This window comes from Trueperella bernardiae, assembly GCF_030246965.1.
Taxonomy (GTDB): Bacteria; Actinomycetota; Actinomycetes; order Actinomycetales; family Actinomycetaceae; genus Trueperella; species Trueperella bernardiae.
Map to the genome: position 1 here is coordinate 1,889,429 of NZ_CP127099.1, position 115,343 is coordinate 2,004,771.

The window sequence follows — 115,343 nt, forward strand, 5'->3', positions numbered from 1 at the left end:
GCGGAACCACACGCCGTCGTCATCGACATTGGCGAGGCGCTCCTTGCCGGGCGCCACGGCGTCGTCGGCGACGGTCTTGCCCGAGAACTCGTCCGAGAGCACCTTCTTGAACCCCGACCCTAGGCTCATCACCTGGAAGCCGCCCGAGTCGGTGTAAGTGGGGCCGGGCCAGTTCATGAACGCGCCGAGTCCGCCCGCCTCGTCTACCACGTCCGAACCGGGCTGCAAGTAGAGGTGATAGGCGTTGGAGAGCACGGCCTGCGCGCCGAGGTCCTTGACGGACTCTGGCAGGGTGGACTTGACCGTCGCCTTCGTGCCCACGGGGATGAAGGCGGGGGTGTGGATGTCGCCGTGCGGGGTGTGGATGGTGCCCGTGCGCGCGAGCGTGCCGTCCAGGCGGGATTCAAGGGTAAACATGCTTACTTTCCGTAGTTCGGTTCGTGCTTCTTGACCAGGTTAATGACAGCGTAAGTGATCGGCAGGAACACCACTTCGACCGACACCTTGTACAGGAAGCCGACGACGGCGAGGTTCGCGATTGTCGCCCAGCCCACGACGCCGACCCACGCGATCACGCAGAAAATGACCGTGTCCGCCGCCTCGCCCACCAGGGTGGAGCCGATGAGGCGCGCCCACATGTGCTTTTCTCCCCAACGGTCTTTGATCGCGGTGAGGACCTTCGCGTTCAGTAGCTGACCGGCCAGATAACCGGCGAGGGAAGCGAAGACGAAGCGCCACACCACGCCCAGGACCTCCTCGAAGGCGGCCTGGCTCGTGTAATCCGGGTGGGCGGGCAGCTGGATGACCGCCCAGAACGTGAGCGAGGCCAGGAACGAGACCACAAATCCCATGAAGATCACGCGCCGGGCGGCCTTAAAACCGTAGACCTCGGACAGGACGTCGCCGATGATGTAGGTCAGCGGGAAGAGGATCGCGCCGCCGTCAAACGTGAGGGGGCCGATCTCCACCAGCTTCGTCGCGCCGATGTTCGACAGCAACAGGAAGGCAACGAAGAAAACCGCGAAGTAGTCATACAAGCCGCGCCGGATCGCGGCGTAGGCGGTGGTGGTGGCGGCGGGCTGGGCCGCGGCGTCGTTGGCGGGGGTTGCGCCGTCGGAGAGAGCGGGCGCGGGCGTGGTTGGCTCGGGGGCAGTCATGGTGTCCTTTCGTGGGCGCGAATGCGCGTCGACGCCGGGCACTGCCACTACCCAAGCGCACCTCGGCCGCGGGTTGCGGGCGGGTGGGACGCCGATCGCTCGCACGTCCGGGAATATGGTAGCACCCGCCGCGGCCGGATCCGGCTAGAAGTCGAGCCGAATGACCGTGGCCCCATCGGCCTGCGACACTTCCTGCGAGATCACGATCTGCTCCCCGTCCGTGTACCCGAGGGTCTGGCTGGGGAGGAGGAAGGTGTCGCCCGTGACCACATAATTGGCCACGTTCATCAGCAGGTTGTACACGTCCTCCTCCGAGCGGGTCGACTCCCGCACCTGCACGTCCAAGTGCCCGAAGTTGGTCAGGCCGAGCGTGCGCCCAAAGGTGAGATCGTGGGAGTGCACCCGCACGTTCACCCACAGAGGCAGGGGCGCCTGCCCCTTCGTCAGCATCTCGGCCAGGCTCGTCACCATCGACGGCGGCATCAGCACCCCCAGCTCGTCGCGGTACACGCCGATCGCCGCCGGCTCACGCATGAGCCCGTCCATCACTTCGGTAAAGACGATGTGCGCCTTGACCATCTTGTGCCGGCGCCGCAACTCCCTGGCCAGGGCCGCCTCCGGGTCCGGCTCGCCGGGGGCTGGGTCGGGGGCGCCGTCGTCGGGAACGAAAAACGATGCCGCCACGTGGAACCGATGAAGCGGCAGCTGCCCGCGCTCCAACACCAAACCGTGGGGCACGGGGGTGAGGAGCACGTGGACGCCGTCGAGCTCGAAGTGGAGGACGCGGCCGGAGTCGCCGGCGTGCTCGTCCACCACGTCCCACTCTGGCATGACCGGCTCGCCCCACAGGGCGGCAAAACGCTCGACGGCGGCTTCGAGGTCGATCGGCGCGCGCATGATCGCCGCCGCCGAAAACATCGCGGGGGCGGAGGGGTGAATCGAGGAAATTCCAAGCTCGTGCATGGGACGAGTCTACCGGGTGGACCGCGGTACGCCGCGGGTGAGGCAACATGGGCCGGGCTGCGTGGCACAGGGCGGGCGCCGTCAAGCGTGAAGTGCGCGAACGGCGTCGTGAGCGCTAACTATCCGCGACCAGCGAGCCCGCCTCCAACGGGACCAGCCCCCGCGCGCCCTGCCAGGTCTCGGCGGAATCGAGCAGGTCGGATAGCGGGGTGCCGAAGCGCTCCTCGATGGCGGAACGCTCCACGTAGTAACTGCCGTCGAGGGTGACGTACGTGAGGGAAGTGGCGTTGTCGATCGCGGCCATGAACGCCACCGCGGAATACAGCACGTTTTCGCGTTCGTTGCCGGTGTCGCCTTCGCCGAGCATGACCAGCACGTCTGTGCCATGGATCTCCACCCTGTCAATGCGCGCGCCGAGCGGCAGCGCATACAGGGCCTGCACGGTGTTCGAGTTGTCGCCCACGTAGGGTGAGCGGCGGGTTTCGAGCGCATTGATGTCGTGCGTCACAAACGACGACTGCTGCTCCAACGACTGCACCTGCGCCAAGTTCGCTTTCGATTCCGTCAAGCGAATGTACGTGAAGCCAATGATGACAATCAATGCCAACCCGATGGAGATCAGCACCTGCACCACCAGGCTCTTGCGCGACGAAGAACTTGTCATGCCCCCATTATTCTCGACTCCCACCCCGCCCGCATAAGCCCGCAGGGTGAAGCGGCGCTCCGGGTGCGCCGGCTACGGGATGACGACGACGTCGGCGCCGGGCGTCGCCATCACCCCCCGTTGCTACCCGCGCAGGTCAAGGAAGAAGGGGCCGCGCTGGGCGAGCTCGTTCATGTAGAGCGCATCCCAGTGCTGCCACGGTTCCTTCGCGAGGGAATCGTTGGTGAAACGCGGGTCCGTGGTCACTTCCGTGACGCAGAAGTCCGGGATCGCCAGGTCCACCACCGGGCTCAGGCGCTCAATCTCCGCTACCACCAGGCCGGCGTTCTGGCCAGAGAAAACGTCGAACTCCCAGCCGTCCTCGCCCACCCACAGCGAATGGCGGGTCTTGGCCACAATCCGGCCCGAGCGCTGGATGATCTGCACGGCCACCTCCGGGTCGAGCTCGGTCTCCATCTCGTAGCGCTCGCCCGCCACCGACGGGGACTTCACTGCGATGGTCGCTACCGGCGGGGGCGTGGGATGGGGGCTTGGGGTTGTTGGGCTTATTGGGGCCACGGGGATGCCGGGTGCCGGGCCGCCGGCGTCGGCGGAAGTGCCGGCCGAGGGGGTGGAAGTGCTGGTGGCGGGCGCGGATGACCTGGCCACGAGCTCGGCGAGGAGTCGGCGTTCGTAGGCGCCGAGTTCGTCGACGGCCGGGTCGAAGGCGGGGGTGCCCAGATCGGCGTCGAGGTCCACCCCACGGAATGCGAGGCGGACGCGGATCGCGTAGCCGGCCTCGGCGAACACGTAGGCCTGAATGATCACCTTCGGCGCACCGTGCTCGACCACACCCTCGGGTAGCCGGCGCACCAGGAACTTGCGTTCGAATTCGAAGGGAAAGTCTTCCATGACGAAAGCATACCCCGCCCCGGCTGGCCCCCGGGCCCTGTGCAGAGGCTACGCCTGGGAGCCAACCGGGCCCACGCCCCCAGTTCCCGGAGCCCGGCAGTCCAGCCGCCGGGGCTAATCAGCGGCCGAGCGGGCGCAAATAATGCAGGGCGGAGCCGTCCCACTCGAAGAACATGTCGGCGCTGTGGCCTTCGCCCACGAGCGCATCCTCCACCAGTGCCTCACCCGTGACCAGGTTGACGATCGCATTCCCGGCCTGGGCAAACGGGGCGCCGCGCGCGAAGGGCTCGGCGCCCGCGGGGATGTCGGTGAGCCAGCGCCCGTCCGCGAGCACGGCCACCGTGGCACGATCCCGCGCATTGGCAGCGGGCTTGTCGGCCTCGGGCACATCGGAATCGGCGGAGTCGGACTCGCCGGTGCCAGCACCACCGGACGCACCCGAACCAGAACCCCCGGCGCCTTCGCCGGCCGAATCCACGCCCGCCGCATCAGCCCGCTCCGCGAGCGCCTCGGCCAGCTCGCGCGCAGTGACGTCGGGATCCATGCCCGCGACCTCGTAGACCTCCCCGGCGCTCCCGGCCCGCAGCGGCGTTTCGCGCCGGAGGTTTGCGCGCGCGTCGTACTCCACCACCTGGCCCGCGCCCACGCACACGATTCCGTCGGTGACGGACCAGCACTTGTCCCCGCTGACCTTGCTCAGCCCGGGGTAGGTCACGAACGTGGTGCCGGCGGTGCCCGGAATCCCGGTATCCACGATGTCGATCCCGAGCCTCACCTGCGCATCCGCCGTGAACAGCCGCTCGTCTTCGATCACGCGCCCACCGGAGTCGATCACCGCGGCGAGCACCGAGTCGCGCCCGAGCCGCACGATCCCCGCGCCCGCGTCATACGCGCCGACCAGCCACGGCACCTCCGTGTCCAGCACATGCGCCCGCGTCCACCTCAGCTCCTCCGCGCCTGACCTCGCCCCCAGCACAATAAAATCGCTCGGCACGGCGTCCGTCATTTTTCCCGACGACGCCGTCACCCGGCCCGCGTCCGCACCCCCGGCATTCGCCTCCGCGGCCCCGGCACCCCCAGAACCAGCGTCCCCAGAACCAGCCCCCGCATCCCCCACCGACACGAACACCGACCCGCTCGAGGCGTCCATCGCGAGGATGTCGGTGGCGTCAGGGATGTCGTAGGTCCAGATGGGGAGCGTGCGCCCGGAACTCGACACACTGAAGGCGTGCAGCTGCGTGCCCCGCGCCTCCGCGAGCGCGGCGATCAACGTGCCCGACTGCCTGTCGTACACCACGGCCGTCGGCTGGCCCGGCAGCTCCACCGACCAGTCCCGTTCGGCGCCGCCCTCATAGGGGTTACGTACGGGTTCGGGCGTGGGCTCGGCGCTCGGCTCGTCCGCCCCCGGCACGCTCGCCGAGTCGGGGGCGGACGGCGTCGCCGTCGGGGAAGCTGGCTTGGTGACGTCGGTGCACGCGGTAAGCACAGCACACCCGGCGAGCACCAGCGCAACTGCCCGCTTCCGCATCCCGCCACCTCCATCGCAACCCCGGCTTTATCCCTCCACAATACCGGCCCCGCAATTTCCCCGCCGAATAGTGGCAACAATTTGGTTTCGAGTTGCTCACGCGGAAAGATGGGGATATGACGAATGTGACCGGTACGGACGTGGTGGTCGCGGCGCAGACCCTGGGCTCGACAGTGCGGACCACCCCGCTTGAGGAATCCGTGCGCCTGTCTGCCAAGGTGGGCCGCCAGGTGCTGCTCAAGCGCGAGGATATCCAAGTGGGGCGCTCGTATAAGGTGCGCGGTGCCTACAACTTCCTTGCCGGCCTGGGCCCGGCCGAGGCGCCGAATGGGGTGGTGTGTGCGTCGGCGGGTAATCACGCGCAGGGCGTGGCGTTCGCGTGCAACAAGAAGCACATTCACGGCACGATCTTCATCCCGTCCACCACGCCGCGCCAAAAGCGCAACCGCATCGCGGCGATTGGTGGGGAGTGGGTCACGTTGCGCACGGTGGGTACGTCTTTCGATGAGTGTTCCGAGGCCGCGATCGCGTTTGCCAAGGAGAACGACGCCGTCTACGTCCACCCTTTCGACGACCCGCGGACGATCGCCGGCCAGGGCACGGTGGTGAAGGAGATCTTCGAGCAGGCCCCTACTCCGCCGGCAACTGTGGTAGTGCCGGTGGGCGGCGGAGGCCTCCTGTCCGGCACGCTGGCGTGGGTGAAGCAGTTCCACCCGGAGGTGAAGGTGGTGGGCGTGGAGCCGGCGGGGGCGGCGTCGATGGCGGCGGCCCTCAAGGCGGGCGCCCCGCAGACCCTGGAGACCGTGGATAATTTCGCCGACGGCACGGCCGTTGCCCGTGCCGGCAACCTCACCTACCAGATCGTGGCTGACCTGTGCGATGAGATCGTGATCGTGCCCGAGGGCGCGATTTGCACGGAGATGCTGGAGCTGTACCAGGTGGAGGGCATCATCGCTGAGCCGTCGGGTGCGCTCGCTCCGGCCGCGCTCGGCGACTACCTCACCGACCTGCCCGACGGCCCCGTCGCCTGCATCATCTCCGGCGGCAACAATGATGTGATGCGCTACGACGACATCGTAGAGCGCTCCATGATCCACGAGGGCCTGCGCCACTACTTCCTCGTCACCTTCCCGCAGCGCCCGGGCGCGCTACGCACGTTCCTCGACGACGTGCTCTCCGAGGGCGAGGACATCATCTTGTTCGAGTACACGAAGAAGAACAACCGCGAGACGGGCCCGGCGCTGGTGGGCATCGAGATCGAGGACCGCACCAAGATCGACGACCTGCGCGCCCGCATGGATGCCTCCGACCTCGAGATTGAGAAGCTCGAGCCCAACTCGCCGCTCTTCGGCTACGTCCTCTAACCTCAAACCGATAATTCCGACCGCCGCAGGAGGAATGCATGAACAAGACCGTCCGTAACCTCATCATGACCGTGGTGTTGCTTGCCACGGTGATGGTGGCGCTCGTCGTCATGCTGGTGCTCAATCGTTCCTCGGAGGCCGAGCCTGAGCCGACGACACCGTCCGCGTCCGCCACGTCCGAGGCCACGACGTCCGACGGCGCCAGCCCCAGCGCCGAGGCGACCGAGCCAGCCGCGCCGAGTGCGGAGCTTAAGGAGCTGGTGGAGGGCCTGTGGCGCCTCGACCCGGACGATCCGATGGCGGTGGGGGACCTGGATGCGGACATCGTCATGCAGGTCTACTTCGACTTCCGTTGCGGTTACTGCGCGAAGGCGGCCACGGAGACCGAACCGAAGATGCAGCACTACATTGATGACGGTACGGTGCGCGTGGAGTACCACAACTTGGCGATTTTGGGCGACAAGTCGACCCTGCTGGCACAGGGCGCGGTGGCCGCCGCGAACCAGGGCAAGTTCCTCGAGTACCACTCCTACGTCTACGACCACCACGTGGCCGGCGACGCGGTGGAGGCCAGCGAGGACGGGATCGCCGCCGTCGCCAAAGCGATCGGGGTGGCAGACCTGGAGAAGTTCCGCGCCGACATGACCGCGCCCGAGACCGTCGCCGCCATCGAGGATGTCCGCACCACGGCCACCTCGCTCGGCATCTCCGGCACGCCGGCATTCATCGTCGGCTACAGCTACGTCCCCGGGTTCATCCCCATCGAGACGATGGACCAGGTGATCGCCACCGAGCTCGCCCGCCCCAAGGCCTAGGGCCGACGACGTCGCCCGCCGCGCGTCGTCCCACAACGCTCGCCGCGGCCCCGCCCACCCCGCCGCCCACATCGCAAGGAGAACTATGAGTTTCAAACGACTTTTTTCTAAGACATACCAGCGCCTGTCGAAATGGACGTTCGCGGAGGAGGCGCCACTGCCGAAGAAGTCGATCGTGATCGGCGCCTACCACACGTCGAACTGGGATTTCTGGTTCATGCTCATGGCCCTGTGGGATAAGGGCGTGCCGTTTAAGTTTTTGGTGAAGGACTCGGTGATGCGCGGGCCGCTCGCGCCGATCGTGCGCGCCTTGGGCGGGATTGGCGTGGATCGCAGCCACCCGAACGGGATGGTGGCAGGCATCATCGAGCAGCTTGAGGGCGAGGATCGCTTTTCGCTCATCATCGCCCCCGAGGGCACGCGCAAGAAGCGCGACTACTGGAAGTCCGGCTTCTACCACATCGCCCGCGGGGCCGGCCTGCCGGTCACGCTCGGCTTCATTGACTCCACCCGGCACGTGTACGGCTGGGGCAAGACGATCGAGCTGACGGGCGACGTCGCGGCCGACATGGACGTCATCCGCGAGTTTTACGCCGACGCCGCCGGGTTTAAGCCCGCCCAGGGCACCGCGCCACGCCTGCGTTCGGAGGACGAGCAGTGACGCAGGCCGAGGTTACGGGCGCGCCCGCATGTACGACGTCGGCGCAACACCGGCAGGTGAGCTACGAGGTCCCGTGGGAGCACCCCACCACGCTCATTGAGCACCGCCTTGAGGTGCCGTTGGCCCACCCGGGCCTGGGCTACCGTCCGCCGCGCCCGGATGCCACGATCCAGGTCTTCGCCCGCGAGTTCGTGCGCGCGGGCTGCGAGGACAAGCCGCGCCTAGTTTTCTTCCAAGGCGGCCCGGGGTCGGCCGGCACCCGCCAGACCACCGAATCTGGCTGGGTAGCCCGCGTGCTTGAGGACTACCGCCTGGTCATGCTCGACGAGCGCGGCACCGGCCAGTCCGCCGCGATCGACGCCGCCGTGTTGGCCGGCGTCGGCACCCCCGACCAGCAGGCCGACTACCTGGCGTGCTTCCGGCAGGATTCGATCGTCGCCGACGCCGAGGCCCTGCGCCACGCCCTGCAGGGCGATGAGCCGTGGGCGGCGATGGGCCAGTCGTTTGGCGGGTTCTGCATCACCACCTACCTATCCCAGGCCCCGCGCGGGCTGAGCCGGGCGTTCATCACCGCCGGCCTGCCCTCCACGTGGCGCCACCCCGACGACGTCTACCGCCTCACCTTCGCCCGCACCGCGGCCCGCAACGCCGAGTTCTTCGCGCGCTACCCCGAAGATGAGGAGACATGCTGGCGGATCGTCACGCATCTTGCCGACGCCGCCACGGCCGGTACCCCCGAACTCCTGCCCACCGGCGAGCCGCTGACCGCCCGACGGTTCCGGATGCTCGGCCTCGAGCTCGGGCACAGCTACGGGCTCGAAGCCCTGCACTACATGCTGGAGGACCCGTTCGTCGAGGTGCCGGGCGCGGGTGGGGACGACGGCGTCGTTGGAAAGCGGCTGAGCTCGCGATTCCTGACAGCCGTGGGAGCGGCGCTGAGCTACGGGGCAACGCCGTTGTACTGGGCGCTGCATGAGTCGATCTACCAGCAGCGCGGGGTGGCGCCGAGGTGGGCGGCGGATCGGGTGCGCGGGGAGTTTGCGCAGTTCCGCCAGCCGGAGGCAACCGCGAGCGCCGAAGCCGCCCTTCGCGCCGAGGGGCACGGCTTCCGCTTCACGGGTGAGCACGTGTTCCCCTGGCAGGGGGAGGAGGATCCGGCGCTGGCTCCGATGGCCGAGACGGTGAGCATCCTCGCCGGCCGCGAGGACTTGCCCAACCTGCACGACCGCGCCGCGCTCGCCCGCAACACCGTGCCGGTGGCGGCGTGGGTGTACCGGCCGGACATGTTCGTACCCGTGGAGATCTGCCTGGAGACCGCTGCCGAGATCGCCGGGATCAAAGTGCTCATCTCCGAGGACTGGCACCACGACGCGCTTCGCACGCATGGCGCGACGGTGGTCGGGCCGCTGCTCGAGGCGCTCGGCTAGCGGGCACCTTTTGCCATCGGCAGGAGAGCAACTCTCTGACCTGCGGTTTTAGTTTTGGCTCGGGTCGGCGCCGTGGCGGGGTTGTGGGGAGATCAGGATTTAGAGCCGTTTCGTCGCGAAAACTGCCCAATCCGGGCATATTTTCACAAGTTAGCCACGCCGGAGGCCCGCGCTGGCCCGCCCGTGCCGGGCGCATCCGTGCGCCCTCCGGCCCGCCCAGGCACACCTTCGCACCGCGGGCTAGGATGAAAACATGAATATTCCACAGCTTGGCTTTGGCACCTACAAGATCGACAACGACGCAGCGCCGGCGGCCGTGGCCTCCGCGCTCGAGGTGGGCTACCGCCACATTGACACCGCGCAGATGTATCGCAACGAGCTCGGGGTGGGCCGGGCGCTCGCGGCAACGGGCATCCCCCGTGAGGATATCTTCGTCACCACGAAGCTCAACACCCCCAACCACCGGCCCGACGACGTGCGGCGGACCTTCGCCCAGTCGCTGGCGGACTTGCAGACCGACTACGTGGACCTCTTCCTTATTCATTGGCCGATGCCGATGTTCTACGGCGGGGACTTCATCACCACGTACCGCGTGATGGAGGAGTTTGTGGAGTCGGGCCAGGCGCGCGCGATTGGCGTGTCGAACTTTGAGATCCACCACCTGGAGAAGCTGGCGTCGGGCACGTCGATCCTGCCGGCGGTCAACCAGATCGAGCTGCACCCCTACTTTACGAACGCCGAGCTGGCGGCCTACTGTGCCGAGCGCGGGATCGCGGTGGAGGCGTGGTCGCCGCTCGGGCGCGGCGGCGTGCTGGACGATCCGGTGATCGGGGAGGTCGCGGCCGAGGTGGGGGCCACCCCGGCGCAGGCGGTGCTCGCCTGGCACCTGGCCAAGGGCCACATCGCGATCCCGAAGTCCACGCACGCAGATCGCCAGAAGGAAAACTTCGCCTCGCAAGACGTCACGCTCACCGAGGATCAGATCGCGCGGATCGACGTGCTCGACAGGGGCGAGCCCGGGCGCACCGGCAAGCACCCGGACGTGTTCGACCGCATGTAAACATTCGTCTTTGCGGCCGGCGGGGACTAAAATCGTCTCCGCCGGCCGCGCCAATTTCGGCCAACGTTGAAAGGTTATTCATGGTCACGTACGCGTACACGATTGCAGGTTCTGAAGCCACGGGCGGAGCGGGATTCCAGGTGGATCTCAAGACGTTCCATGAGCTCGGCTGTTACGGCCTGGGTACACTCACCTGTATCGTTTCCTTCGACCCGGCGGATGGCTGGAACCATAAGTTCGTGCCCATCGAGTCCGGCGTGATCAGCGACCAGATGCGCGCGGCGATGTCGCACGCCAACCTGGATACGGTCAAGATCGGTATGCTGGGCACGGTGCCCACGATCGACGCCGTCGCCGAAGGCCTGAAGAGCCAGGAGTGGAAGAATATCGTGGTGGACCCGGTGCTCATCTGCAAGGGTCAGGAGCCGGGCATGGCGCTCGACACCGATAACGCGCTGCGGGAGGAGATCCTGCCGCTGGCCACCGTGGCCACCCCGAACTACTTCGAGGCCTGCACTCTGGCCGGCATGGACAAGCTCGAGACCCTGGAAGACCTGGCCGAGGCCGCGATGCGGATCTCGGAGCTGGGCCCGAAGTACGTGGTGGTCAAGGGCGGGATGGACTTCCCGGGCGACGAGGCCGTGGATGTGCTGTGGGACGGCGAGCAGGCGCTCGCGTACTCGGTGCCGAAGATCGGCAACTCACGCGTGTCGGGCGCGGGCTGCACGTTCGCCGCCGCGATCACCGCGGAGCTGGCCAAGGGCTCGGATATCCACAAGGCCGTGCGCGTGGCGAAGGACCTGGTCACGCAGGGCATCGACGCGCAGGTGCGGGCCAACACCCCGTTCTCCACAGTGTGGCAGGGCGCGTTCGAACCCAAGCAGGACGCCGACTACACCTACGCCGCCCAGATGGACTACTCGGACGCCACGCCCGACGAGGGCGAAGGATGTAGCGGCGACGGCGACTGCGCCAACTGCGGCGAGGGTGGCTGCGGTAACGGCGCCGGCAGCTGCGGCAAGTAATATGTATCCGGATTTCGCGGCCGCCCGGGTGTTCCTCTACGAGCACCTAGCGGCCGCGCCCGCATCCGAGGGCTCGCGCCGCTACCGCTACGAGCACTGCCTTCGCGTGGCCCGCATCGGCCGCCGGGTCGGGCTCGAGGCCGGCCTGGACGCCGACGCGCTCGAGCTCGGGTGCCTGCTGCACGACGTCGGCAAGTACGACGCCGCCGTTCCGGTCGATCACGGCCGGGCGGGCGCGCTCGTCGTGAAAGAGTACTTCGATGGCCTCGGCTTTGGCGGGGCGGCGGCCGAGGAGATCGCGCAGGGCATCGCGATGCACGTGGACGGCCGGTTCAACCCGCGCGAGGACGGGGAGGGCACCGACGCCAACGCGCGGGGCCGGGCCTATCTCGTTTTTGACCGCGAGCCGGGGCTGGTGGCGCGCTCGATCGGGGACTGCGACAACGTGGACCGTTTCAGCGCGTACCGGATCGCCGACACGCTGCGGTACGTGGACTTCATGGCCAAGTCGACGCCCGAGCAGCTCGCCTTCATCGACTCCTACCTCGAGTCCCTGCGCGCCCAGTACGACTACGAGTGCGCCACGACGCCGGCCCATGAGCTGTGGATAGCGAACCTGGACTACCAGTGGGAGTTCTTCCAGCGCCTGGGCGCGGAACTCAGCTGAGCCGCCGCCGGCGGGCGGGCCGGCGGGCGCACCCCTGCTCCGACCCCAGCCCTCGCTCTGCGCAAACGGGATACTAAACCGCAAGATGCGGCACAAAATAACGGGAAATTAGTGCCGCATCTTGCCGAGTAGTGCAGCATCTGTGGGGGGGGCGTGGCCGGAGGGCTGGTTGTGGCCCTCTCCCGGGCGCACCCTGGCCCCGGGCCGGGCCGGCCGCGCCGCCACCCTACATCCCCACCATCTTCTCGTTGGCCTGCACGGTCCACTCGGCGTGGATGCGCGGCAGGTAGTTAGTGAAGTGCAGGCGCAGCCGCATGCCCTTCGTGCTGAAGTAGGCCAGGATCCCGAGCACGGTCAGGAGGTTGACCCCGCCGCCCAGCAGCAGCGTGGACCGCGGCCCAAACACATCCCCGAGCCAGCCGATGATCGGCGCGCCCAGCGGGGTGCCGCCCAGGAAGATCGCCATGTAGATCGCCATGACACGCCCGCGGTACAGCGGGTCGGAACTGAGCTGGACCGCGGCGTTCGCGCTGGTCATAACGGTTAGGGCGAAGAACCCTGCGGGCACGAGCAGCACCGAGTAGGCCAGGTAGTTCGGCGTGAAGGCCAGCCCGATCGTGGCCAGTGAGAACGCCATGAGCGACAGGAGGATGGTGCGCAGGCGCGGCCGCTTGCGCCGCGCCGCCATGAGCGCGCCCGCCAGCGTGCCGATCGCCATGATCGTGCCGAGCAGGCCGTACTCGCCCGATCCCTTGCCGAACGCCTCGGTGGCCATCGTGGCGTTAAAGATCTGGAAGTTCATGCCGAACGTGCCCAGCATGAAGACGATGACCAGCAGCACCACGATGTCCGGCTTCGACTTCACGTACCTGAAACCGCCGCGCGTGGCCCCCTTCTTCTCGGCACGCGGCGAGGGGTGTAGCTCGGAGGTCTTCATCGCGAGCAGCGCACCGAACATGCCCACAAACGACAGGGCGTTGATGAGGAGTGCCGGGGCGACGTCGTCGTTAAAGGCCGCGATCATGAAGCCGGCCATGCCCGGGCCGATGAGGCGCGCCGCGTTGAACGACGTCGAATTCAGGCCCACGGCGTTCGCCAGCCGGTCCTGCGAGACGATTTCGGGGACGAAGGCTTGGCGGGCGGGGTTGTCGAACGCGACCACCAGGCCCTGCGTGAACGCCAGCGCGTAGATGTGCCACAGTTGCACCGCGCCGGTGTACACCACCAGCCACATCGCCACGGCGTTAAGCCACAGCAGCCCCTGGGTGACCATGAGGACCTTACGCTTGTCCATCCGGTCCACGATCCCGCCCGCGTAGGGGGCAAGGAACGGGATCGCGAGGAACTGCAGCGCGGTGACGATGCCGAGCGCGGCGGAGGAACCTTCGGTGAGGTCGGTCAGCACCAGCCAATCTTGGGCGACCCGGAAGATCCACGTGCCGATATTCGACACCAACGCCCCGGCGAAAAAGTACCTGTAGTTCCTGACCTCAAACGACTCAAACGTGCGCGACATGCACCATCTCCTTAAAGAATCAGGCTAGTCAACCCCCAGGATGTTGTCTATCGGCCAGGTCACGTGCTACTTTACTCTCCGCCGAAGTTGGCAAAGCGCGTGTAGTTGCCCTGGAAAGCCAGCTCGATCTTCGCGGTGGGGCCGGAGCGGTTCTTGCCCACGATCACCTCGGCGGGCGGCGGGTTCATGGAGCCGTCCTCGGCTTGGGGGCGGTTGATGAGAAGGACGACGTCGGCGTCCTGCTCGAGCGAGCCAGATTCGCGCAGGTCGGACACCTGCGGGGTCTTGTCGTTGCGCTGTTCGGGGTTTCGGTTGAGCTGGGCGATTGCGATGATCGGCACGTCGAGCTCCTTGGCGAGCAGCTTGATCGACCGGGAGAATTCCGAGACCTCTTGCTGGCGCGATTCGGGGGTGCGCCCGCCTGAGGTGAGGAGCTGGAGGTAGTCGATGACCACCATTTCGATCCCGTGCTGCTGGCGCATCCGCCGGGCCTTCGCGCGGATTTCCATCATCGTGAGGTTGGGCGAGTCGTCCACGTAGAGCGGGCCCTCGGCGATCCGGGCCAGCGTGGTGGAGATGCGCTCCCACTGGTTTTGACGGATGTCACCGGAGATTAGGGCCGACAGCGGGATCTCCCCCTCCGCCGCAAGCACGCGCATGGCCAGCTCCGTGCGCCCCATTTCCAGGGAGAAGAAGGCCACCGGCTTGTTCTCACGGAAGGCGATGTGCCGGCAAAAGTCCATAGCGATGGTGGTTTTCCCCATGCCGGGACGCGCAGCCACGATCACCATCTGCCCGGGCCGCAGGCCGTTGAGCACGCCGTCGAGCTCGTGGAATCCGGTGGCGAGCCCCGAGACCTTCCCGTCCCGGCTCGCGTTGATCTCCAGCTCCTCGATCAGCCCGGGCACGATCTCGCGGAAGGGCGTGTAGTCGGACTTCGTGCGCGACTCGGTCATCTGGAAGACCTCAGACTGAGCCATGTTCACCAGTTCGACGACGTCGGCGCCGTCCGTCGTGTACCCCAGCTGGGTGATGCGGGTGCCCACCTCGATGAGGGAGCGCAGCTGGGCCTGCTCGTGGACGATCCGCGCGTAATAGGAGGTGTTCGCGGCGGTGGGCACGCCGTTGACGAGGTCGAAGATGTAGGTGCGCCCGCCCACGCGCTCCAGCTCGCCACGCCGGGCAATCTCCGCGGCCACGGTGATGGCGTCGGCCGGCTCACCCTTGGAGAACAGGTCGAGGACGGCGTCGTAAATAATGGTGTGTGCGGGACGGTAGAAGTCGGCGCCTTGCAAGATCTCAATGACGTCGGCGATCGCGTCCTTGTTGATCATCATGCCGCCCAGCACCGAGCGCTCCGCCTCCATGTCCTGCGGCGGCACGCGCTCAAACACATTCTCGCTCACGGCCCCTCCTTCACTCTCGGTTAGACCTTACCTGCCGCGGCCGGCTCGCGTGTAACCCCCGGGAAACTCGGGTGCGGCTTCCTGCGCGGGCCATGTTGTCAAATCGTCGACGACGACCGAGCCGTCAGTTTTCCACAGGCTGCGGCTTTGTCTGTGGCTTGTTGAAGAAATACGGTGGACACTCGCGGGGCCTCTGTGGATGTTAGAGGGATAACGACCGCAGGTTGTCCACAGCGTTACACACATGCGCCGAGATTTGTGGAAAGGTGGTACGGTTTTGGCGATATTTCTTCAACAGCACTATCCACACCAGTGGATAAGCAACCGGGATGTTGACAAGTTTTCACCTTAGGCCGCGACACGCTACTTGAAGAACACGCCGGCGTGTCATCGGGCCCGCGAGCAAGCGTTGGCGGGCCGCGCCGGCGGGCCCTGCGGTATTCTTATGGTGTAGGCAGGGAGGAATCATGGTGAGTTTCTATTCCGACAACACGACCGGTTCGGCGTGGGTTTCCTCAACGAAGGGCTTCTCGCTCCCGCACCGCGCGGAGAGCCTCGAATCGCCCTTCCTAGCGGGCGACTACGCCAAGGCCAATAAGCGCCGCCAGAAGCGCGACAGGCGCCGGGCCCGCGAGATGGCCAAGCGGGCACCCCGCTCCTTCACGGAGGCCCCGCGCCAGGACGCCCCGCCGCGCCAGCCCACCCGCACCATGAACGCCCAGCCGGTCCAGCAGCGTCAGGCCCCCGTCCGCATGCCACCCCAGCAGGGCCCGGGGATTTCGCAGGCAAGCACGATGACGGTGGGCCGCCTCCGGGGCGTCACGGTCTCACGGGATACCTCTTTCTTTGGCCGCATGTCGCGCACGATGCAGAACTTCTCCAATAGCCGCCTCACCTCGGTGACGAACAATTCGTTCCCGGCCAGCTCGGGCTTCGCGCTCGACGGCGTGGAGCTGACCAAGGGCGAATACAACGCCTGGATCGGCGGTGATCCGCAGGCAAACGCGCAGGTCGTCGTCGTGACGGAGGCCCCCCAGCAGAATCCTGGCCGCTAGGGGCTGCCCGGCGTGAGTATTGACCGCGAGATCCGCCAGCTCGCCCTGCCCTCGCTCGCCACGCTGCTGGCCGAGCCGCTACTGGTGGCCGTGGATACGACGATGATCGGCCGGCTGGGCGCGAACCCGCTGGCCGGCCTGTCGCTGGCTTCGACGTTGCTCACAACGCTGGTGGGCGTGTGCATTTTTCTTTCCTACGCGACGACGGCGGCGACCGCCCGTTTCGTCGGCGCGGGCAGGCCCGACCGGGGCTTACGTCAGGGGCTGGACGGGATGTGGCTCGGCGCCCTCCTTGGCGTGGCGCTCGGCGCGGTCCTGGCGGGCTTCGCCCCCGCGATCCTCAGCTGGTTCGGGCCGGAGCCCGCGGTCCTCAATCAGGCGGTGGCCTACGCCCGTGCCTCCGCGATCGGCCTGCCGGGTATGCTGCTGGTGCTCGCGGCCAACGGCACGCTGCGCGGCTTCGCCGATACCCGCACGCCCCTCATCGCCGCCACCGCCGGCGCCCTGGCGAACATCCCACTGAACGCCGCGCTCATCTACGGCGTGGACCTCGGGGTGGCTGGCGCCGGGCTCGGCACCGCGATCGCCCAATCCCTCATGGGGATCTACCTGGCGTGGATGGTCCTCAGGCTGGCCGTGGCGCACGGCGTCTCCCTCGCCCCCAGCGGCGTGGGCGTGCTGCGCGCTGTTCGCGACGCCGTCCCCCTCATCATCCGCACCCTCTCCCTGCGCGGGGCCATCCTTCTCCAGATCGCCGCCGCCACAGGGCTCGGTACGGTGGCCCTCGCCGCGAACCAGATCGTCATGACGATGTGGAACTTCGCCGCCTACGGCCTGGACGCCCTCGCCACCGCCGCGCAGATCCTGGTCGGCCAGGGCCTGGGCTCGGGCAATCGCGAGCGTGTGCGCACAATCCTCTCCCGCTGCCTGGCCTACGGTTTGAAGGTGGGGGCGGGTCTCGGCGTGGTCCTCGCGGGCCTGTCGTTCGTCATCCCGCGGGTGATGAGCGTGGACGCGGGCGTCGCGTGGCTGGCCACCCAGTCCATGTGGGTCACGTCGCTCGCCCTGCCGATCGCGGCGGTGGCCTACATGCTCGACGGCGTGCTCATCGGCGCCGGCGACACCCGCATGCTCGCCACCTACATGCTCACCGCGTTGGCTGCCTTCGCCCCGCTCGCCCTCCTCCTCGCCGGCCCGGGCCGCCACCTGGGCACGGCCGGCATGCTGATGCTGTGGTGCGCGTACGCGATCGTTTTCATGGCCGTGCGCGGGGGCACGATGCTGTGGCGCGTACGTACCGACACCTGGATGCGCCTCGACTGAAGCTCATCGCCCTACCTGTGAAAACACCCCCTGCGGTATGATGCTCTTAGCGACATCGCATACCCTCGGGGGACGGGCCGCCAATTTAGGCTATCCGAAACCTAAGGAAAATGGTTGTACAACTCACCACCCGAAAGGCGAACCTATGAAACGAGCGAAGCGGTTGGTTCTCGGCAGTGTTGCCACCTCCAGCCTCATCCTTTCACCCACCGTTGCACTTGCTACCACCGACGACGCCAGCCGCGCGGCCGCCGTCGAGACTGAGACCTCCGTCGAAGCTGAGGCTCCCGCGACAGAGCCCGCCGAGGACGCGGCAAAAGCCGAACCCGCGCCCGAAGGAGCCGGTTCGGACATCGTCGTGCTCGACCTATACAACCTCACCGACATCCACGGCCACATCGAGCAAACGACCAAGAAGGTTGGCGGGAAGGTGACCGTCAACGAAGCCGGCCTGTCCGCCATGTCCTGCTACGTCAAGGAAGCGAAGAAGAAGAACCCGAACTCCCAGCTCGTGCTCTTGGGCGACAACATCGGCGCCTCGCCGTTCACCTCGGGCTCACAGCACGACAACCCCACCATCGCCGCCCTCAACAAGATGGACGTGTTTGCCTCCACGATCGGCAACCACGAATTCGACAAGGGCCAAGAGGTCCTGCGCGCCCGCTTCACCGGCGGCACAGTGGATGGCGTGACGTACGAGAAGGTCAACTTCCCCTACCTCGGCGCCAACATTACGGGCCTCGAGGGCCTGGGCACGTACGAGGTCTGGACGTCGCCGTCGGGCGTCAAGGTCGCCTTCATCGGCGCGATCGAGGACGACGCCGACACGAAGGTCTTCCCCGGCACGTTCGACGGGATGGAGTTCTCCAAGCCCGTCCCCGTGATCAACGACCTCGCCAAGGAGATCAAGACCAAGGGCGAGGCCGACGTCGTCATCGCGATGTACGATAACGACGTCGCCCAGTCCTACCCCAAGATGGGCGAGTACGTGGACGGCATCATGGGCGGCGACACCCACAAGCCGTACTACTTCACCAAGGTAGCCACCGAGTCCGGGCACGTGCTGTCGGCCACCGCGTCCGGCAGCTTCACTGACAACCTGTCCAACCTGCGCATCACATACGACACGAAGGCGAAGAAGGTTGTGGACTCCGAGGCCGTCCAGATCACGGCCGCCGAAGTCGCCACCTGCGGCGACGACCCGGAGGTCAAGGCCGTAGTCGACCAGGCGAAGACCGCGGCCCACGAGGCCGGCTCGAAGGTAATCGCCGACGGCGCGGGCAACTTCTCACGCGGCTACCAGCAGACCGTCAAGGACGGCCAGGCGACGCGCGGCGAGAACCGCGGCACCGAGTCCACGATCGGCGGCCTCATCGCCGACGCAATGCGCGAGACCATCACCACGCTCGACGGCGACCCGATCGACATCGGCATCATCAACGCCGGCGGCATCCGCGCCGACCTCCTGCCGGCCGACGGCAAGGTGACCGTGGCCGACGTGTTCAAGGTCCAGCCGTTCTCCAACGAGGTCGGCTACGTGAAGATGACCGGCGCCCAGTTCAAGACCCTGCTCGAGCAGCAGTGGAAGGTGCTCGGCAAGGATTCGACCCGCCCGATGCTCAAGCTCGGCCTGTCGAAGAACGTGAGGTACACCTTTGACCCGTCCAAGCCGATGGGCGAGCGCGTGACCTCCATCCTTATCGACGGCGCGCCGATCGACCCGGCGAAGACGTACACCGTGTCGTCCGTGACCTTCCTTCTCTCCGGCGGCGACTCCTTCGACGTACTGAAGGATCCCTCGATCGCGGGCACGCTCAAGACGATCCCGGACCGCCTGGATCGCGACTTCTTCGGCGCGTACCTGACGAAGAACCCCACGGTCCAGCCGCGGGAGACCAAGCAGTCGGTGGGCGTGAGCCTCACGGCCGACGTCGCGGGCAACACGGCGTCGGCGAAGGTGAGCCTGCGCGGCCTGTCCTTCTCCGGTGAGGGTGAGGCCCGCACCAAGGACGTCACAGTCAAGCTCGGCGACGTCACCGCCACCGCGAAGGTCAACAACACGCTCGAGGACGCGAACGCGGCGAACGAGAACGCGATCGTCACCGCCGACGGCGTCGGTTACGTTGACGCCCCCATCTCCCTGACCGCCACTGCGCAGTGCAAGACGGCGGGCACGGTCCACCTCCCGCTCACGGTGCTGAACGAAGCAGGCGTGGAGCTCGTGGGTGAAGCCGCGGGCCTCGGCGTCGACGTGGCGTGCACTCCCGCAGGCGGCGACTCCGACGAAGGCGAGCAGGGCCAGTGCATGGTCATGGACCGCCCGGCCAAGCCCGCGCGCGCCACCGGCAAGCTCGGCGAGGCCACCGGCGATGCGTACGCTGACCTGTGGTCGGTCGATAGCTCAGGTGCCGTGCACTTCTACGCCGGCACCGGCAAGGGCCTCGTCCACCGCGGCGTGGTCATGTGCGGGGCCAAGGACATCGTGGAGATTGACGCCATTCCTGACGTGAACGGCGACGGGCGCGCCGACGTCTTGGCCCGCTACGAGAGCGGCGACCTGTACTACATGTACTCGGCCGGCGACGGCTTCCTCACCAAAGGCCTGAAGGCCGGCCATGGCTGGAACGCGTTGGACAACGTCACCTACGTGGGTACACTCGGCTCCTCGAAGGACACCTACGTGGTGGCCGTCCAGGTGGCGACCGGCGACCTGTACCGCTACAACGTGAGCGCCGTAGGCTTGCATAGCGGCATGAAGATCGGCCACGGCTGGAACTCAATGCGCTTCGTCTTGGCCCCCGGCCAGTTCAGCGGCTCGGCACACAACGACCTGGTGGCCATCCACGAAGACGGCCGGATGTTCGCCTACGAGGGCGCTGCGAACGGCTACCTGTACGGCGTGGGCCAGATCGGCCACGGCTGGGGTGGCTTCACCTACGCCTCCATCCCCGGTGACCTCAACGGCGATGGCAAGTACGACCTGATCGGTATCCGCAACGAGGGCACGATGTTCTCTTACCTGAACAAGGCCAGCGGTTCGTGGACTCCAGCTACTCAGATCGGGCACGGCTGGCAGAAGATGCTGACCATCAGCTAAATCTCCGGCCGCCTCCCCTGGGCCCCTGCCGTTCGCGGCGGGGGCCCACTCTTATGCCCCGCGCCCAACTGCGTTTCGCGTCACCAAAAGTGTTTTGTGCGCACTCAAATCGGGGATTTGAGCGACGTGAAAACACTTCGCGTGACGCGAAACGGAAGGGGGCGACCGGCCGGGCGCCCGAGAACGGCGGGCAGGCCAGGTGGGCGGGCCGGCCAGGCCCGGTCGGGCCGTCGGCACACACCGCCGGGCAGCAGAAGGGGGCGGGGCGCTCCCGCGCCCCGCCCCCTGTGCGGCTTCAGCCGCGTGCTGATCGGATTACTCGGCGACCACGTTGATCTTCACGTTGGCCACGATCTCCTCGCCCAGCTTCACCGAACCGGTGTACTCGCCCACCGACTTGATGGCCGACACCAGGTGCACCTGGCGGCGGTCCACCGGCTTGCCGGTGACGGCAGCGGCAGCAGCGGCCACGTCGGCGGTGGTGACGGCGCCGAAGAGGCGGCCGTTCGCGCCGGCGGTCTTGGCGATCTGCAGGGTGGCGGTCTCGAGCGCGTCGCGCGACTCGCGTGCCGACTCGAGATCCTCGGTGGCGCGGCGGCGGCGGGCCTCGTTGATCTGATCGATCTGACGCTGAGCGCCCTTGGTCCACGCCGTGGCGTAGCCGCGCGGGATCAGGTAGTTGCGGCCGTAACCGTCCTTGACGGTGACCACGTCGCCCGGTTGGCCGAGCTTTTCAACTTCGTGAGTCAGGATGACCTTCATTTATTTATCCCCTTCCTCAGCGGTTCGAGCTCGAGAACGGAAGAAGAGCCATCTCGCGAGCGTTCTTCACGGCGCGGGCGATCTGGCGCTGCTCCTGGGTGGAAACACCGGTGACGCGGCGAGCGCGAATCTTTCCACGGTCGGAGATGAACTTGCGAAGCGTGGCGGTGTCCTTGTAATCGACGTGCTCGATCTTCGCAGCCTTCAGCGGGTTTGACTTCTTCTTGGGCTTACGCAAAACAGGCTTTGCGACCATGATTGAATTCCTCTTTATCTGTGAACATTCCGGCGGCGAGCACTGCCCGCTGGCCGGTTAACAATGGTGGATCAGAACGGCGGGTTGTCGTCGAATGCCGATCCGCTTGGCGCCTGCGACCACGGGTCCTGGCCCGAGCCGCCCTGAGGCGCGTTGTAGGATGCTTGACCGCGTTGCTGGCCCAAGCCGCCCTGGTAACCGCCGCCCTGGTTGTAACCACCCTGACCGCCGCCGGAGCGGTTGGTCTTGGTGACCTGAGCCGTGGCGTAGCGCAGCGACGGGCCGACCTCATCTACCTGCATTTCCACGGACGTGCCTTGCGAGCCGTCCTGGCGCTGGTAGTTGCGGATCTGGAGCCTGCCCTGAACGACCACGCGCATGCCCTTCGACAGGGATTCGGTGACGTTCTCTGCGTATTCGCGCCACACCGAGCAACGAATGAAGAGGGCTTCGCCGTCTTCCCATTCGTTGGTGTTGCGGTTGTAGGTACGCGGGGTCGAAGCGACCGTGAAGGAAGCGACTGGCGTACCCGAGCCAACATACTTGAGTTCCGGATCTGCGGTGAGATTCCCGACGACGGTAATAATCGGTTCGCCTGCCATGTCCTTCTCCTTCTTACTCGGCTGCCGCCGCGGCCTTGGGCTCGTAACGGAGCAGCTTGGTGCGCATGACGGTTTCGTTCAGGCCCAGCTGGCGATCGAGTTCCTTGGCGGTGTCCGGCTCGGCCGTCATGTACACGACGACGTAGATGCCTTCGCTCTTCTTGTTAATGTCATAGGCGAGGCGACGCTTGCCCATGATGTCCACGTTGTCGAGGGATCCGCCCTCAGCCGGGACGACGGCGAGCATCTTGTCCAGCGTGGGCTGGAGGGTGCGCTCGTCCACTTCCGGGTCGAGGATGATCATCATCTCGTAACTACGCATGTCTACCCACCTCCTTTGGTCTCAACGGTCACGGTCCTTCCGTGACAGGAGGGTTCATGCTCTGTCATAGACAGACAAAGACCAATTCTAGCCCATCCGCGCGCTTAGGCCACTGCGCAATGCGCCACATGTGGATGCCCGGCGGTCGCGCGCGACGCCGCCCGGGCACCTCACGCCCAACGGCCCAGACCCGGCGTCTCGCTTCGCGCCCGGTGCCGGCCCCCTAGCCGTCGGCAGGTTCTGACGACGGATCGGGCTCCGGCTCCGGGCTGGGGGGCGCGCTCGGCTCCTCGCTTGGCGCCTCCGTGGGAGCCGGGGTGCTGGGGGCCTGGGTTGGAGCCTCGGTGGTGGGGGCCTCGGTGCTCGGCTCCTCGCTCGGCTCCTCGGAAGGCTCCTCGCTGGGCTCGGGCGCGGGCGCCGGGGTGCGCTTCGGTGTCAGCTGGCCAATCAGGGTGTCGACGTTCGGGAAGTACTCCACGTCCATATCCGCGGTGGCCGTCGCCATGTAGTCGTGCCACACCTGGGCGGGGAAATCGCCGCCGGCCACCTGATAGACCCCACCGAACGGTTCGAGCACGGCCTCTGAGCCGTCCTCACCCACGGCGTACATGTTGACCACCGTGACCATCTGCGGGACGTAGGCGGCGAACCACGCCGACTTCGGGCCGGTGGACGTGCCCGTCTTACCGGCCGCCTCGCGGCCAGGCAGCGCCGCGTTGGCGGCCGTGCCACCGTACTTGAGCGTGTTTTCGAGGACGTAGGTGGACAGCTGGGCCGTCTCCTCGCTGATCGCCCGCTCACCAACGGTGTTGCCCGTGTAGATCCGGTTTTCGCCCTGGAAGACTTCGCGCACGATGTGCGGGGTGGTCTTCTCCCCGCCGTTGGCGATCGTACTAAACGCCGTGGCCATGTCCACCGCTCGCGGGGAGGCCGAACCGAGCACGTTGCCCACCCCGTTATCCAGACCCGGGGTGTCCTCCGGCAGGCCGAGCTTGACCGCCATGTCCCGCGTCTTGTTCGGGCCGATCTCCTCATTCAGCTTGATGAAGCCGGTGTTGAGCGACTGCGCGGTCATGTTCGTCAGCGGCACGCTGTAGTAGCTGCGCCCGTCCACATTGTTGAACGTCAGGTCGGTGCCACCGGGATTGGCGATCGTGTAGGTGGCCGGCGAATCGTAGCGCTCGAGCGGAGAGATGCCGGCGTCCATCGCGGCCGCTACCGCGAAGGCCTTGAACGTGGACCCGGCCTGCGCCCGGTCCTGTAGCGCCGAGTTGCGCTGGCGCTCCAGGTAGTCCTTGCCGCCGTACATCGCGTAGATCTCCCCGTTGCGCGGATCGACCGAGATGAGGCCCACGTAGTAGTTATCGGGCTTGTCCTGTGGCAGGTTCGCCACGGCCTCCACGGCGGCCTGCTGCTTGGCCGCGTCGATCGTGGTGACGATCCGGTAGCCGCCGGTGGCCAGTTCTTCCTCCGTGAACCCGTTGTCCACCAGTTCGTTGCGCGCGGCCGCGAGCAGGTACCCGTCCGTTCCCGCATACGCGTTGTCCTTGCTCGGTTCGAGCACTTCCGGGAACGACGCCGTATCCGCCTCTTCTTGCGTGATCCACCGTTCGGAGACCATGCGGGCGATGACGCGCTCGAAGCGCTGTTCGGCCCGCTCCGGGCTGACGGCCGGATCCCACGCCGAGGGTGCGGGGATGATGCCGGCGAGCGTTGCGGATTGGGACAGCGTCAGGTCCTTGGCCGGCACGCCGAAGTAGGCCTGCGCTGCCGCCTCGATGCCGTAGGCGCCGCGCCCAAAGTAGATGGTGTTGAGGTAGTTTTCAAGGATCGTTTCCTTCGACTGCTGACTGTCAATCTTCAGCGCGAGGATCGCTTCCTTGAGCTTGCCGAACAGCGAGGTGGTGGTGCCTGTGTAGTAGCGCTCCACGTACTGCTGGGTGAGGGTGGACCCGCCCTGGGTGGGCTTGCCCTGGATGTTGTTCCACAGGGCGCGCGCGATGCCGCGCAGGTCCACGCCCGAGTTCTCGTAGAACGACGAATCCTCCGAGGCGATGACGGCGTGCTGGAGGTGCTCCGACACGTCGGCCAGGGACACCGAGGAGCGGTTGAGCTCTGAGAACGATCCGAGCTCCGTGGCGCCATCGGAGTAGTAGACCTTCGTGGTCTGCGCGAGCGCGAAGTCGTCCACCTCGGGGATGTTCGTGGTGACGTACAGGCCGGCGAGGGCGCCGATCCCCAGCGCGGTCAGAGCGAAGAACGTGCCGAGGAAGAAGCGCCACGACGGGATCCAGCGGCGAATCGGCCCCAGGCCCTCGCGTGGATAACCGCGGCCTTTTGCCTTCGCCTTCTTCTCTTTTCCTGCCATCGCTGCCTCTCAGTTCTTCGCGCGCGTGGGCCGCGAACGTTTCATTTTCCGCCGCCGCTCCTTGGGAGTGGGGACGGCGTACGCTCCCTGCCTGTCTTTTCGCACGATGTGTTGCTCGGAGATGAGGTAGGCATCGAGCCAGCGGGCGCGTGGATCGGAGTCTACTAGCAGAGCCTTAAAGAACAATGTGAGCGGCACCGCAAGGATCGAGCCGAGGATGCCCACCACCACGGTCCACAACGCCAGCGAGATGAAGGTGACCGTGGGCGAAAGCCCCACCACGTCACCCGTGAACTTGGGCTGGATGAAGGTCTGGATCGCCACGTTGATGATCGAGTACAACACGAGCACCCACACCATCGCCTGCCAGCCCTGGTCGAGTTGCGCCATGAGCATGGGCGGGATGACGCCGATAACGAAGCCGATGTTGGGAATGTAGTTGGTGACGAACGCCCAGTACGCCCATGTCCACGCCAGCGGCACGCCCATCACCTGGAGGGCGAAGCCGTCGATCACCGCCACGATCAGGCCGAACAGGGTGGAGACCACCCAGTAGGAGCGCACGCGCCGCTCGAAGTCGGACATGGCCCGGCCGATGTTGGCGTGGCGCTTGTTGATGATGGCCACACGCCCGGAGGTGATCGTGGTGTCGATGGTAATGAAGAACGCAGCGACTCCCACGATCGCGATGAGCCCGCCCACCGACGACATTTTGTCCACCAGCTCCCACGCCAGGCTGACCACCGAGTTGAAGTTGATCTGGTCGAAGAAGTTTGACAGCTCCACGTTCTCAAACCCCAGCCGGGTGAGCAGTTCAGTGGCCTGGTCCATCGTGTTCTCGAAGTTGATGGAGTAGTTCATCAGCGTCTGCGGCACGGGCGTGAGCAGCAGGATCGTGACCCCGAGCATCCCGAACACGATGAGCGCGAGCACCGTGATGACCACGGTGGCCGCCAGCCACGACGGCAGGCCGTGCTTGATCATCTTCTGCCCGATCGGGCGCACGGCCAGCACGAGCGTGAGCGCCAGGAAGATCGGCGTGAACACCGAGGAGATGGCGTTGAGGCCGATCCCCAGCACTGTCATGAGCGCGAGCACCACGAGAATCATGAGGCCGCTCGTTTCGCGGTCCTCAATCTGCACCGGCGGCGCCGGCGGCTCCTCCTCGGGGAGCTCGCGGGGAAGGTCTTCGTTCGTCATGACTTCATCATCTCACCTTCCTCCGACACTCGCGGGGAAGGTCCCCATCACGACACCCCTCACGCCCCTCGCGCCCAGTGCCCAGCACTGCGCCTGGCAGAAGTCGTGAATATACCGGCTACCGATCGCTATAGGGGCCTGGTATGCCTCAGGTTCACGAGTTGTGTCAGGCCGCCCGGCCAACCGCCGCCTACGCCTCGCGCGGGGCGTTGCCGATCCGGCTGACCATGTACCAGTACCAGCCGGCGAGCAGGATGTAGACCACGGTGAGCACCGCAAACACGGAGGGCTCCCAGCCGGTGTCCGGTAGCGCGACGGCGGCCAGCCCGGCCGCGCCCACGAACGCGGCGTTGTACATCATGTCGTAGAGGGAGAAGGCCCGCCCGCGGAAAGAATCTGCGGTGTCGGCCTGCACGATCGTGTCCACCGCGATCTTGGCCCCCTGCACGCCTAGCCCCAGCAGCACCGCCGACACGTACAGCAGCGGCATCTTGTATGTGGCCACCAGCAGCGTCTGCGACACTGCCGAGATCCCCAGGCACACCACGATCCACGCCGCCGGCGAGATCCACTGATACACGGTGGGCGTTGCCACGATCGCCAGCCCGTTGCCCACCATCGACACCCCCGCCACCAGAGCGAACATCGCGAGCCCGGCGCCGGCGTCGTGCGGATCGGCCAGCAGGTTGCGCGAGATGAGGAGCAGCGCGATGAAGTTGACTCCGTAGAGGAAGCGGTGGGTGGCCATGACGGTCAGCCCGTACATGGGCGTGCCGCGGCGGGTGAGGTACACGACCCCGTCCCACATCCGCCGCACGACGCCGGCCAGGTCCGTCCCGAGCGTGGTGGTCGGGCGGGCCTCGGGGCCGAGTTCGTCGCGGCCGAGCCGCAGCGCGAGTATCGCGGCCATTGCGAAGATGACCGCGGCCATCATGAGCGCCATCGCGTTGCGCATCGACTCGGCCGAAACGAGGCTGAGCAGCAGTCCCAGGCCCGAGCCGAGCGCCGCCGCCACCGAACCTAGCGTGGGCGTGATGGAGTTCGCCATCACCAGCAGGTGCTTCGGCAGCGTATGCGGCTGTCCGGCCGACAGCCCCGACAGCAAGAAGCGGTTGACCCCCAATGTCACCAGCGCCAGCACGTAGACCAGCCAGTGCGTCGGGGCCGCGAAGATAAGCGCGGCCAACACCACCGCGAGCGCCATCCGGATGAGATTCGCGCCGAACAACACCTGGCGCCGGCTCCACCGGTCCAGCAACGTGCCGGCGAACGGCCCGACCACCGTGAACGGCAGGAGTAGCACCGCGAAGGCCGCGGCCACCCCGGCCGCTGTCGTCGCGTTTTGCGGATTAAAGAAGAACAGCGTGGCGAGCCCGACCTGGAACACCCCGTCGCCGGTCTGCGACACGATCCGGATCACCAGCAGCTTGCGGTACTTCGGATATTGCGCGCACTGGCGCAGTTGCTCGAGCATCCCCGGCTTCTCGCCGCCCAGCTCTTCGGCCGGCTTCCCGCGCGCCTCACCGAGCGCTTCGAGCTCCTCGCCCACGACGCCGGCGTCCCGGCCCGCGCTTTTCTCTCGGCTCGGGCCAGCCACTACTCCTCGCCCCGCTCGGCCCACCAGGCCAGCAAACGGCGCGTGGCCTCCTCCTGCCCGAGCGGCCCCTCCTCCATGCGCAGGGCCAGGAGGTAAGAGCGCGCCTGGCCGACCTCGCGGCCGGGCTTGAGGCCGAGCAGGTCCATGATCTGCTGGCCGTCGAGGTCGGGGCGGATCGCGTCGATCTCCTCTTGCTTCTTCAGCTCAACGATGCGCGCCTCGAGGTCATCCATCCCGGCGGACAGCCACGCGGCCTTGCGCCGGTTGCGGGTAGTGCAGTCGGCGCGGGTGAGCCGGTTGAGGCGCTCGAGTAGCGGGCCGGCGTCGGTGACGTACCGACGCACGGCGGCGTCCGTCCACTTCTGCTCGCCGTACCCGTGGAAGCGCAGGTGAAGGGCGACCAGGGCGGAGACGTCCTTCGTCACCACCTTGGGGAAGCGCAGGTGATTCATGCGCTTGCGGGTCATCTTCGCCCCCACGATGTCGTGGGCGTGGAAGGACACCGCGCCGCCGGGCTCGAATCGGCGGGTGGCGGGTTTGCCGACGTCGTGCATGATCGCGGCGAAGCGCAACACGAAGTCGGGGGCGGGGACGGGGCCGTCGTCGTCGGTCTCAAGCGCGATCGCGCGATCGAGCACGGTGAGGGTGTGCTCGTAGACGTCCTTGTGGCGCCCGTGCTCGTCCACGGTCTCGCGGAGCGCGGAGAATTCGGGGAGCACGACGTCGCACACGCCCGTCTCCACCATGAGTTCCAGGCCCTTGCGCGGGTTGGCGCCGATCATGAGGCGCTCGAGTTCGGCCTGCACGCGCTCAGCGGAGACGATCTCCAGGCGGGCGGCCATGTCAGCCATCGCGCCCATGACCTCCTCGGATACGTCGAAGTCCAGCTGGGAGGCGAAACGGCAGGCGCGCATGATGCGTAGCGGGTCGTCGTCGAAGGACTGCCGGGCCGGGGCCGGGGTTTCGAGCACGCCGTCGATCAAATCATCCAGGCCGCCGCACGGGTCCACGAGCGCCAGCTCGGGCAGGCGCACCGCCATTGCGTTGACCGTGAAGTCGCGCCGCGTGAGGTCGCCCTCCAGCGTGTCGCCGTAGTCCACCTCGGGCTTGCGGGAGGCCGGATCGTAGGTTTCGGTGCGGTAGGTGGTGACCTCCACGACCAGCCCGGAGCGCGCCGCGCCGATCGTGCCGAAGTCCTTGCCGATGTCCCACACCTTGTCGCCCCACTCGCCGAGCAGGGCCATCGTCTCATCGGGACGCGCCGACGTCGTCAAATCAAAGTCGTGAATAGCGCGGCCCAGGAAGGCATCTCGAACTGGCCCGCCAACGAGGGCCAATTCGTGCCCGGAACGTGCGAAAATAGATCCTAGTTCAAGAATTGCCTCAGGCAGATCGGACAGGGATCGGTGTCCCTGCACGAGAAGCCGGGCGCGCTGGTTCGTGCCGGCGTCCGTCGTCGTCAAGGAAGTGGTATCGCGTTCAGTCACTCCTTAAGAGTGCCAGAAAACCGGGTGCGTGAGCACTTTCCTCGACCTAGATCACTACAGTAGAAATAAGATGTCAAGAAGATTCCCGGCCCCTCCTCCCAGGGGGTCGCGCCGCAGACGACCAGTGGTTCGTATCCACAACCTGCCGGTCGTCAACGAGACGTCCGCGGGCGGCGTCATCGTCTCGGTCAAAGGCGGCCAGGCCTACGTTGCCGTCATCGCCCGGCGTAATCGCGGCGGGCGCCTCGAGTGGTGCCTGCCGAAGGGCCACCTCGAGGGCGACGAGACGCCCGAGCAGGCGGCCGTGCGCGAGGTCAGCGAGGAAACCGGTATCTTCGGCCGCGCCCTCATGCACCTGGCCTCCATCGACTACTGGTTTTCCTCCACTGACAAGCGCGTGCACAAGGTCGTCCACCACTTCCTCCTCGAGGCGCTCTCCGGCGAGCTGACCGTGGATAACGACCCGGACCAGGAGGCTGAGGACGTGGAGTGGGTGCGCATCGACAAGGTCGCCACCCGCCTGGTCTACCCCAACGAACGCCGCATTGTGGGCATGGCCCGCGCGATCCTGTACGGGGGCCGCGAATGAAACGCCTAGTGGCGGCGCTGGTCGCCGCGCTCGTGGTGGGTATACCCGGTGCGCTGTCTGCCTCCGGGCCCGCCTTCGCGACGACGGACGCCCGGCCCGGCGCCCAGGGCACCAGCTCCGAGACCGCGAGCGCCGAAGCCGACTCCGCGCAGCCCGCCGTCACCATCTCCGACGCCCCCGCCGTCCTGGAGGCGGGCCAGGACCTGGTGGTGTCGGTGGACGTGACGAACACGGGCACCGCCCCGCTCACCCTGACCTCTGCCGACCTGCGCGCGCAGGCCACCACCGCGGTCTCCGAGTTCTCGGTGCATCGCTGGATGGCCGACGTCACCCCTTCTTGGGACGTCGCCCGCACCGATATCTCCCGCAGCGTCGCCCCCGGCCAGACCATCACGCTGCGTCTCAGCTTTCCCGACACCGAGCTGCCCTGGCCCACCGGCGAGTTCACGTGGGGCCCGCGCGGCATTGAGATCGAGCTGTCCACTGACGACGGCCCGGTCAGCTTTGACCGCACGATGATTGTGGTGGCCTCCTCCGCCGAGCTCACCCCGTTCCCGGCCACAGCGGTGGTGCCCGTCTCGGCGATCAGCTCCGAGCCGATCAACCTGCTCCTTGACGCCCCCGCCACCGATTCCGACACCGACGCCCTCCTCCCCGACGTCACGAAGCAGGTGGATGCCTGGGACATCGCGGGCGTCACGCTGGCCGTGGACCGGGAGCTGCCGGTAAGCACGGACCGCGCCACCCTCCTCGCCCTGCCGGCCTATGACGCGGACATCTCCGCGCTGTCCGCCCTCGACCGCGAGCAGCAAGCGCGCGAGCTCGCCACGAACACCGTGTTCCTGCCCGCCTCGTCTCCCACCGCCAACGACATCGCCTTCGCCCACGACCTGGGCATGACCGTCCTTGTCCCCGACGCCGACTACGCGCCCGCCGACACGCTCACCTACACCCCCTCGGCCGTCACCACCTTCCAGGGTGAGCCGCTGCTGGTCACCAATTCCCTCGCTTCCGACGTGCTTTCCGGCGAGTTGCAGGTGATCGGCCGCGACGACGTCGCCCTCGACACGCTCGACACCCGCCAGGTCGCGGTCGCCCTTTCCGCCGTCCACCACCGCCAGCGCCCCAACGATCCGCGCCCCTACGTCCTCGCCGTGCCCCGGGGGGCGAGCGACGCCGCCCGCGCGGCTGTGGCCGCAGTGCTGGACGCAAGCTGGGTGACGGCGTCGTCGGTCAAAGCTCTCATTGGCCTCGAGCCGGACGACACCGAGCGCGTCCTCACCGAGCCCGACACCGAACCTTCCGGCGCGCTCACGCGCGGGGAGGTCACCGCGATCGACCACGCACTGGCCGCCTTCAGCGCCGTGGCCGCGATCTTCCCCGACGCCGATGCCAAGGTGGCCGCCGCCACCACCGCGGCGCAGGAGCTGACCTCCGTGTCGTGGCGCGGAAACCCGTCCGGGCGCGAAGCCCTCATCCGCACGATCGCGCCCACGCCCGCCCAGCTCGAGACGATCCACGTCTCCACTACCTCCACGATCAACCTCATCTCGGAAAGTTCGGCACTACCCGTGCAGGTGACGAACGGCTTCCATCAGCCGGTGACCGTAACCGTTCACCTCGATGTGCCGGACATCCGCCTGCGCGCACCGTCGCCGGTGGAGGTGACACTGCCGGGGTCGTCGACCACCACGGTCTCGGTGCCGGTGGAGGCTCACGGCTCGGGCAACCTGGACGTGGAGGTGACGGTGACGAACGCGGACGGCACGGTGGTCGGCGCTAAGGACGTGCTGCGCGTGCGGGTGCGGGCGGACTGGGAGAACGTGGGCACCGTGGTGATCGCCGGGGCCGTGGGCCTCGTGTTCCTTATCGGCCTGGTGAAGTCAGTGCGCGATGGCCGCCGTTCCAAGCCCGTGCAGCCGGACGATTTCGTGGCGGCATCAAGGCGATCGTGACACGGTCGCGGTAGACTTTGGCAAAGATTGACGAGGGAGTGAGACGTGAACACATACGCGCAGGCTGGTCAGCGCATCGCCGACCGGTTCGATCTGCTGTACCCGTACGAGCATCAGCCGAGCGATCAGGCGAGTGTGTGGGTGGCGCTCGACGTGGTGCTGTCGCGGCACGTGCGCGCCATCGTCGTTGACCCCGACTCCCCGCGCGCCCAACCCACGATCGACGCCGCCCACCGCGCCTCCCTCGTGGCGGACCCGCACCTCGTGTCGATCGTGCAGGTGGATTCGGAGGACCTGGCGATCATCACGGAGATCCCGCCGGGCAGTCCCGTCTCCCAGCACCTGATCGGCACGCCGCTGCCACCCGAGCAGGTGGCCTCCATTATTGGCGAGGCCGCGAGCGCGATCGCCACCGCCGCCCGGCGCGGCGTGCGCCACCTGCATTGCACGGGCAGGACCATCTTCCTCACGCCCGAGGGCGACGTGATCGTGGACGGGTTGGGGGTTTTCGGCGCGCTGGCCGGGGCTGACACGTCGAAGGACCGCGCCGACCTCGACCGCGACGAGGCGCGAGGGCTGAGCGTGCTGTGCGCGTCGTTACTGCTCGGCCACGACTTCCCCGAGCCCTCCGAGCACGACTCGGCCATCTATGAGGCCCGCCAGCTCGATCTGCCTCCCGTGCTCGACTCCCTGCTCACGCGCGAGTCCGAGGGCCAGGGTGCCACCTCGCCCGCCGACCTCACCCGCTCGCTCGTGCCCTGGCACGCGATCGACGTGGCGGCTTTGCCTGGGAAGGCCAACGACGCCGCCACCGCGGCTGACGGCATTCCGCCCGTCACGGCACCGAAGACGCGCCCGCAGTGGCCGGCGCTCAAGCCCGAGGCGATTGATGCGCACGAAGAAGAGGTAGGCGCTGAGGGCGTGGGCGCCGTAGAGACGGCGGACGAGCCCGCGGAGGAACTTGCGGGCGAGCCGGCCACGATCGAGATAGTCGCGGCCGACATCGAGAACGAGGCAGAAGACGCTGGGGCAGAAGGCGCCGCGGCCGACATCGAGGAGCCTGCGGCTGCAGAGCCCGAACCCGTGCACCAGCCTGCCGAAACGAAGGCCGAGGCGGCGCAGGTGGTCGACGACGCGCTCGGCCTGGACGGGGATGCCAAGCTTTCCTCGCCAATCGCGTGGCCCGACCTTTCCCATGAACCCGAGGGCCCGGCCACCGAGGCCTTCTCCCCCGAGGAGGCCCAGACTGCCGTCATGCCAGCGGAAGAGTCGGCAGCCGAGCTGGAGGCCGACGTCGTTGACGAGGGCGACAAGTCGCAGGTTGACCGCGAGCCCGAGAGCGTCGTGCCCGAGGCGAAGTCTGGCCCGAAGCGTGTGAGCGTGCTTGAGGGTGAGGTCACCGAGCCGGAGCGCATCACGCGCACGGCCATGGCGGCGCGCGCGGCTGAGCCCGCCGCGAGACCCGATCCGAAGCCCGCCGGCGCTCCCTTAGCAAAGTCTGCTACCAAGCCCACGCCAAAGCCCGCACTCACCGAGTACGAGCGCGAGCGGGAGAAAAAGTTCGACGTGTCGAAGGTGGTGCTGCCGCTGTTCGCGGTCGGCATCGTTTTCTTTGGTTGGTTGGGATTGAAGACGCTGACGGCGCCGGTCGCCCCGGTGACGCTGGTCGATCCGGACACGAACGTGCCCTCCACGGAGGAGCCCTCGGCCACGGCCGAACCTACCGCCGAGCCGAGCCCCACCCCTACCGTGGCGCCCGCCATTGCCGCGGCCGAGCTGGTCAGCCCCGACGCCGGCCTGCTGCGCGGCACAGACCCGGCCACGCTGGACAACCCGAGCATCGTGCCGCTCGCCGTGGATGGCAACCCGGAGACGGAGTGGGAGTCGTGGACGTACGGCTCGCCCGATATGTACACTATGTCCGGTATTGGCCTCTATGTAGAGCTCGAGCAGGAGGCCACAGTCGCCGAGGTCACGATCGACACCGTGGGCAACACCGGCGGGAGTATTCAGATCCGCGACACCGTTAAGGATGCACCCTCGGCAGGCAAGGTCCTCGCCGAAGGGCCCGCGGATGGCAGCACCACGTTCACGCTAAGCGAGCCGCTCACCGGCACGTCATTCGTCATCTGGATGACCGAGCTGCCCCTCAACAGCGCGGGTGAACCGCAAATGATCGTGTCCGAAATTCATGTGAAGTAGAAACGAGGAAGAGTGACTATTCACGACGTCGTCATCGTCGGCTCCGGCCCCGCCGGATGGACCGCCGCCATTTACACGGCCCGCGCCGGCCTCAAGCCCGTCGTCATCGCTGGCGCTGTCAGCGCTGGTGGCGCGCTCATGCAGACCACCGAGGTGGAGAACTTCCCCGGCTGGCCCGAGGGCATCCTCGGCCCGGACCTCATGGAGAAGCTCCAGGAGCAGGCGGAGCGCTTCGGCGCGGACGTGCGCTACGAGGACGCGGAGTCCATGACGCTCGAGGGCGAGGTCAAGGAGGTCGTCACCGACGAGGAGACCTACCAGGCCAAGACCGTCATCCTCGCGCTCGGTTCGGAGTACAAGAAGTTGGGCCTGCCCGGCGAGGAGGAGCTGTCGGGCAAGGGCGTGTCCTACTGCGCCACGTGCGACGGGTTCTTCTTCCGTAACCAGGAGATCGCGGTGGTCGGCGGCGGCGATTCGGCCGTGACCGAGGCCCAATTCCTCTCGCGCTTCGGCACCACGGTTCACGTCATTCACCGCCGCGACGAACTGCGCGCCTCGCAGATTATGGCCGACCGCCTGCTCGCCAACGACAAGGTGAAGATGCATTGGAACTCCGTGGTTGAATCGATTAACGGCTCAGCCAAGCTTGATTCCCTCACCCTGCGTGACACCGTGACGGGCGAGACCCGCGAGCTACCCGTGACTGGCCTGTTCGTGGCGATCGGCCACGAGCCGCGCACCGAGTTCATCAAGGGCCAGATCGCGCTCGACGACAAGGGCTACATCACCGTGGCCGAGCCCAGCACCGCAACGAGCGTGCCGGGCGTGTTCGCGTGCGGCGACGTCGTCGACTCCCACTACCAGCAGGCGATCACCGCCGCGGGCATGGGCTGCAAGGCCGCGCTCGACGCCGAAGCCTACCTGGAGGCACTGGCCGGCTGACCGGCGGGCCGGCGTCGTCGGTTAACAAGCGCTTGTGACGCCAGCGGGCCGTTGGGCGCAAGCCGGCAGGCCGGCGTCGTTGGGTAGCCTGTGGACAATTCTGCGCGGGTGGGAGGCAAAGTGGTAGCGTCGGCGTGGGAGAGGAATGAGATGAACGAGCGCATCGCGAGCAAACTAGCCGCCACGGGATCGGGCACGCGCCTGGATCCGTGGTTTGACCGTTACGCGGACCGGGCACTTGGCATGCGCCAGTCCGAGACCCGCTCGCTGTTCGCAGTGGCGAACCGCCCGGAGGTCGTCTCGCTCGCCGGCGGCATGCCGAACATCGAGGGCCTCCCGCTCGACTTCCTGGCGGAAATGTCTGCCAAGCTCATCCGCGAACGCGGCACGCAGGTGCTGCAATACGGTGGCGGCCAGGGTGAGGAAGAGCTACGGGAGATGATCGTTGAGATCATGCGCCCAGAAGGTATTCGCGCCCACCCCGACGACATCGTGGTGACCACCGGCTCGCAGCAGGCGCTGGACCTCATCACGCAGATCTTCATCAACCCGGGCGACGTGATCGTGGCCGAGGCACCCAGTTACGTGGGCGCGCTCGGTGTGTTCCGCGCCTACCAGGCCAACGTGGTGCACGTGCCGCTCGATAAGGACGGGCTGATCCCGGAGGCGCTCGAGGAGACGCTGACCAAGCTAGAGAACGAGGGCCGTGAGGTCAAGTTCCTCTACACCGTGCCGAATTTCCACAACCCGGCGGGCGTGTCGATGTCGCTGGAGCGCCGCCCGCAGATCGTGGAGATCTGTAAGCGCCACCACGTGCTCATCCTCGAGGACAACCCGTATGGGATGCTCGGTTTCGACGACGTGACGATGACCCCGCTGCAGACCTTCAACCCCGACGGGGTAATCTATCTCGGCTCGTTTTCCAAGACCTTCGCGCCCGGGTATCGCGTGGGTTGGGCGCTGGCGTCGCACGCCGTCATTCAGCGACTGGTGCTGGCGAATGAGAACGCGGTGCTGTCGCCCACGAAGATGGGCCAACTGTCGATCTCCGAATACCTGCGCACGTACGACTGGATGGCGCAGATCAAGTCCTACCGCTCGATGTACCGCGAGCGGCGGGATGCGATGACGGGCGCGCTGGCGAAGTACCTGCCGCAATGCTCGTGGAACGTGCCCGAGGGCGGGTTCTACACGTGGGTGAAGGTACCCGACGGGATCGACGCCAAGGCGATGCTTCCGCGCGCCACCACCAATCTCGTGGCCTACGTGTCCGGCACAGCATTTTACGCGGACGGGCAGGGGCGCGACCACATGCGCCTATCCTTCTGCTACCCCACCCCGGAGCGGATAAAGGAGGGCGTGCGGCGCCTGTCCACCGTGCTCGAGGCCGAACTCGACACCGTTCAGATGTTCGGCAACCCCAATCGTCACACCAACTCCGGCGTGGAAACGCCGAACTCGAACCTAAGGTAGGTAATGATGGGCCCGATGACAGTAGCTGTGCTCGCCGGTGGCCTCACCCACGAACGTGAGATCTCGCTCCACTCCGGCCGCCGCGTGGCCGATTCGCTGCGGAACTCCGGGATCCAGGTCAAGGTTCTCGACGTCGACGCCCAGCTCCTCCAGCGCCTGGACGCGATCGAGCCCGACGTCGTGTGGCCGCTCGTGCACGGATCCATCGGCGAGGACGGCTCGCTGCAGGACCTGCTGGTGTTGGCCGGGTACCCGTTCGTCGGCTCAGAAGCCTTCGGATGCCGGCTGGCCTCGGACAAGTCGGTGGCCGCGTCGGTGCTGGCGCGCGCCGGGCTGCGGGTGCCCGATTCGCTCGCGCTTCCGCAGAGCCTGTTCCGCGAGGTGGGCGTGGGCAACATTTTGAACCTGGTGGAGCACCGCTTCGATTTCCCCCTGGTGGTGAAGCCCACCAAAGCTGGGTCCTCGATGGGCCTGTCGATCGTGTCTGACCGCGCGGCGCTGCCGGGCGCGATGGTGGACTGTTTCGCGTACGGGGATGTGGCCCTCATCCAGCAGCACATCGCGGGGCGTGAATTCGGCGTCGGCGTCGCCGACCTTGGGGAGGGCCCACGGGCGCTGCCGCCGGTGGAAGTCCGGGCGTCCGGCCCCTACGACTACGACGCGCGATACAACCCCGGCCGGGTGGAGTACCTCATTGCGGACGAGGAGGACAAGGTGACGCACGTGGTCAGCGAGATGGCCGAGGCCGTGCACCGTACGCTCGGGCTGCGCCACCTGTCGCGCACGGATGTCATGGTCGACGCCGAGGGCCAGGCCTGGTTCCTCGACGTCAACATCACCCCCGGCATGAGCGAGACCTCGATCTTCCCGCAGGGCGCGGCCGCGCTGGCGCGCCGCCAGGGCCGCACGCTCGACGACGTCTACCTCGACATCCTCACAACGGCCGCGCACTCCGCCGACGCCGCCCAGGAGTAGGGCGGGCGCTGGCCACGCAAGCAACGCTGGCGAGTGCCGTCAGCGACGACGCGGGAGTCATGAGTTTCACCCGGTTCGCCGCACATGTTGCGCTGGCAGATCTCAGGCTTGTTGCGCCGCACCGCTCTCTGCCTCGACTGCCACGGCACCCTCAGAGAGGTTGTCGAGGATCCGGTTCAGGTCTTCGATCGTCGCGAATTCGATGGCGATCCGCCCCTTGGTCAAGCCCATGTTGACCTTGACCCGGGTGTTGAACCGGTCCGAGAGGCGGCCCGCGAGCTCATTGAGCTCTTCCGCGTAACGGCCGCGGCGGGGACCCCGTGCACGTGCGGGGGCGTAGTCCTCCCCGATCGCCACGGTTTCCTCGACCTGCCGAACGGAGAGGCCCTCCGCTACGATACGCTGGGCGAGGCGCTCCATCGCCGCGGGATCCGTGAGCCCGAGCAGGGCGCGGGCGTGTCCCGCCGAGAGAACGCCGGCCGCCACCCGACGCTGGACGAGCGGGGGTAGCTTGAGCAGGCGTAGCGTGTTGGAGATCTGCGGGCGCGAGCGAGCAATTCGCCGGGAGAGTTCTTCCTGCGTGCACCGGAAGTCCTCGAGGAGCTGCTGGTAGGCAGCCGCTTCTTCCAGGGCGTTGAGGTTTGCCCGGTGGAGGTTTTCGAGGAGGGCGTCGCGCAGGAGGTCGGCGTCGTCGGTGTGACGGACGATCGCGGGGACGGTGTCCTTGCCCGCCCGCTGCGAAGCTCGCCAACGACGTTCGCCCATGATGAGCTCGTATTGTGCGTCCGGGTTGTCTGGGTGGTGCTCCGCGAGCCCGCGCACGACTATCGGCTGCAGCACCCCGACCTCCGCAATCGAGTCTGCGAGCTCTTGGAGATCGTCCTCGTCGAAGACTTCGCGCGGCTGGCGGGTGTTGGGAATGATGGCGTCGACGGGAATGTCGCCGAAGGTGGCGCCCGGGACGGGGAGCAGCCCGTTGGGATCAGCGGTGTCAGCAGTAGCAGCGGTGGCCAGGTCAGGCATGCCCATGCCCGTGGGGGTTCCACCAGCCCGGCCCTTGCCCTTGGCGGGCACACCCGGCTCGCTTGCGGTTTCTGTTCCCGAACCTGCCGCCAAGTCGAGCGAGATTTCCAGGCCGGCGCCTTCCTTGGCTGCATTTTCGGACAGCATGGAATTCTCCGAAGAACTGGCCTCCGAAGCGGCCTTCTTCGCGGTTGTCTTTTTTGCCGTGGTCTTCCGGGCAGTTGCCGGCTTCGTTTCGCCGGATTCCTTCACCGTATCTGCCTCAGACACCACAGTGTCCGAATTGTCCGAAGTGTCGGCGCTTGTCGTCTCCTTCGCGATGGGCGAGCTGAAGAAAACGTCCGTGGCCCGACTGCGCGTTTCCTTTTGTTCCTCGGGGAACAGCGCGCCGAGTCCGCGTCCGAGTGCTCTTCTCTTGTCAGACATTCTTACCTCCGGTTGGCGATCTCGTGGGCGGCGGCGAGGTAGGCGACGCCTCCGGCCGAACGCGGGTCATACGTGAGCACGGTCTGCTCGAAGCTGGGCGCCTCGGAGATCTTCACGTTGCGAGGGATCTCGACCGTGAGGGTTTGCTCCGGGAAGTGCTCGCGCACATCGGCAGCGACGTCCTGTGACAGGTTGGTGCGCTTGTCGAACATAGTGAGCAGGATCGAGGAGATGTGCAGCTCCGGGTTCGCTGATTCCTTGATCATGTTGATGGTGTTGACCAGCTGGGTCAGGCCCTCCAGTGCGTAGTACTCCGCCTGGATGGGGATCAGCACCTCGCGAGCGGCGATGAGGGAGTTCAGCGTGAGGAGCCCGAGGCTGGGCGGGCAGTCGATGATGATGTAGTCGACGTCCGGGTTAGCGGCTTCTATCGCTTCCTTGAGGCGGTATTCCCGTCGGAATTCCATGATGAGTGAGACCTCGACCGACGAAAGATCGATCGTCGATGGAACCACTTGCAGGTTGACGATGTCCGGGCATTGGTAGGTGACCTCATCGAGAGGTTTCTGGCCCATCATAACTTCATACAGCGACTCGGTGCCGGGCGTGTGCGGAGTTCCAAGAGCCGTCGAGGCGTTGCCCTGGGGATCCGCGTCAATGACCAGCACCTTGAGACCACCGAGCGCGAGTCCCGCAGCGATGTTCACCGCCGTGGTCGTCTTTCCGACGCCGCCCTTTTGATTTGCGACCGCAATGATTCTGGTCTGCTCGGGCTTGGGAAGCTTTTTTCCGCGAAGTCCTCGCAGTGTCTTCCTGTCTCGGAGGAGTTCTGCACCCACTGGGGATGCCGCTTCCGTGAATTGCTCTTCAAAAGTACGCTTGACGGGCTCAGTGCCGCGGCGACGCTCGGCTTGACGTCTGGGATCTGCCACTTCTGCTCCTCGGGTTGTTAGGAGTTCATTCTATCGGAGTGCCCCGACAATCGCGCTTCTGAACTTCTTTCGAGCGATGTTTCACGTGAAACATCGGCCCCGCGCACGAACGTTGACTGGTTAATTTCTCCATCAAACTGACCGCGTTTCACGTGAAACAGTCGCGCCTCTCCACAGCACTTGTGATGTCCACAGGTCCTATCAACCGTTTCACGTGAAACACTATTCGGTTCCCAACTGTCTTGTGCTATACGTTGGCGGAAACGATATAGTTTACTCAATTCGAATGTTTTAAGTGAAGCGTTCAACAGCCGAAGAGCGACGGCACGTTACAAGGAATTGCAGACTAAGCCGCCTCAAAAGACTATGACGCTTCACGTGAAACGGAAATCTAAAGGAAGCTACCGAAGGACCTGTCCCGAACAGCGCCCGAAGTAACTACGAAGGAACGGAAAAATGACGCTCCCTGCCGGACGTCCCGGCGACACTTCCGCAGACAGAAGCACCAGAGTGGTGTTTCACGTGAAACATGAAACGGTGAAACAGCACACTACGTGAAGTGCCAGCGGAGGAAGGGCGTTATAACCGCCCGTAGTGCCTCACGTTAAACGCATGGCTATCAGTTCAAGTACCTGCATTGCAGTCAAATGGAGGGAAGGCTGTCACAGACAAATTTGCTGTTTCACGTGAAACGCTTAATTCCTTCGGTACGACACGGCATTAGAACCGTGGGGGGCCAGATAGCTCGGCCGGCTGCGATGTTTCACGTGAAACGGAAGTGCGGAGGTGCCAGAAAGTAGATAAAGAACGACCCGAACCGCAGGTGGCGACACCGGGGCGGCGACATAAAGTTTCACCGCCTTAAGAACCGGCGTCTCTACCGCAGACGAAACCAAATGCCCAATGTTTCACGTGAAACATTCGCGCAGCATTCGCTACTCACGACACTGTTTCACGTGAAACATCGCGCTGACGGCCAGACTCCGACTACAAAGCCTGAACCGCTCACTACTTCATCTTGACGACCTCAACTACCCTTGTGCCCTCGTCAGTTCCCCACACATCCACGTCCATCGTTCGCGCAGACTGTGCCCGGTATTTCATGAGTTGCTTCTCGGCCTCGGCTACTTCAATCTCGGCCCGCTGCCCCTTGAGTGCGACAAGCCGTCCGCCAGGCTTGAGTAGTGGTAGCGTCCAGGGGAGTAGCTTCTTGAGGGCGGCGACTGCGCGGGCGGTCACGACGTCCACGGCATATGTCTTGGGTAGATCTTCGGCTCTGGCGCGGATGACGTTCACGTTCTCCAACGCCAGTTCATCGGTGACGAACTGGAGCCAGTCGGTGCGTCGTTCCATGGGTTCGATGAGGTCGACGTCAAGGTCAGGGCGAATGATAGCGAGAACCATTCCAGGAAATCCGGCTCCCGCCCCTACGTCCGCGATCCTCATCCCGTTGGGCACGAACTCCGACACGGCAGTCGAGTTCAGCAGGTGGCGCGACCACAAGCGGTCCAGCTCCCGCGGCCCAATGAGGCCGCGCAGCTCACCCTGCTCCACGAGCAGTTCTCCGAAGCGAACGAGCCGCTCCCACTCGCGAACACCAAAGTGACCTGCGCCGCCCTCCGGCGTGGGCTCCACTCTCACCACGTCAACACGCGCACTCGCCGGCTCCCACCCGGACTTCCTCGCATCCGACATCTCTACACGCTCCCTCTTCTACCACTACCTACAGAAACGGGGGCCAGCCGCAGCCAGCCCCCGCATCAGCGTTGCTTACTCGTCCGCGGACTCGGCGCTCTCCGCGCTCTCCCCGCTGTCGGCACTTTCCGCACTCTCAGCGCTGTCGCCAGAGTAGTCGTCGTCGTAATCATCATCGGGAAGGGTGATGACCACGTGGCGGTCCTGGCCCACGCCCGACGAATCAGACACAAGCCCGGCGGCGGCCACGACGTCGTGGACCACCTTGCGCTCGAACGGGTTCATCGGCTTCATCGAGTAGGGCTCTCCGGTTTCCTCCACGCGGTCCACCGCGCGCTGTGCGATCTCCGCGATGTGGCGGCGGTGGCTGTCGCGGTAGCCAAGGATGTCGAGCATGAGGCGCGAACGCTCGCCGGTCTCCTGCTGGACCGCCAGGCGGGTCAGCTCCTGTAGCGAATCGAGTGCCTCGCCCTTGCGGCCGATGAGGCGCTTGAGCCGGCGGTCCCCGCCGTCGTCAGACACGATCGCCACGGAGGCGCGGTCGGCCTCGACACCGATCTCGATGTCCCCGTCGAGGTCCGCGATGTCGAGCAGCTCCTCGAGGTAGTCTGCGGCGATGTCGCCTTCTTGATCAAGCTTGGAAGTATCTTCGCTCATCTTTATCCCCTAAAAATTGCGCTTCTTTTGGTTCTGCTGGCGCTGCTTAGCCTGCTGCTTCTTGTTCTTCTTGGTCTTCGACCGCTGCCGCTCGGCCATCCGCCGCTCGTAGCGCTTCTGGGCGCGCTCGGCGTCGGTGAGTCCGTCGAGTCCCCGAATCTCATACTCTTCTTCGGCGATGTCGGCGGCGGCGCCGTTCACGACGTCGGCGGCGGGCTCAACGCCCTTCGCTGCGGCCTTCTTGGAGCGCTTTTTGCCGAGGGGCTGTTCGCGCTGACCCACCGACACTTCGGTGGCCGACTCTTCTTCCTCCGGCGGCAGGCCCTTGGCGATGCGCTTGGCGCGCAGCCGCTCCTGGCGGGCCTTATAGGCCGGCGAGCCGGGCGCGGGGTTCTTGGTGATAAGCCAAGTCTGCTGGCCAATGTTCCAAATGTTTCCGGTCAGCCAGTACACGAGCACGCCCACCTGGAACACCGAGCCGGAGAACAGGTAGATCAACGGCATGCCGTAAAGCATGTACTTCTGCATCTTGTATGCCGGGTTGTCCGGGTCCTGCGAGTCCTCGGGCAGGTTCTTCGTCATGATCTGCTTCTGCGAGAAGAACAGGGTGGCCATCATGAGGGCGATGAGTACCACGGCCACCACGATGACGTTCGTGGGCAGGGAAAAGCTGTTCGCCGTCGAGATCGAGGACACGAGCGGGGCGCCGAAGACCGTAGACTCGCCGATCTCCTGGGCCACGGCCTGGTTGATCGGGCCAATCGACGGGCGCTGGTACGAGACGGTGGAAATCGGCAAAACCGCGTAGAGCAGGCGGAAAAGGGAGAAGAAGATCGGCATCTGGATGAGCGCCGGGAGGCAGGCCGAAAACGGCGACGTGCCGTGGTCGCGGTAGAGCGCCATCATTTCTTCCTGCTGGCGCTGCTGGGAGACCTGGTCGGTACGCCCCTTGTACTTCTTCTGGATCTTGCGGATCTCGGGTGCGAGCTCCTGCGATGCGCGCGAGGCCCTGGTCTGCTTATTAAACAGCGGGATGATGAGGATGCGGATGATGATCGTGAGGCCCACGATCGACAGTACCCACGCGGGCCCGGCGCCCGCCTGCATCCCGATCGCGGTCAGTGCGGTGTGAATCCCGTACATGATGTAGGAAATGACCCACATGAGGGGGAAGAGGATGGTATCCACCTATACGCTCCTAAGCGTCGTGACCATCGCCATGGCTATCTGCCTGATGGTCGTGTTCTTGCTGTTCGCGCAGTGCGATGAGTTCTTTGTAGCCTAAAGGCTTGGTGGGCCACTTTCCCTTTTCGGGAACCCAGTCCACCCCGCCCTTCGACCATTGATTACACCGCAGCAACCGCCAGATACTTAAAAGTGTACCTTTAATCGCGCCGTGAACTTCAATTGATTCGAAAGCGTAGGCCGAGCATGTCGGCTGGTACCGACACCGCCTGGGCTGACCTGCGGAAATACTGCGCTGGTACCAGCGGATGCCGGCTTGCAGCGCGCGAGAGACGCCCTTAGCCACGCGTCACCCCCGCACGTTCGAGTTGCACGACGACGGCCCGGGTCAGCTCCTCGTAGCTCGCCTCCGCCGCGGCGGGTAGCGCGCGCACGACGACGAGCTCCGCACCGACGTCGAGGTGGTCCCTCATAATATGGCGAAGACGCCGGCGTACCTTGTTTCGTACGACGGCGTTGCCCACCTTCTTACTAACAGTGAAGCCGACCCGAGGGCCGGCTTGCGGTTCGCCCTTCACGACGTGAACGACGACGTATCTGTTTGCGCTGCGTAACCCCGAGCGGAAGGCGAAGCGGAAGTCCTCCGGCCTGCGCAGTCGGTTCGCTGCAGAGAGCATTTACGCAGAGAGCTTGGCGCGACCCTTACGGCGACGTGCGGCGAGGACGGCGCGTCCGGCGCGAGTGGACATGCGCTTGCGGAAACCGTGGGTCTTGGCGCGACGACGGTTGTTCGGCTGGAAAGTGCGCTTCGTAGTCATGGGTGACCACCTAAACTAGATCGGATAACGAAAACACTCCATGCGGAGCGCGTGTGCAAAGCACACATGACTTATCGAATTTACTGAAGAATTAGCCGAAAGGTCAAGGAACGCGCGCGGGGCGGTGATGGATATCTCAAGACCCCAAGAATGCCCAGACTGGAGTAATTCCATTTATTAATATCATCCACATTTTTCCTTCCCCTAAAGGTTAAAACTTTCGCGCGTGAACACGCCATTTGGGCCTGTGAATTACAACAGTGTAATATCCACACGTGTGCACAAGCTTGTGGATAACTAATCTGACTTTCCACATTTTATCCTCTACTATGAAGAGTCCCAGAAAAAATAGTGATCGGAGAAATGATGGACGGCTCACCTGCACGCGATGCATGGACAGCGGCCAGTGAGCTCCTCCGCGCCCAGGGCGACCTCTCCGACTCCCAGGCGGCCTTTGTGCGCCTCGCACACCCTCTCGCCACTGTGGACGACATCTTCATGATCGGCGTCGGCTCCGAGTTTGTGAAAAATTGGATCGCCGAGCACGTGTCCACCATCATGGAAAACCAGCTCTCGGCCATCCTCGGGCGGTCCGTGCGCCTGGTCATCTCCGTAGACCCCTCGCTCACCGAACATCAAACCACACCGAACCAGCCCGTCCCGCAGTGGCAGGCCCCCGAGCGCCAGCTCCATGTGGTCGACAACGACGCCCCAGCCGATCCCGCAGGTCCGGGCGCAACCGGGATGCCGGCGTCGGGAACCCAACAAGAATCATCGAACCTCCAGGTGGCGCACGGTTTCCCACCCGTGACGGACTTTGAGGATGCAACTGCCAGCCCGTCGTCGCCGGACCTGTTCGGACCCTCCTCGCGCGACGTCGCTGACAAGCCCGCCGAAGCCGAACCGGTGCATCACATCCCGTCCGGGCTGGGCACAATGCTGCCGCGGATCGAGAAGAATCAGGACCAGTCGATCGCGAACCTCAACCCGCGCTACACGTTTGACAACTTCGTGATTGGCGAGTCAAACCGCTTCGCGCACGCCACCGCCCTCGCGGTCGCGGAGGCGCCGGGTTCCACCTACAACCCCCTGTTCCTCTACTCCGACTCGGGCATGGGCAAAACCCACCTCCTTCACGCGATCGGCAACTACTTCCTCAGCCTCTTCCCCGGATCGCGCGTGCTGTACACGAGCTCAGAAGAATTCACGAACATGTTCATCAACGCCATGATGCGCAAAGAGGGTCACAATTTTAAAAACCTCTTCCGATCGGTGGACATCCTGCTCATCGACGACATCCAGTTCCTCTCCCACAAGGAGGGCACGCTCGAGGAGTTCTTCAATACCTTTAACGCGCTGGCGACTGCGAACAAGCAGATCGTCATCACCTCCGACGTGGCGCCCCGGCTGCTCGACGGCTTCGAGGAGCGCATGATCTCGCGCTTTGCGTCAGGAATCGTGGCGAACATCGACCTGCCGAACCTCGAGACCCGAATCGCGATCCTGGAGAAGAAGGCAGCTTCCGAAAAGCTCATGGTCCCACGCGACGTGCTCGAATTCATTGCCTCGCGCATCACCACGAACGTGCGCGAGATGGAGGGCTCGCTGCGGCGCGTGACCGCATTTGCCGGACTTTTCAATATGCCGGTCACGCTCGACGTGGCCGAAAGCGCGCTGAAGGACATGATGAGCGACCCGAGCTCGTTCACCGTGACTGCGGCGCTGATCATGAACCAGGTGGCCTCCTATTTTGGGATCACGGCCGAGGACCTGAAGTCGCCCACGAGGACCCGCTCACTCACCCAGCCACGCCACATCGCGATGTACATGTGCCGGGAAATGACCGACCTGTCGTTGCCGAAGATCGCCGAATCCTTCAACCGCCGCGACCATACCACTGTGCTCAACGCACTGCGCAAGGTCGAGAGCCTCATGGCGGAAAAGCAGGAGATCTACAACCAGGTCGCCGAGCTGACCTCGCGCATCAAGCAGGCGGCCAAGGAACAGGCCCAGCTATCCGAGAACAGGTAGCTGCGCTCGCCGGTCGCTGTCCACATCATGTGTGATTAACCGAGCCAGTTTCTGCTCGAAACGTGTGGAGAAGTGGCCGAAAACTGCGAGCATATGACACTCAAAAGTGTCCCATCCACACCGGCGCCAAGATAGGCACAGGGTAATCCCACAGATATCCACAGGGATGAAAGCGCGAGGGATCGAGCGAAGATGGACTTATCCACGAAATCCACAAAGGCTACTACATCTACTACCCATGAACTTCCGAAATGACGACCTTGGCCACCGACTGCTCGAACGAATGGGCGCACGCGGGGTCGGATCGCTAAAGTAGGAGCCAGATAATAGAAAGTAGGTTTGACGGTGAAATTTAGCGTCGATCATAAGGAATTTACTGACGCCGTGACCTGGGCATCGCGCACGATCCCCTCCCGGCCGGCCAACGCCGTCCTTGCCGGCATTCACATCGTGGCCGAGGAGGACGGCACGGTCACGATGGGCGCACGCGATTCGGACATTTCCTCGCAAATTACTATCAACACGGCGAACGTGATGGTTCCGGGCGAGGTGCTGGTCAACGGCAAGCTGCTCGCCGAGATCTCGCGCTCCCTGCCCAATCAGCCGATCGAAATCGAGAGGGACGGCGGGAAGTTTGACATTTCCTGCGGCCGCTCGCACTTTACTCTCAAGACCATGGCCGCAGAGGACTACGCCGACCTGCCGGCGATGCCGCCGGTGATCGGCAAGGTGGATGGCGCGGAGTGGGAGAAGGCCGTCTCGCAGGTGACCATCGCTGCCTCGAATGACGACACGCTACCCATGCTCGTTTCCGTGTGCATCGAGATCGAGGGCGACCAGATTTCCCTCATGGCCACCGACCGCTACCGGCTCGCGATCCGCGATTTGGCGTGGGCCCCGGTGCACTCCGACTACTCCACCCGCATCCTCGTGCGCGCCTCGCGCCTGCTCGACGTCGCGAAGGCGCTCGGCACCGTGTCGGACGTGGAGATCTCGCTCCAGGATGAGGGGATGGGCTCGCTCATCGGCTTCTCGGCCGGCAACCGCCAGAACACGATCCAGCTCATCGACGGCGAATACCCGCAGGTCCGCTCGCTGTTCCCCACCGAGGTCAACGGTCACGTCGAGCTCGACCGCCTGGAAATCCTCGACGCGATCAAGCGCTCGCGTCTGGTGACGGAGAAGAATGCGGCCGTGCGCCTGTCATTCTCCGAGGGCGAGGTCATGCTCGAGGCCGGCCAGGGCGACAACGCTCAGGTCTCCGAAGTCCTGCCCGCCACGCTCGAGGGCGAGGACATCAAGATGGCCTTCAACCCGATCTTCCTGCAGGAAGGTTTCGCGGTGATCGACGAGCCGACCGTGCGCCTGTCATTCACCCACCCCACCAAGCCGGCGGTGGTGACCTCCCAGGACAAGGATGGCAACGTGGAGGACGACTTCCGCCTGCTCCTCATGCCGATTCGGACTTTCGGCCAAAACTAGGTGTACATCTCCGATCTGGCCCTCAACGACTTCCGGTCCTACCGCGAGGTCGTGCTCGAGTTCGAGCCCGGAGTGGTGACCTTCGTGGGTGAGAACGGCCAGGGCAAGACGAACCTGGTGGAGGCCATCGGGTACCTGGCCACGTTTTCGTCGCACCGGGTGGCTGCCGACGCCGCGCTCGTGCGGCAGGGCGCGGGCGCCGGGGTCGTGCGCGCTAAGGTGCGGCGCGGGGAGTCGGAGACGATGGTCGAGGTGGAGATTATCACCGGCAAGGCCAACCGCGCCCGGATCAACCGGGGCAACGCCCGCCCGGCGGACCTTTTGGGGATCGTGCGGACCGTGGTGTTCGCCCCGGAGGACTTGAGCCTGGTCAAGGGAGATCCCGCGGATCGGCGCCGATTCCTCGACAACCTCATGATCCAGTTCCGTCCACGTTTGGCCTCGGTCAAGGCCGAGTACGAGCGGGTGCTCCGCCAGCGCGGCGCGCTGCTCAAGGCCCTACAAAAAACGCGGCGGCGTGGCGGGGTGGTCGACGAATCCTCGCTCGAGGTGTGGGACGACCAGCTCGCCCGCTACGGCGCGCAGATCATCGCCGCCCGCGCCGAGATCATCGCTGGCCTGCGCCCGCACGTGGCGAGCTACTACGCCGACGTGTCGGGTGGCAACGACGTCGCCCGCATCGACTACGCCGCTAATCTCGACGAACGCCGGAACTGGGCCCTTCCCACCGCCGCACAGCTCGCGGGAGAGGACGGCACCGAGCTGGCGGACGGTGTCGTGAAACACGAAACGGAGCTGCGGGACGCGGCGGCCGTCGAGGCGAAGCTGCGCGAGACGTTGCGCGAGTGGCACGGGGCGGAGATCGAACGTGGGGTGAACCTGGTGGGGCCGCACCGTGACGAACTTGAGCTTTCACTCGGCACGTTGCCGGCGAAGGGATTCGCGTCGCACGGGGAGTCGTGGTCGTATGCGCTGGCGCTGCGGCTCGGCTCGTGGGCCCTGCTGCGCGGGCACGAGTCCGGGGACTGGGCCGAGCACGAGGAGCCGATCCTTATCCTCGACGACGTCTTCGCCGAACTTGACTCCCGGCGCCGGCTGCGGCTGGCCCAGATCATCGCCAACGCCGAGCAGGTGTTCGTCACCGCCGCCGTGGGAGACGACCTGCCGCCACTCGGCGGGATCCGGTTTGCGGTGACCCGCGGGAAGGCGACGCGGCTCGACGACGGCGGCCGTACTGGCGGCGAAGGCGCGCCGGGCGGCGTCGTGACGGACGCTGACGTGGGACGTGACGTGGACGGTGGCGCGGATACCGTGGGCAGCGATGGATAGGATCGCGCAGGCCAAGCGCGCGGCGGCGGAAAAGTACGGCGACGAGCTGCCGCTCGAGGCACTCGAGCGGGCACGGCTCATGGCCGAGGCCCAGGGCTGGGTGCGTGTGCGGATGGCGGCGCGGATTGAGCGGGAGGCCGAGCAAATCGGGGAGGACGTGGTGGTCCCCATCCCCGGGCAAGACGTTGGTTCCGGCTCGCGGCCCTCGAAGCGGGACCCGAAGCCGCTCGGCATCGTGTTTGACCACCTCGTGAAAACCCGGGGGTGGGGCACACAGCTGGAGATTGGATCGATGGCGGCGCGCTGGCCGGATATCGTCGGGGAGGCAATCGCGAACAACTGCCAGGTGGAGAGCTTCGAGGACGGGGTGCTGACGCTGCGGGCGGGGTCGACGTCGTGGCAGACGCAGATGCGCGCGCTGTCGGCCTTCCTCGACAAGCGGTTGGAGGAGGAGCTGGGCCCCGGCGTCGTGAAAGAGATCGTGGTGGGCGGGCCGTTCGCGCGCTCGTGGAAGCACGGGCGCTACTCGGTGCCAGGGCGCGGACCGCGGGACACCTACGGGTGAAGAGGCGGTTGCCGGGGGACGGCGTCGTCGGAAAGATGTCCACGGGCCACGCTCACGAGTTTCGAACCTCTGTGGGAGGACATGTGGCGAGATTTTGCGTCCAAAACGCGCTATAATTGGTTTTTGGTCTCATGGTGTAGATACCTACCCAAACGGGCCTCAATGCCTTCCAGGCGATCCTAGGGCTTATTTAGAGATATAGACCACAGGTAGAGGAGTTGCCAAGCGTGGCTGAAAATAATCGGATCGGCGCGGTCTCGGAGGACCAGTCGTACGACGCGTCGAACATCACCGTCCTTGAGGGGCTCGAGGCCGTCCGGAAGCGCCCGGGCATGTACATCGGCTCCACCGGCGAACGCGGCCTGCACCACCTGGTCTACGAAGTGGTTGACAACTCGGTGGACGAGGCGCTCGCCGGCTACTGCGATCACATCGAAATTACCCTGCTGGAGAACGGCGGGTGCCGGGTGGCCGATAACGGCCGCGGTATCCCGGTGGATATTCACCCCACGGAGGGCCTGCCAGCCGTCCAGGTGGTCATGACCGTGCTGCACGCGGGTGGCAAGTTCGGCAACGGCGGCTACGCCGTGTCAGGCGGTCTGCACGGTGTGGGCGTGTCGGTGGTCAACGCGCTGTCGACGCGCATGGATACCGAGGTCCGGCGCGACGGCTACGTCTGGCGGATTTCCTACGAAAACGGCGTGCCCGTGGCGCCCTTGGAGAAGGGTGAGCCCACCACCGAAACCGGCACCACGCAGGCTTTCTGGCCCAACGGCGACATCTTCGAAACCACCACGTTCGACTTCGAGACCCTGCGCCACCGCCTGCAGCAGATGGCGTTCCTCAACAAGGGCCTGCGCATCACCCTGATCGACGAGCGGCCGCAGGCCGTTCCGGAGGGCGAGGAGGTCGTGGGCACGGAGGACTCGCTCGCGGCGGAGGAGCGCCCGCACCTCGAGGTCTCCTACCATTACGACGGCGGCCTGCTCGACTACGTGCGCCACATCGTCAAGACCAAGAAGGTCGAACCCGTTCACACCGACCCGATCTACTTCGAGTCTGAGGACGAGGAGAAGAAGATCTCGGTGGAGGTGGCCATGCAGTGGACCGCGTCGTATTCCGAGACCCTCCACACCTTCGCTAACACGATCAACACCACCGAAGGCGGCACGCACGAGGAGGGATTCCGCACGGCGCTGACCTCGGTGATCAACAAGTACGCGCGTGACAAGGGCCTGCTCAAGGAGAAGGACCCGAACCTCTCGGGCGATGACATCCGCGAGGGCCTTGCCGTCGTCATCTCCGTCAAGCTTGGCGAGCCGCAGTTCGAGGGCCAGACGAAGACGAAGTTGGGCAACACGGAAGCCCGCACCTTCGTCCAGCAGCAGACGTACGCCCACATCTCCGACTGGTTGGACATGAACCCGTCGGAGGCGAAGGAAATCATCCGCAAGGCCACGCAGGCCTACCAGGCGCGCATCGCAGCGCGGAAGGCGCGCGAGGCGACGCGTCGCAAGTCGGTGCTGGAGTCGGCGTCGATGCCGGGCAAGCTCAAGGACTGCACGTCGCGTAACCCCGAAGAGTGCGAAATCTTCATTGTGGAGGGTGATTCGGCGGGCGGCTCGGCCGTCAACGGCCGCGACCCTCGCCACCAGGCGATCATGCCGATCCGCGGCAAGATCCTCAACGTGGAAAAGGCGCGGCTCGACCGGGCGCTCAGCTCCGACTCGATCCAGAACCTCATCACCGCGTTCGGCACGGGCGTGGGCGAGGAGTTCGACATCGACAAGCTGCGTTACCACAAGATCGTCTTTATGGCCGACGCCGACGTGGACGGCCAGCACATCGCCACCCTGCTGCTCACCCTCGTCTACCGCTACATGCGCCCGCTCATCGAGGCCGGCTACATCTACCTGGCGATGCCGCCGCTGTACCGTATCAAGTGGACGAATGCCACGCACCAGTATGTGTTTTCCGACGCCGAACGCGACGCGGTGCTGAAGGAAGGCATGGCCGCCGGCAAGAAGCTACCCAAGGCCGAGGGCCAGGGCATTCAGCGCTATAAGGGCCTGGGCGAGATGAATGATTCGGAGCTGTGGGACACCACGATGAATCCCGAAACCCGCACGCTCAAGCGGGTCAACATCGGGGAGGCCGCCGCCACGGACGAGGCCTTCTCTATCCTCATGGGTGAGGACGTGGGTTCGCGCCGTAGCTTCATCCAGCGCAACGCCCGTGACGTGCGATTCCTCGACATCTAAGGATTAATCGTGAGTGAGAATACTGTGAACTTTGAACACGGCAGCATCAAGGATGTCGACCTCCAGCGCGAGATGGAGACCTCCTACCTTGACTACGCCATGTCGGTCATTGTGGGGCGCGCCCTGCCCGATGTGCGCGACGGCATGAAACCCGTCCACCGCCGCGTCATCTACGCGATGTGGGATGGCGGCTACCGGCCCGATTCGGCGTTCTCGAAGTCGGTGAAGATCGTCGGCGACGTCATGGGTCACTACCACCCGCACGGTGACGCTGCCATCTACGACACGATGGTCCGCATGGTCCAGCCGTGGAACCTGCGCTACCCGCTGGTGGCCGGCCAGGGTAACTTCGGTACCGCGGGTGACTTGGGTGCGGCCGCGCCGAGGTACACCGAGGCGCGGATGGCTCCCCTGGCTGTCGAGATGGTCCGCGATATCAACGAGGATACGGTCGATTTCCAGCCCAACTTCGACGGTTCCGTCCAAGAGCCCGTGGTGCTGACCTCCCGCATCCCGAACCTGTTGATCAATGGTTCGGAGGGCATCGCGGTGGGCATGGCAACCTCGATCCCGCCGCACAACCTGCGCGAGATCGCCGCGGGAGCCCAGTGGTACCTCGAGCACCCGGACGCCACGCGCGACGAGCTGCTCGCCAACCTCATGATGCGTATCTCCGGCCCCGACTTCCCCACCGGCGCCACGATCCTGGGCACCAAGGGCATCGAGGATATGTACCGCACAGGCCGCGGCACGATCACCCAGCGCGCGAAGGTGGAGATTGACGAGGTCAACGGCCGCACGTCGCTCGTCATCTCCGACCTGCCCTACCAGGTCAACCCCGACCGCCTGCTTGACCGCATGGTGGAGGGCGTCAAGGACGGGCGGCTGTCCGGCATCGCCGACATCCGCGACGAGTCCTCGGGCCGCGCGGGCCAGCGCATCGTGGTCGTGCTCAAGCGGGACGCCGTGCCGAAGGTGGTGCTCAACAACCTCTACAAGCACACCCAGCTGCAGAACAACTTCTCGGCCAACATGCTCGCGCTGGTCGACGGCGTGCCGCGCACCCTCTCGCTTGACGGATTCATCCACTACTGGGTGCAGCACCAGGTAGAGGTCATCAGCCGACGCACCGCCTATCGCCTGCGCAAGGCCGAAGAGCGCCTCATGATCCTCGAGGGCCTGGTCAAGGCGCTCGACATGCTGGACGAGGTCATTGCCCTCATCCGGCGTTCGCCCACGGTGGAGGAGGCCCGCACCGGGCTCATCGAACTGCTCGCGATCAACGAGATCCAGGCCGACCATATCCTCGCCATGCAGCTGCGACGCCTGGCCGCCCTCGAGCGGCAGAAGATCGTCGAGGAGCGGGACGAGAAGCTCGCCCTGTGCGAGGACTACCGCGACATCCTGGCCAAGCCCGCCCGCCAGCGCGCGATCATCTCCGAGGAACTGAAAGAGGTGGTGGACCGCTACGGCGACGACCGCCGCACCATCATCCTCCCCTTCGACGGCGAAATGACCGTGGAGGACCTCATCCCCGAGGAAGAGATAGTGGTGACCGTGACCCGCTCGGGCTTCATCAAGCGCACCAAGGTCTCCGAGTACCGCGCCCAGCGCCGCGGCGGCAAGGGCGTCAAGGGGACGACGCTGCGCAGTGACGACGTCGTGGAGCACATGGGGATCGCCTCAACACATGATTGGCACCTGTTCTTCACGAACCTCGGCCGGGTCTACCGGGTCAAGGGATACGAGATCCCCGAGGGCTCGCGCGAATCGAAGGGCCAGCACGTGGCGAACGTGCTCGCGTTGCAGCCGGGCGAAGAGATCGCCTCCGCCTTCACGCTGCGCACCTACGACCAAGCCGACTACCTGGTGCTCGCCACAGAGGACGGCATGGTGAAGAAGACCAAGCTGGCCGACTACGACTCGGCCCGCACCGGCGGCCTCATCGCCATCAACCTGCGCGAACACGTGGACGGCTCCACCGACCAGGTGGTCTCCGCCCAGCTCATCAACGAAGGCGACGAGCTCATCCTCGTGTCCCGCCAGGGTCAGTCGCTACGCTTCACAGCCGACGACTCCTCGCTCCGGCCCATGGGCCGCGCCACTGCGGGCGTGCGCGGCATGAAGTTCCGCGACGGCGACTCGCTGCTCGCCATGGAAGTGGTGCGCGAGGACTCGGAAGTCTTCGTCATCACCGACGGCGGCTTCGCCAAGCGCACCAGCGAAGACCAGTACAGGCCCCAGAACCGCGGCGGCCTCGGCATCCGTGTGGCCAAGGTGGCTGAAAACCGCGGCGAGCTGGTGGGCGCGCTCATCACCAAGCCCGGGGACGAGGTCGTGGTGATCATGGAGGGCGGCAAGGTGGTCCGCTCGCGCGTGGACGAAGTCAACCTCACCGGACGCAACACCCAGGGCGTGCGTTTCGTCCGCCCCGATAGCGGCGACCGCGTGCTCGCGATGGCGCCCGTCTTCGAGTCGGACAGCGCTGACAGCTCGGATTCCGCCGATTCCGCGGACACTGTCGCCTTGGGCGAGACGGTCGGATCCGGCGACTCGGTCGCAGCCGATGAGGAGGTGGCCGCGCCTGTGGACGCGGGCGGGGCAACGGCGTCGTCGGACCAGATCGACAATCAGCCCCAAGAAGGGTGAGCGGGCGCGCAAAAAGCGGTAGCGTCATACCAGTAGCAACATCAACGACGGAGATCTCTCATGACCGAGACCACGCATACCCCCGATAGCGTCGACGCGGCGGAGGAGCGGCTGGACGTTGGCATCAGCCGCGTCCGCATGACTATCTCGCGCATCGACCCGCTGTCAGCGCTCAAGCTGTCCTTCCTCGTGTCGGTGGGTGTGGGCATCATGATCGTCATCGCCGCGATCCTCCTGTGGTTCACGCTTGACGCCATGCACGTGTGGGCGCGTATCGACGAGCTACTCGTGACGCTGAACTCGGCGCCGCTGCTCGAGCTGGGTCAGTTCATGCAGTTCGGGCGCGTCGTCTCGTTCGCCGTGGTGGTGGGCGTTATTGAGGTCGTGCTCATGACCCTGTTCGGCACGGTCATGGCACTGCTCTACAACGTGGTGGCTATGCTGGTCGGCGGGCTCGGAATCACTGTCACTGACGAGTAGCCCGGGTGGCTCGCTCGCGGGTGGCTCGGTGGGCCGGCCAGCGGTTGGCGGACGCGGCGGCAGAAATGTGACGTCGAGCGCTCAGGTCATATCCGGTTTGGAGAAGTGCGGGAGAATGAGTTAACCTAATTCGGCATCCGTTAGGAACGGGGCGTATAGCTCAGTCGGTTAGAGCGCCACACTGATAATGTGGAGGTCCGTGGTTCGAGTCCACGTACGCCCACTCGTTAATCGAGGAAGGTCACGATGAAGAGGTTTGCTCTGGTATGTTTGGCCGGCCTGGGAGGCTACATCGTTTTCCTCCAGGTTCAGAAGAACATGCAGCGTCAAGCCACGTGGCAGCAAGTGACCGACCCGGTTGATCTTTAAGGGGCCTTGGCGCAATTGGTAGCGCACCTGCTTTGCAAGCAGGGGGTTACGGGTTCGAGTCCCGTAGGCTCCACAAATGAATTCCGCTAAATATCAACGAAAAGCCACCATCATCGTTTTTCGGATATCGAGTTGGATACCCATGGAAACGGCGTCTCGGTAATTGAAGGCGTCCACGCACTAAGCACGACAAACCCAGGATCCCGGGCCATTCAGCGCGGCCGAAACATCTGGGGGCGGGGTGCGTATCGCACCCCGCCCCCAACAGATAGGCTGTGTCTCAATCCCCGTCAGCGGCTAGCTGACCGGAATCTGGCTCGGACTAGTCTTCCTTGTCCTCGTCGATGAGGCCCGCTGCCTCAGCGGCCTCCTCCTCGCGAGTCTTGGCCACCTTCTCCTTCAGCTCCTCTTCCTTGAGCTCCGCCTCCGAGACCTCCTCCTGGATGACCTCATGAGCGGCGGCCTGCTCCTCGACCTTATCCTTCGCAGGGGTCTCGGAATCCTCCGGCTTGGCAGCCGACTCATCCGTGGGCACCGAGACGTCCTCCCAGTAGGCTTCGGCCCACGGGTCCTGCACCGGCTTCGAGCGCGCCCACGCCACGTACGCTGCAACGGCGCCCGCGCCAGCAAGGGCCAGGAAGCCAACCCACTTGCGCAGGCCACGCTTCTTCTCCGGCTTGGCCAGCTCCTTCTTCGACGCCGCGACCACAGCGTTCGCGCGCGTGGCCAGGTCGCCAGAACCGGACTTTGCCTCTTCGAGGGCGGCGTGAGCAGCACGCTTGGCACGCGGCAGGTAGTCCTCCCGCACCAGCGCCGACGTCTCCTCATACCGGCTGGTCGCATCGGCGACGAGCGGGCGGGCCTTCTCCGCGGCGTCGTGGGCGGCGTCGTTAGCCTTGTCGTAAGCGTCCTTGACGTAGGGCGCGGCCTTCTCGTACGCGTCGTGGGCGGCGTCGTTAGCCTTGTCGTAAGCGTCCTTGACGTAGGGCGCGGCCTTCTCGTACGCGTCGGCGGCAAGCGGCTCCGCCCAATTGACCGCGGCTCGCACCGAATCCTTCACGAGGGAGCCAAGCTGGCTACCAACCTCTGCCGCACGCTCGGCCAGCGGCTCAACCTGGTCGGCCACCTTCTCCTTCGTGCTCTTCTTCTTGAACAAAGACATGTTTACCTCCACTGCTGGACGGCGTTGTGCCGCGCGTAACCCTTATCTTTCCACGTAGAGCTCCGTTTCGCAGGACGCTAGCCGAATTACCTCGGCAAACAGGGCCCCTTTTCGTTGACAGAGTAAATTTCGCCGATAGCGGTGTACCCAAATGAATGCGTGGAGAAAACCGGCCCGACCTGCGCGGGTGTGGGAGGATTAGCCCTATGGAAGCAACACTGCATACAAATTACGGAGACATCAAGATTGACCTCTACCCGGAGCACGCTCCGGAGACGGTCGCGAACTTCACCGAGCTTGCCACCGGCAAGCGCGAGTGGCTCAACCCCCGCACGGGCGAACCCACCACTGACCCGCTGTACGACGGCGTCATTTTTCACCGCGTCATCGCCGGCTTCATGATCCAGGGCGGCGACCCGCTCGGCACCGGCACCGGCGGCCCGGGCTACCGTTTCGACGACGAAATCGCCCCCGAGCTCAACTTCACCGAACCCTACGTGCTCGCCATGGCCAATGCCGGCAAGCAGGGCGGCCGCGGCACGAACGGCTCGCAGTTCTTCATCACGGTTGCCCCCACCACGTGGCTGCAGGGCAAGCACACCATCTTCGGCAAGGTCAACGACGCCGACTCGCAGGCTGTCGTCGACTCCATCGCCGCCGTTGAGACCGGCCCGATGGACCGCCCGGTGGAGGACGTGGTCATTAACTCGGTGACGGTCGCCGACTAGCAGATGTACGACGCCGAACGGTCCGGGATGTCGGACCACAATCGCGAAATTCCCGGTTTCCGGAGGCGGATGGCCGTTCGGCGTCGTAATCCTGCCCCTGCCACGACCGTGCTCATCGTGGCGTGTGGGATCATGGCTCTTGTGGAGCGGCTGCAACCCCAGGTGGGGGTGGAGCTCATGTTCTACCCTCCGCTCGCACAGGTGCAGCCGTACCGTTTCATTACGTCCGCCTTCCTCCACAGCGGCTTTTGGCATTTGGTGCTCAACATGTATGCCCTGTGGCTGCTCGGGCGGGTGCTCGAGCCGGTGCTCGGCAGGGTGAGGTACCTGGCGCTCTACTTCTTGTCCGCGATCGCGGGTAACGCCGCGGTGTATGGGGTGGCGAACTTGACCGGAGGGTGGAACGTGGGCGCGGTGGGTGCGTCCGGCGCGATCTTCGGGTTGTTTGGCGCGCTCGTCATTCTCTCGCGCAAGGTGGATGCGAACATGTCGGGAATCTTCACGATCCTGGGCGTTAACCTCGTCTACAGCTTTGTGGTTCCAGGGATCTCGTGGGAGTCGCACGTGGGCGGGCTGATCGTGGGCGCGCTGCTGACCTGGGCGTGGATATCCATCCGCGAGAGCTTCCCGGCGAGGCGTAAGCGCACTGTTCTTGAGGTCGCCGCCGGCCTGCTGGTGCCGGTGCTGACGGCCCTCGTTCTGTGGATTTAGCGGCAACGACGCCGCGTTACCTCCCGTGCATTTTTAGCCTCATCTATCCCCAGGTGTGGTTTACCCTGTGGAGAATTACATGAGTGTAATTCGAGTTGTCCTCAGCTGTGGCTTGGCCTGTGGAGAATTACATGAATGTTATTTAGGCGGGCGTGAAGCTAACTCGTGAATCTGAAAGGTTCCGTGCTGAAAACCGAGCTTTGTGGGCCCAGACTTACCAGTTAGTAACACCCGACGCCTGCGCCGGGCTGGGCGGTCAGTGAGCGCGCTACTTCCAGCCCATCGTCATGAGGAAGCCCACCAGCATGAAGCCGATGCCCACGAAGATGTTGATGTTACCGTTCGACAGACCGGGGATCGGGAAGCGACCGCCGGTGATGTAGGCGATGACGATGATGATCAGGCCGAGCACGGCGAGGCCGACCATGACGGGAACCCACCAGCGCGGGGACTGTTCGGGGGCCGCGGCCTTGCGGTTCTCCTGGGCGTGCTGCTGGGCAATCCTGCGCTCAACGACCTTCTTGCGCTTCTTCGATTCGGGCATCGCTCATCCTTCTATGCGGAACGTACCCCCAAATCCTATACGGATAAAAGGAAAAACGGGAATCATCCACAGGGTTAGTTTTCGCATCTGGGGAAGGTGGGAGGGATGAAATACACTATGCTTGAGCCAGTCAATTCGAGGAGATGATATGAAGGCGGACCAAGCACGGCGTAAACCATCCCTGTTCGGCCGTATCCTTGGTGTCATTGGGGAACTGATGATCACTGCTGGGCTCGTCATTGGGCTGTTCATTGTGTGGCAGATCTGGTGGACGGATATTGAAGCGAACCGTGAGCAGCAGGCCGCGATTGTCACGTTGCGTCAGGAGTACGGCGAGGTTGCTGACGACGGGATTGCGGAGCCGCAGCCGGGCCCGCCGCCGGAGTGGTCGGGGCCCATGGGTGTGGGTGAGACGATCGGCATCATGCGTATCCCGGCATTTGGCTACGAGTATGCTTACACGATCCAGAACGGCACGGACTTGACCACGGTGCTCGATAAGGGTTCGTTCGGCAGGTATACGGATACGGCGTTCCCGGGTGAGGTGGGTAATTTCTCGACGGCGGCCCACCGGCAGACGTACGGCGCGCCGATGATGAACGTGCAGAACTTGAAGGAGGGCGATGCCGTGGTGGTGGAGACCGCGGACGCCTTCTACGTATACAAGATCATCGCGGATGAGATCGTGTCGCCCACGGACGTGTGGACGATCGCGCCGGACCCGTTCATGGCACTTGATTCGCTGAAGAATGGCACGCCGGTGTCGGAGGCCACGCGCCGCCTGCTGACGATCACCACGTGCCACCCGCCTTTCGTGTCGAATGAACGCTGGATTGTCCACGCCGAGTTCGATTACTGGACGAAGCGTGAGGATGGCCTGCCGAAGGAGCTTGTTGACCCGGCGACCACCGCGGTGGAAGGAGCGAACTAATGTACGGAGCGATTTGGCGCATGCTTCCGGGCCCGACATGGCTGAAGGTCCTGGAGGCCCTTGCCCTGATCTTTGGCGTGGTCTACCTGCTGTTTGAGTATGCCTACCCGTGGGTCATGGAAAACACTCACTTGGTGGATAACACGGTCGGCGAGTGACCCCGGCGGGGTCCGCCTCGCCCAGTTTCACGCCAAGAAAGTAGCGCGGCCAAGCTTTGCTTGGCCGCGCTGATTCCTATTTGCTCGATTCGTCCGTCGGTGCCGGATCAGTGGGTTGCTCACTCGGATCCTGACTCGGTTGCTCGCTTGGCTCCGTGGTGGGGGGCGCCACAATCTCCTTGGCGATCACCAGTTCGACGCGCTGGTTGTATGGCACCTTCCCGGCGGCCGGGTTCATGGATAGCACGGTGCCGGGCTCGGCCTGGTCGGTTTCCACCTCGGAGATCGAGATCGACTGAATCCGCAGGTCGTTGGCGAGGAGGGCTTCGGCGTCGTCGATGTTCATCCCGCGCACATCCGTCAGCACCACGTCACCGGACGCGACCACCAGGTTGACCTGGCTACCGCGCTTGACGGTGTTGCCGGCCTCGGGCGAGGTGGCGGACACTGTGTCCTTCGCCAGCCCGGGCACGTCCTCGATGTCGACCCGCCCCACCCGCAGGCCTGCGTTCTCTAGGATCTCCTTCGCCTGGTCCTGGGTGTAGACGCCGTTGGCGACGTCGGGAACCTTCACCGAGCCGACGCCGGAGGAGAAGTGGACGGTGACCGTGTCGCCCTCGTTGACCGTGCCGGCGATCGGCGGGTTGGAGGAGACGTAGATCCCCTCGGGGATCTTGTCATCCTCGACCGGGTCGCCCACGTTGAGCACGAGGTTGCGCTCCTCGAGCGCGGCCCGCACCTGGCTTTCGTTCATGCCGGTCAGATCCGGCACGGTGGTCTGCGCGACCGTGGCGGTCGGCTCCTCGGGGGCGCGGTTGGCGTTGTAGATCGCGTACCCGATTCCGGACATGGCGAGGATGGTCAAAATAATGCCGAGCACGATGAAAAGCGTGTTCCGCGAGCGCTCCTCGGCGGGCGGGATCGAGGTCTGCGTGGACGTCTTCGTCACCTGCGACGGCGGCACGGACGCGACCTGCGTGGGCGGCGTCGAAACCTGCGTGGGTGCGGACATCACCTGGGTCTGCCACGAGCCGACGGCCGGAGCACTCACCTCCCCGCCACGGATGGCGGACAGGAGGTCGGCCCGCATGTCGGCCGCGCTCTGGTAGCGGTCCTCGCGGCGCTTGGCCAGCGACTTCGTCACCACCCTGTCGAGCGACTCGGGGATGTCCGGCGCGATCGACGTGGGCGCCGGCGGTTGCTGGGACACGTGCTGGTAGGCGACCGCCACCGCGGAGTCCCCACGGAACGGCGGTTGACCGGTGAGCAGCTCGAACAGGACGCAGCCGGTGGAATACAGGTCAGATCGGGCGTCGACAACCTCGCCACGCGCCTGCTCCGGCGACAGGTACTGGGCGGTGCCCACCACCGAGTTTGTCTGCGTCATCGTGGCCGACGAATCGGCCACGGCCCGCGCGATGCCGAAGTCCATCACCTTGACCTTGCCGTCCGGGGTCAACATGATGTTGCCCGGCTTGATGTCGCGGTGAACGATGCCCTCCCGGTGCGAGTACTCGAGCGCCGACAGGATCCCGACGACAATCTGCACCGCCTCGTCAATAGGCAGGGCGTCCCCGTTGCTCAGCAGCTGGGAGACGGTGCGGCCCTTGACGTACTCCATGACGATGTAGGGAAGCGAGAGGGTGCGACCGGATTCGGAAATGACGGTCTCTTCGCCCGTGTCATACACGGCCACGATCGAGGGATGGTTGAGGGCGGCGGCGGACTGCGCCTCGCGCCGGAAGCGCGCGATGAAGGTGGGATCCTGGGCGTGGTCGGTGCGCAACACCTTGATGGCGACCGTGCGCGAAAGCCGCGTGTCGTAGCCCAAGTGCACCTGAGCCATGCCTCCGCGGCCGATCAGGTCGCCGACCTCATAGCGGTCGCCGAGGATACGGGGTACGTCAGCCATGCCGAACTTTCCTTTCCCTCACACCTTCAAACATACTGCCCCACATCGGCGCGTGATTGCCAACTAGTGAGGTCACGAAACGATTACAGTTCATTGGCCCACCACCGCGTCGATGACGGCCCGTGCGACCGGCCCGGCGTTGGACCCGCCGTCGCCCCCGTTCGCGACGAGCGCGGCCACCGCCACCTTCGGATCGTCCGTCGCGTCGAACCCGGCGAACCACGCGTGCGGCTCCACCCCGGCGCCGACCTCGGCCGAGCCTGTCTTGCCCGCCACTTGCACGTAGTTCAGCGCGGCGTACGACCCGGTGCCCTTGTTTACGACGTCGATCATCATCGACCGCATCTGCTCGGCGGTGCTCTTCGAGATCGGGTTGGAGAACGTGGTGGGCGCGGTGGTGGACAGTACCCCGAGGTCCGCGGTGAACGTCTGGTCCACGAGGTAGGGGGTCATGAGGCGCCCGTCGTTGGCCACCGCCGCCGCGACCATAGCCATCTGCATTGGTGATGCGAGGATGTCGCGCTGGCCGAAGGAGTCCATGGCGAGAGCGGCGTCGTCGGCCGGCTCGGGAAACTGTGAGGGGCGGACGGACAGCGGGATGTCGAGGTCCTGCCCGAAGCCGAACGCCTCGGCCATGGCGCGCATCTTCTCCGCGCCCAGGTTCAGGCCGCCGATCGCGAAGGCCGTGTTGCACGACTGGGTGAACGCCACGCGCAACGGCACCGTGCCCGAGCCGTCCCCGCACTGGCGCTGGCCGGGGTTGTAGATCTCGTGCGACGTGCCGGGCGGAGAGTAGGTGTAGGGGGCCTCGACGCCGGAGTCAGCGGTCAGCCCGTTCTCGATCATGGCAGCAGCGGTAATGAGCTTGAACACTGAGCCGGGTGCGTAGAGGTCGTCCCCGATCGCCCGGTTGAGCAGGGGTTTGGCCGGGTCCGCGTTGAGGGTCTCCCACGCGGTGGTCGCCTCCTCGCGGTTGTGCGAGGCGATCTGGTTCGGGTTGAACGTGGGTTTCGAGACAAGCGCGAGGATCTTCCCCGTGGACGGCTCGATCGCGACGACGGCGCCCTGCCTGTCCCCAAGTGCATCCCACGCGGCCTGCTGCGCAGCCGGGTTAATGGTGAGCGAGACGGCCCCGCCCTCCGGGTCCGCGTCCGTCAGCAACTCCTGCAAGTGCTGGGTGGCCAGCTGCGAATCGGATCCGCCCAGGATCCCGTTCTCCGCCCGCTCGATCCCAGTGATCGCGTTGTGAATCACCGAAAAATAACCCGTGACCGGCGCATACAGCTCCGGCTGCAGGTAGGTGCGCAGGTAATTATAAGGAGAGTCGATCTTCTCGATCCCCGTGATCGCCTCACCCGCCACGATGATCGGGCCGCGCTTGACCCCATACTCCTTATATAGCGTGCGGGCGTTGCGTGCGTCCGCATTCAGCGAGGGCGCTCGGAAGAACTGCAACGACGTCGCCGCCGCCATGAGTGTCAAAAACATGATCGTCACGACGACCGATAGCTTGCGTAGCGGCGGATTCATCGGACCACCTCTGTGGGGTAGCGGTCGGCGTCGGAAGCGCTATCGGCAGGACCGCCGGGCGCGCCGGCGTCGGCGTCAGCTGGGGCGTCGGCGGAAACGGGCGCGCCGGCGTCGTCGGAAGCCTCGGTGTTACGCGAGGCGGAGGGCCAGTCGGAATTGGGCCAGTCGTCGTCGGGAGAATCGGGCAGCTCCGGCAACGGCGCGGAGGAGGGCAGCGCGGGGCGGCGGGCGGCATCGGACATGCGGATGAGCAGGCCGATGATGATCCAGTTCGTCAGCAGCGCCGAGCCGCCGAGCGAAAGGAACGGGATCGCGAGGCCCGTCAGCGGGATAATGCCCGTGACGCCGCCGGCCACGATAAAGCACTGCAAGCCCACGGTGAAGCCGAGGCCGGAGGCGAGGAGTTTGCCGAAGCCGTCGCGGAGGTCGAGCGCGGTTTTGAACGCGCGCTGAACAAGGAGGAGGTAGATCGAGAAGATCGCGAGCAGGCCCATGAGGCCCAGCTCCTCCCCGAAGGACGCCACGATGAGGTCGGAGTTCGCGGCGAACGTGTTGCCAGGATACCCGCGGCCGAGGCCCGTGCCGAGCAACCCGCCCGACGCCATCCCGAACCAACCCTGGACAATCTGCCACGAGCCGTACTTGGCGTTGTAAACCTCTGGGTCGAGGGCGTGGAGCCAGATGTCGAAGCGGGCCTGAATGTGCGGCATGATCTGGACGAGGAAATACACGCCGATCGTGGTGAGGATCCCGCCGATCACGATCCACGACACGCGCTCGGTGGCCACATAAAGCATCGCCACGAACAGGCCAAAGAAGAGGAGAGCCGTGCCGAAATCCTTCTCCATCGCGAGGATGCCCATGCAGCCCATCCAACCCACGAGCAGGGGGCCGAAGTGGCGTGCACGCGGCAATTGGATGCCCAGCACTTTCTTGCCGGCAAGCGCCAGGTTGTCGCGCTGGCTGACCAGGTAGCCCGCGAAAAACACCGCGAAGAAGATCTTGGCCAGCTCGGCCGGCTGGTAGGAAAAATCGGCCACCTGAATCCAAATGCGCGCGCCGTAAATCGACACGCCAAGGCCCGGCACCATCGGCAAAAGCAACAGGATCGTGCCGAGCGCGAGCGAAATGAACGTGAAGCGGCGCAGCGCCCGATGGTGGACCACCACGGCCGTGGCCACCATGAGCACCACGCCCACGCCCGCCAACATGAACTGCCCGCCCACAAGCGGAGCGTTCCCCTTGGCAACCAGCGAATAGTCAATCCGGTGAATCATCACCAGGCCCAGGCCCGTGAGGGTCACCGCGATTGGGAAAAACACCGGGTCCGCCCACGGCGCCCGCCAACGGATCACGAGGTGAGCCACGAAAATGAGGCTGGCGGCCGCGCCCGCCACCATCCAGAAATTCTCTGGAAGCGCCGAGACCTCCTCCACGCTCACGCTGTGGTGCACGATCACCCACGCCTGCAGGCACGCCGCCAGCGCCAGGATCAGGAGAAGGAGCTCGCGGAAACGGCCCGTCCGGGCGGTCTTCTGAGTCACCACGCTCATTGCCTCTCCTCCCGTGGGTCCGTGGGGGCCGGGACCGTGGTGCCGCTGGTCGGGGCGGGCGTCGTCGTCGGGGCCGGTGTCTGGCCGGACGGATCTCCGGACGGATCGCGCGAAGGCTCCGTGCCCGTCGTCGGGAACGCGGACGGCTCAGGGGTTGGGCGCTCGCCGACGATCGGGTCCGGCTCGCGCACCTGCGCCGACAAATCCGCGACGACCGTCCGCGCCTCCTCCAACGACCCGCGCGTGATCGGCTCGGCAATACGCGCCTGGGCCACCGCCTTAAGGCTCACCACCTCAACGTCCGTCTTCTCATGCAGATGGGACAGGGTGAGCGGGCCGAGCTTTTGCGGCACGCCCTGGAAAATCGCCACCTTCCCGCCCGCCTGCGTCACGTAATACTGGGTCTGGGTCCACGCATACGCGCCAAACAGGGAGCCCGCAAAAATGCCGAGCACCGCGATCGTGGCCGCAATCCGCGCCCACGGGCTACGTCGCTCCGGTTCGACCTCGCCCGCCTCATCCGTCTCACCCGGCGTCCACCGCGCCAGCTTCCCCGCCGCCGACGCCGTGCCACGCGTCGGCTTATGCGCATCGACCGCCGCCGAACCCACGATGAGGGGCGGGGCCGGGGCGACGTCGTCGTCGACAACATCGGCCAACACCACCGTGACGTTATCGGGCGCGCCGGCGGCCAGCGCCAGGTCCACCAGGCGGTTCGCGCACGCCTCCAGGTCGCGGTAATCGGTGAGGGTCTTCGCGATGCGCTCCTTCGACACAACGCCGAACAGACCATCCGAACACAGCAACCAGCGGTCGCCAGGGATGGCCTCGCGGATCGAACGGTCGATCTCCAGCGGCTCCGGGGTGTCGCCGATGTTGCGCATGATCACGTTGCGCTTCGGGTGATTCTCCGCCTCCTCCGGCGTGATCTCCCCCTGATCCACGAGGTATTGGACCAACGTGTGGTCATGCGTGACCTGAGTCAGCGTGCCCTCCCGCAGGAGGTACGCACGCGAATCGCCAATATGGACCATGCCGAGTTTGTTGCCCGCGCGTAAAATCGCGATGCACGTGGTGCCAAGGCCCGCCAGCGACGTCGTCTCCGCCGAGCGCTGAATGAGGTCCGCGTGCGCGTCCTCGAGCGTTGCCGTCAGCAGAGGCAGGAGGTCCTCGGCCTGATGGCTATCATCCACCTCCGCCAAGTGCGCCACCACCACTGACGACGCGACATCGCCACCAGCCGCTCCGCCCATCCCGTCAGCCAACACGATGAGATTCGTGGAGGCATAACCGGCATCCTGATTGGACTTGCGAATCAGGCCGACGTCGGAAGCTGCTGCGCAGCGGAAAGAAATGCTCACTGGCGTAACTCCAGGGTTGTCTTACCGATGGTCACGGGCGTGCCAAAGCCCAGGCGGGTCGGCTCATAAATGCGGGTGCCACCCACCCACGTGCCGTTCGTCGAATTCAGATCCTCCACGTACCAATCGTGGCCATCCGTGTAGAAATGGGCGTGGCGGGCCGAGGTGTAGCCGTCGTCAAGGACGAGCGCCGAATCCGGGGAGCGGCCCACCGTGATCGAACCCGACAGCGGGATCGTGCTGCCGGCTAGGGATCCTCCGCTCACCACCAGGTGCGGGTGCGCTAAGGCGCTAGGCGCGGGGGTGGACGAACGGCGGGGCTGCGGCGTCGTTCGGGAGGCGGGGCGGTTGAAAGCGCGGCCCGGGGTGCGGGACGTGACGCGCGTGCCGTGCACGTCCTTCTTCACCGTGAGCACCACAGCGAAGACGAACAGCCACAGGAGAATGAGGAACCCGTAGCGGAAAAGCGCAATGATCAGGGCACTCATAGCATCTCCGGGCTCGTCCAAAACATGATGCGCGTGCAGCCAATCGTGATCGTGTTGCCATCCAGGAGAGTGGCCGCCGTGATCCGATGGCCCTCCACGTACGTGCCGTTCGTGGTGTCGAGGTCCGTGGCGATGACCCCGCCCGGGGTCACGCGGAGCTCGAGGTGGCGGCGGGAGACGCCGGCGTCGTCAACAGTGATATCCGCCGATGATCCACGGCCAATCACCGTGACCGCGCCCGTGAGCAAATAGCGCTCGCCCGCCACCTCAATGATCGGGTTCTCCGGCGAGGCCTCCGGCATGGTAGCGGGGGCCGCCGGGCCGCGCTTCGACCGGCCGCGCACCAGGAGCTTGCCGCGCGACAACTCCGGGGTGGAATTGAACGTGATCTTGATCGGGCCCAGGAACGTGTACGCCTGGTTGCGGGCGTGGGCCGTGGCGATATCCGTTAGCTCGTCGCGCATCGCGTCCTCACCCCACTCCTCCAACTTGTGGAAATCCGATTCCGACAGCAGGATCTCAAACTCGTTCGGCACCACCACGCGCTCCTGGCTGACCGCCGCCGCCCGATCATCCATCGACTTCTTCAAGCCCGATGCCAACTCCACCGGCTTCAGATCCGAGCGAAACGCGCGCGAAAACACGTTCTCGACCGCGTTCTCCATCCCGCGCTCAATCCTGTCGAATGCGCCCATCGTCATCCTTTCGCACTCTCGCCGTCACCGACGCAGCTGAATCGATAGTTCATTTCCTAGGCTACTCGTTCTGAGATCCAAGTGGATCAGCCTGGGAGTGCGGTGTGCGCGGTGGGCGGACATGGGGTGTGGGGTGGGGCGCTGGCGGACACGTGGGTGTGGCGGGGGCGGGGGCCGGGGCCGAGTGCGGCGGCGGAAGATGGAAAGTGAGAAACGCGGCATAGTCGGCGGCGGCGACTTGGAGAGGGAGCGCATGTGCGTGTAGGCTGTCTTTCGCTTGCTCGAGTGGCGGAATAGGCAGACGCGCACGGTTCAGGTCCGTGTGCCCGTGAGGGCGTGGGGGTTCAACTCCCCCCTCGAGCACCAACAAGGCCGGGAAACCGGCCTTTTTCTTTGCCCGCCCTGGCTGACCAGATTATCGGCGCCGCGCACCAAGGTCCCGCCGGTCTGCCCGACAGAAGTCGTGAATATATCGGCTGACGATTGCTATAGGGGCCTGGTGGGCCTCAGGTTCACGAGTTGTGTCGGCGCCCCCGGGTAGCAGCCACTCGGCGGGGGTATTATCGGCTGATCCAAACCCGCCGGCGCTGACCGTGTTCGGCTTTATCCAAAAGGACCGCGTGGAGGCCGCCGCCTAAGAGGCTGACAGAGAAAAGTGCGGGCCACCCGGCCCGCACTTTTCTCTGTTCGCCGCCCGGCCCTAGTCGTCAATCCAGGTGTTGATGACGTCAGCGTAGGTGAGCGCGTCGGACTCGGAGTGCACGGAGAACACGATGAGGTCGAGGCATTGGCCGTACTTGTCCATCCAGGTGTTGACCGCGTCGAGGGCGATGGTGGCCGCCTTGCGGATAGGGAAGGCGTTGTAGCCGGTGGCGATGGCAGGGAAGGCGATGGAGCTCACGTCGGGCATTTGCCGCGTGAGCTCGAGCGCGTTCCAGTAGCAGTTGTACAGGATGTCGACGTCGTCGTCGGCGATGATCCCGTCGCGCACGGAGGGCCCCACCGTGTGGATGACGTATTTGGCGGGGAGGCGGTAGCCGCGCGTGACCTTGGCTTGGCCGGGCTCTTCGACGTCGGTGCCCTGTAGTTCCATGATGGTGGCGCAGTCGTTGCGCATCCAAGGGCCGGCTTGGGCGTGGAGGACGGAGTCGAGGCAGCCATGGAGCGGGATGCGGCACCCGGTGAGGGTGGGCAGGGCGGTGTTGACGATGGCGTCGATGACGAGTTGGCGCATGTCGCCGCGGAAGAGGACGGTTTCGGTGGAGGAGTCGAAGTCGTTTTCGGGGAGCAGGTCGTGGATGCGGCGGAGGTTCTTGGCTTCGACGCGGCCGTGTTCGCCGACCTGCCTGTAGAGCAGGGTGTTGATTGCGCGGGAGGCGATGGGGTTGAGCGGGCCGGGTTCGCGCAGGGCGAGTTCGGCTTGGAGCCAGCGCAGCAGGCCGTCGTCGGTGGAGAGGTGGGCGATGGAGCCGGTGCCAGTGTAGTGCTTGTGGTTGAGGCCGCCGAGGGCGGTCATCAACAGGTCGTAGGTGGAGCGGGTGTCGTCTTTGGGCTCGGGGAATGGCTCCGAGAGTTTGATTGCGTCCTTATAGTCGTCGAGTTGGAGCATCGTACCTTCCTCAGTTTGATACCCCCAGGTTACCCGAGTTCGCGGCGCGCTGGAACTGTGGGGGCGTGCCGACGACGCGCGGGCTGGCGTTTCACGACAACGGGCGCGCGGGGTTGCACGGCCGCCTGCGGGTGGGCGCGGGAAGAGTTGTCGGAGGCGCTCGTTATGATGGGGGCATGACTGAGATTGGACGGCCCAAGGCGGGCTATGACCTGGTGATTGCGACTGACGGCTCGTGCTCGGGGAATCCGGGCCCGGGCGGTTGGGCGTGGGTGGAGCAGTATTCGGGGCGCACGGCTGCGGGTGGTGCGCATCAGACTACGAACAACATCATGGAGCTCACGGCGATGATTTCGGCGCTGGAGTTTGCGGGGCCGGAGGCGGACCTGCTGCTGCGCTCGGATTCGTCATATGTGATTAAGGCGATGACGGAGTGGGCGCCGGGGTGGCGCCGGCGCGGGTGGAAGAAGGCGGACGGTAAGCCTGTGCTCAACCGGGAGCTGATTGAGAAGATGGTGAATTTGTATGAGTCGCGCACGGGGCGTACCGACGTGGAATGGGTGAGGGGCCATTCCGGGGACGCGGCGAATGAATTGGCCGACCGCCTGGCGGTCGAGCAGACGAACTTGCACGCCTAGGAGCGGGGCACGCGCGGCCGCTGGCCGCGCGTGCTACTACCCCTGTTCGAGCGGGACTTCCTGCGCGTGGGACACCTGCATTTCGGCCACGGCGCGCTTGATCGCATCAGCGTACACGTCGGCGGGCTGGGCGCCAGAGATCCCGAACTTCCCGCCCACTACGTAGAAGGGCACGCCCTCAATGCCGAGTGAGCGGGCGCTGGCGATGTCGGCGCGTACGGAGTCGGAATGCTCGCCGGATTCGAGTTCGTCGGAGACGTCGTCGGGGTCGAGGCCGAGTTCGGCGGCGATCTCGATGAGGGTGTCGGTGTCGGCGAGGTTGCGGCACTCGGTGAAGTGGGCGAAGTAGAGGCGCTCCACTGCCTGCGCCCCGAGGAGTGCGGCTTCTTCGAGGGTTTCGCCGCGGGCCTTGGCGGCGTAGACGAGCTGGTGTGCGAGGAACGTGTTGACCTCGGTGACGTTCTTCCAGTTAATCGCCAGGCCCTCGTCGGCGGCGAGCTCGGTGGTGGAGGTGAGCACCTCGGTGACCTCGTCGGCGGAGAAGTCCTTCATCGACAGGGAGGTGGCGAAGGGGACTGCCGCCGCGGCATCGGGCTGAAGCTGGTAGGCGTGGTACTCAACGGCTACCTTTTGCCCTGATTCCTCAATGCCTTTTTCCAGACGGTGCTTGCCGATCCAACACCACGGGCAGGCGATGTCGGACCACACGTGTACCACGATGTCATGTTCCATGGACCCCACCCTACTCATCGGGCACGAAAAGTGCCGTTCGTGGAGCCTTCGTCACAGCCCGGCCCGGCGAACCCCTAGAATGGCGTCATGAACATCAACGAGGGCGCACCCCGCGCCGAGCGCATCCCCTTTGAGCGGACTTTCCACGGCCACACTTTCACGGACCACTACGAGTGGCTACGCGAGGACGAGGAGAAGGCCCATTCCCTGATCGACGCCGAGAACGCCTGGTTTGACCAGAACACGGCGGACCAGGCCGAGCTCCGCGAGCAGATCGTGGCGGAGATCGCGGCGCGGACGAAGGAGACCGACGTCTCGGTGCCGGTCCGCCAGGGCGACTACTGGTACTGGACCCGCACATGGGAGGGCCGCCCATACAGTGGCCTGTTCCGTGTGCCGCTCAACGGCGCGGACAAGCAGACGGAGAAGGCGGAGCTGACCCGCCCGAAGCCTGGCGCGCGGCTCGCGGGGGAGACCTGCGTGTATGACGGCAACCAGCTCGGCGCCCACGAGGAGTACTTCGCCACCGGCTCGGGGGATGTGTCGCCGGACGGGCGGCTGTTCGCGCTCGCGGTCGACACCACCGGGGCCGAGCATTTCAACCTGCGCATTCACCAGATTTACGGGGACGTGGTGGTGGACGACGCCGTAGAGGGCGCCGGCTACGGGCTGGCGTGGCTCGCAGATTCCAGCGGTGTGTTCTACACGAGGGTGGACGAGGCATGGCGCCACCACGAGATCTGGCTCCACCGGGTGGGGACGAACCCGGACGAGGACCAGCTGATCCTGCGCGAGGACGACGAGTCCTTTGGCCTGTGGTGTGACTCCTCGCGGGATGGGAAGTGGCTGGTCATCACGTCGACGTCGACCGAGACGACCGAGGTCCACCTGGTCTCAACCACGGACCCGGATGAGCGCTTCGTCGTGCGCGAGCGAGAGCAGGGCGTGTTCTACACGGCGGAGGTGGCAGGCGACGAGCTGCTCATCATCCACAACGCCGAAGAGCCTGGCTTTGAGCTGGCCACCGCCCCGGTCCGACCCAGCGATGTCGCCGAGTGGACGAGCCTCGTCAAGCCGGCCGCCGGCGAGCGCTTCCTTGAGGTCGCCGCGTTCAAGTCGTTCGCGGCGCTGCACACGCGCGCCAAGGGCGGAACCGAGATCCGGATCATCGAGCGCACGGCCAAGGGCTGGGACAAGCCGTACATGCTCCCGATCCCTGAGACGATGACCGTGGAGATCAGCGCGAACTACGAGTGGGAGACGACCGGGATCGACGTCGTCGCCGAATCGCTCATCCAGCCGCAAACCTGGCTCAACTGGGACGTGAAGGATAAGGAGCTGACCACGCTCAAGACCCTCGAAGTGCCCGGCTACGACCCGGCGGCCTACGTCGAGTATCGGGAATGGGCGGAAGCGGAGGACGGGGTGAAGATCCCGCTGACCATCGCCCACCGCGCCGACCTCGACCGCGCCGGCGACAACCCTGGCTTCATCTATGGCTACGGCTCCTACGAGATCTGCGACGACCCGTACTTCACCCCCATGCGCCTGCCGCTCCTGGACCGTGGGGTGGTCTACGTCGTGGCCCACATCCGCGGTGGCGGTGAGATGGGCCGCCAGTGGTACGAAGACGGGCGGCTGCTCAAGAAGAAGAACACGTTCTCCGACTTCATGGCCGCCTCCCGCCACCTCATCGACACGGGACTCGTGGACGGTGAGCGCCTTGCCGCGGAGGGCCGCTCCGCCGGCGGCCTGCTCATGGGCGCGGTGACCAACTTGGCCCCCGAGCTCTACCGAGTGATCTTGGCGGGCGTGCCGTTCGTCGACGCCCTGACCACCATCCTCAAGCCCGAGCTGCCACTGACGGCCGGCGAATGGGAGGAGTGGGGCAACCCGATCACGTCGAAGGAGGTCTACGAATACATGGCCTCCTACTCGCCGTACGAAAACATTCGCGCCGAGCGCTACCCCGCGATCCTTGCCGTCACCTCGCTCAATGACGTCCGTGTGTCCTACCTCGAGCCCACCAAGTGGGTCCAGGAGCTACGCGAGGTGGTGGCCGACGATTCCGGGATCATCCTCCAGCACACCGAGAAGGTCGCGGGCCACGCCGGCGGTTCCGGGCGTTACGCCCGGTGGGAGCGGCGCGCTCGCGAGCTCGCGTTCGTGCTGCGCCAGCTCGACGTCGCTTAGGTTCACGACGCCGATCGCTCAGTCCGTGTCGATCGCGGCGGCGTTGAGCGCTTCCTTCCAGGAGCCGAAGCGCTGCCGGATCGCGGCGCCGGAGGGTAGCTTGCCGGCCTGCCCGGAGACCTTCAGCCACGTACTGTAGGCGTTGAAGGAGGGCTGGCGGCGCGTGCGCTGGGCGTCGATGAGGTAGGAGCGGATGGCGAACAGGTAGTCGTCGGTAGTGAACTTCAGCCCGCCGCGGTTCCGACCGCGGCGGGGCTTGAGGCCGATCGACGTGAGGGCATCATTCCAGTAGCCGTTGAATCGCTTGATCACGGTTTGGGATGTGGGCGGCCAGAGGAAACCGGCGCCGGAGCTCGAGTAGTGGGTGATGAAGTCGGTACGGTGCGTGTCGTAGTCCTTGGCGGTGAGGGGGGCGGTCGGCTTCTCGGCGGCGAACTGGTAGCCGGCTAGCATGAGGCCGAGCGCCTCCTTGCGCTTGGACGGGTCGAGCGCGTCCAGGTGCTTGTCTGCGGCCTCGAGCACCTCGGGTAGTTCGCCCGTGGCCGGGCTCAGGCCGTGCGCGTTGGCGAGCATGAGGTAGAGCGCGCACTGGAGTGACGCCTTGGAAAAATGCTGGGCTGGCCCGTGCCCGGAGCGTTCGATGTCCAACACGGACGTGTGGGAGAGCAAGTTGAGCACGGTCTTGGCGGCTGCGAGGGCGACGTCGTCGAGCTGGGCGTTGAAGGTCTGGGCCTGCTTCTTGGCAGTAGTGGCGCCGACGACGTCGGAAATTGAACGCACGGACGCGAACGGGATGCCGAAGGCGTGGGCGATGAGGGCCAGCGAGTGAGATTCCATGTCAGCGGAGAGGACGCCCGGGAACTTGTCGCGCGTGTCCTTGACGTTGGCCTCGGTGACGAACGAGTCCGAGGAGACGACCAGGCCCGCGTGCGTGCGGCGGTCCGCCTGGCTGGCGGCGTGCGCGGCAAGGACGAGCGCCTCCGTGCTTTGGAAGTAGCGCGGCTGGCCCGGGATCTGGCCGGGCGCGTAGCCGAACGCGGTGGCGTCCGCGTTGCCGTGCACGTAGCGAGTGCCGACCACGATGTCCCCGATCGCGATATCGGAATCGAGCCCGCCGGCCGAGCCCACCGACACGATCACCCGCGGCTCGTACTTGGCGAGCGCCCAGGACAGGAGGCCGGCGGAGCAGGCAGAGCCGATGCCCGTGGTGAGGAAAAGGAGGGCAGAGCGGCCCTTGCGGGCCAGGAATGCCGAGCCGAACGGGGTGGCGATCGGCGAGGTGGTGAAGTCGGGAAGGAGTTCGTTAAAGGGCTTCATCTCCTCGACCATCGCCGCGACGATGATGGCGTTAATGCTGGTCATGCGAATACTTCTCCCCACAGGTCTCGCTGGGCGAGCATGTTGGCGACGGCGGCTTGGGCCGCCTCACGCGAATGGTGGGCGCCCCAGCCGCACTGGACCTCGTTGGCGGCCGGCACGGAGGTGGCGGCCAGGATGTCGCGGAAAGTGCGCTCGATGAGGGACATGGCGGCGTCGACGTCGGGCTCAGCGGCGAGGATGAGGTAGAAGCCGGTCTGGCAGCCCATGGGCGAAAAGTCGACCACGTGATCGGCGTGGTTGCGGGCGTATTCGGCGAAGGAATGCTCGATGGAGTGGACGGCGGCCATGTCCAGGTGTGCCACGTTGGGCTGGCAGAACCGCACGTCATACTTGGTGAGAACATCGCCGTGTGGCAACCTCTTCACGTCCGCAATGCGCACGAACGGCGCGGCGACAGCCGTGTGGTCGAGGTTGAACGACTCGACGTTCGTTTTGTTCATGGGCTTCCTTTCGACGAAGCCCATTGTAGCCTATTGAGCGTTTGATTCCGCTTGTGCGATACGGGCCTGTTCGCAATCGGGGCAGTAGCCCCAGAACGTCACCTCGGCCTCGTCAATGGCGAAACCGTGCGTGTCGCAGGGCTCCAGACACGGCGCCGAACCGACGACGCACGGGATGTCTACCACCGTGCGGCACGCACGGCACACGAGGTGGTGATGGTTATCGTGGCGGGCCAGCTCGTAGAGCGGGACCGAACCGTGCGGCTCGATCTCCCGTAGCAGGCCCTTCTCGGTGAGGGCGTGCAGGACGTCGTAGATTGCCTGCGTGGACACGGAGCCGAGCCGGGAGGTGACACCCTGGCGGACCGAATCGGCCGTGGAATGCGGGCAGGCCTCGAGTTCTTCGAGCACAGACAGGCGCGGGCGGGTAACGCGCAGCCCGGCGTCGCGTAGTTGCTCTTCGAAGGTCGTGTCCATGCGTCCCATTTTCCACATAAAAATGGACTTATTCAAGGACATCAGCCCTAGGCGCGGTGGGGGGGGTGAGTGTGCAGGTGGACGAGTGTGCAGGTGGACGGCGTGGGCAGACACGCCGCCGACACGCCGGGATGGATGTACGACACGCCGACGCCGGAGAGCGGACTTTTCGGACATCGGAGCGCACAACAGCGGGCACCTGTCCACAAGCGTGGATAGAACTGCTCACAACCGTGGATAACGGGGACAACTTTATCCACAGGCCGGTGGATTCGTGGACAAAATAAACTGTCGGAGGCGGGTGGGACGATGGGTGCGTGGCTGGCGGAGGCGGGTCGTCGTCGTTGGCTGTGGAGCCTCACGTGGGTAAGGCGAAGTGTGATGTTATGCGTAGCGTGACGTCGGCCAAGCTTCCCACAAGGGGAAATCAGCATGCCGGCGCGGGGCGCGCCCCGACACGCCGCCAACACATGATCTAGTGGTCAACCGTTTGTCGGCCACTAGGTGTAGTGTTGATTCCCGTATCGATCTATCAGCACAGTAGGAGAAATGCGATGGCCATTACCGTCTACACGAAGCCCTCGTGCGTGCAGTGCACCGCCACCAAGCGGGCGCTGAAGAAGCACGGCCTCGAATTCGAGGAGGTCGATCTTCTCGAGGACGCGGACGCGCTGGCGACCGTGAAGGCATTGGGCTACCAGCAGGCACCCGTCATTTTCGCGGGTGGCGACCACTGGTCGGGCTACCGCCCGGACAAGATCAAGGCGCTCGCTACCGCCGCAGCGGAAGTGTCGGCCTAACCGTTCGGGGCGGCTACGGTCGCCCCGAACGCGCCGGGTGTGCGATGGTACACATCGTCTACTTCTCGTCTGTCACCAACAACACGAAGCGCTTCGTGGATAAGCTCGGCTTCCCAGCCGAGCGCATTCCCTTATATGCGAAGGATCCGTTCCTACACGTCACCGAGGAATACGTCCTCATCACCCCCACCTACGGGGGCGGCAACACCAAGGGTGCGGTGCCGAAACAGGTGATCAAGTTCTTGAACGACGAAGCGAACCGCTCCCTCATTCGCGGGGTCATCTCCGCAGGCAACACGAACTTCGGCGATGCCTACTGCCTCGCGGGGGACATCATCTCCGCGAAAACGAAGGTCCCACACATGTACAGGTTTGAACTGCTCGGCACCCCGCGGGATGTCGATGTGGTTCGCAAAGGATTGGAAGAATTTTGGACGCAACTTTGACGGACACGGGCGAGGAGAGCCTCGACCCGGCGCTGGACTACCACGCGCTCAACGCCCAGCTCAATCTTTACGACGCCGACGGGAAGATTCAGTTCGACGCCGACCGTCAGGCCGCCCGCCAGTACTTCCTTCAGCACGTCAACAAGAACACGGTCTACTTCCATGACCTGGAGGAAAAGCTGAAGTATCTCGTGGACGAGGGCTACTACGAGGCGGAAGTGATCGAACAGTACGATTTCGCGTTCATCAAGTCGTTGTTCAAGGCCTGCTACGCCCACAAGTTCCGCTTCCCCACCTTCCTGGGAGCGTTCAAGTACTACACCTCCTACACGCTGAAGACCTTCGACGGCACACGCTACCTGGAGCGCTTCGAGGACCGCGTGTGCATCGTGGCCCTCTACCTCGCGCGCGGGGATGAGCAGATGGCGATGGACCTCATGGAGGAGATCATCACCGGCCGCTTCCAGCCGGCCACCCCCACGTTCCTCAACGCCGGCAAGGTGGCGCGCGGCGAGCTCGTGTCCTGCTTCCTGCTGCGCGTGGAGGACAACATGGAGTCCATCGCGCGGGCCATCAACTCTTCGCTACAGCTGTCCAAGCGCGGCGGCGGCGTCGCTCTCAACCTGTCCAACCTGCGCGAACAGGGCGCGCCGATCAAGAAGATCCAGAACCAGTCCTCCGGCGTCAACCCGGTGATGAAGCTGCTCGAGGATTCGTTCTCCTACGCCAACCAGCTGGGCGCCCGCCAGGGAGCGGGCGCGGTGTACCTCCACGCCCATCACCCCGACATCATGCGCTTCCTCGACACGAAGCGAGAGAACGCGGATGAGAAGATCCGCATCAAGACCCTCTCGCTCGGCGTTGTGATCCCGGACATCACCTTCGAGCTGGCCAAGCAGAACCAGGACATGTACCTGTTCTCGCCGTATGACGTGGAACGGGTGTACGGCGTGCCGTTTACCGAGATCTCCGTGAGCGAGAAGTACCACGAGATGGTGGATGACAAACGGATCAAGAAGACGAAGATCAACGCCCGCACTTTCTTCCAGACGTTGGCGGAGATCCAGTTCGAGTCCGGCTATCCCTACATTGTGTTTGAGGACACGGTGAACCGGGCCAACCCGATCGACGGGCGCATCACCATGTCGAACCTGTGCTCGGAGATCCTGCAGGTCTCAGAGGCCTCCACCTACAACCTGGACCTGTCCTACGAGCACGTGGGCAAGGACATCTCGTGTAACCTCGGCTCGCTCAACATCGCCAAGACAATGGATTCGCCCGACTTCGCGCGCACGATCCGCACGGCGATCCGGGCACTGACGTCCGTGTCGGACCAGACCAGCATCGACTCGGTGCCGTCGATCAGGCGCGGCAACGACATGTCGCACGCCATCGGCCTGGGGCAGATGAACCTGCACGGGTACCTCGGCCGCGAGCGGATCTTCTACGGTTCGCCCGAGGCGCTCGACTTCACGAACATGTACTTCTACACCGTGACCTACCACGCGATCCGGGCCTCGATGGAGCTGGCGCGCGAGCGCGGGCAGGTCTTCGAGGGCTTTGAGAAGTCGGACTACGCCAGCGGTGTGTACTTCGACAAGTACACGGAGAAGGAGTGGGCGCCCGAGTTTGACCGGGTCAAGGAGCTGTTCGCGGACATCCACATTCCTACACAGGCCGATTGGGAGCAGCTGAAGGCCGATGTCGCGAAGTACGGCATGTACAACCAGAACCTGCAGGCGGTGCCGCCCACAGGTTCGATTTCGTACATCAACAACTCCACGTCGTCGATCCACCCGATCGTGTCGAAGATCGAGATCCGCAAGGAAGGCAAGCTCGGGCGCGTGTACTACCCGGCTGCCTACATGGACAACGACAACCTCGAATACTTCCAGGACGCCTACGAGATCGGGCCGGAGAAGATCATCGACACGTACGCCGTGGCCACCCAGCACGTGGACCAGGGCCTGTCGCTCACGCTGTTCTACCCGGACACGGTCACCACCCGCGACGTGAACCGCAACTACATCTACGCGTGGCGCAAGGGCATCAAAACCTTGTACTACATGCGCATCCGCCAGGCCGCCCTTGAGGGTACCGAGGTGGAGGGCTGCGTGTCCTGCATGCTGTAGTGGTGGCGGCCCGCCGCGAGCGGGTGGCTGGATAGTGCGGCTGTGAAAGATGGATCCCCTGGCGGCGCCGGGGGATCCTTCATGTCTGGGGGCCGGGGTGTTCGGTAGCGCACAAGTTAGCGACACGTGCGGCCCGAACTGTTCCGATTTCATCGAGCTATCAGGAAAAGTCGGCAGTCAGGATGCAGAACAGCTGTAAATGGCGCATAATCGTGACGTGCGCTACCGGGCGCGCTTTCCATCTGATCGTCAACTTAGGGACACTCATGGTCGACGCCTACATGCTCCTCTCCTACGGAGGCCCGAACAAGCCGGAGGACGTGGTCCCGTTCCTGCGCAACGCGGTGGCCGGGCGCGGCGTGCCGGACGAGCGTCTGGCCGAGGTGGGCAAGCACTACTACCGTTTCGGCGGGAAGTCGCCGATCAATGAACTCAACGCGGCGCTCGCGGACCGGTTGCGCGCGGAACTTGAGGCGCGTGGGGACCGCACGCCCGTCGTCGTCGGTAACCGTAACTGGCACCCTTTCGGTCACGAGACCCTGGCGGAGCTTTACGACGCCGGCGCGCGGTCGGTGCGGGCGGTGGCGACGGCGGCGTTTTGCTCCTACTCGGGGTGCCGGCAGTACAGCGAGGACCTCGAGCGGTGGCGCGCCCAGCTCGGCCATGCGGACCTGCGCGTGGAGAAGATCCATCCGTTTTGGCAGGCCCCGGGGTTCTACGTGGCGTATCGCGAGGTGGTGCGGGAGGCGCGGGCGAAGATGCCTGACGCGCGGCTGGTGTTCGTTACGCACTCCATCCCCACGGCGATGAATGCGGCGGCGGGCCCGCCCGCCTACGACGTTCAGCACCGCCAGCTGATCGAGCGGCTGTGTGCGGAGCTCGGCGAGCAGGAGTGGGACCTGGCCTACTGCTCCCGCTCGGGTAGCCCGCACGTGCCCTGGCTCGAGCCGGACATCAACGACCACCTCGAGGCGATCGCCGGCGAGGGGGCGTCGGCCGCGATCGTGGTCCCGATCGGGTTCATCTCGGACCACATGGAGGTTGTCTACGACCTCGACATTGAAGCGCGCGCCACCGCCGAACGCCTCGGCATGGGTTACCTGCGCGCCCCCACGATCGACCGCTCGCCCACCTTCATCGCGCAACTCGCCGACCTGCTCCAACAGGGGCCGGCCGACTCCCCGGCAGACTGCTGCCACCCAACCCCGCCCGCCGCCCTGCGGGCCAACCCAGAAAGAGGAATGATGACTCACCCGACTCCCGCCAACGACGCCGTCGCTCACCCCGCGCCCGACCATCCGGCGCCCACACACCCCGGCTCGCGTCCCTCCCCGCACGGCCACCCGCGCGGGGAGGTCCGCCCGATCGCCAAGCAGCTGAATGAGGAGCGTCCGTTCGTCATGTGGTCGGTGTTCAAGGCCGACCAGGTGGGCGAGGCGGGAGCCGGCGCGTTTGACCCTGCGCGGATTGCGGCGGCGGAGGACGCCGTTGGGAAGACGGGGGTCTCGGTTCGCGGGTACTACGACGTGTCCGGATTCCGCGCGGACGCCGATCTCATGGCCTGGTTCGTGGCGAAAAGCGCCGAGGCTGCGCAGGCAGCCTACCGGGTGCTGCATCGCGGGTTGGAGCTGACGCCGGTGTGGTCGGTGCTCAGCCAACACCGGCCGGCCGAGTACAACCCGGACCACCTGCCCGGCATGTTTGAGCACGAGCCGGAAAGGTTCGCGTCCGTGTACCCGTTCGTGCGCTCGTATGACTGGTACCTGCTCGAGGACTGGAAGCGGGCCGCGATCATGCGCAATCACGCGGCGGCGGGCCGCCCCTTCGGTGACCTCGTCACCTCCACGCTGGCCTCCTTCTCCCTGTCGGACTACGAGTGGGTGGTAGCGCTCGAGGGTGAGGACCTGACCCGGATCGTCGATCTCATGTATGCCTTCCGCAAGACCGAGGCTCGGCTTTACGTACGCCAGGACGTGCCGTTCTTCACCGGCGAGCGCGTGGAACTGGCCGAGTGGGCGCGCAGGCAGGGAAGTCCGCTGGCCTAGGGTCGGGGTGCTGGTCGCACGGACGTTCGCGGACGACCTGGCGTGTGGCCGGCGTGAAGCCCGGAATCGGCGCTTGGTTTTGTGCAGGCGGGTCTTGGGGGCGCCCGGCAGAACTCGTGAATATGCCGGCTGGCGATTGCTATAGGGCCTGGTGGGTCTTAGGTTCACGACTTGTGAGGGAGCGACCGGCAAGCCAGCCGCCGGGGCCGGCGGTTTTGGGTGGGGTTAGGCGCGCTCGAGGTCGAGGAGCTGGATCTTGCACTCGAGGCCTCCGGCGTAGCCGGTCATGGAGCCGTCGGCGCCGATCACCCGGTGGCAGGGCACGGCGATGAGCACCTGATTCCTGCCAACAGCCCCGCCGACCGCTCGGGCCGAAGTCGGCCGGCCTAGCTTCTTTCCGACAGCCGCGGCGAGTTCACCGTAGCTCACCGTCTCCCCGTAGGGGATCTCGCGCAGGGCCTGCCAGCTGGCCAGCTGGAAGGGAGTGCCGGTCTGCTCGATGGGGAAGTCGATGGCGGGATTCTGGCCGGCGAAGTAGGCGTCGAGCCAGGTGACGACAGGCTCGGCGCCGGACGAGTTGGTGGTGGGCGGAGTGCTGCCGGCGGTGCTCCTTACGGTGACACTGCTAGTGGCGGGATTGCAACCCGCCGGGCTCAGCGCGGCGGTGGGGGCCTCGGCCTCCAGCGCCGCGGGCACGTTGGCCAGCGTCCACAGTCCGTTCAGCGCACCATCATAGGAAATGGTGAGAACCCCGATGGGTGAGTCGTAGTGGAAGATCACGGCTGGTCGTTGGGTTCCGGCACAGCAGGCGCCTCCAGCTCCGGCTGTGCCGCGGGCTTGGATGTTGCAGGTGATTGCGGAGTAGGAGGTAGCGTCCCCGCCTGGGATGTTACGGGTTGGACCGCGGGCCGGGGTAGCGCCGGGTGCGCGAACCACTGCGAGAACCAGTAGGTCATCCACTCGAGCGGCCCGCGCCGGAACGGCAGCAGCGCCCACACGGTGCAGAACAGCACCGCGATGCCGGCGACCAGCAGGAAGGGCGTGGCCGTCGAGGAAAAGAACAGCTCCTCGTTGAAGTGCAGCCCGAAGGCGTGGCCCACGTAGGCGGTGAGCGACATCGAGCCCACGGCCGCGATCGGGAAGAGCAGGTGCTTGGCGAGCGGCGAGAGCCACAGGCATACCGCGAGCACTATGAGCCCGAAGCCGAGGTTGCCGATCACTTCCGTGGTGGTGTTCATGTGCGGTTCGGCGGTGAACACGTCCCACAGGGTGAAGGGCATGAAGGAGGGCACGAACTCCATGGAGTTGCCGGACTCGAACCCTGTTTCGGTGGCGAAGGTGTGGGTGGCGAGGTAGGCGGTGCCGTAGCCGAGCACGGCGAGCATGAGGCCGCCGCCCAGGAGCCGGATCCGCGCGGACGACGCCGACAGGTCCGTCCGCCCGATGGCGATGCCGGCGATGACGTAGGCCATGTAGGCCAGCCCGGGGTAGTGGCCGGTGACGAGCACGTCATAAAGGTAGGAGTTGGGCCCGGAGGCGGGGTAGACGTCGAAGGTGTAGGAGATGAGATTGGCGAGGTGCATGACCTGCGGGCCGACCAGGGCGACGACGCCGGCCGCGATCGCGAGCTTCTTTGAAGACCAGCTGAGCAGCGGCAGGGCGAGCAGGAACCATGCGGCGTAGTAGCCGAGGATGACCGCGATGATGGTGGGGAAGAGGGAAAGGAAGGCGGCGAACGCGAGGAGGGCGACGGCGCGCCCGGCGATGCGTAGCTGGGCGTGGCGCAGTTGCAGGTCGGTGTAGGGCACGTTGCGCCCGGAAAGGATCGCCAGCGAGATGCCGGCGAGTAGGGCAAACAGCGCCGATGATCGGCCCGCGGGGATGTTGCCCAGGAAGTTGGTGAACGTGGCGGTCACGTCGATGCCGGGCCGCACGTGGGCCCAAATCATGCCGAGGATCGCCAGGCCGCGGGCGAGGTCGATCCCGCGGATGCGGCCCCGGTAGCGCTGTAGGGCAGGTTCGACGACGACGTCGGGCGCAGCGGGCGTCGTCGTGGACGGGGTGGACTCGGGCGCGAGGGGCCCGGGCGTGGTCGTGAAAGTGCTCATTGCACAAGCCTACGGCCAATCGTGGCCCCGCCGTATGCTGACGCGATCACATCGGGGGAAAATTGTCGGAGGAACGTGCGAAGATAGTTTTGGTTACGAAATGGAGGTTGGCATGGCGCACAAGGGCCCGTTTGAAGCTATTAATTGGAACAAGATTGAGGATGAGAAGGACCTGGAGGTCTGGGATCGCCTCACCGGGAATTTTTGGTTGCCGGAGAAGATTCCGCTGTCGAATGACATTCAGTCGTGGAACACACTCAAGCCGCATGAGCAGGAGATGACCACGCGCGTGTTCACGGGGCTGACGCTGCTGGATACGATTCAGGGCACGGTGGGCGCGGTGTCGCTGATTCCGGATGCGGTGACGGCGCATGAGGAGGCGGTGTACACGAACATCGCGTTCATGGAGTCGGTGCACGCGAAGTCGTACTCGTCGATTTTCTCCACGCTCATTTCGATGAAGGAGATCGATGAGACGTTCCGCTGGTCGGAGGAGAACGTCTACCTGCAGAAGAAGGCCGAGATCATCGAGAAGTACTATGACGGGGATGATCCGGAGAAGCGCAAAGTTGCGTCGGTGATGCTGGAATCGTTCCTGTTCTACTCGGGGTTCTACGCGCCGATGTACTGGTCGGCACACGCGAAGCTGACCAACACGGCGGACCTGATTCGCCTCATTATTCGCGACGAAGCGGTGCACGGCTACTACATCGGTTACAAGTTCCAGGTGGCGATGGCGAAGGCCAGCCCGGAGCGACGCGAGGAGATCAAGGAGTGGACGTACGAGCTGCTCGATGAGCTCTACGACAACGAGGTGGAGTACACCGCCTCGCTGTACGACCAGATGGGCCTCACGGAAGACGTGAAGATGTTCCTGCGCTACAACGCCAACAAGGCGCTGATGAACCTCGGCTATGAGGCGCTGTTCCCCGCGTCGGAGACTGCGGTGAATCCGGCGATCCTGGCAGCGCTGTCGCCGGGGGCGGATGAGAACCACGACTTCTTCTCGGGCTCCGGCTCGTCCTACGTGATTGGCACGGCTGAGGCCACTACCGACGACGACTGGGACTTCTAGCCGCCCGGCTGGCCCGGCGCCAAGTGAGCGTGTCGGCCCGGCGGCGACGCCGTCCGGCGCAAGTCCGCCGGCACTACCGGAGCAAACGGCGCAACTGGGCCCACGGCGTCGTGAACGCGGGGCCGGCAAGCTAAGCGCGCGGCGGTCGGCTAGGGTGGGGGCATGTATCGCGTGCTGATTGTGTGTACCGGAAACATTTGCCGCTCGCCGATGGGTGAGATCGTCCTGCGCGACCGCCTTGCTGAGGCAGGGATTGACGACGTGGAGGTCCGCTCCGCCGGCGTCTCCTCCGAGGAGCACGGCAACCCCGTGGACTCGCGCGCCCGGCAGGTGCTGCGCGAACACGGGCACGACGTCGGTGCCCACCACGCCCATCGTGCCACCGACGCCGAACTGCGCGACGCCGACCTCATCCTCGCGATGACCACCGGCCACGCCCGCTCCCTGCGCGGCATGCTCAGCCAGATCGGGGAGCCGTTGGATAAAGTCCACCTGTGGCGCGAATTCGACGGCACGATCGGCGTGGCGGCCGACGGCGCATTCGGTGAGGGCGGCGTGCTCGCGGGCGACTCAAGCAAGCGGTCGCACTCGGCCAACCTCTACCACTCCGCCGGCGAATACGACGTGCCCGACCCGTGGTACGGCGGCCCCGAGGACTTCCAGGACACCTACGAGGTGGTGGACAGGGGCGCCCGCGGGCTGGTCGAGTTCATTGAGGCCCGCCGCGGTTAGCCTCGCCTGTCCCGCGCTACTTGCCGGCCAGGATTGGATCGGCCAGCTGTGAGCGGTGTTCGTCGTCCTCAAAGCGCGGGTTGATGATGTCCTGTGGCTCGTCCACCGCGGTCAGGGTGGCCGTGCGCGTGCTCTCTCGGCCGTTCACCGTGTACTCGGATTCGGAGCGGATGACCACGTAGTCGTCGCGGATGAAGATGGTGGAGACGAGCGTGTCGGCGTCGTCGGACACGGTCAAGGTCAGGACGGTGACGGGCATGCCGTCGACTACGTCCGTGCCCGACACCTTGTATTCGAGCGCGGGGTCCGTGCCGGCCGCGCGCACGTTCGGGTTGAGCAGCGCCTCGTAGCGCCCGGGGAGAGTGGATTGGAAGGCGAGGGTTTCGTCGGTGGAATCGGAGGTGGCCTGTACCCACGAGCCGTCGCGCTGGACGAACGTGTTGCCGCTGACGAGGATGACGCGGCCGGCCGCGTCGCCGTCACCACCAAAGGACTCGATCTCCACGGCGAGTGGGTCCATGTTCGTGCGCGAACGGGTGGCCAGCTGCCCGTCCACGGCGTCCTCCTGCACGTAACCGGCCAGCTTACCCAGAGCCTCCGCCTGGCAAAACGCCAGCTCGCGGGCGTTGACCGTGGTGGGGGAGCCCTTGAGGGGGTCAGTACAGTGATCGACTGCGGTGTCGGGGGCGGAGGGGTCGCTGGCGACGTCGCTCCCACATGCCGTGAGAATCGCCGTCAACGCGCCCATGCACGCCACAAACCGAGCAGTCATTGTCCATCCTTTCCCTGGACCCACTCTACCCACGCAACCCTTAATGATCCCTGGAGGAAGTGGCGGCGGATCTGGGAATTCCCTGTGAAAAAGTGTGGGCGGGAAAGACCCGCCCACACTCATGATTCGGCAAACGCCGAGCTTGACGCCCGCAGCCTTAGAGGTTCATCGCCGCGTTGCCCGCATCCTGTGCTTCCTTCAGGCCCTGCTCCACGGGGACCGAGCCAAGGAAGACGTCCAACAGGCGTGGGATGAATGCCTCGGTGCCGGCGTTGACGTCCGGGCCAAACGGCGACAGGGCCGTCTTACCCGCGGCTGAGTCGATGAACACCGACACGTCCACGCCCTGCTCAGCCCAGTAGTTCACAAAGTAATCCTGCGCGCCCACGGCGCCCGGGAACGAAACGCCCATCTGACCAAGCGGCGCCTGGCCCTCGGTGGTGCCGAGCCACTTGAGGACCTCGAGGGTTGCCTCGCGGTGCTGCGTAGCCTCATTACCCACGGCCACCACACCGTGCGACGTGGAGATCGCGCCCTCCGGGCCGGCGATCAGCGGGGCGATACCCCAGTTGATGTCCGTGTTGTCCGCGATCGTCTTCAGCGAGTACGGGCCGGACTGGAACAGGGCCATCTCGCCGCGGATGAACATCTCACGGGCGAGGTCGCCGTTCGTGTTCGTCTCCGCCGCCGACGGCGCCACGTGGTACTTGTTAATGAGGTCCGTGATGTAAGTGAAGGCCTTCACGCCTTCCGCCGAGGCGAAGTCGAACGAGCCGTCCTCGTTTTGGAACTTGCCGCCGGCCTCCGCCAGGAACGGCAGGTAGATCGCCTGCATGTCCGCCTGGGCGTTCATGCCGTAGGTGGCGATGTTGTTCGCGTCAAAGTCGGCCGAATCGGCGGTGTTGCCGTTCGCGTCCATGGTCAGCTTCTGCAGGGCCGGCAGCAGCGTGTCGTTGTCGCCCCAGGTCAGTTTCGTGACGTCGACGCCGGCCGCGTCCACCAGATCCTTGTTGTAGAACAGTGCGATCGAATCCCAGATCTGCGGGATGCCCCACAGGGCATCGTTGCGCGTGTACAGGTCAACCACCGACTGCTGCCACTCCTCGTGATCGCTGCCCAGCTCCTCGGTGATGTTCATCAGGTTGCCGTTATCGGCGTAGAGCGCGAAGTTCGACGAGTTCACCCAGAAAATGTCGGCCATCTCGCCCGAGGAGATGTCCAGCGGCAGCTGGGTCCAGTAGTCACCCCACGGCACAACCTCAACCTCAACCTTGATGTCAGGGTGCTGCGCCGTGAACTGCTTGAAGGACTCTTCGTAAGCCGGGGCGGCGGCGTCGTCCCACAGGCGGAACGTGACGGTGGTGCTCTCCGACGACGTCGACTGCTCCGACGACGGATCCGTGGTCTTCTCGGCGCCACCCGTGCTCGGCGAGCACGCGCTCAGCACAAGGCCGAGGGTGCCAATCGCCGCGGTAGCGGTCAGGAATGAACGCTTCATGGTCTCTCCTCTGTGTGAAATGGGCGCAGGCGCGCCGATACGCCAACTCTACCAGTTGAAATGTCAACAAGTTGGTGTGGGGTTAGGGACGTCACTATGAGCAAACAAGGCCCGCCCGAGTGCGGACTTCTGTGGCTTTTCCCAATCAGGGGTGTAGTTTGGCTCGCACCCACCGGTCGCTGCTGGATATTGCCGCAATTCCCGGCAGAAGTCATGAATGTGTCGGCTATCGATCGCTGTAGGCACCTGGTGGGTCTCAGGTTCACGACTTGTGACGGGTCCAGCTGGTGCCAGACGCGAATTGGGCCGACGGCATAGATTATCGGCGCCCAGCCAGACGTCACGTAGCCAGTTACATAGCCCCTCCGACAGAACTCGTGAATATACCGGCTACCGATTGCTATGGGCGCCTGGTCGACCTCAGCTTCACGACTTATGACGGGTCCAGCTCGTGCGTCGTCGGGGCGCGCCTACTTGAGCGAGGAAATGCCGATTGAACGCACGATCTGCTTGTTGAACGCGATGAACAAGATGAGCAACGGCAAGATCGACAGCGTGGTGGCCGCCATGACGAGCGTCCAATTGGCGGCGTATTGGGTCTGCAGGCCGGCCGTGGCGACCGTCAACACGTTCCACTCCTTGCGTGGGGACACGATCGACGGCCACAGGAAGTTATTCCACTGCGAGACCACCGTGATGAGCAGCAGCGTCACGAGGATCGGCCGGTTCATCGGCAACACGATCGACCACAGCTGGCGCCAGAAGCCGGCACCGTCGAGCTCGGCGGCGTCGAGAATCTCCTGCGGCAACGCCATGAAATTCTGCCTCAGCAAAAAGATCGCGTACGGCGAGCCGAGCATGAACGGCGCCACGATGCCGGCAAACGTGTTGCGCATCCCCCACTGACTCATCATCGTGAACAGGGGAATCATGGTGACAATCGCCGGGATCATCATCGTCGAAATGTAGGCCCAAAACAGGATCTGCCGGCCAGGGAACTCCAGGCGCGCGAACGCGTAGGCGGCCAAAATCGAGGAGAAGAATTGGCCGACCACCATCACCAACACCACCTGGAGGGTGACCGCCAGAGGCACAATGAAGTCGTGCTCGGTGAAAAGCCGGACGTAGTTATCGAACGTGAGCTCGTGCGGAAGGGAAAGCGCGCCTCGCTGGACGAGGTCGCGCTCGGTGCGCATCGAGGTCGTGATCGAAAACACCAGCGGAAGCACGGTAATCAGCGCGCCCGCGATCAGCACCGCATACGTGAGCGCTGTGGCGAGGATCGAATTCTTCTTGCGGTAACGACGCTTCGTGGCCATGATCAGCTCATTTCGTACGTCATGCGCTTGGCGAAGTAGCGCTGCTGGACAATCGTGATCGCAACAATCAGCACCATGAGGAACACGGCCATCGCCGCCGCCTCCCCAATCCGCGGCGACGCGAAAGCCGCGGTGTAAATGCGGGCCGCGATGACGTCGGTGGTGCCGCCGGGGTAGCCGGGATTGCCGTCGGTCAAGCCGTAGACCAGGTCAAACACCTGGAACGACGAGATGAACGACGTCACCATCACGAAAAACGTGGTCGGCCGCACGAGCGGCAACGTGATCGACCACAGAGTGCGGACGGGGCCGGCGCCGTCGAGCGAGGCGGCCTCGTAAATATCGCGCGGAATGGACTGCAGTGCGGCCAGGAAAAACAGCGAAATATAGCCAATGTTCTGCCACACGTACACGAAGGCCACGACGGGGAGCGCTGTCGTCTCGCTGGCCAGCCACGCGACGCGGGTGCCCAGCAACTGGTTCAGCAGCCCCGACGGCGCCAACAGCCAGTTCCACACAATGCCCAGCGCGAGCGGGGCGGCCACCCATGGGATCACGTACATGATCTGCAGGATCCCGGAGCCGGGGAGCTTGCGGTTCAGGCCCACCGCGATGAGCAGGCCCAGCGCGATGGCGAGCGGGATCGCGATCGCAGAGAAGAGAACGGTCACGCGCACCGAATTCCAAAAGTCCGGCGAGGTGAACATCGTGTGGTAGTTCGCGAGCCCGACGAACGTGGGCGGGGAGATCAAGTTCCACCTGAGCAGCGAAATTGCCACAACGGCCACAATAGGCACCATGAGGAAGAAGCCCACACCAATGAGCGAGGGAATAAGCATCGTGAACGCCGTGGCCGCCTCCCGGCGCTTGCGTGCGGCGCGAAGAGGGCGCTCGTGCTTAGCCTCGCGGGGGTTGGCTGGGGTGGCTGGCTGGCTTGGGTTGGCCGGGTGCGCCTGGCTCGGTGCCGCCGGCTGTGCCCCGCGCGAGCCTCGCGATTCCGCGGTTCCTGCATCGGTGGCGTGTTGCGACATGTGACCACCTCCTGGTCATAGGCTAGAGCAACGAGGGCCCGCGCGCCTATCGGCCCGCGGGGTGGGTGGGAGCCCTGACAGTACTACCCTTAGCGCCGTGCGGTGCTGGCCGGGGTGATGGATAAGTGATGGATAGCACTGGCCTGGCGCTCGAAAGAACAGGCCTGTGCGCCGGATGGCCCCGCCTGGGCGTTGGATGTAACTGCGCTGGCGCCGGGCACCACGGCCCCGCACTGGATAGCCGGCCCGGCCGCCCGGTAATCACGCCGTGGCGCTGGTACTCGATATCGGCCCCTAATGTGCGTCACAATATTCACACTAGTCACACCTGTCACAGGCGCGAGCTTCCTCTCCAGTGTTCCCCGACAGAAGTCGTGAATATATCGACTGCCGATTTCTATAGGCACCTGGTCACCCTCAGATTCACGAGTTGTGTCGGCCGTGGCGTAGTGAAGGAGGGCGAAGCGGAGGCTGTGAAATGGTGGAAACGCGCGAAAAATCTTATCCACATCTTGCTCGGCGCTACAGCTGTCCACATTTGGCCACGTGGCGAAAACGGGCCGCCACGGACTTTGCCAATGTAGACGCATGTGGAACGGAGTGATCTCCCGCGCGGAATTGCAACAAGCTGGCCTGAACGGGCATCGCATTGCTGAGCTGAAGGCCAGCGGCAAGCTCGTGCACGTCAGCCGAGGTTGGTATGCCCAGAGAGACGCGAACCCGATGGTTGCGCTCGCGGCAGCCGGGCATGCACAGCTGGGATGTCTGTCTGCGTGTGAGCGGCATGGCCTCTGGGTGCCGTCCGAGCCAGAGCCGAGAATTCACCTTGTGGTTAACAACTCGGACTCGATCAGCAGAATCGCCAATAGACTCCACGACGCAACGAAAGGCCAGGTCAGACCAATCGTCCACCGGGGTGTTGTGAGCAAGAACGAGCTTGTCGCGGATGTCTGCCGGGCGGTCGAACATGTTGCGAGGTTTCATAGTGTGGAGCAGGCGCTGATTGTGATCGAGTCGGCGCTCAATCTGGGGAAACTGTCGGTCCCTGAGGTTGAGCACCTTCTTGAGATGATCCCCAAGAGTCGGGCGCGGTATCTGTGGAACTTTCAGCCGAACTCGCAGTCGGGGAGTGAAACTCGGGTGGCGCACTTTCTGCGCAATCGTGGCTTCACGGTTGTTCAACAGTTCTCGCCCGTGCCTAACTGGTACACGGACATGAAGGTTGGTAGCTCGTGGATTATCGAATGTGACTCCGTGGCACATCATGGTAGCCCGGACGACTTCGTCCGCGACCGACAGCGCGATCTCCTTCTTGCCGAAATGGGTTATGAAGTCACGCGCCTCAGTTACCGGCAGATCTGGGATGACTGGGCGAGCACGAGACGGGCGCTCATACGAATCGCGAACCGCAGGCGCTACCGCAAGGAACCCGAGTTCTCGTGGCGTGAGATCTAACTCGTGAGCCCAGGCGGCTGCTTGGCGGGCTTGGTCAGAGGATGTCTGGTGGGTGTCGGATTGCCGTAACCCGCCGATAGTGTTCGTTCCTGTGGCGTGCTCCGGGCGCGGCTGTCACAACTCGTGAATCTGAGGGCGGCCAGGCGTCTAGAGCGATCGTCAGCCGGTATATTCACGACTTCTGTCGGGGTGGCGGGAGTGCGCGCTGCCAGCGTGTGACAGGCGTGAATTGTTGGGAGATTGTGACTATAAATAAGTGCCCGGCGTGAACTGGTGGCATAAGACACCAAGCGACAGCAAAGGCCATTAAATGGTGGGGTGTGCGAGCCAGCTAGGCCAGCCAGCCTAGCCCCGGAAGATCTCGCCCGTGCGCTGGTTTGTCCAGGTGATGAGGTAGCGCCTATCAAATACCCGCGAGCATCGCGGGCACGACCCGGCCCGCCCCAACCGCTGCCGCTCAAAGCGGTGACCGTTCGGGCACAATCCAACCCATAACGCCGGCGCGGTCGGCCACTTGGGATCCACGCGCGTGAGTCCATCCCCGCCGATCTTCAGGCAGGCGGCTCGCCATGCGGCGTCGTGCCCGTGACCTTCCCCGACCAGCGCATGCGCCACCTCGTGCAACACGAGCAGGCGCACCTGCTCCTCGCTATACAGCGTGATCAGCGGCCCCGACAGCGAGATCGTGCGCCGCGCATGACTCGTGTAGCCGGCCCGCCGCTTGGCGCGGTCGATTGCGAGGTCCCACCCGCGCAGGCCGTGCGCGTCCATGAGCCCCCGCGCAACCTCGCGAGCTCGCGAAACATCCATGCGCCGATTCTATCCACTCCCTCCGACAGCCTTCCGCGCCTGGCCCTGCCACCCGCCCCTACCCCACGGCCCCAGCCCCACCCCTCCACCCCAACAACTCCCTCGCGCCCCTGGCAAAGTGCCCTTCCGCGTACGCTACCGTTGAGGTATGCACGAGGTAGATGTCGTGGTGATTGGAGCAGGCCAGGCCGGGCTCGTCGCCGCGCATGAGCTCCAACAGCGTGGCGTGGCCGGGTACGCTGCGCAGTCGTTGCCGGCGCCGCGGGCGGCGGCGTCGTTCGTCGTTCTCGACGCCGAAACTGGCCCGGGCGGCGCTTGGCGCCACCGTTGGGACGGCCTAACGATGAAAACGGTCAACCACATCGCCGAGCTCCCCGGCCTGCATGCGCGCCCCGCGGCCGGCCCCGAGCGCGCCTCCGCGTTTTTGACCGACTATTTCGGCGACTACGAAGACACCTTCGACCTGCCCGTTTTCCGTCCGGTCAAGGTCCGCTCCGTTCACGACGACGGCGCGCGCCTCCGCGTCCACACGAACGTCGGCGATTTGTCGGCGCGCGTGGTGATCAATTGCACCGGCACGTGGAACGCGCCGTTCATCCCCTGGTACCCCGGCCGGGAGCTGTTCCGCGGCATCCAGATCCACACTCATGACTACCGCGATCCGGACGTGTTTTGGCGCAAACGCACGCTGGTCGTGGGCGGGGGAATCTCAGCGCTCGACCACCTGGATGATGTCTCGCGCGTGACGAAAAACGTCTTTTGGACCACCCGGACGCCCCCGCGTTGGCGCGACCCCTCCGACTTTTCCGTGGGCGAGGCCGCGGGCGGACTCACAGCCGAGGCCGGCCGCGTGATCGAGGCGCGGGTGCGTGCGCGCATGGACGCCGGGCTGCGACCGCTGCCCGTCGTGGCCGAGACGGGCCTGCCCCGCAACGAACGGGTGCTCGACATGGAACGCCGCGGCATCCTCAACCGCCGTGAGATGTTCGACCGGGTCGACCGCCACGGCGTCTGGTGGGGCGAGGACTACCTCGACCTCGACGCCATCATCTGGGCCACGGGCTTCCGCGCCAACCTGCGCCACCTCGCACCCCTCCACCTGCGCGAACGCGGTGGCGGCATCATGCTTGACAGCTCGCGCGCCGTCAAGGAACCGCGCGTTTACCTGCTCGGGTACGGCGCCTCGGCGTCGACGATCGGCGCCCGCCGCGACGCCCGCGCCGCCGTGGCCCAGATCGTCCGCGAGCTGTAGACGCGACCGGCGCGACGGCGCCGTGAAGCGGAAAAACTGTCGGAGGTCTGCGGTAGGGTGTGACGGGTAGGAGGATCATGGCTTCACACACAGACCTAGTTGCGCGCATCGGCGAGGCGGGCGCCGTGCCCGCGGACCGGCCGATCGACCGCGCGCGCCGCATCGTCACCGCCGGGACGCTCGGGGCGTTCCTCGGCACGATTCTCGCGCTCTTCTGGCTGCTCGGTTACCTCAGCCCGGCGCGGATGGTGCTGGCGGCGGTGCCGTCGGTGATCATGCTGGTCGCGTTCGTGGTGGTGTGGCGTTTTCTCGACGACGACGCCCGCGGTACGCCCATCCCCGTGATCGCGCGGACGCTGGCCACGGCGGAGAGCCCCTACTCGCGGTACATCAAGAAGGGCGCGAACAAGGGGCTGCTGGTGCCAGTGGTGGTGCGGCCAGTGGAGGGTGAGCCGTTTCGGTCGGTGATTTTGCTGCGCGAGACCGGCGGGGTGCAGGTGGAGGAGCCGGAGGTCGGGACGTTGATGGCGCTTCGGCAGGTCGAGCGCGGCATGGGCGAGCTGGCCAACATTGACCAGGTGACCCCCGAGCAGGAGGCCCTACGCGAACGGCTGGCGCGGCACCCGAGGCAACTGTCGAACCGGGCACCGGCGCTGCCGATGCGGCGCGGGAGTCTAGAGCGGGTGCCGGCGAGCGCGGCCGCCGAGTGGTGGGGTGCGCTCGGGGCGGGGCTCGCGGTGGTGCTGGCCTATATTTGGGTTATTTACTAGGAGCCGGGCTCGGCGACCGGCTACGCCAGTAGGTTGCGGATCCTCTGCGGCGACACCTTCCCCGCCGTCCTCAGCTGCTGGGCGAACAGCGACACCCGCAGTTCCTCCACCATCCACCTGGCCTGCCGCAATGTGGCCGCGCGCTCCGGATCGTAGGCACGATCCGTAGCCGCCTCCCGCTCATCGGCGACCAGATCCTCAATGTCGTGCACTTGCCAGGCGGCGGCATCGTCGGCGGCAGGGTTTTGCGCGGCTTTGTCGATGCGCATGGCCGCCGCCTGCAAGTACCGCACCAGGTGCGCCAGCCGCTCCTCCTCGGTGGCCCCGATGAAGCCCTCGTACACGAGCCCGGAGATCTGCTCGCGCACGTCGCTCACCGTGTTGATGAGCGCGAGCGAGCTGTTGGCCCGCACCTTGGCGTCGGCCTGCCCGTAGGCGCGCAGCACGCGCACCACGGTCTTGACCAGCGTATAGATCTCGTCCTCGAGGTGGTCGCGGGCGTAGTCCCGCAGTGCCACATAGTCGGCCCGGGCCCGCAGACGCCCGAGTGGCATGTCGTTCGCGGCGGCCCACCTGTCGGCAATGTTGCGCGCGGCGGCCAAATGCAGATCGTCGACCACCGCCGCCGTGTTCTTGTAAGGCGCCGCCGCCATCGTCAGCGACTCCTCCCCATTCCACCTGGACGTCACCCGCGCCTCCGGCAGCGTCAGCTCCGTGGCGAGCAGCCGGATGACCCCGCGCCGGTGGTCGCGCACTTGCAGCGCAGGCTCGGGCAGCACCCGCAGGCTCGCCCGCCGCCCCTCCGCCACCAGCGCCGGGTACCCGCGCACGGCCATCCCGTGCGGCCCCGCGGTCTCGACCACCGCCGGCAGCTCCTCCACCTCGGGCCAGGCTTCCATGCCGTCGACGCCGTTCGGCAGGCCCGCTCCCACGGCCCCGGTTTCTGCCTGCCCGGCCGACGACGACGCCGCCGCGCCGGCCCCGCGAGAACCGGACGAGTCGCCTCGGCCAGCGCGAGCGCCCGCGCCAGACGGCGCGCCCGCGCCCATCTCCTGCAGAATCTGCGCCCGCGCCTCCTCCAGCGCCTGGGCCACCGCGCCCTTGACCACGGACTCAACCGCCGTGCGGGTTTGCGGCGCGAGCCGCCGCTGCAAGTCGGTGATCGACGTGCTCTCGTCGAGCACGGCCCCACGTTCGGATCGCACCCGGAAGGTGATCTCCAAGTGCGGCGGCAGGGCCACTTCCGCCCATTGCGCCACCGAAATCTCCACGCCGCGAAGCGCGCGGACGGCGTCGTTAAAAGCGGACCGGAAGCTGGGGGCGCCGGTCTGGCCGTGGGCGACGTCGTCCCACGTCGGGAGCTTGCCCAGGATTTCGCGCGCGGTGTCGGGCGCGGGCACGAGGTGGCGCCGTACGGGCTTGGGGAGCGCGCGGATGGTGGCCACCACGAGCTCGTCGAGCATGCCGGGGACGAGCCAGTCGAAGCCGTCGTCGGTGAGTTGGGGCAGGAGGGTGACGGGCACGTCGATGGAGAGGCCGTCGGCGTGGGCGCCGGGCGTGTAGTGGTACTCGATGGGGAGGGTGATGTCGCCTTGCACCCACTGTTCGGGGAAGTCGGCGTCGCTGGCGGAGGTGGTGCCGAGGAGGAAGTCGTGGGTGAAGTTCAAAAGCTCGGGGTTCTTGTGGCGCTCGCGCTTCCACCAGGAGTCGAAGTGCCGCGCGGACACGATGCCCGCGGGAATCCGCTCGTCGAAGAAAACGAACCGGGCGGCGTCGTCGGCCACGAGCCCGCCCTGGCGAAGGCGCTGTTCGACCTCGTGGGCGTCGGCGAGAGCCTGCTCGTTGTGTTTGATGAAGGCGTGGTGGGCGCGCCACTGGTTTTGCACGAGCGCGTGGCGGATGAACAGTTCGCGGGCGAGTTCGCGCGCGGCCGGTGTGCCGACTTTCGACAGGAGGACGTTGCGGTCGGCGATGAGGGTCAGGCTGTAGAGTGTGACTTTCTCGTGCGCCATCGCGGCGCCGTGGCGGGTGGACCAGAAGGGCTCGGAGTGGGAGGTGCGCACCAGGTGCGAGCCCACTTCCTCCACCCATTCGGGCTTGATCTGCGCCACCGAGCGGGCGAAGAGCCGCGAGGTTTCCACGAGCTCCGCGGCCATCACCCAGCTGGGGTTGCGCCGGTGCAGGCCGGAGCCGGGCCAGATGATGAAGCGCGTGCCGCGGGCGCCTAGATAGTCCTTGCTGCGCTCGTCCCACGAGCCGAGGTTTGACAGGAGGCCCACCAGCATTGACCGGTGGATCTGGTCGGCGGCGGGGGTGTCCGCGCTTTGCCCGAGCGCCTTGACCGCGCGGGCCACGTCCTGGTTGTGCGAGTTGTCCTTGTCCTCGGCTGCCGCGCGGGCGAGCGCCGCACGCGTGGGGAGCGCGACCGGCTTGGCGTCCATCCCCAGTGGCCGCGACATTTCCCGCAGCTGCACGACGACGTCCTGCCACTCCCGGAATCTCAGCCAGTTGAGGTATTCGGCCCGGCACATGCGGCGGAAGGCCGACCCGGACAGTTCGCGCTGTTGGGTGCGCAGGTAGCGCCACAGGTTGAGGTAGGCGAGAAAGTCGGAGGTGCGGTCGGTGAAGCGGGCGTGGAGTTGGTCGGCTTGGGCGCGGAATTCGGTGGGCCGTTCGCGCACGTCCTGCACCGACATGGCCGCCACCAGTACCAAGACTTCGCCGGCGCAGCCGTTGTCGGAGGCGGCGAGGAGCATGCGGCCGAGGCGCGGGTCGATGGGGAGGCGGGCGAGGATGCGCCCGGTCTCGGTGAGCAGGTGCGTGCCCGCGCCCACCACCGTGCCGCGCGCGTTCGCCGACATCGGCACAAGCGCCCCGATCTCCTCGAGCAGCTGCAGGCCGGCCCGCACCTGGCGCATGTCCGGTGGGTCGATGAACGGGAAGTCCTCAACCGAGCCCAGGTTCATCGCCGCCATCTGCAAGATCACCGACGCTAACGACGTGCGGCGGATCTCCGGCTCCGTGAACTCCGGGCGCGCGGCGAAGTCCTCCTCCGAGTACAGCCGGATCGCGATGCCGTCTTCCACACGGCCCGAGCGCCCCGAGCGCTGGTTCGCCGACGCCTGCGAGATCGGCTCGATCGGCAGGCGCTGCACCTTGGTTTTGTTGGAATAGCGCGAGATGCGGGCGGTGCCCGGATCGATGACGTAGCGGATGCCCGGCACCGTCAGCGAGGTCTCGGCGATGTTCGTGGCCAGGATGATGCGGCGGTGGGCGTGGGGCTGGAAGATGCGGCGCTGTTCGGCGCCCGACAGGCGCGCGAACAAGGGCAGGACCTCGACGGCGTCCGGCACCGACGACCGCCCGCCCGGCTCAACGTAACGGCGCCCGAGCTCCTCCTCGAACGCCTTGGCCGTGTCGCGGATCTCGCCCTCGCCGGAAAGGAACACGAGGATGTCTCCCGGGCCCTCAGCCATGAGCTCGGCGGCCGCGTCGAGGATGCCGGCCACTTGGTCGCGGGCTTCCTCGCGCGTGAGCTTTTCGCGGCCTTCAAAAGCGGGTGCGTGGTGGGGGCTGGGGGCGGTCGCGGCGTCGCCGTCGCGACCGTCCGAGGGCAGGCTGGAAGCCGGGCCGACGGCGTCGTCGTAAAGCGGGCGATACCGGATCTCGACCGGGAACGTGCGCCCCGACACCTCAATGATCGGCGCCTCGTTGCCCGGGAAACCACCGTACATGTGGCGGCCGAAATGTTCGGCGAAGCGCTGGGAGTCGATCGTGGCGGACGTGATGATGACCTTGAGGTCCGGGCGGCGCGGCAGGAGGTTGGCGAGGTAGCCGAGGAGGAAGTCAATGTTGAGGGAGCGCTCGTGGGCCTCGTCGATGATAATCGTGTCGTATTTGCGCAGGTCGGGGTCGGACTGGGTTTCGGCGAGGAGGATGCCGTCGGTCATGAGCTTGACCAGGGTGGTGCGCGAGACCTGCTCCGTGAAGCGAACCTGATAGCCGATCGCGCCGCCGAGCTCCACGCCCAGCTCGTCGCAGATTCGGTCCGCCACCGAACGGGCCGCGATGCGGCGCGGCTGCGTATGGCCGATCATGCCGGTGATGCCGCGGCCAAGCTCCAGGCAGATCTTCGGTAACTGGGTGGTCTTGCCCGAGCCCGTCTCGCCCGCGAGGATCACCACCTGATTGTTCTCGATCGCCTCCGCGATGTCGGCGCGGCGCGCAGAGACCGGGAGCTGCGGCGGGTACGTGATCGCCGGGAGGGCGGCGCGGCGGGCCTCGAGCTCCGCGGGGATGAAGGGGCGCGGGCCGCGGGAGCGGCGCCCGGCATGCTTGGCGTTTGGCCTGCCGGCGCGCTTATTGGCGCGCTTGCCCACAGCCGTCTCGCCGTGCCTGGTAGGTGTGCTTCCGTCAATCATCGAAACCATTGTGCCACGTTGCTGGGCGGCAGGATTCGGCGACAGTGACGGTGTGGGCATTCGAGGTGATGTCGAGAGAATAAACCACTAAAGCCTATAGGTGTGTCGTAAGTAACATTGCGGGACAAGGGCCCTCCGGCACGGGTGTTCAGAGGAGCGTTGCCCCAGTTCGGGGGGGGGGTGGGTTTCGTCCGCCCCAAGTCGTAGCTATGTCGGACGTGTTCATAGGATAAAACGATATTGTTTTCGGTGGCGCTAAATAGCAGTATAAGTGTATCAACATCGGCAGTGACCAATTCGGAGGCGGGGTGACCATGAGCAAATGTGCTGAGAGCGTCACGGCGCGTCTGCGTGCACTCGTTGCACTGACGGTGGTGGCAGGCCTGGCGCTGGTCGGGGGCGTGCCAGCCGCCGTCGCGCAAGATTCCTCGACGCTTTCCACGGTCGCAGAGGCGACCGACGCCGCCACGCAAACAGACGGCCAGACGGAACCTTCCGGCAGCGCCGACACCGAATCGGCGGAGCCGGGAACCGCCGAAAACGCCAACCCCTCGATTGACAGTTCCGAGGAAGCTACGCCCGAAACGCCAAGTGCCGATAATTCAGCGGGGGGGGAGAGCAGCTTTCTGAGCTAGCCGCTCCGGATACGGCCGAGGGCGATCCGGAGGCAGATACGCAAGAGGGCGATCGGAGTTTCGCGGAGCCCAATTCTGACGGGTTCGAAGACTCGGGTCCGCTCATGTTCGCCGCACTGGGTGCGGCAGGCTCGGCGCCGGGTATCGAGGCCCTGTCCACGAACGGTGAGCTCTACCTTTTCAATCCGGCGACGGCGGACCTCGCCCCGTTGCCGCCGTACCTGCCCGGCATCCAGAACCTCACCTCCTACACGAGCCCCAACACCCGGCGGGAGGTTCGTCGTCCGCTGAGCAGCACCGAGTGTAAGGACGCCCGCCCCACAAGAACGGATGGCAAGTACTGCTACTTCTCCAAGGGCCTGAACTACAACGCTCTCGGCGTTGGGGAGGACGGCACTCGGTACGCGACGCTGAAGGTCGGGCAGACTGGCACCCCCTACGAGGGAAGGAGTGGCTCCTCAAAGGCGCCGCTTTTCCAAGTCTATAAGTACACGCCGGGCGACACGGAGTGGAGGAAGTTCGGAGACGAGTTCGAGTTCCCCTACAAGAAGGTGCCGGGTGGCAACGAGCTCAAGGATCTCACCTTCAACGGCGGTCAGGTGGCCCCCGACGGAACGTACTACCTCGCGATCACGGATCGCGAAGGCCCGGACAATGACAAGCGCCTTGTCGCGCACGTGTACAAGATGACGCCCGATGGCAGGTTAGACAAGGTCGGCGACGTCCGCGATTCCGCGCCTGGGGGCTCGAATGGCGACAACAACGGCGACTTGACGTTCACCGAATCCGGCGATCTTGTGGTGGTGTTTTCCCATCTGCAGGCCGATATTCCGGGCAGCTCGAACGCGGGCTACAACGAGGTGAGCTTTGAGGTGGTGACACGGGACACCCTCGCTTCGGCCCGGGGCGGCGAGCTCGCCTCCTATCACCTTGGCACTTCGAAAATTCGTCAAGGCCAGTCCATCGGTGAGCAAAACTCTGACGCGGCGCAGACGACGGGCATCTCGATTGGGCCCGACGGCTCGCTCATCACGTCGAACTACAAGAAGACCGACTCCATTTCGCATTTCTACCAGCACGACGCCAACGGTATTGCACGCGAGATTCGCTCGATGCCGCACGTCGGCGATCTGGGCACCTACTGGGAGATGGACCCGAACTCGCCGTGGGCATATCCGCTTGCCGCTTGGCGCGAAGAACGAACTGGCGCGGGCCGTCCCTACTATCGGCCAACGCCGTGGGTGGGCCAGATCTCCGATCTTGCAGGCGAAGCTGTCATCCCGTCCGTTGCCGTGAGGAAGGTCGTCAATGGCCGCGTGGACGCCGCCGACCAGTTCACGGTGAAAGTCGGGACGAACAACATCTCCCGGGAGGCGAGCACCTCAGGCGAGCAAACCGAGGTCACCACCGAGCGGCTCCCGGTGCTCGCGGGAACGCGGGTCACCCTCTCTGAGACGATCAACCGCCCCGGCGCCACGCTGGAGGGCTATACCGTCACGCTTCGCTGTGATGGCGGCGTCCAGCCCACGACGCCGAAGGTTTCGGGCGCCACGGCAACGGCGAGCGTCACCATTCCAAATGCCGTCGGTGACGTGGTGTGCACGTTTACGAACTCGGCGAAGGCCAACGGCAAGATGGAGTGGGCGAAGGTGAACGAGGACGGCGAGCTGCTCGCCGGCTCATCGTGGACGCTCGCACGCGAGGACGGCGCAACCTTCACCGTCGACGGCGCCACGCAGGAAGCGCCCAGCTTTACCGTCCCCGACGCAACAGCTCCCGGCGGCATCGACCAGGACACGGAGGAGGGTCGGCTGCTCCTCACCGGGCTTGGTCGCGGCACCTACACGCTGACGGAAGCGGTCGCCCCCGCGGGCTACGTGAAGTCGGGCAAGACCTACACGTTCACGATCAGCTCGCCGTCGCAGGAGGCACATAAGGTAGACCTCTACGACGGTCAAGATCCCGTGACCGGGCACAAGTGGCACAACGCGGTGGTCAACACGCCAATCAGGGGCTCGCTGACCTTCGAGAAGCGCGCGAAGCAAGGCGCGGCGGCCACGGGTGACGAGCCGCTGCTAAGCGGGTCGGAGTGGAAGCTGACGAACACGACGACGACCGACACGTGGACGATCACCGACTGCGTCGGCAACTCTCCCGCCGATTGCGAGCGCTCGGCGCACAACGACACAGACTCCCGGGCCGGAATTATCCAGGTCACGGGCCTCCCGCTCGGCACATACGAGCTGGTGGAAACGAAGGCTCCCGCGGGCTACGTCCTCGACGCGACGCCCACGACCTTCACAATCGCCGCCGACAACCCGGACGTGACGTTCGCGGGAGCGAAGGCGATCTACAACACACTACAGGCCGGACCTACGATTCCGCTCACCGGCGGGATCGGACGCGACTTCTACGCCTTTCTGGGTGCGGGGGTCCTCAGTTTCGCCCTGCTCATAAGGCTCGCGCAACCGCGTAAGCGTCACTGAAACAGGGCGAAGTTCAGCCCACAAGACGAAAGGTACTCGAGTGCAGTTTCTCAAGAAATTGAAGCAGCGCGCTGTGGCGACGACGGTCGTCGCCTTGGCTTCCGTCCTCACCCTCGGTGTGGGCGTTGCAAACGCCGCTCCGGGCGATATGCCGACCGGGCAAGGGTCGATTACGATCCACAAGCACAAGGAAGTCGGCAACACCAACCAGCTCAAGCCGGACGGAACTTCGGCCGCGCCGAGCGATCCGCTTAAGGGCGTGGAGTTCACCGTCACGAAGATCGAAGGTCTTGACCTGAACAAGAATGCTGATTGGCAGAAGGTCTCGACCCTGACTGTCGACCAGGTTGGTCAGAACGGTATCACCAGGGGTACCTCCCAGAAGGTGACGACCACTGAGGACGGATCGGTAGCAGTCAACAGCCTCGACATGGGCGTCTACCTCGTCGAGGAGACCGGGACGGGCGAGCACGCCATCACGAAGAAGGCGGCCCCGTTCTTCGTGACCATCCCGCTTCCGTTTGACGGCAAGTGGATCACCAACGTCCACGTCTACCCCAAGAACGTCGTCCAGACACCGGGTACTAAGGAAGTCTCGGACGACAAGGACACGCACAAGGTGGGTGACGTCCTTGAGTGGACCATCACGACGACGGCGACCACCGACACCCCGTCGGCATTCGGCGTGGTCGATGAGCTCAAGGACTACCTGAGCTATGTTGACCAGTCTGCGAAGGTCTACCTGAAGGACGCCGTCGATCCGCTGACGGACGTTACTGTCGAGCCGCTCACCGGCGGGAAGAACGGCGTTAAGATCACGCTCGGCGAGACTGCGCGTGCACAGATCAAGAAGGGTGACACCGTCAAGTTCGTCCTCAAAACCACGGTGACCGCGATCCCCGAGAACGGCATCGTCGAGAACAGCGCGTGGCCGATCGACAACGAGTACAACCCCTTCGAGGATCCGAACGTCCCCACCCCGCCGATCGACCCGACCAAGGATCCCTACTTCGGCGACTACAAGTTCAAGAAGGTGGACGCAGATAACCCGGGCAAGGAGCTGTCGGGTGCCGAGTTCGGCCTCTACCAGTGCAATGGCGACCAGACCACCGGTGACCCGATCGTGACAGCGGTCTCTGGCGAAGACGGCGTCGTCTCCTTCACCGGCATTTACCTCGGAACGTTCGACAAGGGCACCGCAGCCGACCAGGCGACGAAGGAGTTCTGCCTCAAGGAGACCAAGGCTCCGGCCGGCTACGTCCTTCCTGACACGGTGACGAAGGTGACGATCAAGGCCGGTAAGGTCACGACCCCGACTGAGCAACTCACCACCGTGACGAACACCCCGCAAGACGGCCCGGATCTGCCCCTCACCGGTGCGGCGGGCACGGCGCTGCTGACCGTGCTCGGCTTGGGCCTCGTGGGCGCCGGCGTGGCACTCTACGCGGTGAACTCTCGTTCGCGTAAGCGGAGCTAACATCACCTAGAGTTGTGGGGGTGCCTCAGCACCCCCACAACTGTGTATCTACGCATGCGTCGCCTCGTCAGTGCCTTCATCATCGCGCTCCTCGTCCTAGCCGGGAGCGGGCTCATTCTTTACCCCACGATCGCCTCATGGAAAAGTCAGTGGGACCAGTCCAAGGTGGTCGACTCCTACGCCAACCTGGTCGACCACGTCGAGCCGGACCGCCGCGAACAAGTCCAAGAAGCACGCCAATACAACGATCTGCTCGCCTCTGGGGCTGTCGTCGGATCGAACGAGCACGTGCCGCACGGCTCCGGCGTCGTTGACCTCGAATCGAACCCGGACGTCCTGCCCTACGACCAGCAGCTGAAGGCTGGCGAGGCGGGGATCATGGGCAGGATCCGCATTCCGTCGATCGACGTGGATCTGCCGATCTACCATGGCACGAGCGAGGAGACACTACTTAAGGGCGCAGGTCATCTGGAGGGAACGTCGCTACCCGTGGGCGGGGACTCCACCCGGACGGTGATCACCGCACACCGTGGTCTGCCCGAAGCTACCCTCTTCAACAACCTCGACCAGGTCAAAGAGGGAGACACTTTTACGCTCGAGGTCTTTGGTGAGGTGCTGACGTACCGCGTCTTCTCCACGCAAGTGGTCGAGCCCCAAGACAGTCAAGCGGTGCTCGTTGAGCCCGGCCGCGACCTGGCGACTCTCATCACCTGCACCCCGCTCGGCGTCAACAGCCACCGCATCCTTGTTACCGGCGAGCGCATCATCCCCACCCCTGCCGCCGACGTCGACAGCGCCGGCCAGGCCTCCGAGCTCCCGCGGTTCCCCTGGTGGCTGCCCATCTCCATTGCGGTGTTGCTCCTCATTGCGGTCTACCTCGGGCGCGAGATTGTGCTCTACCGGCGTGAGGCCCGTGTTGCTAACAGGTGAGTTTGGTGGTTTTGGTCCGGAAATCTGGCGTTTTCGGGCTCAGATTCACTAGTTAGCCACGGGTCGACCAGAAGAGCCCGCCGCGCCCGCCGGCACGGGCTGGCAGCCCGGCCCTACCACGCCGCCTAGAGCCACCCCTGGTCCTGGGCGGCCCGCGCTGCCTCGCTCCGCGTAGTGACGCCCATCTTCCCGATCGCCGAGGACAGGTGGTTGCGCACCGTCCCCTTGGACAGGTGCACGCGCCCCGCAATATCAGCCACTTTCCCGCCTTCGAGGGCGATGCGCAGGATCTCGCGCTCGCGGGCAGTGAGGGGGTTCGCCCCGGAAAACAGGGATTCGGTGGCGAGCGCCGGGTCGATCACGCGCTTGCCGGCGTGCACGCCGCGGACCATGTCGGCCAGCTGTTCGGCGGGTGTTTCTTTCACCACGAACCCGCGTGCCCCGGCCTCCAGCGCCCGCTGCAGGTAGCCCGGCCGCCCGAACGTGGTCACCACCAGACACTTCACCTCCGGCCACCGGCCCGCGATCTGCCGCGTGGCCTCGATCCCGTCCATGCCGGGCATCTCGATGTCCACCAGCGCCACATCCGGCGCCACCTTGCCCACCAGCGCCACGAGTTCCTCGCCGTCCCCGGCCTCGCCCACCACCTCGATGCCGTCCTCAAGCGAGAGTAGCGCGGCGAGCGCGCCCCGCACGAGCGCCTGGTCATCAGCGAGAACAACGCGTATTGGGCTCACAGTTCCACCTCGATTTGCGCCCCGCGCCCGCCCGGCCCGGGGCTTGTCACCTTCAGCCTACCGCCGGCGTTCTCCACGCGCTGGCGTAGCCCGCGCAGTCCGTTGCCCTCGGACATCGGCGAGAACCCCACACCGTCGTCGGCCACCACGATCCTCTGTGCACCAATCTTGATCCACGCGTGTCGCGCCCCCGAGTGGCGCACGATGTTGGTCATCGCCTCACGCACCACCCAGCCGAAGAGGATGCGGTGGCTGGGGTCGGCGTCGTCGGCGCTGCCGGTGATGGTGAGGGCGATGCCGGCGTCGTCGGCGACCTCCTCAATGTGCGTGAGCTCCGCGGCCAGCTGCCGCCCGGCGAGCCCGGACACGGTGGAGCGGACCTCGGCGATGGCTTGCCGGCTGAGCTGGTGGATGTCGGCGATTTCGGCGCGGGCGCGCTCGACGTCGCGGTCGAGGAGTTTGTTGGCGAGCTCGGATTTGAGGGAGATGACGGTGAGGGTGTGGCCGAGGACGTCGTGGACGTCGCGGGCGATGCGCTCGCGTTCGTCGAGGGTGGCTTCGCGGCGGGCGGCGCGCTTGTCGCGCTCGGATTGGCGCGTGAAGTAGCTGCTGCCGATGGTGGAGACGTACACGGCCACCGCGATGAACCCCAGGGCCCACATCCCGTCCCCCGGCAGGCGCGAGATCAGCCCGACGACGACCGCACACAGCAGCCCTCCCGCCCAATACCCGATGCGCGGGGGCAGGGTGATGACGAGCTGGGCCACCACGTAGATCCCAAGTGCGGCGGCGCCGGGGTAGACCGCGGTGTTGGCGATGAAGATGGCGCCGGACACGGCGACGGCTACTGCCGTGGCGGGGTAGAAAGTGTCGGAGAAGGGGTCGGGACGGGTGAGCGCGTAGGCGGTGCCGGTGATGTACGCGGCGGCGAAGAGGGCCAGGCCCCCGAGCTGGACAGCCTTCAGCCACGCGGGCTCCGTCTGCCCGAGGATCTCTACCACCGGATTGATGAGGAACACCAGCCACACGAACGCCATTGCCATGCCGCCCACCTGCTCGCGCAGCTCTTCGCGTGAGCGTTTCACGACGCCGTCGCCCCGGCCCGCGCTGCCCGCCCGGCTTGTGCTGCCCGACCAGCCCGCTTCGCGTCCGCGCCAAGCACGGCCGGTGCGGCCGGCCCCCTCGGCACCGGCCGCACCCTCAGCGCGCCTGCTCACTGGCGTTCACCCCGGCGTCGTAGGGCGAGGGCGGCGAGGCCGATGAACACGGCCGTCCACACCCCGAAGGACACGAGGGCCTGCCACAGTTCGTCGGTGTAGGCCTCGCCCTGCCCGGTGGTCCACATCCCTTCAGCGACGGGCCAGCGGGCAAGCGTGATGTAGCCCCACATCGGGGTGAAGCGGGAGGCCTCGAGCAGCTTGCCGGACAGGGGCACGAACAGGTTGCCGGCGAAAGCGAAGAGGAGGACCAGGGCGTTGACCACCGACGTCGCCGACTGCGAGCGCATCACGTAGCTGAGCGCCAGCCCGACCAGCGCGAACGGTAGCGCGCCCACCGCCACAATGAGGAAGGACCCCACCCACGCCCACGCCGTGCCCTTCGCGCCGGTGGGTGCCGCCACTGCGTAGATGATGGCCACGGTGATGAGGGCAAAGGCCGCGGCGGTCAGGGACTTGTTGAGCGCGTAGCGCCCGGCGGTCAGCGGGGTGAGGGAGATCTGGCGCCCCCACCCCTGCAGCTTTTCCACCCCGGCCTGGGAGGCGAGGCTAGCGGTGGCGGCCACGGCGCCGTAAGCGGCCATGCCCACCATGATCGCCATGGCGAGGTTGCCGTTCGCCGCGCTCTCCTGCCCGTAGCTCTGGGCCGCGCCGAAGATGAGGTACATGAGCACGGGCACCCCGATGATGAACAGGACTCCGGGGTCGCGCAGCATGCGCTTGAGGTCGATGGCGATCATGTTAGGCTCCAGTCTTCTCGGTCGAGGTCAGGGTGAGGAAGGCGTCCTCGAGCGAGGCCTCGGTGATGATGAGGTCGGTGATGGGGTGGGCGAGGAGGATGCGGGCGGCGTCGTCGGAGTGTGCCGTGCGCACCTCGAGGGTTTGCCCGTCCCACGACGCCGTGGTGCCCGGAAGCGCCGCAAGCTCGGCGGCGAGCGTCTCGCGTTCCGTGGCCGGCAGGGCGCAGGCCGTGGCCCGCACGTGGCGTAGGCCCGCGATCGAGCGCACCTGGGAGGTCGGCCCGTCGGCGACGATGCGGCCGGCGTTCATGAGGATCGTGCGCTTGGCGAACTCCTCGGCTTCGGCGAGGTAGTGGGTGGCGAAGATGACGGTGCGCCCGTGGTGGGATTCCTCGTAGATGTTGGCCCAAAATTCGCGGCGGGCGGCCACGTCCATGCCGGTGGTGGGTTCGTCGAGGATGAGGACGTCGGGCTCGGGCAGGAGGGCGAGTGCGAACTTGAGGCGCTGCTGTTCGCCGCCGGAGCACTTGCCCACGCGGCGCCCCGCGATGGGGGTGAGGCCGGTGCGCTCGATGACGGAGTCGATCGGTTGGGCGCCCGGGTAGCACGCGGCGATGTAGGCCACGGACTCGCGCACGGTCATGTCGGCCAGTAGCCCGCCGGTCTGGAGGAGGGCGCTGATGCGGCCGGCGCGGATCGCCGCCGCCGGGGTGCCGCCGAGCACCGACACCTGCCCGGAGGTGGGATGGGTGAGGCCGAGGATCATGTCGAGCGTGGTGGTCTTGCCGGCCCCATTTGGGCCAAGGAGCGCGACCACCTCACCCGGCTCAATCACCAGGTCAATGCCATCCACGGCGGTGACGTTGCCAAACTTCTTCGTAAGCGCCTTGGCGCTGATTGCGTTCATGACTCCATTGTGCCCAGCCACCCGCGCGCGCAGAAGTGCCGGGTGACCGGACTTTTCCATGACCACTGTCATGGGTTTGCCGTGTCACCCGGCACGGGCGAGCCGCCGGTCCGACAGAAGTCGTGAATATACCGGCTACCGGTTCCTATAGGAGCCTGGTGGACCGCAGATTCACGAGTTCTGACGGAGCCACCGCCTGCTAGTCGTTCTTGCGCGACTTTTGGGACAGCACCATCGCCTGGATCGGTGCGGTGGCGACCACCGCCGCGAGCGTGAGCGCAATGCCGAGGCCGACCACCCACACGAGGATGACGAGGTTGTCGGTGTTGGCCTTTTGCTCGGCGAAGGTGCCGAGTAGGGCGCCGAGGCCGATGGTCACGGAGAGCATGAGCAGCAACGGCGGGATAACCTGCCACAGGCGGGCCTTGAGGAGGGTGGAGTAGGGCAGGCCGATCCGCATGAGGGCGGCGGATTCCTCGGCGCGGTCGAACACGTCGGAGGCCTGGTGGATGAGGGTGCCCGTGGCGCCCAGAATGAGGGAGAAGGCGAGCGCGATCGCGACACCCTTGGTGATGTCGCCGGTGAGGGTGCGTCTGAGGTTGTCCACGTCCTCGTTGATGCTGCCGTAGCCGGTGACGTCCATGGTCATGATGAACACGACCACGGAGGCCAGGAGCGCCATGAGCGAGATCGCGGAGATGTTGCGCCATGCGGCGCGGGGGTCGTCGAGGACGCGGCGGGTGCCGAGCAGGCGCGGGGTGCGGGCCGTGACGGCCACGGGGCGGGCGGCCATCTGGATGAACAGTGGGCCGGCCAGCGACACGGTGAGGAAGAAGACCATGAGCATGAGCGCGGACAAGAGGAAGTTTGCGATGGTGGAGGTCTCTGGGTCGAGGTTCTGCATCATGACGCCCAGCACCGGGATCGCGGCGACGACGCCGATCACCCGCCAGTATTTCATCGCCTTCGGGGTCTCCCGGCGCGAGACGCCGAGCGGGGAGATGGACACGCGCCACAGGCCGGCCAGGGTGGAGCCGATCGTGATGACGGCGACCAGCGCGGCGGCGGCGAGCCAGCCCCACCAGGGCAGGAGCATCTCGGTGGTGGTGATGGGCAAAGTGGTGAAGCTCATGTTCGACCACGCGGGCAAGGTGAGGAGGTAGATCGCCCCGCCGATCGTGAAGCCGACAGCGGCCTGGATGAGGGTTTCCACGAGGGTCATGAGGTTGACCTGGCCGGCGCTGAGTCCGATGAGGCGCAGGGAGGCGAGGCGGCGGGCGCGGCCGTTCGCGCCGAGCCGGGCGGCCGAGGCGCCAAGGGAGAGGAGGGGGATAATGAGCAGGCCGAGCGCGAGCACCGCCAGGCTCATGTAGACCCCGCTCAACCCGTCCGTGACGTCGAGCGGGACGCCCTGCTCGAGTAGGCGCGGGCCCGTGGTGTCCAGCCGCTCGTAGAACATCCACACGCCCCCGGCGGTGGTGAGCAGCAGCCAGGAAGAGACGGAGAAGGCGACGACGGCGAGCGCGTCCAACAGCGCGTGCCCGCGGGCGTTGCGGATCCGGGAGGTGGCGAGGTGACCCGTCATCTGCAGCGTGTTCATCGGGCCACCTCCGCGCCCTGCACCTGCGACATTGGGCGATCGGTGTGGATGAGGCCGTCGCGAATCTCCACCAGGCGGTCGCACCAGGAGGCGACCTTGAGGTCGTGGGTGACGACCACCAGGGTGGTGCCGTTCATGCGGGCGGTGGTGGACAGCAGCTGCATGACCTCGTGGCCGGTGGCCTGGTCGAGCGCGCCGGTCGGCTCGTCAGCGAAGATGATCGCCGGGCTGGAGACCATCGCGCGGGCAATCGCCACGCGCTGGGCCTGCCCGCCCGACATCTCGCCCGGGCGCTTCTTCGCCTGCTCCGCCACCCCGAGGCGGTAGAGCCACTCCTCGGCCCGGCGCAGGCCCTCCCCGCGCTTGACCCCAGCGGCGAACAGGGGCAGCGCAACGTTCTCCCGCGCGGTCAGCTCCGGAACCAGCTGCCCGTCTTGGAACACGAAACCGAGGCGCTCGCGGCGCAACTTCGACCGGCCGGCGTCGTTCAGCGACGTGACGGAGGTGGTGCCAAGGCGCACGTCGCCGTCGTCGGGAACAAGGATGCCGGACAGGACGTGCAAAAGCGTGGATTTGCCGGACCCCGAGGGGCCCATGACGGCGACGAGTTCGCCCGCGTCGATGTGGAGGTCGACCCCGGCGAGGGCGTGGACCTTACCGTACGTTTTTACCAAGTGCGTTGCATTGAGTTCGTTCATGGTTCCATTCAAACCCGGGCCGGCACCGATTTCGAGGGTGCTACCTGCCCAATTGGGGGTAGGGCTAGGTCTACCTTTTCGCGGGGGCGACGGCGCGGGGGTCGAGAGTGTCGGAGGGCGCCGATAGGCTAGAGGTATGTGGAGGAAGAAGGACGTGGCGCGGCAAGTCGAGGAGCTGACCGACTCGCGACGGCAAATCGTGTCCGCGTTCGAGATCGAGCGGCGGCGCATCGAACGCGACCTTCACGACGGTGCCCAACAGCACCTCGTCGCCTCCGGGATGGCGATCGGGGAAGCACAGTTCTTGCTGGACATGGCGGGGGCCGCGGGGGAGATCCCGCCGGCGCTCGCGGACCTGCCGGGGATCGTGGCGCGGGCGCTGCAGACGAACGAGGAGGCGCTGCGGGCCCTGCGCGAAACCGTGAATGAGATCCACCCCAAGGTGCTGTCGGACCTGGGGCTGGAAAGGGCCGTGCGCGGGGCGGCGGAGCGCAGCCCGGTGCCGGTGCGGGTGGTGGTGCCGCACGCGCTGCCCGACATGCCCGAAGGGGTGATGGCCGCCGCGTACTTCCTGGCCACCGAGGCGCTGACGAACGTGGCGAAGTACGCGCCGGGAGCGCGGACCACCTTGCTGTTGGCGGCGGATGAGACGCTGAGGGTGTCGGTGGTGGATGACGGGCCGGGCGGGGCGTCGGTGGTGGCCGGGCATGGGCTGGCCGGGCTGCGGGAGCGGCTGGCCGCGTTCGGCGGGAAGCTGGAGGTGAACTCGCCGGTGGGCGGGCCCACGATGGTGGTGGGCACGATTCCGCTGCTGCTATACCGAGGCGAGAGTGCGATTGGGGGAGTGCAATGAAGATCTTCTTGGCCGATGACGCGACCTTGGTGCGCGAGGGGCTGGCCGGCATCCTCGAGCGTGTGGGGCACACCGTGGTGGGGCAGACCTCCGACGCGCCCAGCACGCTCGCGGCTGTGCGGGAGCTACTCGCGGGTGATCCGGGGGCGGTGGACGTGCTGGTCACGGACGTGCGGATGCCGCCGACGATGAGCGACGACGGGCTGCGGGTGGCCGTGGAGCTGCGGTCCGACTTCCCCGACCTGTCGGTCATGGTACTGAGCCAGTACGTGGCGCCCGCCTATGCGTCCGCGCTGTTCGACCCGGTGGCGATGGCTCGGCCCGGCGCTGACCGCGGGGGCCTGGGGTACCTGCTCAAGGAGCGGGTGTCGCGGGTGGCGGACTTCGTGCACTCGCTGTCGATCGTGGCGGGCGGCGGCGTTGTGGTGGACCCGGAGGTGGCCGTGGGGCTGGTACGCGGGAAGGCGAGCGCGTTGGACGCGCTGACCCCGCGTGAATCCGAGGTGCTGGAGCTCATGGCGCAGGGGAAGTCGAACGCAGAGATCGCCGGGGAGCTGTACTTGTCCGGCGCGGCGGTGTCCAAGCACGTGGCGAACGTGTTTTCCAAGCTGGGGCTGCCGGCCGGGGAGGAGAACCGGCGGGTGCGGGCGGTGCTGACGTACCTGACGGCCACAGGCGCGGTGTAGGCGAGGGTGCTTGCTCGCTGGTGTGTGTCCCGCCGGCCGGTCCGCCGGCAGGCGGAGGCCTCGGCGTCGCCAGTCGCCGCTGTGGGTCCAGCCCCCGGCTCGGCGTCGTTGGCCCTGCTTCCGATAGGAAGAACTTAGTGCCCGTGCGCCTATACGAGCTGAGCGACACTTCTCTTGAGAATCTGACACAGCGCCCGACACGTCTCTTGAATATGGCGTCTACCGATCGCTATATGGGCTCGGTCGCGCTCAGACTCAACAGTTGTGTCAGGTTGAGGACAGACACATCGCACGCTCGCCCTGTGAGCGAGTTACTGGCTTCGAGGCGGCGGTCATGAGGCAATTCCGAGCGAGGGTTGGACACCCACGCTTCTCTAGCAAGGGAGGACTGATGCGCGGTGTTTCATAATGCCGGTCGGCTCGCCTATTCCGCAGCTTCAGCGAAGGAGTCGACAGGCGTAAGCCCAACATGTGATTCTTCGTGAAAGCGATGAGTACTAGCTTGTGTGACAAGTAAATATCATCCCCAACCACCACGTGACGGACCTCGTCAACTGGTGCCATCAACGGCCATATCCCGCGCCTTCGTATCATTCCTACGCGTGTGGCTAGCACGGCAAGCCGAGCAGCGGAACCGTGGTTTACCAGCACTGGTCGCACCCCGGTTTTGTGTTAGTGTTCCGCAGATTCTACAGCGAGGATTCTCCACCCCAGCATGAAGCTGAGTCCAAACCCGACTTTAACGCAAGAAAACGGGCCAGCCGCTGAAAAAATCAACACCGTTGGGGGGCTTCGATGCTATAATTCTTACACACATCTGGAAAATGTGATAAGATCCACACGTGAAAAAGAACGCGCTCAGTTTAGCCTTCGCGGGCGCTGCTCTGATCGCGGCGACCGGATTCGGCGTGGCTACTGACGATGTTTCAGCCACACCGGATGTTGAGAATGATTCGCGCGCAAGGAGTGTCGCGGATACTCCACTTGCGCAACTTGTTGAGATGCCGGAGCCGGTTGAGTATTATGTGGCATCTGCTGGGGACATCGGTCTACCCCCTGAAGATGCACCGTACACTACTGACGGTTTCGAGATCGTGGGACAGTATTTTGATACGGACTTGGGTGTTGGCTATGTTGCGATCTCGCGCGAGGATGCGACAAGCGCGAAGGCGGAATTGAACCTCTCTCCCGAGTATGCACTAGAGTCATCCAATGCTTCTCACCTACGGAGTGATGCACTTTCCGGCGATGGTCGCGACAGTGTGGTTGTTGTGATGTCTAAGTACACTGCCGCACAGATATCTTCTGCAATGGAGCAGTTAACAGCACACTTCCAAGCGACGGGCGCACGGGTCGCGTTTGGTTACCATGCACAAAGCGACACCATTGAGCTGAGCGGTGAGCTGACTGAAGGCGACCTTGAGCTGCTCCCAGATACAGGCGTTGGATACTCATTCGTGCCGGGATATTATCAAGACGATGCGTACAACGAAAATGTGCGGGCCCCATTTGTTGGGGGAGCGTCAATTCTTGGCTATCGGCAGGGGAATTTGTATTCGTGTACGAGTGGTATTCCCGCTGAGAATAGTAATGGTGCACGTGGGTTTTTTACTGCGGGTCATTGTTTCGATTTGCTCTCGCATGTCTGGACATCTTCTTCGCGTGCAGGTGTTTCTAATTCAGGTCGGGTTACACACAAATATAATGCGAGCATTGATGCAGAGTTTGTGAGCGGCAAGACATACGAAGGAAAGATCCTTTCTGGTGGTGAGAGGAAGCCCGTGGCGGGCACTTGGCACCCCATGGGGTCACAAGGAAATCGGCTGTGCTTTCAGGGAAGAACGAGTGGAAACGTTTGTAATAACCAAGTAATTAGCTATGGCATATCACGATGCTTTGGTACCGGTTGTTATGGCAACCTCATTAGTCTACGAGGTGGTACCTCAAGCCAAGGTGGTGATTCTGGGGGGCCGGTATTCGCCAACTTCGGTAGCTCGGTCAGAGTAACGGGAATGATAACCGGCCACTTTGATCCCTTGGTCGGGCAATCCACGACATATGTTACTGATTGGCGTGCAGTGCGGGATAACTATGGAGCGAGATTGATATATGGCTAGGCTACGAAATGGTGGTGCGCTGGCGGGAATCCTCCTGCTTGCGCTGGCGGGGTGCGCCGGCCAAGCCGAGGATCTGAAGGCGCCGACTCTGCAGCGAGCGGAGTATGTCTTAAGTGTTGCGGCCATCAATACCTTGAAAGAGATCAGGGTGGGTGGCGATGAACTGTGCCCAATCAATGAGCGCGGCGCGCTGCTTGTCTTCGCGGGAACGGCTACGGGCCCTGCGGATGGCGCCTACCTTGACGTCAACGGCACAAGGATCAAGGCCGGTGACGTCTTTTTGACTGGCGAACAGTCGGATATCGACGGGGGCTTCGACTGCGGAGGCGAACACTTTGAGAACGCTAGGCGTGTTCTCGTCGAAGAGATTACGCTATCTGAGTAGCGGCGCGCCCAGATGTGTGGGGCGCTTGGGGTAGGAACTGTATGGAATTACTCGTGGCTGGACCGCGCCCGCTTAATGAGCGCACTTTCATTGCGGATAATGGATCCGTGGTTCGGCGCCGGCAGGACCGGCCAAGCCCAGCCGAAGCACGGCGCGGCGCGTATCACACCCTGGGACTTCGACGGCTCCACTATGCAGGGCGATTCCGTGACCGCGGTCTACTCCCTACCCGCCCAAACCTTCCCCGGCCGAGCCTTTGGCCTCGCGTTGCGCTACGAGGTCACCTTCGGCCCAGAGCTTGAGCTCAAACTGACGGTCATCAACCAAGGTGACGAGACGACGTCGTTCGAAGAAGCGCTCCACACCTACCTAGCTGTCGACGACATCAGGGGCGTGCGGATTGAGGGTCTAGATGGTGCGTCCTACGTCGACCACGCCGGCGCCAAGACGGAGAAGACGCAGATGGGCGAAGTCGTCTTTACGGGTCAGGCCGCTCGCGTATACGCGCGCGGCGCCACGGTGATCCTGCACGGAGCGGCAGGCGGCCGTGCGCTCAAGATCGCCTTCGAGGGTGCCACCAACACGGTGTGTGGAATCCGTGGATCGATGGCGCGGCTGCGATCGTGGGGATCCTTGATGCTGCCAGCGTGGCGAGGAGTTGACTAGTAGGGCCACAAACATCCGGCCCGGCGACACGCCGATCGCCTCAGAAGACATAGATCGTTGGCACCCATCGTGCCCGCGCTTGGCCCGGTTGCGCGCGGATCGCGTTCGTGAAGACACGTCGCGGGCGAAACTCACTGCGAAAAATACATGCATGTGATTCGAAAGCGACTACTATATGTAGTGTTCGCGTTTTTTCGAGACGGCACATCTTGTGTTTTCTGGAATATGCCCAGAAAGCGTAGCCGACCGGCTAAATGCGGCCCAACAGCAAGAACACCGCACGCATTGGCCTTGGCTGGGCGCGCTCAAAGAGGGGAAGAGATCATGTCACTCATCAACGTCACCACCGTCAGCGTCCTTAAGCGGGACGGTCGCTCGGTCCGCTTCGATGCGTCGAAGATCTACCGGGCCATTGAGGCGGCGATGAATGACCGTGGGCTCGAGGATCACGCCTTCTGCTCGCAGGCCACGAACGCGGTGGTCGCCTCCCTGCCCGCCGAGAACCTTGACATCCCCACAATCCAGTCCGCGGTGGAGGACTACCTCATGGCTTCGCGCTACCCGGAGGTGGCCCGCGCTTACATCGAGTACCGTCACGACCGGGACGTGGAGCGCAACCAGACGATGGACATCCAGCACTCGGTGGGCAAGCTGCTAAGCCGGGACAAGTCGGTGGTGAACGAGAACGCGAACAAGGACGCCACGGTCTTCAACACCCAGCGTGACCTCACGGCCGGCTCGGTGGCGAAGGCCTACGCGCTGAAGCACATGCTCCCCAAGCCGGTGGCCAACGCTCACATCAAGGGCGACATCCACTTCCACGACCTCGATTACAACCCCTTCCAGCCGATGACCAACTGCTGCCTCATCGACATCCCGGGCATGTTGACGAACGGCTTCCAGATCGGCAACGCGCGCGTGGAATCCCCGAAGTCGATCAACACGGCAACCGCCCAGATCGCCCAGATCATCGCGAACGTGGCCTCCTCCCAGTACGGCGGCACGTCGGTGGACCGCATCGACGAGGTCCTCGCCCCCTATGCCCAGCTCAACTACAACAAGCACATGCGCGACGCCGTGGAGTGGGTTGCGCCCGAGCGCCGCGAAGACTACGCCCTGGCGAAGACAAAGAAGGACATCTACGACGCGATGCAGTCGTTGGAGTATGAAATCAACACCCTCTACACGTCCAACGGCCAGACCCCATTCGTCACCCTCGGCTTCGGCCTGGGCACGGGCCTGTTTGAGCGCGAGATCCAGAAGGCGATCCTCCAGGTCCGCATCGGCGGGATCGGCAAGGACCGCCACACGGCGATCTTCCCCAAGCTGGTCATGGGCTTGCGCCGCGGCGTCAACCTCGACCCGCAGGACGCGAACTACGACATCAAGCAGCTAGCCCTCGAGTGCTCCACGAAGCGCATGTACCCGGATGTGCTCTCCTATGACCGCCTGGTCCAGATCGAGGGCGACTACAAGGCCCCCATGGGTTGCCGCTCCTTCCTGCCCAAGTGGGTGGACCCCGCCACCGGCGAGGCCATCAACGCGGGCCGGAACAACCTCGGCGTCGTGACCCTCAACATCCCGCGCATCGCGATCGAGGCGCGCGGCAGCAAGGACGCGTTCTGGGAGATCTTCGAGGAGCGCATGCAGATCGTCAAGGACGCCCTGCTTTACCGCATCAAGCGCTGCGAGGACGCCACTCCGGCGAACGCCCCGATCCTCTACCGTTACGGCGCGTTCGGCCTGCGCGCGGAGGAAAGCGAGACGGGCGTGGAGAAGTTTTTCCGCGGCCACCGCGCAACGGTGTCGATGGGGTACATCGGCCTGTACGAGGCGGCCACCCTCTTCTACGGTCCGAACTGGGAGGACAACCCGGAGGCAAAGGGCTTCACGCTGGAGATCCTGCGGGCGATGAACCGTTACGCGGAGGCGTGGCGCGAGCGCTACCCGTACTGGTTCTCGGTGTACTCGACGCCGTCGGAGTCGCTCACGGACCGATTCTGCCGCCTGGACCGGGAGAAGTTCGGCGTGATCGCGGACGTCACGGACA

Annotated in this window: 99 protein-coding genes, 3 tRNA genes and 2 pseudogenes (2 of these 104 running past the window's edge); 52 read left to right on the forward strand and 52 right to left on the reverse strand. The window is 65.4% G+C overall.

Going from position 1 to position 115,343, the window contains the following annotated elements:
* The 6 genes and pseudogenes from tgt to QPC17_RS08700 form a co-directional block, all read right to left on the reverse strand.
* A pseudogene (tgt, locus tag QPC17_RS08675) lies at positions 1 to 417 on the reverse strand (tRNA guanosine(34) transglycosylase Tgt); it reaches 815 nt to the left of the window's first position.
* Between the two features lie 2 nt (positions 418 to 419).
* Positions 420 to 1,157 (reverse strand): queuosine precursor transporter, encoded by a 738-nt coding sequence (locus QPC17_RS08680; protein ID WP_082661104.1) that lies wholly within the window; start codon positions 1,155 to 1,157, stop codon positions 420 to 422.
* 144 nt (positions 1,158 to 1,301) lie between these two features.
* Positions 1,302 to 2,120, reverse strand: coding sequence for a DUF4261 domain-containing protein (locus QPC17_RS08685; protein ID WP_062612927.1), 819 nt, complete (start codon positions 2,118 to 2,120; stop codon positions 1,302 to 1,304).
* 115 nt (positions 2,121 to 2,235) lie between these two features.
* Positions 2,236 to 2,784, reverse strand: coding sequence for a DUF4825 domain-containing protein (locus QPC17_RS08690; RefSeq protein ID WP_062612926.1), 549 nt, complete (start codon positions 2,782 to 2,784; stop codon positions 2,236 to 2,238).
* A gap of 123 nt (positions 2,785 to 2,907) precedes the next feature.
* Complete coding sequence (locus QPC17_RS08695; RefSeq protein WP_062612924.1) at positions 2,908 to 3,675, reverse strand: CYTH domain-containing protein; 768 nt, start codon at positions 3,673 to 3,675, stop codon at positions 2,908 to 2,910.
* 118 nt (positions 3,676 to 3,793) lie between these two features.
* Positions 3,794 to 5,203: a hypothetical protein gene (locus tag QPC17_RS08700; protein ID WP_285347244.1), complete on the reverse strand. Its 1,410-nt coding sequence runs from the start codon at positions 5,201 to 5,203 to the stop codon at positions 3,794 to 3,796.
* 116 nt (positions 5,204 to 5,319) lie between these two features.
* Between QPC17_RS08700 and ilvA the strand changes: the two genes are divergently transcribed.
* From ilvA to QPC17_RS08735, 7 genes are all read left to right on the forward strand, one after another.
* Positions 5,320 to 6,567 carry a threonine ammonia-lyase IlvA gene (gene ilvA, locus QPC17_RS08705; protein WP_062612921.1) on the forward strand — a complete coding sequence of 416 codons (1,248 nt, stop codon included), beginning with the start codon at positions 5,320 to 5,322 and terminating at the stop codon, positions 6,565 to 6,567.
* A 38-nt stretch (positions 6,568 to 6,605) separates the two neighbouring features.
* Positions 6,606 to 7,382, forward strand: coding sequence for a DsbA family protein (locus QPC17_RS08710; protein WP_285347245.1), 777 nt, complete (start codon positions 6,606 to 6,608; stop codon positions 7,380 to 7,382).
* Between the two features lie 85 nt (positions 7,383 to 7,467).
* Positions 7,468 to 8,043 carry a 1-acyl-sn-glycerol-3-phosphate acyltransferase gene (locus tag QPC17_RS08715; protein ID WP_062612917.1) on the forward strand — a complete coding sequence of 192 codons (576 nt, stop codon included), beginning with the start codon at positions 7,468 to 7,470 and terminating at the stop codon, positions 8,041 to 8,043.
* Positions 8,040 to 9,470, forward strand: coding sequence for an alpha/beta fold hydrolase (locus QPC17_RS08720; RefSeq protein ID WP_285347246.1), 1,431 nt, complete (start codon positions 8,040 to 8,042; stop codon positions 9,468 to 9,470). Before QPC17_RS08715 ends, QPC17_RS08720 begins: the two co-directional genes overlap by 4 nt.
* A gap of 253 nt (positions 9,471 to 9,723) precedes the next feature.
* Entirely contained in the window at positions 9,724 to 10,530 is an 807-nt protein-coding gene (locus tag QPC17_RS08725; RefSeq protein WP_062612915.1) for an aldo/keto reductase, read from the forward strand.
* Positions 10,531 to 10,610: 80 nt separating this feature from the next.
* Positions 10,611 to 11,555, forward strand: a complete 945-nt coding sequence (gene thiD / locus QPC17_RS08730; protein WP_349018028.1) for a bifunctional hydroxymethylpyrimidine kinase/phosphomethylpyrimidine kinase — start codon at positions 10,611 to 10,613, stop codon at positions 11,553 to 11,555.
* Between the two features lies 1 nt (position 11,556).
* Positions 11,557 to 12,222, forward strand: coding sequence for an HD domain-containing protein (locus QPC17_RS08735; RefSeq protein WP_285347247.1), 666 nt, complete (start codon positions 11,557 to 11,559; stop codon positions 12,220 to 12,222).
* Between the two features lie 226 nt (positions 12,223 to 12,448).
* Here the strand turns inward: QPC17_RS08735 and QPC17_RS08740 are convergent, their stop codons facing one another.
* Both QPC17_RS08740 and dnaB read right to left on the reverse strand, forming a co-directional pair.
* Positions 12,449 to 13,738 (reverse strand): MFS transporter, encoded by a 1,290-nt coding sequence (locus QPC17_RS08740; protein ID WP_062612911.1) that lies wholly within the window; start codon positions 13,736 to 13,738, stop codon positions 12,449 to 12,451.
* A 71-nt stretch (positions 13,739 to 13,809) separates the two neighbouring features.
* Positions 13,810 to 15,144, reverse strand: coding sequence for a replicative DNA helicase (dnaB, locus tag QPC17_RS08745; protein ID WP_062612909.1), 1,335 nt, complete (start codon positions 15,142 to 15,144; stop codon positions 13,810 to 13,812).
* A gap of 467 nt (positions 15,145 to 15,611) precedes the next feature.
* On the opposite strand from dnaB, the gene QPC17_RS08750 reads away from it, so the two are divergent.
* From QPC17_RS08750 to QPC17_RS08760, 3 genes are all read left to right on the forward strand, one after another.
* Positions 15,612 to 16,199 (forward strand): hypothetical protein, encoded by a 588-nt coding sequence (locus QPC17_RS08750; RefSeq protein ID WP_062612908.1) that lies wholly within the window; start codon positions 15,612 to 15,614, stop codon positions 16,197 to 16,199.
* 12 nt (positions 16,200 to 16,211) lie between these two features.
* Positions 16,212 to 17,522, forward strand: coding sequence for an MATE family efflux transporter (locus QPC17_RS08755; RefSeq protein ID WP_236698644.1), 1,311 nt, complete (start codon positions 16,212 to 16,214; stop codon positions 17,520 to 17,522).
* Positions 17,523 to 17,667: 145 nt separating this feature from the next.
* Entirely contained in the window at positions 17,668 to 20,619 is a 2,952-nt protein-coding gene (locus tag QPC17_RS08760) for a bifunctional metallophosphatase/5'-nucleotidase (protein WP_285347248.1), read from the forward strand.
* 315 nt (positions 20,620 to 20,934) lie between these two features.
* On the opposite strand, the gene rplI is transcribed toward QPC17_RS08760, so the two are convergent.
* The 8 genes from rplI to QPC17_RS08800 form a co-directional block, all read right to left on the reverse strand.
* Positions 20,935 to 21,381 carry a 50S ribosomal protein L9 gene (rplI, locus tag QPC17_RS08765; protein WP_062612902.1) on the reverse strand — a complete coding sequence of 149 codons (447 nt, stop codon included), beginning with the start codon at positions 21,379 to 21,381 and terminating at the stop codon, positions 20,935 to 20,937.
* A gap of 16 nt (positions 21,382 to 21,397) precedes the next feature.
* Positions 21,398 to 21,637, reverse strand: a complete 240-nt coding sequence (gene rpsR / locus QPC17_RS08770; protein ID WP_038101734.1) for a 30S ribosomal protein S18 — start codon at positions 21,635 to 21,637, stop codon at positions 21,398 to 21,400.
* 71 nt (positions 21,638 to 21,708) lie between these two features.
* Positions 21,709 to 22,239, reverse strand: a complete 531-nt coding sequence (locus QPC17_RS08775) for a single-stranded DNA-binding protein (RefSeq protein WP_062612900.1) — start codon at positions 22,237 to 22,239, stop codon at positions 21,709 to 21,711.
* Between the two features lie 13 nt (positions 22,240 to 22,252).
* Complete coding sequence (gene rpsF, locus QPC17_RS08780) at positions 22,253 to 22,561, reverse strand: 30S ribosomal protein S6 (RefSeq protein ID WP_062612898.1); 309 nt, start codon at positions 22,559 to 22,561, stop codon at positions 22,253 to 22,255.
* Between the two features lie 223 nt (positions 22,562 to 22,784).
* Positions 22,785 to 24,929, reverse strand: coding sequence for a transglycosylase domain-containing protein (locus QPC17_RS08785; RefSeq protein ID WP_062612896.1), 2,145 nt, complete (start codon positions 24,927 to 24,929; stop codon positions 22,785 to 22,787).
* 9 nt (positions 24,930 to 24,938) lie between these two features.
* Positions 24,939 to 26,129, reverse strand: a complete 1,191-nt coding sequence (locus QPC17_RS08790; protein WP_062612894.1) for an AI-2E family transporter — start codon at positions 26,127 to 26,129, stop codon at positions 24,939 to 24,941.
* 190 nt (positions 26,130 to 26,319) lie between these two features.
* Positions 26,320 to 27,726: an MFS transporter gene (locus tag QPC17_RS08795; RefSeq protein ID WP_236698643.1), complete on the reverse strand. Its 1,407-nt coding sequence runs from the start codon at positions 27,724 to 27,726 to the stop codon at positions 26,320 to 26,322.
* Positions 27,726 to 29,144 (reverse strand): CCA tRNA nucleotidyltransferase, encoded by a 1,419-nt coding sequence (locus QPC17_RS08800; RefSeq protein WP_371440857.1) that lies wholly within the window; start codon positions 29,142 to 29,144, stop codon positions 27,726 to 27,728. Before QPC17_RS08800 ends, QPC17_RS08795 begins: the two co-directional genes overlap by 1 nt.
* Positions 29,145 to 29,283: 139 nt before the next feature.
* On the opposite strand from QPC17_RS08800, the gene QPC17_RS08805 reads away from it, so the two are divergent.
* The 6 genes from QPC17_RS08805 (at position 29,284) to QPC17_RS08830 (ending at position 37,349) form a co-directional block, all read left to right on the forward strand.
* Positions 29,284 to 29,802, forward strand: a complete 519-nt coding sequence (locus QPC17_RS08805; protein WP_082661100.1) for an NUDIX hydrolase — start codon at positions 29,284 to 29,286, stop codon at positions 29,800 to 29,802.
* Complete coding sequence (locus QPC17_RS08810) at positions 29,799 to 31,757, forward strand: DUF6049 family protein (protein WP_285347249.1); 1,959 nt, start codon at positions 29,799 to 29,801, stop codon at positions 31,755 to 31,757. The genes QPC17_RS08805 and QPC17_RS08810 overlap by 4 nt, the downstream gene beginning before the upstream one ends.
* 45 nt (positions 31,758 to 31,802) lie before the next feature.
* The gene (locus tag QPC17_RS08815) at positions 31,803 to 33,959 is read left to right on the forward strand and encodes a protein kinase family protein (protein WP_285347250.1); all 2,157 of its coding nucleotides are present in this window, start codon (positions 31,803 to 31,805) and stop codon (positions 33,957 to 33,959) included.
* A gap of 12 nt (positions 33,960 to 33,971) precedes the next feature.
* Positions 33,972 to 34,901 carry a thioredoxin-disulfide reductase gene (gene trxB, locus QPC17_RS08820; RefSeq protein ID WP_062612879.1) on the forward strand — a complete coding sequence of 310 codons (930 nt, stop codon included), beginning with the start codon at positions 33,972 to 33,974 and terminating at the stop codon, positions 34,899 to 34,901.
* 150 nt (positions 34,902 to 35,051) lie between these two features.
* Entirely contained in the window at positions 35,052 to 36,374 is a 1,323-nt protein-coding gene (locus QPC17_RS08825; RefSeq protein WP_062612877.1) for an aminotransferase-like domain-containing protein, read from the forward strand.
* A gap of 15 nt (positions 36,375 to 36,389) precedes the next feature.
* Complete coding sequence (locus tag QPC17_RS08830; protein WP_244899237.1) at positions 36,390 to 37,349, forward strand: D-alanine--D-alanine ligase family protein; 960 nt, start codon at positions 36,390 to 36,392, stop codon at positions 37,347 to 37,349.
* 102 nt (positions 37,350 to 37,451) lie between these two features.
* Here QPC17_RS08830 and QPC17_RS08835 read toward each other — a convergent pair whose 3' ends face one another.
* From QPC17_RS08835 to rpmH, 8 genes are all read right to left on the reverse strand, one after another.
* Positions 37,452 to 38,798 (reverse strand): ParB/RepB/Spo0J family partition protein, encoded by a 1,347-nt coding sequence (locus QPC17_RS08835; RefSeq protein ID WP_062612873.1) that lies wholly within the window; start codon positions 38,796 to 38,798, stop codon positions 37,452 to 37,454.
* A 2-nt stretch (positions 38,799 to 38,800) separates the two neighbouring features.
* Complete coding sequence (locus QPC17_RS08840; RefSeq protein WP_349018029.1) at positions 38,801 to 39,505, reverse strand: ParA family protein; 705 nt, start codon at positions 39,503 to 39,505, stop codon at positions 38,801 to 38,803.
* A 1,233-nt stretch (positions 39,506 to 40,738) separates the two neighbouring features.
* Positions 40,739 to 41,425: a 16S rRNA (guanine(527)-N(7))-methyltransferase RsmG gene (gene rsmG / locus QPC17_RS08845; protein WP_062612869.1), complete on the reverse strand. Its 687-nt coding sequence runs from the start codon at positions 41,423 to 41,425 to the stop codon at positions 40,739 to 40,741.
* Between the two features lie 75 nt (positions 41,426 to 41,500).
* Positions 41,501 to 42,082 (reverse strand): Jag family protein, encoded by a 582-nt coding sequence (locus tag QPC17_RS08850; protein ID WP_062612867.1) that lies wholly within the window; start codon positions 42,080 to 42,082, stop codon positions 41,501 to 41,503.
* A gap of 9 nt (positions 42,083 to 42,091) precedes the next feature.
* A complete protein-coding gene (yidC, locus tag QPC17_RS08855) occupies positions 42,092 to 43,270 on the reverse strand; it encodes a membrane protein insertase YidC (protein WP_068538924.1) in 1,179 nt (392 codons plus the stop codon).
* A 10-nt stretch (positions 43,271 to 43,280) separates the two neighbouring features.
* The gene (gene yidD, locus QPC17_RS08860) at positions 43,281 to 43,613 is read right to left on the reverse strand and encodes a membrane protein insertion efficiency factor YidD (RefSeq protein WP_083281110.1); all 333 of its coding nucleotides are present in this window, start codon (positions 43,611 to 43,613) and stop codon (positions 43,281 to 43,283) included.
* Positions 43,606 to 43,944: a ribonuclease P protein component gene (gene rnpA, locus QPC17_RS08865; protein WP_068538923.1), complete on the reverse strand. Its 339-nt coding sequence runs from the start codon at positions 43,942 to 43,944 to the stop codon at positions 43,606 to 43,608. Before rnpA ends, yidD begins: the two co-directional genes overlap by 8 nt.
* On the reverse strand, positions 43,945 to 44,085 hold the full coding sequence (gene rpmH / locus QPC17_RS08870; protein WP_024963111.1) for a 50S ribosomal protein L34: 141 nt from the start codon (positions 44,083 to 44,085) through the stop codon (positions 43,945 to 43,947).
* Between the two features lie 351 nt (positions 44,086 to 44,436).
* Between rpmH and dnaA the strand changes: the two genes are divergently transcribed.
* From dnaA to QPC17_RS08920, 10 genes are all read left to right on the forward strand, one after another.
* Positions 44,437 to 46,116, forward strand: coding sequence for a chromosomal replication initiator protein DnaA (gene dnaA / locus QPC17_RS08875; protein ID WP_311590736.1), 1,680 nt, complete (start codon positions 44,437 to 44,439; stop codon positions 46,114 to 46,116).
* A gap of 345 nt (positions 46,117 to 46,461) precedes the next feature.
* Positions 46,462 to 47,598 (forward strand): DNA polymerase III subunit beta, encoded by a 1,137-nt coding sequence (gene dnaN / locus QPC17_RS08880; RefSeq protein ID WP_432049312.1) that lies wholly within the window; start codon positions 46,462 to 46,464, stop codon positions 47,596 to 47,598.
* Positions 47,599 to 48,927, forward strand: coding sequence for a DNA replication/repair protein RecF (recF, locus tag QPC17_RS08885; RefSeq protein WP_062612859.1), 1,329 nt, complete (start codon positions 47,599 to 47,601; stop codon positions 48,925 to 48,927).
* Positions 48,920 to 49,492 carry a DciA family protein gene (locus QPC17_RS08890; protein ID WP_062612857.1) on the forward strand — a complete coding sequence of 191 codons (573 nt, stop codon included), beginning with the start codon at positions 48,920 to 48,922 and terminating at the stop codon, positions 49,490 to 49,492. Before recF ends, QPC17_RS08890 begins: the two co-directional genes overlap by 8 nt.
* 227 nt (positions 49,493 to 49,719) lie before the next feature.
* Positions 49,720 to 51,753, forward strand: coding sequence for a DNA topoisomerase (ATP-hydrolyzing) subunit B (gene gyrB / locus QPC17_RS08895; protein WP_285347252.1), 2,034 nt, complete (start codon positions 49,720 to 49,722; stop codon positions 51,751 to 51,753).
* A gap of 6 nt (positions 51,754 to 51,759) precedes the next feature.
* Positions 51,760 to 54,402, forward strand: a complete 2,643-nt coding sequence (gene gyrA, locus QPC17_RS08900) for a DNA gyrase subunit A (protein ID WP_432049313.1) — start codon at positions 51,760 to 51,762, stop codon at positions 54,400 to 54,402.
* A gap of 60 nt (positions 54,403 to 54,462) precedes the next feature.
* Entirely contained in the window at positions 54,463 to 54,882 is a 420-nt protein-coding gene (locus tag QPC17_RS08905; RefSeq protein WP_062612853.1) for a DUF3566 domain-containing protein, read from the forward strand.
* 149 nt (positions 54,883 to 55,031) lie between these two features.
* A tRNA-Ile gene (locus QPC17_RS08910) sits at positions 55,032 to 55,105 on the forward strand.
* 23 nt (positions 55,106 to 55,128) lie between these two features.
* The gene (locus QPC17_RS08915) at positions 55,129 to 55,251 is read left to right on the forward strand and encodes a DLW-39 family protein (protein ID WP_210382915.1); all 123 of its coding nucleotides are present in this window, start codon (positions 55,129 to 55,131) and stop codon (positions 55,249 to 55,251) included.
* Positions 55,252 to 55,324 (forward strand) — tRNA-Ala (locus QPC17_RS08920).
* A gap of 249 nt (positions 55,325 to 55,573) precedes the next feature.
* Here QPC17_RS08920 and QPC17_RS08925 read toward each other — a convergent pair.
* Positions 55,574 to 56,413: a hypothetical protein gene (locus QPC17_RS08925; RefSeq protein WP_285347254.1), complete on the reverse strand. Its 840-nt coding sequence runs from the start codon at positions 56,411 to 56,413 to the stop codon at positions 55,574 to 55,576.
* 206 nt (positions 56,414 to 56,619) lie between these two features.
* On the opposite strand from QPC17_RS08925, the gene QPC17_RS08930 reads away from it, so the two are divergent.
* Positions 56,620 to 57,141: a peptidylprolyl isomerase gene (locus QPC17_RS08930; protein ID WP_062612849.1), complete on the forward strand. Its 522-nt coding sequence runs from the start codon at positions 56,620 to 56,622 to the stop codon at positions 57,139 to 57,141.
* A 69-nt stretch (positions 57,142 to 57,210) separates the two neighbouring features.
* Complete coding sequence (locus QPC17_RS08935) at positions 57,211 to 57,852, forward strand: rhomboid family intramembrane serine protease (protein ID WP_285347255.1); 642 nt, start codon at positions 57,211 to 57,213, stop codon at positions 57,850 to 57,852.
* 268 nt (positions 57,853 to 58,120) lie between these two features.
* Here the strand turns inward: QPC17_RS08935 and QPC17_RS08940 are convergent, their stop codons facing one another.
* Positions 58,121 to 58,396 carry a cell division protein CrgA gene (locus tag QPC17_RS08940; protein ID WP_062612846.1) on the reverse strand — a complete coding sequence of 92 codons (276 nt, stop codon included), beginning with the start codon at positions 58,394 to 58,396 and terminating at the stop codon, positions 58,121 to 58,123.
* Positions 58,397 to 58,544: 148 nt separating this feature from the next.
* Between QPC17_RS08940 and QPC17_RS08945 the strand changes: the two genes are divergently transcribed.
* Positions 58,545 to 59,327: a class E sortase gene (locus tag QPC17_RS08945; RefSeq protein WP_062612844.1), complete on the forward strand. Its 783-nt coding sequence runs from the start codon at positions 58,545 to 58,547 to the stop codon at positions 59,325 to 59,327.
* A complete protein-coding gene (locus tag QPC17_RS08950; protein WP_162839026.1) occupies positions 59,327 to 59,485 on the forward strand; it encodes a hypothetical protein in 159 nt (52 codons plus the stop codon). Before QPC17_RS08945 ends, QPC17_RS08950 begins: the two co-directional genes overlap by 1 nt.
* Before the next feature lie 76 nt (positions 59,486 to 59,561).
* Here the strand turns inward: QPC17_RS08950 and pknB are convergent, their stop codons facing one another.
* From pknB to QPC17_RS08980, 6 genes are all read right to left on the reverse strand, one after another.
* Positions 59,562 to 61,397, reverse strand: a complete 1,836-nt coding sequence (gene pknB, locus QPC17_RS08955) for a Stk1 family PASTA domain-containing Ser/Thr kinase (protein ID WP_285347256.1) — start codon at positions 61,395 to 61,397, stop codon at positions 59,562 to 59,564.
* Positions 61,398 to 61,487: 90 nt separating this feature from the next.
* Positions 61,488 to 62,927 (reverse strand): penicillin-binding transpeptidase domain-containing protein, encoded by a 1,440-nt coding sequence (locus QPC17_RS08960; protein ID WP_070447628.1) that lies wholly within the window; start codon positions 62,925 to 62,927, stop codon positions 61,488 to 61,490.
* Entirely contained in the window at positions 62,924 to 64,480 is a 1,557-nt protein-coding gene (locus QPC17_RS08965) for an FtsW/RodA/SpoVE family cell cycle protein (RefSeq protein ID WP_285347257.1), read from the reverse strand. Before QPC17_RS08965 ends, QPC17_RS08960 begins: the two co-directional genes overlap by 4 nt.
* Entirely contained in the window at positions 64,477 to 65,841 is a 1,365-nt protein-coding gene (locus QPC17_RS08970) for a PP2C family protein-serine/threonine phosphatase (RefSeq protein ID WP_068538916.1), read from the reverse strand. The genes QPC17_RS08965 and QPC17_RS08970 overlap by 4 nt, the downstream gene beginning before the upstream one ends.
* Positions 65,838 to 66,329, reverse strand: a complete 492-nt coding sequence (locus tag QPC17_RS08975; protein WP_285347258.1) for an FHA domain-containing protein FhaB/FipA — start codon at positions 66,327 to 66,329, stop codon at positions 65,838 to 65,840. The genes QPC17_RS08970 and QPC17_RS08975 overlap by 4 nt, the downstream gene beginning before the upstream one ends.
* The gene (locus QPC17_RS08980) at positions 66,326 to 67,024 is read right to left on the reverse strand and encodes an FHA domain-containing protein (protein WP_285347259.1); all 699 of its coding nucleotides are present in this window, start codon (positions 67,022 to 67,024) and stop codon (positions 66,326 to 66,328) included. Before QPC17_RS08980 ends, QPC17_RS08975 begins: the two co-directional genes overlap by 4 nt.
* 279 nt (positions 67,025 to 67,303) lie before the next feature.
* On the opposite strand from QPC17_RS08980, the gene QPC17_RS08985 reads away from it, so the two are divergent.
* Positions 67,304 to 67,390, forward strand: a tRNA-Leu gene (locus QPC17_RS08985).
* A 334-nt stretch (positions 67,391 to 67,724) separates the two neighbouring features.
* Here the strand turns inward: QPC17_RS08985 and QPC17_RS08990 are convergent.
* Entirely contained in the window at positions 67,725 to 68,633 is a 909-nt protein-coding gene (locus QPC17_RS08990) for a macro domain-containing protein (RefSeq protein WP_062612831.1), read from the reverse strand.
* Between the two features lie 176 nt (positions 68,634 to 68,809).
* On the opposite strand from QPC17_RS08990, the gene QPC17_RS08995 reads away from it, so the two are divergent.
* Complete coding sequence (locus QPC17_RS08995; RefSeq protein ID WP_062612829.1) at positions 68,810 to 69,271, forward strand: ribonuclease H family protein; 462 nt, start codon at positions 68,810 to 68,812, stop codon at positions 69,269 to 69,271.
* 36 nt (positions 69,272 to 69,307) lie between these two features.
* Here the strand turns inward: QPC17_RS08995 and QPC17_RS09000 are convergent, their stop codons facing one another.
* Positions 69,308 to 70,003, reverse strand: coding sequence for a DsbA family oxidoreductase (locus QPC17_RS09000; protein WP_062612828.1), 696 nt, complete (start codon positions 70,001 to 70,003; stop codon positions 69,308 to 69,310).
* A gap of 87 nt (positions 70,004 to 70,090) precedes the next feature.
* Here QPC17_RS09000 and QPC17_RS09005 point away from each other — a divergent pair, with 87 nt between their 5' ends.
* Complete coding sequence (locus QPC17_RS09005; protein WP_285347260.1) at positions 70,091 to 72,196, forward strand: S9 family peptidase; 2,106 nt, start codon at positions 70,091 to 70,093, stop codon at positions 72,194 to 72,196.
* 18 nt (positions 72,197 to 72,214) lie between these two features.
* Here QPC17_RS09005 and mtnN read toward each other — a convergent pair whose 3' ends face one another.
* The 3 genes from mtnN to QPC17_RS09020 are packed head-to-tail and all read right to left on the reverse strand — an operon-like array spanning position 72,215 to position 74,493.
* Positions 72,215 to 73,558, reverse strand: a complete 1,344-nt coding sequence (gene mtnN / locus QPC17_RS09010) for a 5'-methylthioadenosine/S-adenosylhomocysteine nucleosidase (RefSeq protein WP_062612824.1) — start codon at positions 73,556 to 73,558, stop codon at positions 72,215 to 72,217.
* Positions 73,555 to 74,016 carry an S-ribosylhomocysteine lyase gene (locus QPC17_RS09015; protein ID WP_285347261.1) on the reverse strand — a complete coding sequence of 154 codons (462 nt, stop codon included), beginning with the start codon at positions 74,014 to 74,016 and terminating at the stop codon, positions 73,555 to 73,557. Before QPC17_RS09015 ends, mtnN begins: the two co-directional genes overlap by 4 nt.
* 30 nt (positions 74,017 to 74,046) lie before the next feature.
* On the reverse strand, positions 74,047 to 74,493 hold the full coding sequence (locus QPC17_RS09020) for a Fur family transcriptional regulator (RefSeq protein WP_062612819.1): 447 nt from the start codon (positions 74,491 to 74,493) through the stop codon (positions 74,047 to 74,049).
* Positions 74,494 to 75,047: 554 nt separating this feature from the next.
* Here QPC17_RS09020 and nrdH point away from each other — a divergent pair.
* From nrdH to hemQ, 4 genes are all read left to right on the forward strand, one after another.
* Positions 75,048 to 75,293, forward strand: coding sequence for a glutaredoxin-like protein NrdH (gene nrdH, locus QPC17_RS09025; RefSeq protein WP_062612817.1), 246 nt, complete (start codon positions 75,048 to 75,050; stop codon positions 75,291 to 75,293).
* 44 nt (positions 75,294 to 75,337) lie between these two features.
* Positions 75,338 to 75,739 carry a class Ib ribonucleoside-diphosphate reductase assembly flavoprotein NrdI gene (nrdI, locus tag QPC17_RS09030; protein WP_068538913.1) on the forward strand — a complete coding sequence of 134 codons (402 nt, stop codon included), beginning with the start codon at positions 75,338 to 75,340 and terminating at the stop codon, positions 75,737 to 75,739.
* Complete coding sequence (nrdE, locus tag QPC17_RS09035; protein ID WP_285347262.1) at positions 75,724 to 77,871, forward strand: class 1b ribonucleoside-diphosphate reductase subunit alpha; 2,148 nt, start codon at positions 75,724 to 75,726, stop codon at positions 77,869 to 77,871. Before nrdI ends, nrdE begins: the two co-directional genes overlap by 16 nt.
* A gap of 266 nt (positions 77,872 to 78,137) precedes the next feature.
* The gene (gene hemQ, locus QPC17_RS09040; protein ID WP_285347263.1) at positions 78,138 to 79,916 is read left to right on the forward strand and encodes a hydrogen peroxide-dependent heme synthase; all 1,779 of its coding nucleotides are present in this window, start codon (positions 78,138 to 78,140) and stop codon (positions 79,914 to 79,916) included.
* A gap of 225 nt (positions 79,917 to 80,141) precedes the next feature.
* On the opposite strand, the gene QPC17_RS09045 is transcribed toward hemQ, so the two are convergent.
* A complete protein-coding gene (locus QPC17_RS09045; RefSeq protein ID WP_285347264.1) occupies positions 80,142 to 80,696 on the reverse strand; it encodes a methylated-DNA--[protein]-cysteine S-methyltransferase in 555 nt (184 codons plus the stop codon).
* A complete protein-coding gene (locus QPC17_RS09050) occupies positions 80,693 to 82,024 on the reverse strand; it encodes a heparan-alpha-glucosaminide N-acetyltransferase domain-containing protein (protein WP_285347265.1) in 1,332 nt (443 codons plus the stop codon). The genes QPC17_RS09045 and QPC17_RS09050 overlap by 4 nt, the downstream gene beginning before the upstream one ends.
* 112 nt (positions 82,025 to 82,136) lie before the next feature.
* On the opposite strand from QPC17_RS09050, the gene nrdF reads away from it, so the two are divergent.
* Positions 82,137 to 83,099, forward strand: a complete 963-nt coding sequence (gene nrdF / locus QPC17_RS09055; RefSeq protein WP_082661115.1) for a class 1b ribonucleoside-diphosphate reductase subunit beta — start codon at positions 82,137 to 82,139, stop codon at positions 83,097 to 83,099.
* A gap of 162 nt (positions 83,100 to 83,261) precedes the next feature.
* Complete coding sequence (locus QPC17_RS09060) at positions 83,262 to 83,831, forward strand: low molecular weight protein-tyrosine-phosphatase (RefSeq protein ID WP_068538909.1); 570 nt, start codon at positions 83,262 to 83,264, stop codon at positions 83,829 to 83,831.
* A 16-nt stretch (positions 83,832 to 83,847) separates the two neighbouring features.
* Here QPC17_RS09060 and QPC17_RS09065 read toward each other — a convergent pair whose 3' ends face one another.
* From QPC17_RS09065 to QPC17_RS09080, 4 genes are all read right to left on the reverse strand, one after another.
* Entirely contained in the window at positions 83,848 to 84,603 is a 756-nt protein-coding gene (locus QPC17_RS09065; RefSeq protein WP_143602075.1) for a hypothetical protein, read from the reverse strand.
* Positions 84,604 to 84,760: 157 nt separating this feature from the next.
* Positions 84,761 to 86,101 carry an ABC transporter substrate-binding protein gene (locus QPC17_RS09070; protein ID WP_068538908.1) on the reverse strand — a complete coding sequence of 447 codons (1,341 nt, stop codon included), beginning with the start codon at positions 86,099 to 86,101 and terminating at the stop codon, positions 84,761 to 84,763.
* A 470-nt stretch (positions 86,102 to 86,571) separates the two neighbouring features.
* Positions 86,572 to 87,420 (reverse strand): carbohydrate ABC transporter permease, encoded by an 849-nt coding sequence (locus QPC17_RS09075; RefSeq protein ID WP_062612798.1) that lies wholly within the window; start codon positions 87,418 to 87,420, stop codon positions 86,572 to 86,574.
* Positions 87,421 to 87,422: 2 nt separating this feature from the next.
* The gene (locus QPC17_RS09080) at positions 87,423 to 88,451 is read right to left on the reverse strand and encodes a carbohydrate ABC transporter permease (RefSeq protein WP_082661094.1); all 1,029 of its coding nucleotides are present in this window, start codon (positions 88,449 to 88,451) and stop codon (positions 87,423 to 87,425) included.
* A gap of 588 nt (positions 88,452 to 89,039) precedes the next feature.
* On the opposite strand from QPC17_RS09080, the gene QPC17_RS09085 reads away from it, so the two are divergent.
* Complete coding sequence (locus QPC17_RS09085; protein ID WP_285347266.1) at positions 89,040 to 89,906, forward strand: hypothetical protein; 867 nt, start codon at positions 89,040 to 89,042, stop codon at positions 89,904 to 89,906.
* Between the two features lie 345 nt (positions 89,907 to 90,251).
* Here the strand turns inward: QPC17_RS09085 and QPC17_RS09090 are convergent, their stop codons facing one another.
* The gene (locus QPC17_RS09090) at positions 90,252 to 90,716 is read right to left on the reverse strand and encodes a SprT-like domain-containing protein (protein WP_082661093.1); all 465 of its coding nucleotides are present in this window, start codon (positions 90,714 to 90,716) and stop codon (positions 90,252 to 90,254) included.
* Positions 90,717 to 90,864: 148 nt separating this feature from the next.
* Here QPC17_RS09090 and QPC17_RS09095 point away from each other — a divergent pair, with 148 nt between their 5' ends.
* Together QPC17_RS09095 and QPC17_RS09100 are read left to right on the forward strand one after the other, a co-directional pair.
* Positions 90,865 to 91,968, forward strand: coding sequence for an NAD(P)-binding domain-containing protein (locus QPC17_RS09095; protein WP_285347267.1), 1,104 nt, complete (start codon positions 90,865 to 90,867; stop codon positions 91,966 to 91,968).
* A 77-nt stretch (positions 91,969 to 92,045) separates the two neighbouring features.
* On the forward strand, positions 92,046 to 92,738 hold the full coding sequence (locus tag QPC17_RS09100) for a hypothetical protein (protein WP_070446184.1): 693 nt from the start codon (positions 92,046 to 92,048) through the stop codon (positions 92,736 to 92,738).
* Positions 92,739 to 92,758: 20 nt separating this feature from the next.
* On the opposite strand, the gene QPC17_RS09105 is transcribed toward QPC17_RS09100, so the two are convergent.
* Positions 92,759 to 97,159 (reverse strand): DUF3418 domain-containing protein, encoded by a 4,401-nt coding sequence (locus QPC17_RS09105; protein ID WP_285347268.1) that lies wholly within the window; start codon positions 97,157 to 97,159, stop codon positions 92,759 to 92,761.
* Positions 97,160 to 97,467: 308 nt separating this feature from the next.
* Between QPC17_RS09105 and QPC17_RS09110 the strand changes: the two genes are divergently transcribed.
* From QPC17_RS09110 to QPC17_RS09125, 4 genes are all read left to right on the forward strand, one after another.
* A complete protein-coding gene (locus QPC17_RS09110) occupies positions 97,468 to 97,794 on the forward strand; it encodes a hypothetical protein (RefSeq protein WP_285347269.1) in 327 nt (108 codons plus the stop codon).
* A 104-nt stretch (positions 97,795 to 97,898) separates the two neighbouring features.
* The gene (locus QPC17_RS09115; protein ID WP_285347270.1) at positions 97,899 to 100,280 is read left to right on the forward strand and encodes a SpaA isopeptide-forming pilin-related protein; all 2,382 of its coding nucleotides are present in this window, start codon (positions 97,899 to 97,901) and stop codon (positions 100,278 to 100,280) included.
* Positions 100,281 to 100,320: 40 nt separating this feature from the next.
* Entirely contained in the window at positions 100,321 to 101,757 is a 1,437-nt protein-coding gene (locus tag QPC17_RS09120) for a SpaH/EbpB family LPXTG-anchored major pilin (RefSeq protein WP_062612788.1), read from the forward strand.
* 54 nt (positions 101,758 to 101,811) lie between these two features.
* The gene (locus QPC17_RS09125; protein WP_062612787.1) at positions 101,812 to 102,687 is read left to right on the forward strand and encodes a class C sortase; all 876 of its coding nucleotides are present in this window, start codon (positions 101,812 to 101,814) and stop codon (positions 102,685 to 102,687) included.
* Positions 102,688 to 102,812: 125 nt separating this feature from the next.
* Here the strand turns inward: QPC17_RS09125 and QPC17_RS09130 are convergent, their stop codons facing one another.
* The 6 genes from QPC17_RS09130 to QPC17_RS09155 form a co-directional block, all read right to left on the reverse strand.
* A complete protein-coding gene (locus QPC17_RS09130) occupies positions 102,813 to 103,424 on the reverse strand; it encodes a response regulator transcription factor (protein ID WP_068538901.1) in 612 nt (203 codons plus the stop codon).
* Entirely contained in the window at positions 103,421 to 104,509 is a 1,089-nt protein-coding gene (locus tag QPC17_RS09135; RefSeq protein WP_068538900.1) for a sensor histidine kinase, read from the reverse strand. The genes QPC17_RS09130 and QPC17_RS09135 overlap by 4 nt, the downstream gene beginning before the upstream one ends.
* A 128-nt stretch (positions 104,510 to 104,637) precedes the next feature.
* Positions 104,638 to 105,381, reverse strand: coding sequence for an ABC transporter permease (locus QPC17_RS09140; RefSeq protein ID WP_068538899.1), 744 nt, complete (start codon positions 105,379 to 105,381; stop codon positions 104,638 to 104,640).
* 1 nt (position 105,382) lies between these two features.
* On the reverse strand, positions 105,383 to 106,288 hold the full coding sequence (locus tag QPC17_RS09145; RefSeq protein WP_068538898.1) for an ABC transporter ATP-binding protein: 906 nt from the start codon (positions 106,286 to 106,288) through the stop codon (positions 105,383 to 105,385).
* A gap of 199 nt (positions 106,289 to 106,487) precedes the next feature.
* Complete coding sequence (locus QPC17_RS09150) at positions 106,488 to 107,888, reverse strand: FtsX-like permease family protein (RefSeq protein WP_062612779.1); 1,401 nt, start codon at positions 107,886 to 107,888, stop codon at positions 106,488 to 106,490.
* A complete protein-coding gene (locus QPC17_RS09155) occupies positions 107,885 to 108,586 on the reverse strand; it encodes an ABC transporter ATP-binding protein (RefSeq protein WP_062612778.1) in 702 nt (233 codons plus the stop codon). Before QPC17_RS09155 ends, QPC17_RS09150 begins: the two co-directional genes overlap by 4 nt.
* A gap of 136 nt (positions 108,587 to 108,722) precedes the next feature.
* Here QPC17_RS09155 and QPC17_RS09160 point away from each other — a divergent pair, with 136 nt between their 5' ends.
* Together QPC17_RS09160 and QPC17_RS09165 are read left to right on the forward strand one after the other, a co-directional pair.
* Positions 108,723 to 109,439, forward strand: coding sequence for a sensor histidine kinase (locus QPC17_RS09160; protein WP_062612776.1), 717 nt, complete (start codon positions 108,723 to 108,725; stop codon positions 109,437 to 109,439).
* On the forward strand, positions 109,436 to 110,125 hold the full coding sequence (locus QPC17_RS09165; RefSeq protein WP_062612774.1) for a response regulator transcription factor: 690 nt from the start codon (positions 109,436 to 109,438) through the stop codon (positions 110,123 to 110,125). The genes QPC17_RS09160 and QPC17_RS09165 overlap by 4 nt, the downstream gene beginning before the upstream one ends.
* Before the next feature lie 462 nt (positions 110,126 to 110,587).
* Here the strand turns inward: QPC17_RS09165 and QPC17_RS09170 are convergent.
* Positions 110,588 to 110,834, reverse strand: a pseudogene (locus tag QPC17_RS09170) (IS256-like element ISAod1 family transposase); the annotation flags it as partial.
* Positions 110,835 to 110,967: 133 nt separating this feature from the next.
* On the opposite strand from QPC17_RS09170, the gene QPC17_RS09175 reads away from it, so the two are divergent.
* From QPC17_RS09175 to nrdD, 4 genes are all read left to right on the forward strand, one after another.
* Positions 110,968 to 112,242 carry a chymotrypsin family serine protease gene (locus QPC17_RS09175; protein ID WP_148132413.1) on the forward strand — a complete coding sequence of 425 codons (1,275 nt, stop codon included), beginning with the start codon at positions 110,968 to 110,970 and terminating at the stop codon, positions 112,240 to 112,242.
* Positions 112,235 to 112,627, forward strand: coding sequence for a hypothetical protein (locus tag QPC17_RS09180; protein WP_068538896.1), 393 nt, complete (start codon positions 112,235 to 112,237; stop codon positions 112,625 to 112,627). Before QPC17_RS09175 ends, QPC17_RS09180 begins: the two co-directional genes overlap by 8 nt.
* Positions 112,628 to 112,726: 99 nt before the next feature.
* Positions 112,727 to 113,293 carry an aldose epimerase family protein gene (locus QPC17_RS09185; protein ID WP_070446188.1) on the forward strand — a complete coding sequence of 189 codons (567 nt, stop codon included), beginning with the start codon at positions 112,727 to 112,729 and terminating at the stop codon, positions 113,291 to 113,293.
* Positions 113,294 to 113,617: 324 nt separating this feature from the next.
* A protein-coding gene (gene nrdD, locus QPC17_RS09190; protein ID WP_068538894.1) for an anaerobic ribonucleoside-triphosphate reductase crosses the window boundary here: on the forward strand, positions 113,618 to 115,343 show its 5' portion. It continues 425 nt past the right edge of the window; the window shows 1,726 of its 2,151 coding nt (coding positions 1-1,726); it begins with the start codon at positions 113,618 to 113,620; its stop codon lies beyond the right edge, outside the window.

What these genes read in the sequence shown, in the direction of transcription:
- QPC17_RS08680 (WP_082661104.1), bottom strand. Translation starts at nt 1,157, where the DNA reads ATGACTGCCCCCGAGCCAACCACGCCCGCGCCCGCTCTCTCCGACGGC.
- QPC17_RS08685 (WP_062612927.1), bottom strand. Translation starts at nt 2,120, where the DNA reads ATGCACGAGCTTGGAATTTCCTCGATTCACCCCTCCGCCCCCGCGATG.
- QPC17_RS08690 (WP_062612926.1), bottom strand. Translation starts at nt 2,784, where the DNA reads ATGACAAGTTCTTCGTCGCGCAAGAGCCTGGTGGTGCAGGTGCTGATC.
- QPC17_RS08695 (WP_062612924.1), bottom strand. Translation starts at nt 3,675, where the DNA reads ATGGAAGACTTTCCCTTCGAATTCGAACGCAAGTTCCTGGTGCGCCGG.
- QPC17_RS08700 (WP_285347244.1), bottom strand. Translation starts at nt 5,203, where the DNA reads ATGCGGAAGCGGGCAGTTGCGCTGGTGCTCGCCGGGTGTGCTGTGCTT.
- ilvA (WP_062612921.1), top strand. Translation starts at nt 5,320, where the DNA reads ATGACGAATGTGACCGGTACGGACGTGGTGGTCGCGGCGCAGACCCTG.
- QPC17_RS08710 (WP_285347245.1), top strand. Translation starts at nt 6,606, where the DNA reads ATGAACAAGACCGTCCGTAACCTCATCATGACCGTGGTGTTGCTTGCC.
- QPC17_RS08715 (WP_062612917.1), top strand. Translation starts at nt 7,468, where the DNA reads ATGAGTTTCAAACGACTTTTTTCTAAGACATACCAGCGCCTGTCGAAA.
- QPC17_RS08725 (WP_062612915.1), top strand. Translation starts at nt 9,724, where the DNA reads ATGAATATTCCACAGCTTGGCTTTGGCACCTACAAGATCGACAACGAC.
- thiD (WP_349018028.1), top strand. Translation starts at nt 10,611, where the DNA reads ATGGTCACGTACGCGTACACGATTGCAGGTTCTGAAGCCACGGGCGGA.
- QPC17_RS08735 (WP_285347247.1), top strand. Translation starts at nt 11,557, where the DNA reads ATGTATCCGGATTTCGCGGCCGCCCGGGTGTTCCTCTACGAGCACCTA.
- QPC17_RS08740 (WP_062612911.1), bottom strand. Translation starts at nt 13,738, where the DNA reads ATGTCGCGCACGTTTGAGTCGTTTGAGGTCAGGAACTACAGGTACTTT.
- QPC17_RS08750 (WP_062612908.1), top strand. Translation starts at nt 15,612, where the DNA reads ATGGTGAGTTTCTATTCCGACAACACGACCGGTTCGGCGTGGGTTTCC.
- QPC17_RS08760 (WP_285347248.1), top strand. Translation starts at nt 17,668, where the DNA reads ATGAAACGAGCGAAGCGGTTGGTTCTCGGCAGTGTTGCCACCTCCAGC.
- rplI (WP_062612902.1), bottom strand. Translation starts at nt 21,381, where the DNA reads ATGAAGGTCATCCTGACTCACGAAGTTGAAAAGCTCGGCCAACCGGGC.
- rpsR (WP_038101734.1), bottom strand. Translation starts at nt 21,637, where the DNA reads ATGGTCGCAAAGCCTGTTTTGCGTAAGCCCAAGAAGAAGTCAAACCCG.
- QPC17_RS08775 (WP_062612900.1), bottom strand. Translation starts at nt 22,239, where the DNA reads ATGGCAGGCGAACCGATTATTACCGTCGTCGGGAATCTCACCGCAGAT.
- rpsF (WP_062612898.1), bottom strand. Translation starts at nt 22,561, where the DNA reads ATGCGTAGTTACGAGATGATGATCATCCTCGACCCGGAAGTGGACGAG.
- QPC17_RS08785 (WP_062612896.1), bottom strand. Translation starts at nt 24,929, where the DNA reads ATGGCAGGAAAAGAGAAGAAGGCGAAGGCAAAAGGCCGCGGTTATCCA.
- QPC17_RS08790 (WP_062612894.1), bottom strand. Translation starts at nt 26,129, where the DNA reads ATGACGAACGAAGACCTTCCCCGCGAGCTCCCCGAGGAGGAGCCGCCG.
- QPC17_RS08805 (WP_082661100.1), top strand. Translation starts at nt 29,284, where the DNA reads ATGTCAAGAAGATTCCCGGCCCCTCCTCCCAGGGGGTCGCGCCGCAGA.
- QPC17_RS08810 (WP_285347249.1), top strand. Translation starts at nt 29,799, where the DNA reads ATGAAACGCCTAGTGGCGGCGCTGGTCGCCGCGCTCGTGGTGGGTATA.
- QPC17_RS08825 (WP_062612877.1), top strand. Translation starts at nt 35,052, where the DNA reads ATGAACGAGCGCATCGCGAGCAAACTAGCCGCCACGGGATCGGGCACG.
- QPC17_RS08830 (WP_244899237.1), top strand. Translation starts at nt 36,390, where the DNA reads ATGACAGTAGCTGTGCTCGCCGGTGGCCTCACCCACGAACGTGAGATC.
- QPC17_RS08835 (WP_062612873.1), bottom strand. Translation starts at nt 38,798, where the DNA reads ATGTCTGACAAGAGAAGAGCACTCGGACGCGGACTCGGCGCGCTGTTC.
- rsmG (WP_062612869.1), bottom strand. Translation starts at nt 41,425, where the DNA reads ATGTCGGATGCGAGGAAGTCCGGGTGGGAGCCGGCGAGTGCGCGTGTT.
- QPC17_RS08850 (WP_062612867.1), bottom strand. Translation starts at nt 42,082, where the DNA reads ATGAGCGAAGATACTTCCAAGCTTGATCAAGAAGGCGACATCGCCGCA.
- rnpA (WP_068538923.1), bottom strand. Translation starts at nt 43,944, where the DNA reads ATGCTCTCTGCAGCGAACCGACTGCGCAGGCCGGAGGACTTCCGCTTC.
- rpmH (WP_024963111.1), bottom strand. Translation starts at nt 44,085, where the DNA reads ATGACTACGAAGCGCACTTTCCAGCCGAACAACCGTCGTCGCGCCAAG.
- QPC17_RS08890 (WP_062612857.1), top strand. Translation starts at nt 48,920, where the DNA reads ATGGATAGGATCGCGCAGGCCAAGCGCGCGGCGGCGGAAAAGTACGGC.
- QPC17_RS08905 (WP_062612853.1), top strand. Translation starts at nt 54,463, where the DNA reads ATGACCGAGACCACGCATACCCCCGATAGCGTCGACGCGGCGGAGGAG.
- QPC17_RS08915 (WP_210382915.1), top strand. Translation starts at nt 55,129, where the DNA reads ATGAAGAGGTTTGCTCTGGTATGTTTGGCCGGCCTGGGAGGCTACATC.
- QPC17_RS08925 (WP_285347254.1), bottom strand. Translation starts at nt 56,413, where the DNA reads ATGTCTTTGTTCAAGAAGAAGAGCACGAAGGAGAAGGTGGCCGACCAG.
- QPC17_RS08930 (WP_062612849.1), top strand. Translation starts at nt 56,620, where the DNA reads ATGGAAGCAACACTGCATACAAATTACGGAGACATCAAGATTGACCTC.
- QPC17_RS08935 (WP_285347255.1), top strand. Translation starts at nt 57,211, where the DNA reads ATGGCCGTTCGGCGTCGTAATCCTGCCCCTGCCACGACCGTGCTCATC.
- QPC17_RS08940 (WP_062612846.1), bottom strand. Translation starts at nt 58,396, where the DNA reads ATGCCCGAATCGAAGAAGCGCAAGAAGGTCGTTGAGCGCAGGATTGCC.
- QPC17_RS08945 (WP_062612844.1), top strand. Translation starts at nt 58,545, where the DNA reads ATGAAGGCGGACCAAGCACGGCGTAAACCATCCCTGTTCGGCCGTATC.
- QPC17_RS08950 (WP_162839026.1), top strand. Translation starts at nt 59,327, where the DNA reads ATGTACGGAGCGATTTGGCGCATGCTTCCGGGCCCGACATGGCTGAAG.
- pknB (WP_285347256.1), bottom strand. Translation starts at nt 61,397, where the DNA reads ATGGCTGACGTACCCCGTATCCTCGGCGACCGCTATGAGGTCGGCGAC.
- QPC17_RS08960 (WP_070447628.1), bottom strand. Translation starts at nt 62,927, where the DNA reads ATGAATCCGCCGCTACGCAAGCTATCGGTCGTCGTGACGATCATGTTT.
- QPC17_RS08965 (WP_285347257.1), bottom strand. Translation starts at nt 64,480, where the DNA reads ATGAGCGTGGTGACTCAGAAGACCGCCCGGACGGGCCGTTTCCGCGAG.
- QPC17_RS08975 (WP_285347258.1), bottom strand. Translation starts at nt 66,329, where the DNA reads ATGAGTGCCCTGATCATTGCGCTTTTCCGCTACGGGTTCCTCATTCTC.
- QPC17_RS08980 (WP_285347259.1), bottom strand. Translation starts at nt 67,024, where the DNA reads ATGGGCGCATTCGACAGGATTGAGCGCGGGATGGAGAACGCGGTCGAG.
- QPC17_RS08990 (WP_062612831.1), bottom strand. Translation starts at nt 68,633, where the DNA reads ATGCTCCAACTCGACGACTATAAGGACGCAATCAAACTCTCGGAGCCA.
- QPC17_RS08995 (WP_062612829.1), top strand. Translation starts at nt 68,810, where the DNA reads ATGACTGAGATTGGACGGCCCAAGGCGGGCTATGACCTGGTGATTGCG.
- QPC17_RS09000 (WP_062612828.1), bottom strand. Translation starts at nt 70,003, where the DNA reads ATGGAACATGACATCGTGGTACACGTGTGGTCCGACATCGCCTGCCCG.
- QPC17_RS09005 (WP_285347260.1), top strand. Translation starts at nt 70,091, where the DNA reads ATGAACATCAACGAGGGCGCACCCCGCGCCGAGCGCATCCCCTTTGAG.
- mtnN (WP_062612824.1), bottom strand. Translation starts at nt 73,558, where the DNA reads ATGACCAGCATTAACGCCATCATCGTCGCGGCGATGGTCGAGGAGATG.
- QPC17_RS09015 (WP_285347261.1), bottom strand. Translation starts at nt 74,016, where the DNA reads ATGAACAAAACGAACGTCGAGTCGTTCAACCTCGACCACACGGCTGTC.
- QPC17_RS09020 (WP_062612819.1), bottom strand. Translation starts at nt 74,493, where the DNA reads ATGGACACGACCTTCGAAGAGCAACTACGCGACGCCGGGCTGCGCGTT.
- nrdH (WP_062612817.1), top strand. Translation starts at nt 75,048, where the DNA reads ATGGCCATTACCGTCTACACGAAGCCCTCGTGCGTGCAGTGCACCGCC.
- nrdI (WP_068538913.1), top strand. Translation starts at nt 75,338, where the DNA reads ATGGTACACATCGTCTACTTCTCGTCTGTCACCAACAACACGAAGCGC.
- hemQ (WP_285347263.1), top strand. Translation starts at nt 78,138, where the DNA reads ATGGTCGACGCCTACATGCTCCTCTCCTACGGAGGCCCGAACAAGCCG.
- QPC17_RS09050 (WP_285347265.1), bottom strand. Translation starts at nt 82,024, where the DNA reads ATGAGCACTTTCACGACCACGCCCGGGCCCCTCGCGCCCGAGTCCACC.
- nrdF (WP_082661115.1), top strand. Translation starts at nt 82,137, where the DNA reads ATGGCGCACAAGGGCCCGTTTGAAGCTATTAATTGGAACAAGATTGAG.
- QPC17_RS09060 (WP_068538909.1), top strand. Translation starts at nt 83,262, where the DNA reads ATGTATCGCGTGCTGATTGTGTGTACCGGAAACATTTGCCGCTCGCCG.
- QPC17_RS09065 (WP_143602075.1), bottom strand. Translation starts at nt 84,603, where the DNA reads ATGACTGCTCGGTTTGTGGCGTGCATGGGCGCGTTGACGGCGATTCTC.
- QPC17_RS09070 (WP_068538908.1), bottom strand. Translation starts at nt 86,101, where the DNA reads ATGAAGCGTTCATTCCTGACCGCTACCGCGGCGATTGGCACCCTCGGC.
- QPC17_RS09075 (WP_062612798.1), bottom strand. Translation starts at nt 87,420, where the DNA reads ATGGCCACGAAGCGTCGTTACCGCAAGAAGAATTCGATCCTCGCCACA.
- QPC17_RS09080 (WP_082661094.1), bottom strand. Translation starts at nt 88,451, where the DNA reads ATGTCGCAACACGCCACCGATGCAGGAACCGCGGAATCGCGAGGCTCG.
- QPC17_RS09085 (WP_285347266.1), top strand. Translation starts at nt 89,040, where the DNA reads ATGTGGAACGGAGTGATCTCCCGCGCGGAATTGCAACAAGCTGGCCTG.
- QPC17_RS09090 (WP_082661093.1), bottom strand. Translation starts at nt 90,716, where the DNA reads ATGGATGTTTCGCGAGCTCGCGAGGTTGCGCGGGGGCTCATGGACGCG.
- QPC17_RS09095 (WP_285347267.1), top strand. Translation starts at nt 90,865, where the DNA reads ATGCACGAGGTAGATGTCGTGGTGATTGGAGCAGGCCAGGCCGGGCTC.
- QPC17_RS09100 (WP_070446184.1), top strand. Translation starts at nt 92,046, where the DNA reads ATGGCTTCACACACAGACCTAGTTGCGCGCATCGGCGAGGCGGGCGCC.
- QPC17_RS09105 (WP_285347268.1), bottom strand. Translation starts at nt 97,159, where the DNA reads ATGATTGACGGAAGCACACCTACCAGGCACGGCGAGACGGCTGTGGGC.
- QPC17_RS09115 (WP_285347270.1), top strand. Translation starts at nt 97,899, where the DNA reads ATGTTCGCCGCACTGGGTGCGGCAGGCTCGGCGCCGGGTATCGAGGCC.
- QPC17_RS09125 (WP_062612787.1), top strand. Translation starts at nt 101,812, where the DNA reads ATGCGTCGCCTCGTCAGTGCCTTCATCATCGCGCTCCTCGTCCTAGCC.
- QPC17_RS09140 (WP_068538899.1), bottom strand. Translation starts at nt 105,381, where the DNA reads ATGATCGCCATCGACCTCAAGCGCATGCTGCGCGACCCCGGAGTCCTG.
- QPC17_RS09145 (WP_068538898.1), bottom strand. Translation starts at nt 106,288, where the DNA reads ATGAACGCAATCAGCGCCAAGGCGCTTACGAAGAAGTTTGGCAACGTC.
- QPC17_RS09150 (WP_062612779.1), bottom strand. Translation starts at nt 107,888, where the DNA reads ATGAACACGCTGCAGATGACGGGTCACCTCGCCACCTCCCGGATCCGC.
- QPC17_RS09155 (WP_062612778.1), bottom strand. Translation starts at nt 108,586, where the DNA reads ATGAACGAACTCAATGCAACGCACTTGGTAAAAACGTACGGTAAGGTC.
- QPC17_RS09160 (WP_062612776.1), top strand. Translation starts at nt 108,723, where the DNA reads ATGTGGAGGAAGAAGGACGTGGCGCGGCAAGTCGAGGAGCTGACCGAC.
- QPC17_RS09165 (WP_062612774.1), top strand. Translation starts at nt 109,436, where the DNA reads ATGAAGATCTTCTTGGCCGATGACGCGACCTTGGTGCGCGAGGGGCTG.
- QPC17_RS09180 (WP_068538896.1), top strand. Translation starts at nt 112,235, where the DNA reads ATGGCTAGGCTACGAAATGGTGGTGCGCTGGCGGGAATCCTCCTGCTT.
- QPC17_RS09185 (WP_070446188.1), top strand. Translation starts at nt 112,727, where the DNA reads ATGGATCCGTGGTTCGGCGCCGGCAGGACCGGCCAAGCCCAGCCGAAG.